Genomic DNA, 112,083 nt, shown 5'->3' with positions numbered 1-112,083 from the left:
CGCACGGCCCCCGGCGCGAGCTTCTCGGCACCGGGGAAATCGAGCGGGTTGATGAAGTCGACGAGCAGCAGGACGCGCGGGCTGCGGGGTACTTTGGCGTGGGGGGTCACTTCTTGCCGAGGTTCAGGCGCGCGGCGCCCTCCGTGTACAGCTTGATCTTGTCTTTCATGAACGCGTCCATCTCCTCGACACCGACGTTCACCAGTTCGAAGCCGCTCTTCGCCGCGAGTTCCTTCATCTCCGCGTCGTTGTTCAGGTTGCGCCAGAGGTCGGAAAGGCGCTTGCGTTCCGCAGCGGGCGTGCTCTTGGGCACACCGATGCCGCGGTACGCGCCGTCGACCCAGTCGACACCGAGCTCGCGGAACGTGGGCACGTCCGGCAGCAACGGGTGGCGCTTCTCCATCGCGACGGCGAGCGCGCGCACCTTGCCCTTGTTGTTGATGGCGAAGGCCGAGTAAGTCATCGCGCCGTCGATCTGGTTGCCGACCACCGCGATGGACATGTCGCCCGTGCCCTTGTACGGCACATACGTGCTCTTCACGCCGAAGGCCGCGTTGAAGCGCTCGTGCGAGGCATGGTTGGCCGAGTTGCGGCCCGAGCCACCGAAGTTGAGCTTGCCCGGGTTGGCTTTCGCGTACGCCAGCAGGTCCTGGAAGGTCTTGTGCGGGCTGGCTTCGGGCACCACCAGCGCGTCAGGCGTGAAGTGGAACCAGAACACGGGCGTGACGTCCGCGGTCTTGTACTGCACCTCGCCTTCGATCGGCTGGAACACGATGTGGGGCAGGTTCACGCCGACGACGTTGAGCCCGTCGCCGGGCAGCTGGTTCATCTGCGTCCACATCAGCGCGCCGCCGGCACCGGCCTTGTACTGGATGATGGTGTCGATGGCGGGGCACTTCTTCTTCATCACCACCTGCTGGTGGCGCGCGGAGAGGTCGCTCTCGCCGCCGGGCGGGAAGGCCTGCCAGTAGAGGACGTTCTTGTCCGGGCACGGTTGCGCGAGCGCGGCTGCGCCGGCAAGCGCCAGGGTGGCGGCGACGATGGCGGTGCGGAAGATCATCACTGCTGTCTCCTTCTTGGGTACTGCGGTTTACAACGCTTTGTTCAGGTCGATGTCGAGGCCGGCGCGCTTCATCTCGCGCGCGAGCAGCAGCTTCCACATGTCGCCGTCGTCGAGTTCGATGTGTTTGGCGCCGGCCAGGGCCGCGGGCGACTCCCCCCCGAGCAGCACGATGCGCTGGCGGCCGAGCAGGGCGAGCATGAAGCCGATGGCCAGCATCATCGCCTCGCCACCGTCCTTCGTGGGCAGCACGATCGCGTAGCCTGCGTCGCGCGCGCCGTCCAGCTGCGCGATGGTGGGGTTGTCGATGACGGCCGACTGCACACCGAGCTGCTCGAGCAGTTCGATGGCGCCGGCGCTTGCGTCGTCGCCGCTGCCCAGCAGCAGGACGCGGTTGGAGGAAGGGGCGGGTGCGGTCATGGCGGGTGCTTCTGTTGTCGTTGGTTCTGCGGGGGCCGGGGTCGGCGCGGGCGCGCGTGTCGATGCGGGCGTCGCTGCCGGAGTCGGAGCGGGTGTTGGCGCCGGCGTGGGCGCAGGCGTCGGCGCGGGTGTGGGTGCGGCAGTTGGCGCAGGTGTCGGGGCCGGCGTCGGTGCGGGCGTCGGTGCTGGCGTCGGTGCCGGTGTCGGTGCTGATGTCGGTGCCGGCGTCGGTGCCGGCGTCGGCTTCGGCGTTGGAGCAGGTGTGGGCTCGGCCGTTGGCACCGGCGTCGGCGCAGGCGTCGGAGCTGCTGTCGGCTCGGGCGTCGGCTCCGGGGTGGGCTCCGGCGTCGGCGCCGCCGTCGGCGCGTGCGCCCCCTTCTTGTCGCCCTTCTCGGGTATCGCGGCCCGCATCGCCACGACCGTCGCCTCCAGCGCAGTCGTGGCCTTCGCGAACCCCTTCTTCAGCGCCCCGCGGTACTCCTCGATCGAATAGTGGTCGCCGAAAGTCGTATCCAGCGTGCCATCGAGCTTGCCCATGGCGTGCTGCTTGTAGTCGGGGCTGCTCATGCCCACCAGGTCCGACAGCAGGTTGTTCACGCGGCGCGTGAAGATCTCCAGGCGCTCGTCGTCGCGGCTGCGCACCGTCGAGAGGTCGAACGCGCGCATCTCCTTGATCGTGCGTTCGAGCTTGTCGGCGGCCGCCTGGAGCGTGGCGCGGTCGATGCTCGCGAAAGTGGTCTTGGACTTGTGGTGCGACACGGGCTGCGGCCTCACTCCCAGCGCATCTCGTGCCGCATGACGAGCGGGTCGAGCCGTGCATGCACTTCGCGCTCGACCGCTTCGTTGCGCGGCTTCGCGGCGCGCACGGTGACCAGCGTGCCATGCACCTCGTGCGAGCCCACCGACACTTCGGTGGCAATGGGCAAGCCGTCCAGCAGCACCACGACCTTGCGTCGCGCCGCGTCCCAACGCAGCGCCGGCTTGAACACCTTGCCCACGCCGGTAAGCGGGATCGCATCGATCACGTACACGTGCACCGGATTCGCCGCACGCTCCGGCGTGCGAGCCGCAACGAAGGCGGCCAGCTCCTCGGGCTCGGGTGACATCCCCGCCTTCGGTTGCACGTACGCGACGGGCAACTCACCCGCATACGCATCGGGCTCGCTCACGACCGCGGCAAATGCCACCGACGGATGCTGGAACAGGATCTCCTCGATCGGCGCCGGGTCGATGTTGTGGCCGCCGCGAATGATGAGGTCCTTCGCGCGGCCGGTGATCCACAGGTAGCCGTCCTCGTCGAAGCGGCCGAGGTCGCCCGAGTTCACCCAGCCCGGCTCGACGAAGGCACCCTTGTTGTGCTTCTCGCTCATGTAGCCCGAGAGCACCCCGGGGCCCGCCATGGCAACGACGCCGATCTCGCCCGGCTTGCAATCGCGCACGAAGTTGCCCGCGCCATCCATCTGCACCACGCGCACGCGGCTGTAGGGGCACGCGAAGCCGACGGAGCCGATGCGCACGGGCCGGTCCGGCCAGCTCATGGTGTGGATGCTCGCGGTCTCCGTCATGCCATAGACCTCGAGCACCGGCGCGTTGAACTGCGACTGGTAGCGGTCGGCCACCGCCACCGGGATCGCGGAGCCGCCGCCGGAACACACGCGGATGCTCGACGTGTCGGCGCCCTCCGTGGGGACGTTCAATGCGGCGGCGAGCACCGTCGGCACGCCGCCGAACAGGCGCGGCTTGAAGCGCTCGACGAGCCGCCACGCGTTGCGCACCGCGTTCGGGTTGCGCCACCCCGCGGGCGACAGGATGACCAGCGTGCCGCCCGTGGCGAGGTGGCCCAGCCCCTGCGTCAGCGCGCCACCCACGTGGAACAGCGGCAGGCCGAAGAGAACCGTAGGCGTCGGGATCATCAGCCCGATCACCCACGCCTGGTAGACCTGGTTGCGATGCGTATGCCGCACGAGCTTGGGCATGCCCGTGGTACCACCGGTGTGGAAGTACGCGGCCGTGTCTTCCGCACGGATCGTGCGCCCGCTGGCGAGCGAATCCCCTTGTTGCGCAGCCGCCAGCTCCGCGTACGAGAAGACGCCGGGAACGTCGGGCGTGCCCGGCCCGACGGTGACGACCGCGGTGAGACGAGTCACCTCCGCGCGCACGCGCTGCACCTTGTCCCATATCTCCGCACTCAGCTGCGGCGACGCGCACACCAGCACCTTCGTGCCGGCCGCGCGCAGGATGTCGGCGATCTGCGCGGGCTCGAGCAAAGGGTTCACGGGGTTGGCGACGCCCGCGGCCTCCGCGCCGAACAGCGTGACGAAGCTCTCAGGCAGCAAAGGCAGCAGGAAGCTGACCACGTCGTCCTTGCCCACACCCAGCGCGTGGAACACGTTCGCCGCGCGCGTGACGTTCGCGAAGAAGTCGCGGAAGCTCATCGCGGTGCCGGCTTCCGCCGGGTCGGCATTCGGCAGGAAGTGCAGCGCCGTGCGGTCCGGGTCGACCGACGCGCCGATGCGCAGCGCCTCGTACGTGCTTTGCGCCGCGATGCGCTCGTCGTACGGCACCTGCTCGAACTCGCGCAGCCGCTCGGGCGTGGAGAGGTCGGGCCGCTCGGCGCCGATGGCGCGGTCAAGGGGGTGCCAGCGGGTCATGAGAGGGCTTGCTCCGTCTGCTTGAACACGAGGAACTCGCGCCGCGTGCGCGGGCCGTGCGTCGCGAAGTCGGGCGTGGCGTTGGGCAGGTAGTCCATGCGCGCCTTGCGCACGCGGTCCTTGTCCAGTTTCGGTCGCAACGCTTTTTCGTCGAGGCCGTACACGCGCGCGCCGTTGCTGCCGAACACCTTGCGCTTGAGCTGCGGCGTGAGCGCCGGGTAGCCTTGCTGCTCCTGCAGCTGCGGGGCGATCTGGAACGCGCGGAAGGCCTGGATCTGGTCCTGCGGGCTGCCGTACCAGATGGAGTCGGTGCCCCACAGCACGTTGTTCTCGCCAACGTGCTTGAGCAGCTTGCCGAGGAAGTGCGCGCCTTGCTCCGGGTTGCGCATCATCAGGCGCCAGCTCGTGCCCAGCTCCGCGTACACGTTGGCGTTGGGCGCAATGCCGTTCGCCTGCAGCGACATCACGAGGTCGTCGATGCCGCTCGGCCGCTGCGCATCGAACGCGCGCTCGCCGCGCCCGGGTTGCAGGCCCGAGTGGTAGATGATGAAGTTCATGTCCGGGTAGCGCTTGGCCACCACGCCGACATCGCGGCAACCCGAGAACTGCACGCCGCGCGCCGACAGCGGGATACCCTTGTGGATGCAGATGTTGCGCACGCCCAGCTTGCGCGCCTGCTCGATCATCGGCAGGCCGAACTGCTCGTCGTCCAGCCAGTAGCCGCCGGGGCCCGCCGGGTCCGGGTCGAATTGCGTGTAGGTCTTGAAGGCCGCGAGCTTGACGCTTTCCGCGTACTTCTGCATGCGCTCCAGCGAGCCCGGCTCGCGCGGGTTGACCGGCGCGTGCAGCAGCAGGCGTTCGGTGCCGTCCATGGCGTCGATGATGCGCTTGGTGGCCAGCGCCTCTTCGTGCGTCAACGGGCTCAGGGGCTCGGTCGCCGGCACGTGCGACAAGACAGCCATGCTCGTGTCGCTGTCGAGGAACACATCCTTGAGCAGGCGCTGGCCCGAGAGGCAGGCCAGCGGGTCGCTCTCGCCGCAACGCGCGTACGGCATCAGCTCGAAGCCGCGCGCGTTGTTGCCGGGGCGCTGTCGCCATGCGCCGACGGGGTTCACGTGGTGCAACTGCACGTCGAAGATGAACTCGTCGCCGCCGACCTGCGCTTGCGCGAGTTGCTCGTCGTAGCGTGCTTCGGGATGGATGTCGTAGCGGCCGCCGGTGCGGCCTGCCTTCGCGAACACCTCGTCGAACGCGAACAGCGTGGCAGCGGCACCGCAAACGGACGCGAGATAGCCGCGACGCTTCATCCCGCTGCGCTTCGCGGCATCGGCAGTCAGCGCCCAGGCCGCTTCATTGGCCTGCCGTTCCACGGCGGCCAGCGGCACGGGCGCGAACTCGCCGTTGCTGGTGCTGTCCAGCTTGATCGGCAGGCGAAGCGGTTTGTCCGTCATCCCTGCCTTGTCGCCTAAATCCGGGCGGCGTTCAATTGGTGAATGACCGCAGCCGTCACCTGCTTGGTGGTGGCCTTGCCACCGAGGTCCCCCGTGTGCAGCTCGGGGTTGGCTGTAACGCTTTCGATGGCTTTCATGAGGCGTTGCGCCGCGGCCGGCTCGCCCAGGTGCTCCAGCAGCATCACGCAGCTCCAGAAGGTGCCCACGGGGTTGGCCAGGCCCTTGCCCATGATGTCGAAGGCGCTGCCGTGGATCGGCTCGAACATGCTGGGGTAGCGGCGCTCGGGGTCGATGTTGCCGGTGGGCGCGATGCCCAGGCTGCCCGCCAGTGCCGCGGCGAGGTCGCTCAGGATGTCCGCGTGCAGGTTGGTCGCCACGAGCGTGTCCAGCGACGCGGGCCGGTTGACCATGCGGGCGGTACAGGCGTCGACCAGTTCCTTGTCCCACTTCACGTCGGGAAACTCCTTCGCGACCTGCACGGCAATCTCGTCCCACATCACCATCGCGTGGCGCTGCGCGTTGCTCTTGGTGACCACCGTGAGCTGCCTGCGCGGGCGCGATTGGGCCAGCTTGAACGCGAAGCGCATGATCCGCTCGACGCCGGCGCGGGTCATCATGCTCACGTCGGTCGCAACCTCGATCGGGTGGCCCTGGTGCGCGCGGCCGCCGACGCCGGCGTATTCGCCCTCGGAGTTCTCGCGCACGATCACCCAGTCGAGGTCCTTGGGTGCGCAGCGCTTCAGCGGTGCGTCGATGCCCGGCAGGATGCGCGTGGGCCGCACGTTGGCGTACTGGTCGAAGCCCTGGCAGATCTTCAGGCGCAGGCCCCAGAGCGTGATGTGGTCGGGGATCTGCGGGTCGCCGGCGGAGCCGAAGAGGATGGCGTCGGCATTGCGGATCTCACCGAGGCCGTCGGCCGGCATCATCACGCCGTGTTCGCGGTACCAGTCGCCGCCCCAGCCGAAACTCTTGAACTTGAAGTTGAACTTGTCCTGGGCTTTGGCGAGGGCTTCCAGCACTTCCTGCCCGGCGGGGATCACTTCCTTGCCGATGCCGTCGCCGGGGATGCATGCGATCTGGTACGTCTTCATGAGGGTGAGTATGCAGTCATTCGGATCGACACGAGCAGCCCCGGCAGGTCGACACCCAGCTTGGCGACGGAGCGCGCCGGCGGGTCGCTGCCGAAGAACTGCGCATAGGCTTCGTTCATGCCGGCGAAGTCTTCAGGGCGAGTGAGCAGCACCTGGACCTCGACGACGTCATCGCGTGTGACGCCCGCCGCGTGCAGAACCTGCTCGCAATTGGCGAGTGCCTGGCGCGTCTGCTCCTGGATGCCGGCACCTGCAAGCTGCTTCGTCTGCGGGTCCGTTCCGGTCATGCCGGAGACGTACACGAAGGGGCCCGCCCTCACGCCCTGGCTGAAGAGAGGCGATGTGGGTGCCATGGAGGTGCGGATGATCTGGCGGGGCATGCGGGCTCCCGAAGAGCAACGGTGAGTCAATTTTGCTGAATGGGAGGCCGTGTCGCAATCTGCTCAAGCTTTACGTGCGATGCGCCGAAATACGCTGGACACCCAGCCACCCGCCACAACAGCAGCGTCCGCGCCGGGCTCACTGAGACAAATCCCCGCGAGGACGATTCCTTAGGACGCGTCCGAAGGCAGCGAACTCGACTATCAAGACAAGCAGGAGACCGCCAAGCCAATAGGGCAACACCGTGAGCGCGAAAACCACAACCTGGAAAGAAACCAGTTGCGTGTAGACCTCGTCGCTCGATGGCCACTGACTGGCTTCTACAAGGTACAGAGCCAGGTGCAGCACGACAACCAGAACCCACGCAGCCAGGGTCCAGCGATAGACGCGTTGCGGCTGCTTCATCGTTGCGAACTCATGGCACGTTAGGGGGATTGAAGTTTCTCAGGGCTTCGACGAGGGCCGCAGGAAGGCTTGTACCTTTCGGAATGTAGTACGTTGTCGCGCCCGGCGCCTGCATTGCGTCGCGCGCCACGCCGCCGGGCAGCGGCCACATGCCTGTGCTGACGCCACCTGCGCGCAGCGCAGTGTCAGTACGCACTGCGCAGTTGTCGAAGGGCCCCACGCAGTTCCTGCAGCTGTTCCCTGCAAGATTGAGGAGAGCCGCCTGGTCCTGTTCTGGTGTTCTCGGAATGATCGTGACAGTCTGGTCGCGGTGCAGCGCCTGATCTGTGATGTACGTCGACGGCGCACTCCCCAATGGAGTGTCGTTGCCGTAGCTGAAGATGCCACTGCCGGTGACACCAATAGCCGTGTGCCCGAATGGATTCGCCCTTTCTTTCGAACCGCCGGTCACGACGATGAAGTCGAGGCCTAGCGGATCGACCGCACCATCGGGTCAGGTTCAATATACCTGCCGACCGCCGCCGAATACTCACGGGCGATGGCCGCCGACGTGAAGACGAGCGCCATGATGAGCACCCAGGCTTTGCTTCTGTTCATGATTTTCTCATTGTGTTTGCATCCGGATCTCTGGTCCACCCCATCTCCTCCGCCTTCGCGCGATAGCTGTATGCAATCCGCCTGTACCTCTCGACCGTTTCCGGGTCGGACTGCTGCCAGGCCTTCCTGATCCACATCGCCGCCAGGCTGCGCGCCTCAGGCGACTGGTCGTACTTGATTTTGTAGACCTTGTACAAGTACGTGTTGAGCACACGGATGATCGACTCCGGATCGCCTTGACGGGCGTACCGCGACACGAGCACGCGCGCTTCGCCGACCATCACGTCCACTTTCTGGGAGTACGCATCGACATCAATCTGCGGGTAGACCTCCTCGGTGTAGCTATGATTCCCCTCTGTGCTTTCTGCTTCTGGTTGCGTTGCAAGCGTGGTTAACAAGCCAGCAAGACGGTGGTACGCGACGTCCGCGATCTCCGCTGCGTGGCGGATTCCATCGACAAACAGTTTTTGGCGGGCGCCGGTGCGGCTCGGCAGACGGACGAGTGGCGAGTCGTTGCCGATCATGTTCGACATTCCGATAGGTCAAGTCGCAATTGGCGCACCGAACTGCGTCAACTCCGCTTCCAGCAGTTTGGAGGCCAGAGTGCGCTCGCGCGCGCGCCCGGTGCGCAATGCATCGATCAACGCAAGCAGGCGATGGAGAGCCGGGTCTGCCAGGGCGGCGTCCGGTGCCGTGCGGTAGAGAGGCGACAACGTCGGTCCCTTTGCTCGCCCTGCCGGATGTGCCCACACCGGCGCCTCGCCCGGGGCTGCCGCGAGCTTGGCTGCCAGGGGCTCGACACCGAACGACGTCGGGACACCGCGCTTGACCGGACCTTGTGCTGCGGGCCAGATGTAGCGCACACCGTGAATGATGAATTCGAGCAGGTTGGGCCGTACCGGAGACCACTCCCCGCGTCCCGGCGCGACCGCCAGCCCCGAGGCTACGGCCCGCTTCACGCTCGCGTGGGTCTCCGACGCGCTCATCGCCAAGGCTTCACCCAGCGCCGCGTAGGTCCAGCGTTGCGGCGGATGTGCTGCCACCTTGAGCAGCACGAGCAAGTCCTGCGGTTTGAGGTCCATCCTGGGCATCGTATTCGCTATTCGCGAATTGCGAATATCGCCGAAACACCTCGGATTGGCAAGCTCTACGCTCGCACAGTCACCACCAGCGCTTCGATCCGGCTTTCCACCGCCCCCTCCCCAAACCGCCGCGCCACTTCCTCCGTGCAAGCCTGCGTCGCATGCTCCAACCCATCCGGGTCGCGCGCCAGGATCTCCGTGCGCAGCAGCGTGCCATGGCAATACGCAATCGCAGGGATGTGCGGCCCCACCGCACGGCTGGTGAACGCCAGCTTCTCGATCCGCGGCGGGCTCGTGAAGCCGCCTGCCTCAAGGTCCTGCGCGATCACGGCCGCATCGTGATACCCATGCGGCGTGCGCGCCATGAATCGCGGCGGGTCGTCGGGGAACACGGTGGCGAGCGCATCGGTCACGGCATCGGCGAACTCGTTGCGGTCGATGGCACACCATGCATTGAACGCGAACAGGCCACCCGGCCGCAGCACGCGCCGGGCTTCGGCATAAGCCTTCGCCTTGTCCGGGAAGAACATCACGCCGAACTGGCAAACGACGGCATCGAACGAGCCGTTCTCGAAGGGCAGCTGCATGGCGTCGGCCGCGCGCCATTCCACCGGCCGCGCGGTGCCCGTGCGTTGCGCCTCGTCGATCATCGCAGGGTTGAGGTCCGTCGCCACGATGCCGGCCGACGCATCGAGCATCACCGCGAGGTTGCGCGTGACCACGCCCGTGCCGGCGGCCAGCTCCAGCACACGCTTCGGTGCGGCCTGCGCGACGCGCTTCGCAAGGTCCACCGCGTAGGGCTCGAAGATGAGCGGCACCATGTAGCGCTCGTACGACTGGGGCACGGAGCCGGTGAAGGCGCTGTCGGAGCTGGATGCCATGGGACCTCCGCGGTGGGAGCGCTGATTCTGCGCCCGTCCGTGCCCGGCCGCGAGCCGGCAAGGCAGAATGCCGCCCCATGAAGACCTTCACCCGCCTCCTCGCCCGCGTGGCCTGCACGGCCCTGTTGCTCTTTGCCGGCGCCCTGCACGCCCAGACATCGCTGGTCCGCCTGCACACCACGCAAGGCCCCATCGACATGCAGATGCTCTCCGGCGCGCCCGTCACGGTCGCCAACTTCCTCGCCTACGTGCGCGGCGGCGACTACACGGACTCGCTCGTGCACCGCAGCGCCTACAACGGCACGACACCCTTCGTCATCCAGGGCGGCGGCTTCCGCTGGACCGAGGCGGGCTGCTGCACGACCGTGCCGTCGCGCGGCGCGATCGTCAACGAGTTCAGCGCCACGCGCTCGAACGTCCGCGGCACGGTCGCGATGGCCAAGAACAGCGGGGACCCGAACAGCGCCACCAGCCAGTGGTTCATCAACATGGGCAACAACGCCGCGAACCTGGACAACCAGAACGGCGGCTTCACCGTCTTCGCGCGCGTCACCACGCCCGGCCTCGCCGTGGCGGACAGCATCGCGGCGCTGCCGCGCGTCAACCTGCAGAACGTGTTCACCGAGCTGCCCGTCGCCAACTGGCAGCCGGGCACGCCCGTGCTGCGCTCCAACGCGGTGCGCGTCACCGAGGTGACCGAGCTGTCCAGCGCAACCTCCAGCGACCGCATCTTCAACTACCTGGAAGCGGCTTTCCCGCAGTTCCTCGCGCCGCAGAAGGCAACGACGGGCCAGGCGCTGGGCTACGTCTTCCGTTACTACGCCGGCACCAACGCGTATGTCGCCACGAAGGACGGGCAGGTCTGGGTGCTGCTGCTTTCGATCACGCCCAACCTGGTCAACGTCGGCTCGATCGACACCTGGCTGGGCGTTGCCCAGACAGCGGGCTACTGAACGGCGGATCGGCGTATGATGGGCTGGTTCGACACCGGCCCTCCTCGTGCCCTGGGCCTTACTCGCAAGAGCGTCCCGAGTTTTCTGCCATCGCACTTCGCCCAGGAGTGCCCATGGCCCCAACCCCCAGGATCGCTGCAACCATGCAGCAATGGCGCGCGGCTCTTGCCGCCGCCGCCGACGCCGAACGCGCCGTCTTCACCTCGCACGTCGGTTTCCAGTCCGGCCTGTGCCCGGCCGCCACGGCGCAAGCCGTCGTCGAAGCCGCGCGGCTGCGCGCAGCAGCCACCGCGCTGTTCGACCTCGCCCTCGGCGACATGGCTACGTTCATGCGTGCCCAACCTTCCACCTGAGGGACCGCCATGTCCGTCAACGCCGAACGCGAGCAAGACGCCGTCGCATTCCAGTTGCTGGGATTCGTCGGCGATTACGAAAACCACGTCTGCGCGCGGGTCGAGGAATGGCCGCTGGCCGCCCGCCTGCGCGAGATCGACCCGATCCTGGGCGAGATGCAAGTGCTCGGCGGGATCCTTCCGCACCTGGCGCCGGCATGGGCGCGCTTCCACGTCTCGCACGTGGAGTTGCTCGAGAAGCTGATGCACGCCGAGCGCGCCGATTCCCAGCGGCTCGACTGGCTCGAGGCGCACATGGCCGCCATCCTGCAGCTCGAAGCGAAGTGCCTCGACGTGCTGGCGCACAAAGCCTGAGCGCGGTCAGCCGCCGACGCTCTTGACCTTGTGGCCTTGGGCCGCGAGCAGTGCGATCACCCTGGCGCGGTGGTCGCCCTGGACCTCGATCGCGCCGTCCTTCACCGTCCCGCCGGAGCCGCATGCGGCTTTCAGTGCCTTGCCCAGCTTCTCCAGTGCGTCTTCGTCCAATGAAAGGCCGCGAACCACGGTCACGGCCTTGCCGCCCCGGCCCTTCTTTTCGCAGGCCACGCGAACGATGCCGTCGGAAGCAGGCGCAGCCTTCGCCGCCGTCCGGCACACGCATTGCGCGACAGGCTTGCGGCAGGCAGGACACATCCGCCCGCCTTCGGTGGAATAGACGAGACCGCCGGAAGAGACACGTGGCTTCATGTCCCTATTTTCGGCCGGCGGCCGCTGCGGCCAGCTAGTTCAGCGTCTCGACGTTCGGCGCGCCGTTGGTCATCGTGCTCATCTCGCCGGCGCGAAGCGGCACGTTGCTGGTCTCGCTGGCGCCGCTCTTTTCAGGCGTGTGCACGTACGACGGGACGATGAGGTAGTCGTAGCTGTAGACGACCGCCGGGCCGGCGCCCATCACGGACGTCAGCGGTATCGCCGGCGTCACTAGACGTAGTTCTGCGGCATGGGGACGTTGGGGTTGTCGGTGCTCACGTTCGGGGCGCCGTTGGTCATCGTGCTCATTTCGCCCGCGGCCTGGGGCGAGTCCCAGGTCTGTGCCTGGGCGGCTGCGCCGGCGAAGGCGAACGTGGCGGCGACGAGGATGGCGGTTGTGGTTCGGGTCATGAAGAAATCTCCGTTCTGGTTGGTTGCCACCAGTCTGCGCGCACGGTTCGGCAGGGGTATCGGACCCCGGCTGCCCGGCAGGTGGGACCAGTCCTGCCCGGCCTTGCCGAGCGCGCAGGATTCCGCCCTAATCGCGGGATGACCCAAGAAGTTCCACTGTCCACCTTGCGCGAGGACCTCGCGCTCGCCCTGCGCGCCGCCTCGATGCACGGCCTGGCCGAAGGCGTGTGCAACCACTTCAGCGTGGCTTGCGGCCCGAACCGCTTCCTGCTGAATCCCCGCGGCCTGCACTGGAGCGAGCTGCAGGCACGCGACATCCTGCTGGTCGACGAGGCCGGCAAGGTACTCGACGGCCCGCACCCGGTCGAACCGACGGCCCTGTTCATCCACGCCGCGGTGCACCGCGTCACGGGGCATGCGGTGGTCATGCACACGCACATGCCCCATGCGACCGCGTTCACGCTCACGCAAGCCGGCGCGATCGACCCGCTCCTGAGCCAGAACGGCCTGCGCTACCTGGACCGCATCGTCGTCGACCGGGAGTACAACGGGCTCGCGCTGGACATGGCCGAAGGCGAGCGCATCGCCCGCGCGATGGGGCGCAAGGACATCGCGTTCCTCGGCAACCATGGCGTCGTCGTGGCGGGCGCCACCATCGCCCACGCCTACGACGACCTCTATTACCTCGAACGCGCGGCGCAGCACGAGATGCTGGCGCGCGCGAGCGGGCTGCCCCTCACGCCGATCCGGGACCTGGACCTCGCGCGCCGCACCGCCCGGCAGATCCAGGGCGAGCGCATGCAGTCCGACCTCTTCTTCGAGGCGCTGCGCAGGCTGCTGCCGCCGGCGTGAAACTCCTGGCCGCCGCTTGTGCGAACATTCGCCATGCCCGCGACCAACCCCCTCCTGCAGCCCTGGACCGCGCCCTACGGCCTGCCGCCGTTCGGCGAGGTGAAGCCTGAACTTTTCGAGCCCGCGCTCGAGGCCGCGATGGCCGAACACCGCGGGGAGCTCGATGCGATCGCGTCGAACCCGCAGCCGGCCACCTTCGACAACACGCTCGCCGCGTTCGACCGCGCGGGCGACCGGCTCGGGCGCGTGCGCATGCTGTTCGAGAACCTCTGCTCGTCGCACACCTCGCCCGAGCTGCAGGCCGTGCAGCGCAAGGTGGCTGTGCCGTTGTCGGCGCACGAAAGCAGCGTCTACATGCACAAGGCGCTGTTCGCGCGCATCGACGGCCTGTACGAGAAGCGCGCCACGCTCGGCCTCACCACCGAGCAGCAGCGCCTGCTGGAACGTGTGCACCTCGACTTCGTCCGCGCGGGTGCGCGCCTGCCTGCCGACAAGCAGGGGCGCTACGCGCAAGTGATGCAGCGCCTGGCCGAACTCACCACCGCCTTCGGCCAGAACGTGCTGCACGACGAGACGGACTGGAAGCTCGTGCTGAGGGACGAGGCGGAGCTTGCGGGGCTGCCCGACTTCGTGCGTGAAGCGGCTCGCGCGGCGGCGAAAGAACGCGGCGTGGAGGACGGCTATGTCATTGCCCTCTCGCGCTCGTCGATCCTGCCCTTCCTGACCTTCAGCGAGCGTCGCGACCTGCGCGAGACGGCTTTCAAGGCCTGGGTTTCGCGCGGCGAACACGCAGGCGAGCACGACAACCGGCCGATCATCGCCGAGATCATGAAGCTGCGCGAAGAGCAGGCCCGCTTGCACGGCTACGCCACCTTCGCCGACTACGCCTTGGTCGACCGCATGGCGGCGAAACCTTCTGCCGTCGACGAGCTTCTGGATAACGTGTGGGAGCGCGCGAAGAAGGCCGTGGAGCGCGAGCGTGCCCAGCTTGTCGCCGCGATGCGCACCGACGGCGACACGTCGAAGCTCGAGGCGTGGGACTGGCGCTACTGGGCCGAGAAGGTGCGCCAGCGCGAATACGCGGTGGACGACGCCGAGGTGAAGCCCTATTTCCCGCTCGACGCGATGGTGCAGGCCGCCTTCGACTGCGCGGGCCGCCTCTTCGGCATCCGCTTCACGCCCCGCCCCGACCTCGCGTCCTACCACCCGGATGTGAAGACGTACGAAGTGCACGACGCCGACGGCCAGCCCGTGGGCCTGTTCGTGCAGGACAACTACATGCGCCCCACCAAGCGCAGCGGCGCGTGGATGAGTGGGCTGCGCTGGCAGGCGCGCAACGGCGAGACGGTGCGGCCGATCATCCTGAACAACAACAACTTCGCGAAGTCGGCCAATACGCTGCTCTCGTTCGACGACGTGCGCACGCTGTTCCACGAGTTCGGCCACGGGCTGCACGGGCTGCTGTCCAACGTCACCTACTACAAGCTCTCGGGCACTTCGGTGCTGCAGGACTACGTGGAGCTTCCCTCGCAGCTGTTCGAGCACTGGATGTCCGAGCCGGAGGTGCTGCGCCAGCACGCGCGCCATGTGGAGACGGGCCAGCCGATCCCCGATGCGCTGATCGAGCGGCTGCAGAAGGCGCGCCGTTTCGGCCAGGGCTACGACACCGTGCGCTACACGGCGAGCGCCATCGTCGACATGGCGGCGCATTCGCACCCGAACCCTTCGAGCGTCGCCGACTGGGTGGCTTTCGAAGCACAGGTGCTGCGCGAGCGCGGCCTGCCCGAGGCGGTGCACATCATGCACCGGCTGCCGCACTTCCAGCACCTGTTCTCCGGCGACAGCTATGCCGCGGGCTACTACGTGTACCTGTGGGCCGAAGTGCTGGATGCGGACGCGTTCGACGCGTTCAAGGAAGCGGGCAGCCCCTTCGCACCGGAGGTCGCGGCGCGGCTGAAGCGCTACATCTATTCCGCCGGCAACAGCATCGAGCCCGCGCAGGCGTTCGAGACCTTCCGCGGCCGCCCGCCGAAGATCGAGCCGCTGCTGGAGAAGAAGGGCCTGCTGGAGCCCGCATGACGAAGCTGCTGCGCGCGGCACTGCTGCTGTTCTGGGCTGCCGCGCTGCACGCGCAGGAGTGGCAGGCGGCCACGCCCGAATCGCAGGGGATGGACTCGGCTGCGCTCGCGCAACTCGTCGAGTACGGCGGCAACGTGCGCATGGACAGCCTGGTGGTGGTGCGCAACGGGCGCATCGTCGCCGAGGCCTACTACGCGCCCTACCGCGCGGACATGCTCCACCGGATCAATTCGTCGACGAAGGCGGTGGTCGGCGCGCTCACCGGGATCGCCATCGCACGAGGCGACATGCCCGCCACCGGCACGCCCGCGCTCGAGCTGCTGCCCCATGACGATGCGGGCGACCCGCGCTGGAAAGCCATCACGCTGCAGCACCTGCTGGACATGACGTCCGGCATCGACTGGACCGAGCCGCTGTCGGACGCGGTACCGAAGTCGCTGCTCGAACTGGAAAACAGCAGCGACTGGCAACGGTACATCCTCGGCCGTGGCATCCGGCAGGCGCCGGGTGCCGGGTTCGACTACAACAGCGGCGGCTCGCACCTCGTCGCAGTGGCGCTCGCGCGCAAGGCGGGCATGCCGCTCGAGCGCTATGCCGAGGAGCACCTGTTCCGCCCGATCGGCATCGGCACCTGGCGCTGGCGGCAGGACCCGCAGAAGTTCGCCACGGGCGGCGCCGGGTTGTACATGCGCACGCGCGACATGGCGCGCTTCGGCCAGCTGTACCTGCAGGGCGGGGAATGGAACGGGCGGCAGGTGGTGCCGCGCGACTGGGTGGCGCGCGCGTTCTCGCCGCAGGTGGACATGCCCTGGCCCGGCTACAAGTACGCCGACTACTGGTGGTCCTTGCCGGCGCGCGGCGCCTACATGGCGGTGGGCTTCAACCGGCAGGTGATCCTGGTGATGCCGAAGCTCGGCGTGGTCGCCGCCTTCACGGGCCGCGAGCACTGGCGCTTCGAGGACGTCATCGCGCACATCGAGCGCGCTGCGAAGGCTACCGCGCCGCTGCCGCCGAACGCGCAGGCGCAGGAAGCGCTGGCCGCGCGCATTGCCGCGGCCTCCACGGGCAAGGTCACGCCGCCGTCGGCACCCGCGCAGCTGCCGGTCAGCCGCGGCACGTGGAAGATCGACGAGAACCGCACGGGCATCGGCGAGCTCACGCTCGACTTCTCGGGCGTGCCTTCCTTCCATGTGAAGCTGCGCACGCGGGAGCTGGGCGGAGAGCTGGGCCTCGACGGCCGCTTCGCGTCGGCCACGGACACCGCGGGTACGCTGATCGCCACGACAGCGCGGTGGTCGGCGCCGGATACGCTGGAAGTGGACCAGCGCTGGCCCGAGGAAGCCGGGCAGATGCGCTACATCGTGAAGTTCCGCGGCGACGACCTGGAATTCACCTCCATCAACCAGTTCGGCGTACGCAGCTCGGCACGCGGCACGAGGGTGCGCTAAGCCTCGCGGCAGAACACCACGCCGGGCTTGAGCTCCTCCATGATGCGGTACTCCGTCAGCTCCATGCCGAGGTCGACGTACGTGCGCTGCGCGTTGGCGTTGTCCTTCTCGACGTAGAGCCGGAAGCCGCACGCATCGGGGTCGTCCTTCGCCATCTCCTTGAGGTGCGCGTAGAGGCCACGGAACACGCCGCGGCGGCGCCAGTCGGGCCGCACGTACAGGCTCTGGATCCACCAGAAGCGGCCGTTTCGCCAGTCGCTCCACTCGTACGTGACCATCAGGCAACCCACCACATCGCCCTGCGCTTCGGCCACAAGGTAGAAGCCGGCCTGCGGCTGCTCGAGCATGCGGCGCACGCCGGCCCCGATGACGTCGGGCAGCAGGTGCTTGTGTTCGGTCTCCAGCGCCATGGCCGCGTTGAAGCGTGCAATGACGTCGGCGTCCTGCGCTCGCGCGCGGCGCAGGGTGAAGGGTTGGGGCAATTGCATGGCGCCCGATCATAGGCGGCAGCCCGGCCGTGTGCACGGGTTTGTAGGACGCCAACTACGCGCACCGTAGGCGCGAGCCTTCTCTACCGCAGAGCTGCCGTTGGCACAGTCTGCCTTGGTGGGTTCAGGGTCCGCGTCTCGCTCCCGTAGACAGGGCTTTCCACCTTGGCCAGCCGAGCTGGCCTTTTTTACGTCACCAGGATCGCGCGGAAGTCGTTGACGTTGGTGTGCGTCGGGCCCGTGACGACCAGGTCGCCGAGCGCGTCGAAATAGCCGTAGGCGTCGTTGCGCGCGAGATAGTTGTCGACCTTCATGCCCTTGGCGAGCGCGCGCTGCAGCGTGTCGGGCGTGACGAAGGCACCCGCGTTGTCTTCGACGCCATCGATGCCGTCGGTGTCCGCCGCGATCGCCCAGACGTTCGATTGCCCCTGCAGCGCCTGCGCGAGGCCGAGGCAGAACTCGCCGGCGCGCCCGCCGCGGCCTCGCGGCGTGCCCTCGGGTTGCTTCTTCACGGTCACCGTGGTCTCGCCGCCGGAGAGGATCACGCAGGGCTTGCGGAACGGCTGGCCGCGCTGTGCGACTGCGCGCGCGAGCGCGGCGTGCACCTTGCCGACCTCGCGCGACTCGCCTTCGATCTCGTCGGAGAGGATGTGCGCCTCGACGCCGGCGGCGCGCGCCGCTTCCGCGGCGGCTTCCAGCGACTGCTGCGGCGTCGCGATCATGTGCACCTGGTGGCCGTTGAAGATCGCATCGCCCGGCTTAGGTGTTTCGCTCATCACGCCCGCGGGCACTTCGATGCCGTAGCGCTTGAGGATCGCCAACGCGTCCTCGCAGGTCGTCGCATCCGGCACGGTCGGCCCGCTGGCGATCACCGACGGGTCGTCGCCGGGCACGTCGCTGATGGTGAGCGTCACCACGTGCGCCGGCGCGCAGGCTGCGGCGAGGCGCCCGCCCTTGATGCGCGACAGGTGCTTGCGCACGCAGTTCATCTCGCCGATGTTCGCGCCGGACTCCAGCAGCGCGCGGTTGATGCGCTGCTTTTCCTCGAGCGAGAGGCCCTCGGCCGGCAGCGTGAGGAGGGCCGAGCCGCCGCCGGAAATGAGGCACAGCACGAGGTCGTCCTTCGTGAGCCCCTGCGCCATCCGCAGGATGCGCTGCGCGGCCTGCAGGCCCGCCGCGTCCGGCACGGGGTGCGCAGCCTCGACCACTTCGATGCGTTCACGCAAGCCCGTGGGGCGCGGCGGCGTGTGGTGATACCTCGTGACCACAAGCCCCGACAGCGGCGCGTCGGCCGGCCACAGGGCCTCGACGGCTTGCGCCATCGCGCCACCGGCCTTGCCGGCGCCCAGCACGACGGTGCGGCCCCTGGGCGGCGGCGGCAGGTACGGCGCGGTGTTGTGCAGCGGCAGGGCGCGCCGCACCGCGGCGTCGTAGAGGTGGCGCAGGAAGGCTCGGGGGTCGGCAGGTGTCATGTCGCCACGATTGTGCTGCCAATCGAGGCTTCCGTATTACCACGCGGTTACGGCGCGCCGATATGCTCGCCGCCCATGAAAACCATCAGCACCCCACTCGTTCTCCTCCTCTTTTGCGCCGTCCTCGCCTCGTGCGGCGGCGGTGGCGATCCCACCCCGGCGCCCGCAGCCCCGCCGGCGGCGCAGGCGGCATCGCCGTACGGCGGCAGCGGCATCACGCCGCCGGGCCCCGAAAGCGAGGGGCTGTCGCTGGTGGCCGGGCGGCTGCGCGGCGCGGAGCAGGGCCGCGGTGTCCTCGACGGCGGCATCCGCTACCAGGACGGGGTGCTGGGCCTCGAACTCGCTTCACCCGCCGCGCTGCCCGACGGCTCGCTCCTCGCGCGGGGGCGCTTCATCAACGGCTCGAGCGTGACCCTCTTTCGCGTGCAACTGGACGGCACCGTGAAGTCGTTGCCGGGCCCGTGGGACCAGGAGCGCACCTGCCCGGGCTTGCTGGGCTGCATCGACGTGGACATCTCGTCGCTGGCCGTTTCGCCGGACGGTCGCGCCTGGATCAACAGCACCGGCACCGGCCAGCTCTACGTGATCGACGCCGCCGGCACCATCCTCTCCAGCGCGCCGTTCGAGAAGCACGCTTCCAATTTCGCGGTGGATGCCGCCGGCAACCTGTACTACCTCGATGCGGCCGGAACGCTGAAGCGGCGCGCGGCGGACGGCTCCGTGACGGCGCTGCCCGCGCAGCTCGGGTCAGCCTTCGCGCGGCAGCTCGCGGTCGATGCGAGCGGGCGGCTGTTTGCCGCCTCGGGCACAGCCATCGAGCGTTACGTGGCGGGCACGGGCTTCGTGCTCGTGGCCGGCTCGCCCGCGGAGTCCGCGCATGCGGACGGCCCCGCCGCATCGGCGCGCTTCAAGGCCATCACGGGTATCGCGATCGACCGCGCCGGCAACATCTTCGCCAGCGATGCACGCACCATCCGGCGCGTCTCCGCCGACGGCACCGTGAGCACCGTCGCGGGCATCCCCGAAGGGCAATTCACCACCGTGACCTGGGGCCCGCTGCCGGGCTCCATCGCCGCGCCGAGGTCGCTCACGCTGCTGCCGCAGGGCGTGGTGTTCGCCACGATCAGCGAGCTGGTGAGCGTGCTGATGCTGGCTAAGGTGCCGGTCGCGCCCTAAGAGGCCCGGAGCCAGCGCTCGATGCGCTGCTCGAGCATGGACAGGGGCATGCTGCCGGCCCCGAGTACCTGCGCGTGGAACTGGCGGATGTCGAAACGCGCGCCCAACCGCTTGCGAGCCACGTCGCGCAGCTGCAGCAGCTTGAGCTCGCCCACCTTGTACGCGAGCGCCTGCCCGGGCCAGGCCATGTAGCGCTCGATCGCGCGGCGCGCGTCGTCTTCGTCGGCGCCTTCCTGCTCGAGCATGTACGCCATCGCCCGCTCGCGCGTCCAGCCGAGATCGTGCAGGCCCGTGTCCACGACGAGGCGCAGCGCGCGATGCAACTCCATCTGCAAGCGCCCCAGGCGCGCAACCGGGCTGTCGAAGACGCCGAGCTCGTCGCCAAGCCCCTCGGCATAAAGCGCCCAGCCTTCGCCGAAGGCTTCATGCCAGAGCGCCTGCCGGAACTTGGGCACGCGCAGCTCCTGCTGCATGGCGATCTGGTAGTGGTGCCCCGGCTGGCCCTCGTGCAGGAACAGGGCGGCCATGCGCGCGCTGTAGTACTTCGCCGAGTCCGTCACCACGACGAAAAAGACGCCGGGCCGCGAGCCGTCGGTCGAGGGCGGCACGTAGTGGTCCGACGCGGTGTCGCGACGCACAGGTTCCACCGCGCGGATGTCGAGTGCGGCACGCGGGGCGCGTTCGAAGAGCCTGGGCAGGCCCGCGCGCACCTTCGCGTCGATCGCCTTGTAGGCCGCGAGCACTTCCTCTTCGCTCTTGAACGGGTGCAGCTCCGCGCGCGTGGGCAGCGACTTCAGGAAGGCGTTGAGCGTGCCGCCGGCACCCAACGCGCGTTTCACGAGTTCCATTTCGCCGCGGATGCGCGCCACTTCCCGCACGCCGAGCGCGTGCACCTGCGCGGGCGACATGTCGGTGGTGGTGTACGAACGCACCAGCGTGCGATACCACGGGCGTCCACCGGGCAAAGCGCCGAGCCCGCTCGTCGTGCGCGCCTGTGGCAGGTACTGGCCGGCCAGAAAACTGCGCAGCCGCCGAAGCGCGTGGTTGACCTCGTCGAACACCACGACGCGGTACTGCGCAGCGATGCGTTGCCGGTCAGCCTCCGGGATGCTTGGAGGCATCTCGCGCACGCCGGCAAGGAAGGGGCTCTGGTACGGGTCCTGCGGCAGCAGCGCCTCGAGTTGCGGCAGCGTGCGCTCGACCAGCGGCCTGGGCAGCGTGACGCGCTGTGCGAGCCCCTGCTCCATGTTGGCGATGGCCTGCTCCACCCACGGCGTGATCCGGCGCAGGCGCGCGAGGAAGTTGTCGAAGTTGGCGGTGGTCTTCAGCGGCTGCGAGCCCTGGCCGCTCGCCCATTGCGCCAGGCGCGCGGGCAGCAGGTCGATCTGCGACAGCGGCAGCAGGTGCATCGGGTACGCGAGCAACGAGAGGCGCTGGCCGAGGTCGTGGTCCAGCAGCTGCCAGGTCGTGCGGTCGTCGGCGTTTAGCTTCGCCGGATCGATCCGGCGCAGTGCAGCGCGCGTGGATTCGTACAGCACACGCTGGCGCGCGCGGTGCTCCGGCGCGATCTCGATTTCCAGCTTCGCTTCGTATGCGGGGTCGCCCGTGTTCTCGGTCGCATCGAGCGGGAAGAGGTCGTGCAGGCGCTGCTGGTAGGTGTCCGCAAGCTGTGCGAGCTGCGGGTCAGAGGCTTGCGCGTGCGCGGCGTGGCGGGTCGCCAGCAGCAGCGGCAGGCCGGCCACGGTGGCGGCGGCCTGGCGGCGGGTGAAGCTTGGGATCGGCATTTGGCGGCGATGCTAACCGCACGCCGCGCTCACTGCACCGGCGCGCCCGCGCGGAACCACTCGGCAAGCGCAGCACGTTCCGCCTCCGTCATTGCCGTGGCGTTGTTCATCGGCATGGTCTTCTGCACGACCGCCTGCTGGTAGACCGCCTGCGCGTGCTGCTTCAGCGCATCGGGTGAGTCCAGCCGCACGTTCTTCATCTGCAGTTGCGCGCCGTGGCACTGGTAGCAACGCTGCTCCAGCACGGGGCGGATGCTTGCATAGGTGGCCGGTTGCGTCGCGGCGGTTGCAGGCGTGGGAGCCGGCGCGATCCACGCGATGACGCAGGCGATGACGGCGACACCCGCGAGCGCATAGCCCGCCGGGTGCCGGTTGCGCCCCAATTTCCAGCCGTGCCGCATCACGAAGAACTGGCGGATGGCCGCGCCCGCGAACATCATCAGCACCAGCACCACCCAGTTGTTCTCGCGCGCGTAGAGGAAGCTGTAGTGGTTGGACAGCATCGCGAACAGCACGGGCAGCGTGAAGTAGGTGTTGTGCACGCTGCGCTGCTTGCCGCGAACGCCGTGGATCGGGTCCACGGGTTGGCCGGCCTGGATCGACGCGACGACCTTCTTCTGGCCGGGGATGATCCAGAAGAACACGTTGGCGCTCATCGCCGTAGCCAGCATCGCACCCACCAGCAGGAAGGCCGCGCGGCCGGCGAACCAATGGCAGGCGAGCCAGGAGGCAACCACCACCAGCACGAGCACGAGCGCGCCGACGATGGCATCTCCGTTGCGGCGATGCCCGAACAGCTGGCAGATGGCGTCGTACAGCATCCAGAACACCACGAGGAAGCTCACGGCCACCGCAACGGCCGCACCGGGCGACCAGTCCATCAGCGACTTGTCGACGAGGTACGTGCCGGCGCTCCACAGATAGGACACCGTGAACAGCGCGAAGCCCGAGAGCCACGTCGAATAGCTTTCCCAGTAGAACCAGTGCAGGTGCGGCGGCAGCTGCGGCGGCTGCACCGCGTACTTCACCGGGTGGTAGAAGCCGCCGCCGTGCACCGCCCAGAGCTCGCCGGTAGCGCCTTCGCCGCGCAGCTTTTCGTCGGCCGGGGGCACGAGGCTGGAGTCGAGGAAGACGAAGTAGAACGACGAGCCCACCCACGCGATCGCGGTGATCACGTGCAGCCACCGCAGCAGCAGGTTGGCCCAGTCGAGGAAGTAGCTTTCCATGGTTGCCTTATCTCGGGATCTGCAGCAGCTGCGCGGCGACGGCGGCCGCGATGACCTCCGGCTCCTTGCCCACAACGCCCGGCACGCCGATGGGGCAGGTGACGCGCGCCAGTTCCTCTGGCGTAAAGCCGCGCGCCTCCAGCCGGTGGCGGAAAGTCGCCCACTTGGTCTTGCTGCCGATCAGGCCGATGAAGGGCAGGTCCGCGCGCTTCAGGCAGGCAGCAGCGATGTCCAGGTCTTCGGCATGGCTGAAGCTCATGACGAGGACGCGCGAGGCGGGGGCGAGGTCCTTGACCGCCGCCTCGACCGGGTCCGAGTGCTCGCATTGCACATTCGCCGGCACTTCGGCGGGGAAGATCTCGTCGCGGCTGTCGATCCACGTCACCGCGAACGGTAGCGGCCCGAGCGCCTGCACGATCGCCCGGCCGACGTGGCCGCCGCCGAACAGGGCGACGGGCGCTTGATTGGTGGCGAGCCTGCTTTGCAAGGCGTTCACATTCGAGGCATCAAGCAATTCATAGGCCAGGAACATCACCCCGCCGCAGCACTGCCCCAGTGACGGCCCCAACGCGAAACGCTGCTGCGCCGGCCCTTCGCCGCCGGCAAGCCGGCGCCGCGCCTCTCCAATCGCTTCGAATTCCACGTGGCCGCCGCCGATGGTGCCGAACACGTCGTCGGGGAAAACGGCCATCCACGCCCCCGGTTCGCGCGGCGCGGAGCCTTCGGTGCGGTCCACCGTGACGAGCACGGCGCGTTCACCGGCGAGCCTGTTCGTGATTTCCTTCATGCCGCGTTCGCTTTACAGTGCATGCGCAGGAAACAAAAAATCCGGATACGTAAAGCTCGTCATCATGCAGCCGGCTGCAGGCGTTGTAGAGCTTGCCCCAGAGGAGACACCATGAAGTACCCCCGCCCCTTGCCTTATGCGCTGGCCACTGTGGCCGCGGTTCTCGCTTCCTGCAGCAGCACGCCGCTGCCGCCCATGCCGCCAGCCACCGTCGCGACCGCGCCGGTCACCAGCCAGCCCGGGCAACTGTCGCCGCAAGCCGTGCTCAAGACCTCCTCCGCCGTCACGCCCCGCGCCTACCGCCAGGACGCCGCGTCGCACATCTACGAGCAGAACGAGGCGCGCATCTTCAAGGGCAAGCTGCCCCCGCTGCTGTACGCCATCGGCGTGCTGGACGTGGAGCTGGATGGCAAGGGCAACGTCCGCCGCCTCGACTGGCGCCGCGCCCCGAGCCACGCGCCGGAAGTGGTGGCCGAGATCGAGCGCACCGTCCGCGCCGCCGCGCCGTACCCGGTCCCTGCCCGCATGGGCAAGGTGACCTACACCGACGTGTGGCTGTGGGACAAGAGCGGCAAGTTCCAACTCGATACCCTGACCGAAGGGCAGCTCTGAGTCAGGAGCCGCGGTACGTGGAGTAACTCCACGGGCTGACCAGCAGCGGCACATGGTAGTGCTGCTGCGGGTGCGCAATCCCGAAATCGAGCGTCACCCGGTCCAGGAACGGCGGGTCGGGCAATTCGGCGCCCTTGCCCCGAAAGTACGCCGCGACGTCGAACACCAGCCGATAGCGCCCAGCCTTCAACGCGCCGTCCGCATACAGCGGCCCGTCGGGGCTGCGCCCATCGGCATTCAGCGCGAAGCGCTTCACCAGCTTCGCCTCGCTCCCCTGCACCTCGTACAGCTCCGCCCCCATGCCCGCGGCGGGGGTGCCGTGCATCGTGTCCAGCACATGCGTGCTCAAGCCCATGGAGGCCTCCGTCCGTAGGAATCGTGCACAGGAGTGTATACACTTTTAGGCGTTTGCGGCTATCATGCGACGCATGGATTCCACGCCGACCCGCCAGATCGTCGAGGCGCTCACGCGCGCGGTGGTGGAACACCGGCTGCAGCCCGGCACCAAGCTCGCGGAGCAGAAGCTGGCGGACCACTTCGGCGTCTCGCGCACGCTGGTGCGGCAGGCGCTGTTCCAGCTGGCGCAGCGGCACCTGATCACGCTGGAGCCGGCGCGCGGCGCTTTCGTGGCGGCCCCGACAGTGGAAGAAGCGCGCCAGGTGTTCCAGGTGCGCCGCATGCTGGAAACGCAGATGGTGCGCGAGTTCGTGCGCACGGTGACGCCGGCGAAGGTGAAAGCGCTGCGCGAGCACATCGCGCAGGAGAAGAACGCCGTGGACACGTACGACACCTCCAGCGGCGTCGACGTGCTCGGCGACTTCCACGTGCGCATGGCGGAGCTCACCGGCAACGAGGTGCTGGCGCACGTGCTGCGCGACCTCGTGGCGCGCAGCTCGCTCATCACGCTGATGTACCAGCGCGCGGGCGCAGCGCAGCATTCGCAGGAGGAGCACGTGGAACTGGTGAAGGCCATCGCCGCGAAGGACGAGAAGCGCGCGGTCAAGCTGATGGAAGACCACCTGCTGCACGTCGAGGAAAGCCTCGCGTTCGACCGCACCGTGCCCTCGCACGACATTGCATTGGCCCTCGCATGAGCATCTACGACACGACTGCGGGTTACCCGCGCGACCTCGTCGGCTACGGCCGCAAGCCGCCGCACGCGCAGTGGCCGGGCAATGCGCGCATCGCGGTGCAGTTTGTGCTGAATTACGAGGAAGGCGGCGAGAACTCCGTGCTGCACGGCGATGCGGGCTCGGAGCAGTTCCTCTCCGAGATGTTCAACCCCGCGTCCTACCCGGACCGCCACCTCTCGATGGAAGGCATCTACGAGTACGGCTCGCGCGCGGGCGTGTGGCGGCTGCTGCGCGAGTTCGAACGGCGGCAGCTGCCGCTGACGGTGTTCGGCGTCTCGATGGCGCTGCTGCGTCACCCCGATGTGACGGCGGCCTTCAAGGAACTGGGCCACGAGATCGCCTGCCACGGCTGGCGCTGGATCCACTACCAGGGCATGGACGAAGCCACCGAGCGCGAGCACATGCGCATCGGCATGGAGATCATCGAGAAGATGACCGGCGAGCGGCCGCTGGGCTGGTACACCGGCCGCGACAGCCCCAACACGCGCCGGCTCGTCGTGGACCACGGCGGCTTCGAATACGACAGCGACTACTACGGCGACGACCTGCCCTTCTGGATGAAGGTGCGCAAGACCGACGGCAGCGTGGTGCCGCACCTGGTGGTGCCCTACACGCTCGACTGCAACGACATGCGGTTCTCGCTGCCGCAGGGCTTCTCGCATGCGCAGCCGTTTTTCGAATACATGCGCGACACCTTCGATGCGCTCTACGCGGAAGGCGACGAAGCGCCGAAGATGATGAGCATCGGCATGCACTGCCGCCTGCTCGGGCGGCCCGGGCGCATCGTGGCGCTGCAGCGGTTCCTCGACCACATCGCGCAGTACGACCGGGTGTGGGTCTGCCGCCGCATCGACATCGCGCGCCACTGGAAGAAGGTCCATCCCTATGCCGATCACGATTGAACAACTGAACGCGGCGCCGCGCGAGCAAGCTGCGAAGCTGCTCGACGGCCTCTACGAGCATTCGCCGTGGATCGCGGAGACGGCGCTGTCGCAGCGGCCGTTCGCGTCCGTCGCGCACCTGAAGGCCGCGATGGCCAGGGTCGTGCGAGAAGCCGGGCGCGACAAGCAGCTCGCGCTGATCCGCGCGCACCCGGAGCTTGCCGGCAAGGCCATGGTGTCGAAGGAGCTCACGGCCGAAAGCACCAACGAGCAGTCGAAGGCGGGCCTCACGAACTGCACGCCCGAGGAGTTCGCGAAACTCCAGCAGCTCAATGCCGCGTACAACGCGAAGTTCGGCTTCCCCTTCATCCTCGCGGTGCGCGGGCCACGCGGCATCGGGCTCACTCGCCAGCAGATTCTTTCGGCCTTCGAGCGGCGCCTGGACAACCCACGCGACTACGAGATCGACGAGTGCCTGCGCAACATCGGCCGCATCGTGGAGCTGCGGCTGAACGACAAGTTCGGCATCGTGCCTTCACTCGGCGAGATGGTGTGGGACTGGCACGAAGACCTCGCGAAGCACAGCGACCCCGGCTTCAAGGAGAAGGGCCAACTCACCGTCACGTACCTCACCGACGCGCACCGCGCCTGCGCGCGCGATGTCGTGGCGCGCATGAAGGAATGCGGTTTCGACGAGGTGGAGATCGACGCCGTCGGCAACGTCGTGGGCCGTTACCGCGGCGAGGGCGAGCGCTGGCTGCTCACCGGCAGCCACTACGACACGGTGCGCAACGGCGGCAAGTACGACGGGCGCCTGGGCATCACCACGCCGATGGCCTGCGTGCGCGAGCTGGCTCGTGCGGGCAAGCGCCTGCCGTTCGGCATCGAGGTCGTGGGTTTTTCGGAGGAGGAGGGCCAGCGCTACAAGGCCACCTTCCTCGGCTCGGGCGCGCTCACCGGCCACTTCGATGCGAAGTGGCTGGACCAGAAGGATGCCGACGGGGTCACGATGCGCGATGCGATGCTCGCTGCCGGTTTGCCGGCCGACATGCAAGCCATCGCGATGTTGGAGCGCGACCCCTCCCGCTACCTCGGTTTCGTCGAAGTGCACATCGAGCAGGGGCCCGTGCTGAACGAACTCGACCTCCCGCTCGGCGTCGTCACCTCGATCAACGGCGGCGTACGCTACCAATGCGAGATCACCGGCATGGCCAGCCACGCGGGCACCACGCCCATGGACCGCCGCCGCGATGCAGCGGTGGGCCTCGCGGAACTCGCGCTCTATATCGAACAGCGTGCAAAGGCCGACGGCGACAGCGTCGGCACCATCGGCATGCTGCAGGTGCCCGGCGGCTCGATCAACGTGGTGCCGGGCCGCTGCCTCTTCAGCCTCGACCTGCGCGCGCCCACCGACCCCCAGCGCGACAAGCTGGTGGCCGACGTGCTAGCGAAGCTCACTGAAATTTGCGAACGGCGCGGCCTGCACTTCACCACCGAGGAAACCATGCGCGCCGCCGCCGCGCCGAGCGCGCCCGAATGGCAGCAGCGCTGGGAACGCGCCGTGGAAAGCCTCGGCGTCCCCGTCTACCGCATGCCCAGCGGCGCGGGCCACGACGCGATGAAGCTGCACCAGGTCATGCCGCAGGCGATGCTCTTCGTGCGCGGCGAGAACGCCGGCATCAGCCACAACCCGCTGGAGAGCAGTACCGCCGACGACATCGACCTCGGCGTGCGCGCCTTCCAGAACCTGCTCGCGCAGCTCGCGGGCGAGATGCGATGACACCTTACGAACGACTCGACGCCTGGATCGACGCCCACTTCGACGAGCAGGTGCGCTTCCTGCAGGAGCTGGTGCGCGTGCCCACCGACACGCCGCCCGGCAACAACGCGCCGCACGCGGAGCGCACGGCGGAACTGCTGCAGGCTTTCGGTTTCGCGGCCGAGAAGCACCCGGTGCCGCAGGCCGAAGTCCAGGCGGCAGGCCTCGAGTCCATCACCAACCTCGTCGTGCGGCGGCGCTACGGCGAAGGTCGCGTCGTTGCATTGAACGCGCACGGCGACGTGGTGCCGCCGGGCGAGGGCTGGACGCACGACCCATACGGCGGCGAAGTGCAGGACGGCAAGCTCTATGGCCGTGCATCGGCGGTGAGCAAGAGCGACTTCTCGACGTTCACGTTCGCGGTGCGCGCGCTCGAATCGCTCGGCGCATCGCTCAAGGGCGGTGTGGAACTGCACTTCACCTACGACGAGGAGTTCGGCGGCGAGCTCGGCCCCGGCTGGCTCCTGAAGCACGGCATCACGAAACCCGACCTGCTCGTCGCCGCGGGCTTCAGCTACGAAGTCGTCACCGCGCACAACGGCTGCCTGCAGATGGAAGTGACCGTCCACGGCAAGATGGCGCACGCGGCCATCCCCGACACGGGCGTCGATGCGCTGCAAGGCGCGGTGCACATCCTCGATGCGCTGTACGCGCAGAACACGCTGTACAAGCAGGTCACGTCCAAGGTGCCGGGGATCAAGCACCCGTACCTCAATGTGGGGCGCATCGAGGGCGGCACCAACACCAACGTGGTCCCTGGCAAGGTGGTCTTCAAACTCGACCGCCGCATGATCCCGGAGGAGAACCCCGTTGAAGTGGAAGACACGATCCGCCGCGCGATCGAGGAAGCGTCCGCAGCGGTCCCCGGCATCCGCGTGGAAATCCGCCGCATGCTGCTGGCCAACTCGCTCAAGCCGCTCCCCGGTAACAAGCCGCTCGTCGACGCAATCCAGAACCACGGGCGCGAGGTGTTCGGCTGCGACATCCCCGCGATGGGCACGCCGCTCTACACCGACGTGCGCCTGTACGGCGAAGCCGGCATCCCGGGCGTGATCTACGGTGCCGGCCCGCGCACCGTGCTCGAGTCGAACGCGAAGCGTGCCGACGAGCACGTGCAACTGGAAGACCTGCGCCGCGCCACGAAGGTCATCGCCCGCACCCTGTTCGACCTGCTCCGGTAGATGGCGGGTTCCGCCGAAAGACCTTGACGCGGGGCGCGGCTCTGCGGCACGCTGTATGGCTCTACCCGAGGAGCCCCTTATGAAGCTGTACTACCACCCCGCGTCCACCACCTGCCGCCCGATCATGCTGCTTGCCGCCGAAGCCGGCATCCCGCTGGAGATGCAGCTCGTCGACCTGTTCACGGGCGAGCAGTACAAGCCGCATTACGAGGCGGTCAACCCCAACCACCTGGTCCCCGTGCTGCAGGACGGCGATTTCCGGCTGACGGAGAGCTCCGCGATCTGCAAGTACCTCGCCGAGAAGTCCGGCAGCCCGCTCTACCCCAGCGGCCTGCAGGAGCGCGCGCGCATCAACGAGGTGATGGATTGGGTGAACACCCAGCTCAACCGTGACCTCTGCTACGGGTTCGTCTACCCGCAGATCTTCGGCTTCCACAAGCGCCGCAGCGAGGAGGCGCAGCAGGCCCAGCTCGAATGGGGCAAGGAGCGCGCGCAGGGCTGGCTGAAGGTGCTGGACCAGCACCACCTCAAGGCCGGCAACAACTATGTGTGCGGGGACAAGATCTCGCTGGCCGACTACTTTGCCGCCCCGTTCGTGCACGTGGCGCAGCTCACCGGCACGGACTTCGCCGCCTACCCCAACGTGCAGGCGTGGCTGGGCCGCATGAAGGCGCTGCCGTCGTGGGGCAAGGTGTTCGAGACCATCGAAGGCTATGGCGCGACCCTCAAGGGGCAGCCCATGGTCACGGTCTGAGATGGCCATCCTCAAGCTGCACCACGCCGCCTACCGCTGCCGCGACTCCGAGCAGACCCGCCGCTTCTACGAGGACTTCCTCGGGCTGCCGCTGGCGGGCGTGCTCGAGATCACGGAGACGAAAAGCGGCCGGGCGACGAACACGCTGCACACGTTCTTCCGTCTGGACGACGGCTCGCACATCGCCTTCTTCGAAGCGGGCGACATGCCGTTCGAATTCAAGAAGCAGCACGACTTCGACCTGCACATCGCGCTCGAAGTCGAGCGCGGCTTCCTGGAACGCATGTTCGCCAAGGGCAAGGCCGAAGGCATCGAAACGCGCGGCGTGTCGGACCACGGGTTCATCGACTCCATCTACTTCCGCGACCCCAACGGCTACGTGCTGGAGCTGTGCGCCAGGCGCGAGGGGCACGACGAGATGATGGACCCGGCGCGCAACAGCGCGCGGGCCAAGCTGGACGCGTGGACGGCAGCCAAAAACGCGCGCACCTGAGCCAGCGCAAACGCGCCACGTAGTTTTACGGCCCCGGCAGGCCGGAATTTGGTTTACGGTCTGCCTTGGCAACAAGAATCCAGGAGGCAGCCCATGACCACCGAGTCCACCCAGAACAGCGCCGCCGAGAACGCACTGCGCGACGCCGCCCGCGAGTACCACCGCACACCGACGCGCGGCAAGATCTCCATCGCGCCGACCAAGCCGCTGTCGAACCAGCGCGACCTGTCGCTCGCGTACTCGCCCGGCGTGGCCTACCCTTGCCTCGACATCCAGGCGAACCCGAAGCTCGCCGCCGAATACACCTCGCGCGCCAACCTCGTGGGCGTGGTGACCAACGGCACGGCGGTGCTGGGCCTGGGCGACATCGGCCCGCTCGCCGGCAAGCCCGTGATGGAGGGCAAGGGGTGCCTCTTCAAGAAGTTCGCCGGCATCGACGTGTTCGACCTCGAACTCGCCGAGAAGGACCCCGACAAGCTCGTCGACATCGTCGCGGCGCTGGAGCCGACGCTGGGCGGCATCAACCTCGAGGACATCAAGGCGCCGGAGTGCTTCTACATCGAGCGCAAGCTGCGCGAGCGGCTGAACATCCCGGTCTTCCACGACGACCAGCACGGCACCGCGATCATCTCCGCCGCGGCGCTGCTCAATGGGCTCGAGCTCGTGGGCAAGGAACTGGGCAAGGTGAAGGTCGCGGTTTCCGGTGCGGGCGCGGCGGCGATCGCCTGCCTCGACGTGTTCGTGGGCCTGGGCATCTCGCCGCGCAACGTCTACGTGTGCGACTCCAAGGGCGTGGTCTACCAGGGCCGCCCCGGCGGCTACGACGAGTCGAAGGCGAAGTACGCGCAGGACACGTCCGCGCGCACTCTGGCCGACGTGGTGAAGGACGCCGACGTGTTCCTCGGCTGCTCCGCCGCCGGCGTGCTGACGGCCGAAATGGCCAAGACGATGGCGCACCGGCCGATCATCCTGGCGCTGGCCAACCCCGAGCCGGAGATCCGCCCCGAGATCGCGAAGGCCGTGCGGCCCGACTGCATCATCGCCACCGGCCGCTCGGACTACCCGAACCAGGTCAACAACGTCCTGTGCTTCCCGTACATCTTCCGCGGCGCGCTGGACTGCGGCGCGACCAAGATCACCGAAGCGATGAAGCTCGCGTGCGTGCGCGAGATCGCGCAGCTGGCCAAGGCCGACATCAGCGAGGAAGTGGCCAACGCGTACGCGGGCAAGGAGCTTGCGTTCGGGCCCGACTACATCATCCCCACGCCGTTCGATTCGCGGCTGATCCTGCGCATCGCGCCTGCCGTCGCGAAAGCCGCGGCGGAATCGGGCGTCGCCGAGCGCCCCATCACCGACTTCGACGCGTACCGGCAGAGCCTGACGCGCTTCGTCTACCAGACCGGCATGATCATGCGGCCCGTGTTCACGGCCGCCAAAGCCGCGGGCCGCAAGCGCGTGGCCTTCGCCGAAGGCGAGGACGAGCGCGTGCTGCGCGCCGCACAGCTGGCGCTGGACGAGGACCTCGCGCACCCGATCCTGATCGGCCGTCCGGCCGTGATCGAGGCACGCATCGCCAAGGCCGGCTTGCGCTTCAAGCTCGGCACCGACGTCGAGTGCGTGAACCCCGAGAGCGACGTGCGCTTCCGCCAGTATTGGGAGGCCTACCACCGCATGATGGGCCGCAACGGCATCACGCCCGAGACGGCCAAGGCCGCGGTGCGGCGCTCCAACACGCTCATCGGCTCGCTGTCGGTGCACCTGGGCCATGCCGACGCGATGCTGTGCGGGCTCGTGGGCCGCTTCGACGCGCACCTGGAGCACGTGCGCACCGTGATCGGCACCGCACGCGGCGCGCCGGGCTTCGCGACGCTCAACGCGCTGATGCTGCCGGACCGCACGCTCTTCATCGCCGACACCTACGTCAACGAAGACCCTGGCGCGGAGCTGCTCGCCAACATCGCGCAGATGGCGGCCGAACAGGTGCGCCGCTTCGGCCTGCCGCCGAAGGTGGCCTTCCTGTCGCACAGCAATTACGGCTCGTCCACGCGTGCCTCCGCGAAGAAGATGCGCCTCGCGCGCGACCTGTTCGCGAAGATGGCGCCGGACATCGAATGCGACGGCGAGCTGCAGGGCGACGCCGCGCTCTCGGAGAAGGTGCGCGGCCAGAGCCTGATGGACAGCTCGCTCACGGGCGAGGCCAACCTGCTGATCTGCCCCAACCTCGATTCGGCCAACATCCTCTTCAACGTGCTGAAGATGACCGGCGGCCATGGCATCACGGTGGGGCCGATGCTGCTCGGCGCGGGCGCGCCGGTGCACGTGCTCACGCCGTCGGCCACCGTGCGGCGCGTGGTCAACATGACCGCGCTTGCGGCGGCGGAAGCGCAGGCGGGCTGACCCGCAAAAAGAAAAGGCGCCGGACAGGCGCCTCGAGGGGCGGGCATGCAACTGCCCGCCTTTGAAGTGTTCTTTGCGTATTAGCGGACGCGACCGCGGCGGAACAGGTTCACGATCGCCAGCAGGATGATGGCGCCCAACAGGGACACGACCACGGAACCGATCGAGATGCCCGAGTTGATGGTGCCGACGCCCACCAGCGGCGAGATGATCAGGCCGCCGAGGAAAGCACCCACGATACCCACCACGATGTTCAGCAGGATGCCCTGCTGGCCATCGGTGCGCATCACGAGGCTGGCCAGCCAGCCGACGATACCGCCAACGATCAACCAAATGAGGAAACCCATAACACTCTCCTTATGCCGACTCGCGGCTGTTGTTGATGCTCCTGACTATGGTTGGGCCCCGGTGGCCGGGGCGTAGTCGCGTGTAAAGGGCTACCGTGCGGGCCGGCCCCTTGGGCAAGTCAGACAAACGCCTACCAAGCCCAGCCACGGCACAATGCAAGCTCGGCCGTACGCGGCACCCTTCTTGCATAAGGAAGCTCATGAAGAAACGCGCATTCCTCCAGGCAACTCTCCTCGCCGCCGCCCTGGTTGCAGGCACTGCACAGGCACAGAACACACCCATCCGGTTCCAGCTCGACTGGCGTTTCGAAGGGCCCGCGGCGCTCTTCCTGCTGCCGGCCGCCAAGGGGTATTTCAAGGACGCCAAGCTCGACGTCACGGTGGACGCGGGCACGGGCTCCGGTGCCGCGGTGCAGCGCGTGGCCTCGGGCTCCTACGACATGGGCTTCGCAGACCTGGCTGCGCTGATGGAATTCCACGCCAACAACCCCGACGCGGCGAACAAGCCGGTGGCCGTGATGGTGGTCTACAACAACACGCCGGCTGCCGTGATGGCACTGAAGAAGTCCGGCATCAAGGCGCCGGGCGACCTCAATGGAAAGAAGCTGGGCGCACCGGTGTTCGACGCGGGGCGCCGCGCGTTCCCGATCTTCCAGAAGGCCAACGCCATCGGAGGCGCGACCTGGGTGTCGATGGACCCGCCGCTGCGCGAAACGATGCTCGCCCGCGGCGACGTCGATGCGATCACCGGATTCACCTTCACCTCGCTGCTGAACCTCGAAGCACGCGGCGTGAAGCTGGACGACGTGGTCACGCTGCCCTATGCCTCGCACGGCGTGAAGCTGTATGGCAACGTGATCATCGCCTCGCCCAAGCTGGTGAAGGAGAACCCGGCGGCGGTGAAGGCCTTCCTCACGGCCTTCTCCAAGGGCGCGAAGGAAGCGATGGCGAACCCCGATGCCGCCATCGAGTTCGTGAAGCAGCGCGACGGCATCATCAACGTGGACCTCGAGCGCCGCCGCTTCCGGATGGCGATCAACGACGTCATTGCGAGCGCCGATGCGCGCGCCGAAGGCTTCGGCACGCTCAACCCGGGGCGCCTCTCGCTGATGGCGTCGCAGGTCTCGGACGCGTTCAACACCAAGACGCGCGTGAACCCCGAAACGGTGTGGAACGGCTCGATGCTGCCCGCCAAGGCCGACCTGAACATCCTCCCTCCCGCCCCCAAGAAGTAGTGGCGTTCATCGACTTCTCGGATGTCTGGCTCGCGTACAACGAGGAGCTGGAGGCCTTCGGCCAGTACGCCGTGGAGGCCATCGACCTGAAGGTCGACGAGGGCGAGTTCATCGCCATCGTCGGGCCTTCGGGCTGCGGCAAGTCGACGTTCATGAAGCTGGCCACGGGGCTGAAGATGCCGTCGAAAGGCCGCATCCTCATCGACGGGCAGCCGGTGACCGGGCCGCTGAAGATCTCCGGCATGGCTTTCCAGGCACCGTCGCTGCTGCCGTGGCGCACGACACTGGACAACGTGCTGCTGCCGCTGGAGATCGTCGAGCCCTACCGCAGCAACTTCAAGGCGAAGCGGGCGGAGTACGCGGAACGCGCACGCCGCCTCCTCGAGAAAGTGGGCCTCGGCGGCTACGAGGACAAGTTCCCGTGGCAGCTCTCGGGCGGCATGCAGCAGCGCGCCAGCATCTGCCGCGCGCTGGTGCACGAGCCCAAGATGCTGCTGCTGGACGAGCCCTTCGGCGCGCTGGACGCTTTCACGCGCGAGGAGCTGTGGTGCATCCTGCGCGACCTTTGGACCGAGCAGCGGTTCAACGTCATCCTGGTCACGCACGACCTGCGCGAGTCGGTGTTCCTCGCGGATACCGTCTATGTGATGAGCAAGGGCCCGGGGCGCTTCGTGGTGCGGCGCGAGATCGACCTGCCGCATCCGCGCGACCTGGAGCAGACGTACACCCCGCACTTCACGGACATCGTGCATGAACTGCGGGCGCACATCGGTGCGGGGCGCAAGCCGGCGGAGGCCTCGGCATGAACGCGAAGGCCTTGCAGCGCTTTGCGCCGTGGCTGTTGCTCGCGGCCGTGCTGGTTCTGTGGCAGGTGGGCGTGACGGTGTTCAAGGTACCGGACTTCGTCTTCCCCAGCCCGTGGCAGATCGCGCAGGAGTTCACCGCCTACACCGGGCCGCTGATGCGCGCGGCCTGGAGCACCTTCTGGGTCACGATGGTGGGCTTCGGGCTTGCCATCGCGGTGGGCGTGCTGCTCGGGTTCCTGATCGGCTCGTCGCGAGTCGCGTACTCGGCGGTCTATCCTCTGATGGTCGGCTTCAACGCCGTGCCCAAGGCGGCCATCGTGCCGATCCTCGTCGTGTGGTTCGGCATCGGCATCGGGCCGGGCATCCTCACCGCCTTCCTGATTTCCTTCTTCCCGATCATGGTGAACGTGGCCACCGGCCTCGCGACGCTGGAGCCGGAACTGGAGGACGTGCTGCGCGTGCTCGGCGCCAAGCGCTGGGACGTGCTGGTGAAGGTGGGCCTGCCGCGTTCCATGCCGTACTTCTACGGCTCGCTCAAGGTTGCGATCACGCTGGCGTTCGTCGGCACCGTGCTGGCCGAGATGACCGCTGGGGACTCCGGCATCGGCAACCTGATCCAGACCGCCGGCAGCCAGCAGCGCATGCCGCTCGCGTTCGCGGGGCTGGTGCTGATCAGCGTGATGGCGATGGCGATGTACGAGCTTTTCAGCTACGTGGAGAAGCACACCACAGCCTGGGCCCACCGAGGCTCGCAAGGGGTCTGATGGCCTGGCACGCGCGCCTCGCGCTCGACTACTCGCACGAAGGCGGCCGCAGCGTCGCGCGGTTCTCGCACGATGGGCCGCTGCGCATCCTGCAAAGCCTGTGGCCGGAAGGCGATGCGGTGTGCCACAACGTGCTCGTGCACCCGCCGGGCGGGCTCGTCGGGGGCGATTCGCTCGACATCGGTATCCGTGTTGCGCAAGGTGCGCGTGGCCTCGTGACCACGCCCGGCGCTTCGCGCTTCTACCGCAGCGAAGGCGAGGCCGCCGTGCAGTCCACGCGCATCTCGGCCGCCGAAGGCTCGCGGTTCGAGTGGCTGCCGCTCGAAGCGCTCTATTACAGCGGTTGCCGCGCGGAGAACCGCGTGGAGCTGGACCTCGAAACCGGCGCGGAGGTGATGGGCTGGGACATCGCGGCCTTCGGCTTGCCGCAGGCGGACCAGCCATTCCTGCGCGGCGAAGTGCGGCAGCACCTGGAGCTGCGCGGCACCTGGCTCGAGCGCGGGCGCATCGCGGCCGACGACGCGCGCTTGATGGATGGCCCGCTGGGGCTTGCAGGCCGGCGCTGCATGGCCACGTTGTTCTTCGCATGTGGCGCGCCGATGGCCCGCGCGCGGCGCGACGAGGCCCTCGAAGCCGCCCGCAGTGTCATCGACTCGCACGAGCTTGCAACGACCGCAGGCGCGACGGCGCCGAACGCCAACGTGATTGTGGTTCGGGTGCTCGCGCCACTCGTCGAGCCCGCGCTGGGCCTTCTCAAGCAAGTGCGGCGTGCGTGGCGTCCGTTGCTGTGGAACCTGCCACCCAACGAACCCCGCGGTTGGGTGATTTAGTTCACGCCGCCGCGCGTAGGCGGTTTCCCTGACAGTTCGCTCCTACGGCCGCACCGGGAAGGAACCGCCCCGAAGCCGGCCAGCGCTCCGGCAGCCAACGGCCGCGCAGCCGTCCAGACTTCAGGCATTCCAATCGAATCCCAGGAGCCACGAACATGAAGACCACGGACGCTCGCTCGCGCAAGAGCCTGATCTCCTTCAGTGCGATCGCGCTGCTCGCGCTCGGCGCCGCGACCGCCCAGGTGGCGATCGGCGCGGACACGACGCACCCCGGCACCTCGATCATCGACAACTCGGGCAGCTACTCGCACGAAGTGCAGGCCTGCCTCTCCGGCAAGACGCAGCAATCCCAGGCCGACTGCCTGAAGGAAGCGCGCAACGCCCAGGGCGACAAGCGCCGCGGCCAGCTGGAGGACTACGCGAAGAACACGATGGCCCGCTGCGACGCGCTGCAGGGCGAAGACCGCGCTTCCTGCCAGGCACGCATGATGGGCTACGGCAGCATCGACGGCTCCGTCGCCGGCGGTGGCCTCGTTCGTGAAGTCGAGACGGTGACGCTGCCCGCGGGCGCGCACGAAGTGACCGTCGAGCCGCGCACGCAGGACCCGGTGGTGCTGCTGCCGCAGTAACGCGACCGCGTCCTACACAACCGCACGCCACGGCCGGTGAGGCTCGTGGCGTGTTGCTTTTCCAGGGAGAGACCATGACCAGGGCAGACCACGGCTACCGCAACGAAGTCAGCTGGGACGACGGCAAGGGCCGCCAGCCTTACCAGAACCAGGGCAAGAAGGAAGAAGGTCCCCCCAACGGCGGCGACGAGTTCGAGGCCGGCGACCGGGGGGACCTGTCGGGGCGCAACCTCGACCAGCAGGAGCGGGCCAAGGGTGTGCCGGATGGGGATCCGCTCAAATGACGTGGAACAGCATCAGCAGCAGCACGATCGTGAGCGGGACACCCAGCAGCCAGAGGATGAGAGGCATTTGAATCTCCTTGAGTTGGTTCTCAAGGTTCATCTTGGCCGCGGCACCCCGCGCCAAGTGCCGGGCACGGGATGCAAAGCCGGTAGGACAGCCGCGCTCAGATCGCGACGAGCTGTCGCACGCCGTTGGCTTCCATGTCCTTGCCCGCCCCGCGTGCGATGACTTCCCCGCGCTCCATCACCAGGTACTGATCGGCCAGCTCCTGCGCGAAGTCGTAGTACTGCTCGACCAGCAGGATGCCCATGTCGCCCTTGTCCGCGAGCATGCGGATGACCCGGCCGATGTCCTTGATGATCGACGGCTGGATGCCCTCGGTCGGCTCGTCCAGCACCAGCAGTTTCGGCGAGGCTGCGAGCGCACGCGCGATCGCGAGCTGCTGCTGCTGCCCGCCCGAGAGGTCGCCGCCGCGGCGGCCGAGCATCTGCTTGAGCACGGGGAACAGCTCGTAGAGATGCGGCGGGATCGCCGTGCCGGCGCTCTTGTACGCCAGCCCCATGCGCAGGTTCTCTTCCACCGTGAGGCGCGCAAAGATCTCGCGGCCCTGCGGCACGAAGCCGATGCCGGCGCGGGCCCGCTGGTACGGCGTGGCGTTGTGGATGGGCTTGCCGTCGAACTCGATGCTGCCGGTCTTGATCGGCACCAGCCCCATCAGCGACTTCAGCAGCGTGGTCTTGCCCACACCGTTGCGCCCGAGGATGACCGTGACCTTGCCCGGCTCGGCCGTGAGGTTGACATCGCGCAGGATGTGCGAGCCGCCGTAGTACTGGTTGACGCCCTTGATGTTCAGCATGCCCGTCAGCGCCCCAGGTAAACCTCGATCACTCGCTCGTCCGACTGCACCTGCTCCAGCGTGCCCTCGGCCAGCACCGAGCCTTCGTGCAGCACGGTGACCTTCTCGGAGATCGTCTTGATGAAGCTCATGTCGTGCTCCACCACCATCAGCGAGTGCTTGCCCTTGAGCGAGAGGAACAGCTCGGCCGTGCGCGCCGTCTCCTCGTCCGTCATCCCCGCCACCGGCTCGTCGAGCAGCAGCAGCTTGGGGTCCTGCATCAGCAGCATGCCGATCTCCAGCCACTGCTTCTGCCCATGGCTGAGGTTGCCGGCCATGCGGTCGACGTGGTCGCCGAGGTGGATGGTCTGCAGCACTTCGGCGAGCCGGTCGCCCTCGCCCGAGTCGAGGCGGAAGAACATGGAGGCCTTCACGCCCTTGTCGGTCTTCAGGGCGAGCTCCAGGTTCTCGAACACCGAGAGCTGCTCGAACACCGTGGGCTTCTGGAACTTGCGGCCGATGCCCATCTGGGCGATCTCGGCCTCCTTGTAGCGAAGCAGGTCGATGGTGGAGCCGAAGAAGACGCTGCCGCTGTCGGGCCGTGTCTTGCCGGTGATGATGTCCATCATCGTCGTCTTGCCCGCGCCGTTGGGGCCGATGATGCAGCGCAGCTCGCCCGGGGCGATGTCGAGGGAGAGGTTGTTGATGGCCTTGAAGCCGTCGAAGCTGACGTGGACATCCTGCAGGTAGAGGATGCGGCCATGGGAGATGTCCACCTCGTGCTCGTTGGCGAGCACGTGGGCGAATCCGGCGGCGCGACCACCAGATTCGGTTTTGCCGGGGGCCGCTGCAGCACCTTCATGCGCCGCGGCACGTCGCGCCCCCTCCTCCATCAAATCTGGAGTCATTTCTTCCTCCAGACCTGCCTGGCCAGCCCGACCACGCCGTTCGGCAGGAACAGCGTGACCGCAATGAACAGTGCGCCCAGGAAATATAACCAGAATTCCGGCGCGGTGACAGTCAGCCAGCTCTTCGCACCGTTAACTATGAACGCTCCGAGGATGGGACCGACGAGCGTGGCCCTTCCACCGACAGCCGCCCAGATGGCGATCTCGATGGAGTTGGCGGGGCTCATCTCGCTGGGGTTGATGATGCCCACCTGCGGCACGTACAGCGCGCCGGCCACGCCGCACATGACGGCGGAAAGCGTCCAGATCGCGAGCTTGTAGCCGATGGGGTTGTAGCCGGAGAACATCACGCGCGATTCCGCGTCGCGAATGGCCTGCAGCACGCGGCCGAACTTGCTGCCCACCAGCCAACGGGCCATCAGGAAGAACCCGAGCAGCGTGAGCCCGGTGATCACGAACAGCGCCATGCGGGTGGACGGCGTGGCGATGGTGAAGCCCACGATGCGCTTGAAATCGGTGAAGCCGTTGTTGCCCCCGAAGCCGGTTTCGTTGCGGAAGAACAGCAGCATCGCGGCATACGTCATGGCCTGCGTGATGATCGAGAAGTACACGCCCTTGATGCGCGAGCGGAAGGCGAAGTAGCCGAAGACGAAGGCCACCACGCCGGGCACGGCGACGATGAAGAGCGCGGTGGCGAGGAAGCTGTCGGAGAAGGTCCAGTGCCACGGCAAGGCCTTCCAGTCCAGGAAAACCATGAAGTCGGGAAGGTCGCTCTTGTAGTGGCCCTCGCGGCCGATCTGCCGCATCAGGTACATGCCCATCGCGTAGCCGCCCAGCGCGAAGAACAGGCCGTGGCCGAGCGACAGGATGCCGGTGTAGCCCCAGATCAGGTCCATCGCCAGCGCGCAGATGGCGTAGCACATGATCTTGCCGACCAGCGCCACGGCGTAGTCGCTCATGTGGAACACGCTGCCTTCGGGCACGACGAGGTTCAGCACGGGCGCGACGGCGCACACGAGGACCAGCGCGACGAGGAAACCGGTCCAGCCGGACTTCGACAGCAGCGGCCTCGGCGCCGGCAGCACGACGCCGACGGTGGGTGGGAGGTCGCGCTGCATCACGCCTCGGCGCTGCGGCCCTTGACCGCGAACAGGCCCTGCGGGCGCTTCTGGATGAAGACGATGATCAGCACCAGCACGCCGATCTTGGCGAGCACCGCGCCGGCCCAGCCTTCGATGAACTTGTTCAGGATGCCCAGGCCCAGCGCGGCGTAGACGGTGCCCGCGAGCTGGCCGACGCCGCCCAGCACCACCACCATGAACGAGTCGACGATGTAGGCCTGCCCGAGGTCGGGGCCCACGTTGCCGATCTGGCTGAGCGCGCAGCCTGCCAGGCCCGCGATGCCGGAGCCGAGCGCGAAGGCATAGGTGTCGACGCGCGCCGTGTTCACGCCCATGCACGAGGCGATCGGCCTGTTCTGCGTGACACCGCGCACGAACAGGCCCAGGCGCGTGCGGGCGATCAGGAAGGCCATGCCGGCGAGCACGAGGGCCGCGAAGGCGATGATGAAGATCCGGTTCCAGGGCAGCTGCAGGTCACCCGTCACAACGACGCCGCCGCTCATCCAGCTGGGGTTTTCCACGCCGACGTTCTGCGCGCCGAAGATGCTGCGCACCAGCTGCATCAGCGCGAGCGAGATGCCCCAGGTGGCCAGCAGCGTTTCGAGCGGGCGGCCGTAGAGGAAGCGGATGACGCCGCGTTCGAGGATGGCGCCGACGAATGCGGACGCTGCGAACGCAACGGGCACGGCGGCGATGAGGTACCAGTCGAACGCACCCGGCGCGTACTTGCGGAACAGGCCCTGCACCACATAGGTCGCGTACGCGCCGATCATCATCAGCTCGCCGTGCGCCATGTTGATCACGCCCATCAGGCCGTAGGTGATGGCCAGGCCGAGCGCCACCAGCAGCAGGATCGAGCCGAGGCTGATGCCGGAGAAGATCGCGCCGGCGCGGTCGGCCCAGGCCAGCGAGGCTTCCACCTGCTTGAGCGAGCCTTCGAGCACCGACTTCACTTCGGGGTCGGTTTCTTCCTTGATGCGCCCGAGCAGCAGCGTCTTGGTCGCCGGGCTGCGGCTGTCGGCGAGCAGTTGCGCGGCCGCGAGCCGCTTGGCCCGGTCGCTGCTGGAAAGCAACGCCGCGGCACGGACCAAACCCAGCTGCTGCTTGATGGAGGCGTTGGTTTCGGCGGCGTACGCCTTCTCGATCAGTGCCAGCTTGGACTCGTCCGGCTCCTTCTGCAGCTCGGTGATGGCCGCAGAACGCAGTTTCTCGTCCTTCGAGAACAGCTTGAGGGCGGCGAGCGCGCTGTCGATCTCGCCGCGCATGCGGTTGTTGTTGACCACGTCCTCGGCGTCGGCGGGCAGTGCGGTCTCGGCGCCCGTAGAGGGGTCGTAGCCCTTGCCGTCCTTGACGATTAAGGCCTTGCCGCCGGCGATTTTCACCGCGTCGTCGGCAAGCGCTTGCAGGAAAGCGGCCGTCTTGTCGTCGGCGTTGGCCATCGCCTTGTTCATCGCCTCGATGCGGGCGTCCGACTCGCCGATGGCGATGGCCGCCGCTTCCTGCGGAGTCAACGCGTAAGCGTGAAGTGCCAGCGCCGTTGCCAGCAGTGTGAATAGTTTTTTCATGCAGGAACCTGTGCAAAGGGCGGCACGCCGCCCTTCACGCAAACACCCGTTCAGGTCTTCGACTTGCCGTCCGGCTCGTCCTTCTTCTTGTCGTTGCCTTCGATGAAGGGCGACCAGGGCTTGGCCTTGACCGGGCCGGGCGTCTTCCACACCACGTTGAACTGGCCGTCGGCCTTCACTTCGCCGATGAACACCGGCTTGTGGAGGTGGTGGTTCTTCTCGTCCATCTTGGCCGTGAAGCCGGACGGGGCCTTGAACGTCTGGCCGCCCATTGCGGCGATGACCTTGTCGACGTCGGTCGACTTGGCCTTCTCGACGGCCTGCTTCCACATGTACACGCCGATGTAGGTGGCTTCCATCGGGTCGTTGGTCAGCGGCTTGTCCTTGTGGCCGGCAATGTTCTTGGCCTTGGCGTACGCGGCCCACTTCTTGGTGAACTCGTCGTTCGTCGGGTTCTTCACCGACATGAAGTAGTTCCAGGCGGCCAGGTGGCCCACCAGCGGCTTGGTATCGACGCCGCGCAGCTCCTCTTCACCCACGGAGAACGCCACCACCGGCACGTCCTTGGCCTTCAGGCCGGCGTTGCCCAGCTCCTTGTAGAACGGCACGTTGGAGTCGCCATTGATCGTGGAGATCACGGCCGTCTTGCCACCGGCGGAGAACTTCTTGATGTCCGCAACGATGGTCTGGTAGTCGGCGTGGCCGAACGGCGTGTACTTCTCGTCGATGTCGCTGTCCTTCACGCCCTTGCTCTTCAGGAAGGCGCGCAGGATCTTGTTGGTGGTGCGGGGGTAGACGTAGTCCGTGCCCAGCAGCACGAAGCGCTTGGCGCCGCCGCCTTCCTTGCTCATCAGGTATTCCACGGCGGGGATGGCCTGCTGGTTGGGCGCGGCACCCGTGTAGAACACGTTCTTGGACAGCTCCTCGCCCTCGTACTGCACGGGGTAGAACAGCAGGCCGTTCATCTCCTCGACCACCGGCAGCACGGACTTGCGCGACACCGAGGTCCAGCAGCCGAACATCACGGCCACCTTGTCCTGGCCCAGCAGCTGCTTGGTCTTCTCGGCGAAGAGGGGCCAGTTGGAGGCCGGGTCCACGACGACGGGCTCGAGCTTCTTGCCGAGCACGCCGCCCTTGGCGTTGATCTCCTCGATGGCCATCAGGGCGGTGTCCTTCAGGACCGTCTCCGAAATCGCCATCGTGCCGGACAGGCTGTGGAGGATGCCGACCTTGATGGTGCCGCCGGACTGGGCGACGGCGGCGGTACCGAGGCTCGCCAGGGCGACCGCGGCGGTGAGCGCCTTGAGGGTGAAACGACGTTGCATGTGTGCGAGCTCCTTGAGCGGGGTTGGAAATATCGACAGGTCCCATTCTGGGAACGGCCCAGCCAGGCAGGAATACGACACATGGCGTATGCGCCGCCGTCCGACAAGGCCGCGCGCTGCGGCTGGGTGCAATGGAGCCATGGCCACCGTCCTCACCCAGCTCGCCCCGAGCATCACCAACCTGATCCGCCTGGACCACACGCACGTGGCGGCGACGTTCCACCAGTACGAGACGACGCTCTCGGACCGCCTCAAGCGCGGCATCGTGGACAGCGTCTGCCTGTCGCTCGAAACCCACGCGCAGCTGGAGGAAGAGATCTTCTACCCGGTACTGCGCCTGGTCTTCGACAACGACCTGATGCGCAAGAGCCCGGTGGAGCACGACGAGATGCGCACGCTCATTGCGCGGCTGCGGCAGATGGTGACGACCGACCCGATGTTCGACGAGAGCTTCTTCGAGCTGATGCGCCTGGTGATGCACCACGTCGCCGACGAGGAGTCGCAGCTGCTGCCGGCCGCCGAGCGGCTGATCCCGGAGCAGCTGCAGGACATGGGTGCGCGCTTCGCGAAGCGCCGGTTCGAGATGATGGCTTCCCGCGGCGGCGAGTACGCAGGCAGCTTCGCGCGGTCGCTGTCGCCGCGCATGCTGATGTCCACCGCCACCACCTTGCTCAACGGCGGCTTCCTGATGGTGCGCCACGGCCCCATGGCGCGCCCCTGGACACGCCGCTCCGCCTTCTGAAAGGAAACTGAAATGACGTCGGTCACCAGGATGATCCGCATGGACCACACGCACGTGATGGCGGTGTTCCACAAGTACGAACCCTCGCTCTCCGCGCGCGTGAAGAAGGGCCTGGTGGACCAGGTCTGCCTCGCCGTGGAAGTGCACGCCACGCTGGAGGAAGAAATCTTCTACCCCGCGCTGCGCGAGGTGAGCGACAACGAGGTGCTGCGCAAGAGCGAGCCCGAGCACTACGAGATGAAGCAGCTCATCGCGCGCCTGCGCGCGATGGAAGGCACGGGCCCCGAGCTCGACTCCACGTTCTACACGCTGATGCAGAACATCATCCACCACGTGGCGGACGAAGAGACGGTGCTGCTGCCTCTGGCCGAACGCGTGCTGGTGAAGGAGCTGGACGACCTCGGCTCGCGCTGGTCGCGCCGCAAGATGCACCTCATGGCGCCGCGCGCGCCGGAGATGGCCAGCGGCATGGCGCGCTCCATGAGCGGCAGCGGGCTGCTGATCGCCGCGGGCGCGGTGCTGCTCGGCGGCCTGCTGGTCGCCAAGCGCAACGCCATGGAGCAGGCGGTCACGCACGCCCACCGCATGATGAAGCGGCGCAAGCTGATGGCGCAGGTGCAGAACCTGCTGCCGGGGCACAAGACGGTCGCGTCGCGCGTCCTGGCACGCCTGCCGTGACGCTGACTTTGACCTGACTCAACGATGTGGCAATCCCGGATTCGGGGGAAACCCTGAATCCCTAAAGTTCCGCATCCCCAAAGGAAAAGGAACTGCCCATGTCGTCCGCCGCCGATGCTGCGCAGCCGCGCAAGCCGCTGTACCGCTCCCTCTACTTCCAGGTCATCGTCGCCGTCGTGGCCGGCGTGCTCGTCGGCCACTTCGCGCCCGAGTTCGGTGCGTCGCTCAAGCCGCTGGGCGACGGCTTCATCAAGCTGATCAAGATGATGATCGCGCCGATCATCTTCTGCACAGTGGTGGTGGGCATCGCCGGCATGGAGGACATGAAGAAGGTCGGCAAGACCGGCGGCCTCGCGCTGCTGTACTTCGAGATCGTCAGCACCGTCGCGCTGATCATCGGCCTGGTCGTCGTCAACGTGCTGCAGCCCGGCTCGGGCATGAACGTCAACGCCGCGACGCTCGACACCAAAGGCATCGCCGCGTACACCGGCCCCGGCAAGATGGCCAGCACGACGGACTTCCTGCTCAACGTCATCCCGACGCAGTTCTTCGACGCCTTCGCCAAGGGCGAGATCCTGCAGGTGCTGCTGCTGGCGCTGCTCTTCGGCTTCGCGCTGCACAAGTTCGGCGGCCGCGGCACGCTGGTGTTCGACGTGATCGAGAAGAGCTCGCACGTGCTCTTCACCATCGTCGGCTACATCATGAAGCTGGCGCCGATCGGTGCTTTCGGCGCGATGGCGTTCACCATCGGCAAGTACGGCCTGGGCTCGCTGTTCTCGCTGGGCAAGCTGATGGGGTCGTTCTACCTCACGTGCCTGGTGTTCGTCTTCGTCGTGCTGGGCGGCATCGCACGTGCCCATGGGTTCTCGGTGTGGCGCTTGATCAAGTACATCAAGGAGGAACTGCTGATCGTGCTGGGCACGTCGTCCTCCGAGTCCGTGCTGCCGCGCATGATGGAGAAGCTGGAGAACCTGGGCGCGAAGAAGAGCACCGTGGGCCTTGTCATCCCCACGGGCTATTCGTTCAACCTCGATGGCACGTCGATCTACCTCACGATGGCCGCCGTGTTCATCGCGCAGGCGACCAACACGCACATGACGCTGATGCAGGAGCTGACGCTGCTGGCGGTGCTGCTGCTCACGTCGAAGGGTGCGGCGGGTGTCACGGGCAGCGGGTTCATCGTGCTCGCAGCGACGCTTTCCGCTGTGGGTGACGTGCCGGTGGCCGGCCTCGCGCTGATCCTGGGCATCGACCGGTTCATGTCCGAGGCGCGTGCGCTGACCAACCTGGTGGGCAATGCGGTCGCCACGCTGGTGGTCGCGAAGTGGACCGGCGACCTCGACGTCGAGCAGATGCAGGCGCGCCTGGCGAACCCGTCGGACGTCGAGGCCGACGAGCCCGAGGTGATCCACGAGGCGAAGGACGACCACATGGCGCCGGTGCGGCCCTGACCTGGGTTCTCGGTTACCCTGTGGCGGCAAGAACAGGAGACAACCGCGTGATTTCCCGCCGCCACTGGCTGCCCCTCGCAGCCGCACTCGCATTTGCCCCTCTCGCCCACGCACAGGGCTGGCCCGACAAGCCCGTGCGCATCATGGTGGGCGCGTCGCCCGGAGGCGGCACCGACATCCTCGCGCGCATGCTCGCCGAGAAATTCGCGCCGGACTTCAAGCAGTCGGTGGTCGTGGAGAACCGGCCCGGTGCGTCCAACACCATCGCCGCCGAACTCACGGCCCGCGCCGCGCCGGACGGCACGACGTTGCTGCTCGCCACCAACACCGGCCAGGCGATCGCGCCGCACCTGCTGAAACTGAAGTTCGATCCGCTGAAGGACCTGGTGCCCGTGGGGCTGGTCGCCGTGATGCCCAACGTGCTGGTCGTGCCCGCGACGGCGCCCTATCGCAACGTGAAGGAACTGCTGGCTGCGATGGTGGAGAAGCCGGGCTCGTTCAAGTACGCGTCCTCCGGCATCGGCAGCACGCAGCACATCGCCGGCGAAGCCTTCACGCTGATCACCAACACGAAGGCGATCCACATCCCCTACAAGGGCAGCTCGCAGGCGCACGTCGACGTGATCTCGGGCGAGGTGAGCATGATGTTCGACAGCACCTCGTCCGCGATGTCGCAGATTCGCGCCGGCAAGTTCCGGCCGCTGGCGGTTACCGCCGAGAAGCGGTCGCAGGAATTGCCCGACGTGCCCACGCTCGCCGAGCAGGGCGTGAGGGGTGCCGACGTGACGACGTGGTACGGCATGTACGTGACCGCGGGCACGCCGAAACCGGTGGTGGACCGGCTCGTCGCCGAGCTGAACAAGGTGCTGAAGCTGCCCGACGTGCAGGCGCGCATCCGCGGCCTCGGCGGCGATGTGGGCGCCCTCTCCGTCGAGCAGTTCGCTGAGATGAACCGGCAGGAGTACGAGCGCTTCGGCAAGCTGGTGAAGGACGCCAACATCAAGCCGGAGGGCCAATGAAGCCGCGCATCGCCTTCGTGCTCGGTGACCCCGCCGGCGTCGGGCCCGAGATGGGCGTGAAGCTGCTCGCGCAGCCGGCAACCACGCAAGCCGCCGAGGTGCTGCTCGTCGCGCCCGCCTCCACGCTCGCAGCCGGCGAGCAGGCCGCCGGTATTGCCCTCGACCTGAAGGGCCTGGGCATCGAACACCTTGAAATTCCCGAGCCGCACGGCGACGCACCGCTCGGCGAATGCAGCGTCGCGGCGGGAGCCTCGGCGTTCTCGTCGCTCACGACCGCGGTCGACCTCGTGCGCAGCGGCCAGGCGGACGGCATCGTCTTCGCCCCGCTCAACAAGCACTCCCTGCGCATGGCGGGCATGGGCGAAGAGGACGAACTGCGGTTCATGCAGAAGCGTTTCGGCGTGCGCGAGTTCGTCTGCGAGTTCAACATCACCGGAGGGCTGTGGACGTCGCGTGTCACTTCGCACGTGCCGGTGAAGGACGTCGCAGCGCTCATCACGCCCGAGGCGGTGCGCGATGCGGTGCTGATCATCGACCGCGCCCTGCGCCGCGCCGGTGTCGCGCAGCCGCGCATCGCGGTCTCCGGCCTCAACCCGCATGCCGGCGACAACGGCTCCATCGGCACGGAGGAAATCGAGGTGATCGCCCCCGCCGTCGAGAAGCTCAAGCGCGACGGCATCGGCGCGAGCGGGCCGTGGTCGCCCGACACGGTGTTCATCGCCGCGCGCCGCGGCGACTTCGACGCGGTCGTCTCGATGTACCACGACCAGGGCCAGATCGCGATGAAGCTGATGGGCTTCGAGCGCGGCGTCACGCTGCATGGCGGCCTGCCGGTGCCGGTCGCGACGTCGGCCAGCGGCAGCGCGTTCGACATCGCCGGCAAGGGCGTCGCGCGTGTCGAAGGGCTGCAGGCAGCTTTCGACCTCGCGGTGCGGATGGCGGTTCGCGCACGGGTTTGACCCGCGTGCGCATGGATGCGCATAATATGCGCATGCAGTCCCGCAGTACCCCTGCCGGCAAGCGGCCGGTCAATCTCACCTTGAGCGAGGACGTCGTGAACGAGGCACGTAACTACACGGCCAACCTGTCCGCCACCGTCGAAGACCTCTTGGTCGAGTACGTGGCCGGGCAACGCCAGGCGCGCGAGAGCCAGCAGGAGCAGGCGCGCAGGCTCTGCGAGGAGTGGAACGAATTCGACGCGCAATACGGTTCGTTTGCGGACGAGCACGTGAACCTGTAGTGGCCCAGTTCGATGTCCATGCCAACAAGGGCAAGCAGCGCGACGCCATCCCCTTCGTTGTCGTCGTCCAGTCATCGTTCTTCGACGCGTATCACCGCAGAGTGGTCGTGCCGCTCGCTCGCACCACCGTCACTTCAGGCAAACGGTCGGCGACCGGTGCGCGGCTGAATCCGATCTTTCGTATCCGGAACACCGACGTCACGCTTCACCCGCTGCAAGTCGTGTCGGTCGCCTTCGAAGAACTCGGGCCCAAGGTGTCATCGCTCGCCGAACATGGCCAAGCGATTACCGATGCACTCGACGAGGTGTTCAGCCGCTCGTGGGGCTGACAGGTCAACCCTCGAACTGCGGATGCAACTGCCGGATGCGGTTCATCGCCATGGAAGCAGCGGCCGTGCGCGTCTCGACGCCCATCTTCACGAAGATCCGCTCCATGTGCTTCTTCACGGTCGCCGGGCTCGAGCCGAGGATGTCGCCGATGTCCCGGTTGATCTTGCCCTTCACCACCCAGTAGAGAACCTCGGCCTCCTTCGCCGTCAGCTTGAAAGCGAGGCTCATGGACTCGATGACCGCATCGTCGGAACACTCGCGCATCACGATCAGCCAGTCGTCGTCACCCGTCTGCTGGTGCAGCCGGATGGTGAGCCGGCGCGAGCCGAGGTCGGCGGTGAGCTTGGGCGGCTCGATGTTGCGCTGCGCATCGGGCAGGTGCCGGCGCAGCCACTCGAGGATGGGCGCCGGGGTTTCGGGTGAGCTCGTGCCGAAGTAAGCGAGCAGCAGGTCGCGCGCCAGCGTGGTCTGCCACATCAAGCGGCCGTCGGACGGACGCACCGTGATGCTTGCATAGCCGAACGCATCGAGCGCATTGCGCGTCTGCCGCGCCTGCCGCGCGCCCTGCATGTGCACGCCCATGCGCGCAAGCACTTCCTTCGGCTTGATCGGCTTGGTGACGTAATCCACGCCGCCCGCGTCGAGCGCCGCGACGAGATGCTCGGTCTCGGTCAAGCCTGTCATGAAGATGATCGGCACGTGGGCCGTTGCGGGTGACGCCTTCAGGCGCTTGGCCACTTCGAAGCCGTCGATGCCCGGCATCATGGCGTCGAGCAGCACGATGTCCGGCACGGCCTGCGCGGCGCGCTGCAGCGCGGCCTCGCCACTCGTGGCGACGAGTACGGTGTAGCCCGATTCGTCCAGCGCATCGTGCAGCACGGAAAGGTTGTCGGGGACGTCGTCGACGATGAGGACGACGTCGGTGTTGGCGCGGTCGAGTACGTGGTTCATCTGGGGGCGCCTTCGGGTTGGGGTGCGTAGCGCGCGAGCTCGCGCGCGATGGTTTCGAACTGGAACTGGCGCGCAAGCTCGCGCAACGCCGCCGCGAACGACGCGCATTCGGGCTGCGCGGCTTCGATCGCGTCGAGCTGGTTGAGGATGCCGCGGTAGTAACCGAGCTGCACGGCTTCCAGCAGCGGCGTGAGCAGCTCCTCGCGCGGAAGCTGCCACGGCGCGGCGGCCGGGGCCGAAGTGGGCGGGGGCGCGGCGGCATCGAGCCACTGCAGCCCCAGCTGGCGCTCCAGCCAGTCGAGCAGCTCGCTGTGGCGCACGGGCTTGACGATGAAGTCTTCGGTGCGGATGCCGGCGTCGTTGTCCAGCCCCTTGTCGAATGCGTTGGCGGAGACGACGGCGATCTTCGGTGTCACGCCCTCCATGCGCCGGATGCGGCGGATCGTCTCCCAGCCGTCGATGCCGGGCATGGCGAGGTCCATCAGGATGGCGTGCGGCTGCAGGCCGGCGGCAAGGAGGTCCAGCGCGTCGTGGCCGCTCGCGGCGGTGCGCAGCTCGAAGCCGAGCGGCTCGAGCAGTTGCACGAGCACATCGCGGTCGTTTTCTTCGTTGTCCACGACGAGGATGCGGCGGCGCTCGCCGCTGTAGCCGCGTCGCACACGCGTGCCCTCGACCTTGGGCAGCGACGCCGTGCGCACCTCCGGCAGGAAGAGCCGCACGCGGAACACCGAGCCTTCGCCCGGCGTGCTGGTGGCCGAGAGCTCGCCGCCCATCAGGTCGGCCAGCATCTTCGCAATGGTGAGCCCCAGGCCGGCGCCGGGCACCGAGTGCGCGGCGGAACTGGCGCGTGCGAAGGGCTCGAAGATCTTCGCCAGCTCCTCCTTCGTCATGCCCGGCCCGGTGTCCTCGACTTCGACGAGCGCCATCTCGCGCGCATGCCGCACGCGGAACACGACGTGCCCTGCCGACGTGAACTTGATCGCGTTGGCCAGCAGGTTGATGAAGATCTGCCGCACGCGCTTCTCGTCGGCACGGACCACCTCGGGGATCGTGCCCTGCACGTCGAAGCGGAACGACAGCCCCTTGGCCGCCGCCTGCAGCTCGAAGAGCCCCGCCATCTCGTGCACCGTGTCCGCGAAGCGCATCGGCTTGACGCTGAGCGTGAGCTTGCCCGACTCGATGCGGGCGATGTCCAGCGTGCCCTCGATCAGCGACAGCAGGTGCTCGCCGCCGCGGCGGATGACGTTGACGGCGTGCTTGCGGTGTTCCGGGATCGCCGCGTCCTCGCCCATCAGCTGCGCATAGCCGAGGATGGAATTGAGCGGCGTGCGCAGCTCGTGGCTGATGGCGCTGATGTAGCGGCTCTTGGCCTGGTTGGCCTGCTCCGCCGCGCGCGTGGCCTGCTGCAGCGCTTCGTCGGTCTGCCGGTGCGAGTCGATCTCACGCATCAGCAGATGCGTCTGGCGGTTGGACTCCTCCTGCGCCACCTGCCGGCTCTTGTGCGCGAGCACCAGCCACCAGCACACGATGCCGGCAACGAGCAGCATCGCCATGTAGGCATGCGAGAAGCCGCTGCGCACCGTGAACTCGACGAACACGCCGAGCAGCGGCACCACCACGAGCATCAGCAGCAGGAAGTGGCCGACGCCGCTGTCGAGGTAGGGCCAGGCACGCTTCGGCAGCAGCCAGCGCAGCGCGGCGCCCCATTGCGACGACAGGCTCGCGTGCGGCTTGCACAGGTCGCCGCAGCGCGCGTCGAGCGTGCAGCACAGGGAGCAGATGCTGCCCTGGTACGCGGGGCAGTGCGCCATGTCGGGGGCTTCGTACTCGCGCTCGCAGATCACGCAGCGTCGCAGCCCGTCGTTCCCGCGCAGGCGGGAACCCAAGGCGTTCGGGGCGCTTTGGATTCCCGCCTCCGCGGGAATGACGGCTTCGCGCCGCGCGATGTAGTAGCGGCCCTTCGTGGCCCATGCGATCGCAGGCGCGGCGACGAAAGCCACGCCCATCGCGATCAGCGAAGAGAACGCCTGCGCCGACGGCCCGAAGGCGCCGAGGTGCGCACTGATCGACAGCAGCGACGCGAGCGCCATCGCGCCCACACCCACGGGATTGATGTCGTAGAGATACGCCCGCTTGAACTCCACGCCCTTCGGCGACAAGCCCAGCGGCTTGTTGACGACGAGGTCCGCCACCACGGCCATCATCCACGCGATGGCGATGTTGGAATACAGGCCGAGGATGCGCTCGAGCGCCTCGAACACGTTCATCGCCATCAACATGAACGCGATGAGCGTGTTGAACACCACCCACACGACACGGCCCGGGTGGCTGTGCGTGACGCGCGAGAAGAAGTTGGACCAGGCAAGCGAACCCGCATAGGCGTTGGTCACGTTGATCTTCAACTGCGAGATGACGACGAAGAGCGCCGTCGCGGCCACCGCCCACCCGTAATGCGGGAAGACGTACTCGTACGCCGCGAGGTACATCTGGTTCGGGTCCACCGCGCGGTCCGCCGGCACCATGTGCGTGATCGCGAGGTACGCGAGGAAAGCACCGCCCAGCATCTTGACGACGCCCAGCACGACCCAGCCCGGCCCGCCAGCGAGCACCCCGGCCCACCACGCCGCGCGCCGGCCGCGCTGCATCGCCGGCATGAAGCGCAGGTAGTCCGCCTGCTCGCCCATCTGGGTGATGAGCGCGATGCCGACGGTGAGCGCCGCACCGAACATGTGCAGGTTGAAGCCGGAGACGACGGCCTTTTCACCGGCGTAGTGCGTGATGCCGGCGAACGCACCGGGATCGCGCATGAGCACGTAAACGAAAGGCACCACCAGCATCACCAGCCACAGCGGCTGCGTCCAGACCTGCAGCCGGCTGATGACGGAGACGCCATGCGTCACCAGCGGGATCACCGCCAAAGCACATATCAGGTAGCCCCAGGTGAGCGGGATGCCGAGCGCGAGGTCGAGCGCGTACGCCATCACCGCCGCCTCGAGCGCGAAGAAGATGAAGGTGAACGACGCGTAGATCAGCGAGGTGATCGTCGAGCCGATGTAGCCGAAGCCCGCGCCGCGCGTGAGCAGGTCCATGTCCACGCCATAGCGCGCCGCGTAGTACGAAATGGGCAAACCCGCGAGGAAGATGATCAGCCCCGTGGCGACGATCGCCCAGAACGCGTTGAGGAAGCCGTACTGCACGAGCAGCGTGGCGCCCACGGCCTCGAGGACGAGGAAGGACGCCGCGCCGAAGGCCGTGTTCGCGACCCGGAACACCGACCACTTGCGGAACCGCTGCGGCGTGAAGCGCAGCGCGTAGTCCTCCATCGTCTCGCTGGCCACCCAGCTGTTGTAGTCGCGCCGCACCTTCACCACGCGCTGGGGGGCGTCTGACACAGGGACGATAGGGATCACGGTGCTCACGCGAACCCAACGCATCTTCCGTGCCGGTATTCGTCTTTTGGCGTATGGGCCGCTTGGGGGTTTGCACTAAGATGGTTCGTTACATATGGAACTCACCCCCCGCGAGAAAGACAAGCTGCTCTTGTTCACCGCCGCGCTGCTGGCGGAGCGCCGCAAGGCGCGGGGGCTGAAGCTGAATTACCCGGAGGCCGTAGCCCTGATCTCCGCCGCCGTCATGGAAGGCGCGCGCGACGGCAAGACCGTCGCGGCACTCATGAGCGAAGGCCGCGCCGTGCTCACGCGCGCCGACGTCATGGAAGGCGTGGCCGAGATGATCCCGGAGATCCAGGTCGAAGCCACCTTCCCCGACGGCACCAAGCTCGTCACCGTGCACCAACCCATCGTTTGAAGGACCGACGAACATGAAGCGCATCGCCGCCTGGCTGGTTTCCGCTGTCGCACTGCCCGCACTCGCCCACGGTGGCCATGGCGCCGTGGGCGAGGTGCACTGGCACGCGACCGACACCGCGGGCTTCATGCTGGTCGTGGTCCTCGCCACGCTCGCCATCCTGCTTTCGCGCGGCGAGTGATGAACCCGGGCGAACTGCTGACCGAGCCCGGGGACCACACCCTCAACCCCGGCCGCCGCACGCTCACCGTCGCCGTGCAGAACACGGCGGACCGGCCGATCCAGGTGGGCTCGCACTACCACTTCGCCGAAACGAACGGCGCGCTCAAGTTCGATCGCGACGCGGCGCGCGGGATGCGCCTGAACATCGCGTCGGGCACCGCGGTGCGCTTCGAGCCGGGGCAGCAACGCACCGTGGAACTCGTGGACTTCGCGGGCGACCGCGTGATCCACGGCTTTCGCGGCTTGGTGCAAGGGAAACTGTAGATGGCAACCATCCCCCGCCGCGCCTATGCGGAAATGTTCGGGCCCACCAAGGGCGACCGCGTGCGCCTGGCCGACACCGAGCTGGTGATCGAGGTCGAGGACGACTACACGCTGCGCGCCGGCGGCTACGGCGAAGAGGTGAAGTTCGGCGGCGGCAAGACCATCCGCGACGGCATGGCGCAGTCGCAGCGCACGCGGGCGCAAGGGGCGGTCGACACGGTGCTGACGAACGCACTCGTGCTGGACCACTGGGGCATCGTCAAGTGCGACATCGGCCTGAAGGACGGGCGCATCGTGGCCCTGGGCAAGGCCGGCAACCCCGACACGCAACCCGGCGTGGACATCGTCATCGGCCCGGGCACCGAGATCATCAGCTGCGAAGGCAACATCGTCACCGCCGGCGCGATCGATTCGCACATCCACTTCATCTGCCCGCAGCAGATCGAGGAGGCGCTGTCGTCCGGCGTGACCACCATGTTCGGCGGCGGCACGGGTCCCGCGACGGGCACGTTCGCCACGACATGCACACCCGGCCCCTGGTACATGGAGCGCATGCTGCAGGCCGCCGATGCCTTCCCGATGAACCTGGGCTTCCTCGGCAAGGGCAACGCGAGCCGGCCCGAGGCGCTGCGCGAGCAGGTCGAGGCGGGCGGCATCGGCCTGAAGCTGCACGAGGACTGGGGCACCACGCCTTCGGCGATCAGCAACTGCCTCGACGTCGCGGACGAAACCGACACGCAGGTGGCGATCCACAGCGACACGCTCAACGAGTCGGGCTTCGTGGAAGACACCATCGCCGCGACCAAGGGCCGCGCGCTGTGCGCGTTCCACACAGAAGGCGCGGGCGGCGGCCATGCGCCGGACATCCTGCGCGTGGTGGGCGAGGCAAACTTCCTGCCTTCGTCGACCAACCCCACGATGCCCTACACCGTGAACACGCTCGACGAGCACGTCGACATGCTCATGGTGTGCCACCACCTCGACCCGTCGATCCCCGAGGACCTGGCTTTCGCCGAGAGCCGCATCCGCAAGGAGACGATCGCTGCCGAGGACATCCTGCACGACCTGGGCGCGATCAGCATGTTCTCGTCGGACTCGCAGGCGATGGGGCGCGTGGGCGAGGTCATTCTGCGGTGCTGGCAGACCGCGCACAAGATGAAGCTGCAGCGCGGCAAGTTGCCGGGCGACAGCGAGCGCCACGACAACTTCCGCGCGAAGCGCTATGTCGCCAAGCTCACCATCAACCCCGCCATCTCGCACGGCATCTCGCACGAGGTGGGCAGCGTCGAGCCGGGCAAGTGGGCCGACCTCGTGATCTGGAAGCCGGCGTTCTTCGGCGTGAAGCCGTCGCTGGTGATCAAGGGCGGCTTCATTGCGCTCGCGGCGATGGGCGATGCCAATGCCTCGATTCCGACGCCGCAGCCGGTGCACTACCGGCCCATGTTCGGCTCCTTCGGCGGCGCCATCGCGAAAGGCTCGCTCACCTTCGTCTCGCAGGCCGCGATGAAGGCCGGCGTGGGCGATCGCTACGGCCTTGCCAAGACGCTCGGCGTGGTGAAGAACATCCGCCAGGTGCGCAAGAAGGACCTCGTGCACAACGGCTACGCGCCGAAGATGGAGATCGACGCGCAGACCTATGCCGTGCGGGCGGACGGCGTGCTGCTGACCTGCGAGCCGGCGAAAATACTGCCCATGGCTCAAAGGTACTTCCTGTTTTGATCACCGTTTCCAAGGTTCTCTCCCAAGGCCACGGCCTCGCGCCCGTGCTGCTCAAGCGCGCCGCGACGGTCGAGCTCGACTGGGACGTGCGGCAGAAAAGCCGCTTCGAAGCCACCGACTCGCAGGGGCGGCAGCTGGGCGTCTTCCTGCCGCGTGGGACTGTCGTGCGCGGTGGCGACGTGCTCGTTGCCGAGGACGGCTCGCTGGTGCGCGTGCTCGCCGCGCCGCAGCCGGTTCTTGTTGTCACGCCCTGCAAGGAGCACGGCTCGCCGTTCGACTTGACCCGCGCCGCGTACCACCTCGGCAACCGCCACGTGCAGATCGAGCTCAAGCCCGACCACCTGAAGATCGAGCCTGACCACGTGCTGGCGCAGATGCTGCGCGCGATGCACCTCGACGTGGAGGAGGCGAACGCACCGTTCGAGCCGGAAGGCGGGGCGTACAGTGCCGGCGGGCAGGCGCATTCGCACGGGCACGATCACCATGGACACGGCCCCGGCCACGACCATGGCCACGAACACGGTCACGAGCACCACGGCCATGACCACGGCCACCACCACGACCACTGACGCCGCGCTGCTGCGGCTGATCTGGCTCGCATCGCCCGCGCTGCCGGTGGGCGGCTTCTCGTATTCCGAAGGGCTGGAGGCTGCGGTGGACCGCGGGCTCGTCACCGACGAAGCCACGGCGGCGAATTGGCTCGCCGATCAATTGCACATGACGCTCGCGCGCGCCGACATCGCCGTCGTCGCACGAGCCACGCAGGCTTTCCGCGACGCCGACACGGCGCAATGCGAAGCGCTCGACGCGTGGGTGCGCGCCACGCGCGAGACGAGCGAACTGCGCCTGCAGACCGAACAGATGGGCCGTTCGCTCGGCGAGTGGATGAAGTCGCTCGGCGACACGAGCGAGGTCCGGTGGACCTACCCGGTCGCGTTCGCGGCCGCGGCGTACAAGACCACGGCCACGCTGCGCGAGATCGCACTGGCCTTCGCCTTCGGCTGGTCCGAGAACATGATGCAGGCCGCGATCAAGGCGGTGCCTCTCGGCCAGTCCGCGGGCCAGCGCATCCTGATGAAGCTCGCCGGCGAGATCCCCATTGCGGTGGACCATGCGCTCGCGCTTGACAACGCCGAGCGCCAGTCCTTCGCCCCGATGCTCGCCATCCTCTCGGCCCAGCACGAAACCCAGTACTCCCGCCTCTTCCGCTCATGACCACCGCCCTGCACCACATCGCCAACCGCACCAAGAAACTGCCGCCGCTGCGCGTGGGCATCGGCGGCCCCGTCGGCTCGGGCAAGACGACGCTGCTGGAGATGCTGTGCAAGGCGATGCGCGACAAGTACGACCTCGTCGCGATCACCAACGACATCTACACCAAGGAAGACCAGCGCCTGCTCACGGTGAGCGGCGCGCTGCCCGCCGAGCGCATCATGGGCGTGGAGACCGGCGGCTGCCCGCACACCGCGATCCGCGAAGATGCGTCGATCAACCTCGAAGCCATCGACCGCATGCTCGGCGACTTCCCCGATGCGGACATCGTCTTCGTCGAGTCCGGCGGCGACAACCTCGCGGCCACCTTCAGCCCCGAGCTGTCGGACCTGACCATCTATGTGATCGACGTCGCGGCCGGCGAGAAGATCCCGCGCAAAGGCGGGCCCGGCATCACCAAGAGCGACCTCTTCGTCATCAACAAGACCGACCTCGCGCCGCACGTGGGCGCGGACCTCGGTGTGATGGAAGCCGACACGAAGCGCATGCGCCGCGACAAGCCGTACGTGATGACCAACCTGAAAACCAACGCCGGGCTGGCGGAGGTGGTGACCTTCATCGAACGCAGGGGTATGCTCGCGGCGTGAACTGGACCCCCACGCTCCCCGCTTCGCGAGGTTCGCTGCCCCCCGAGGGGGCTATGTCGCCTTGGGGCGGCCCGGCGGCGACATGAGCCGTACCGAAGTACCTTCCCGCCGCACCGTCCTGCAACTCGGCCTTGCGCTCGGCCTCACCGCCTGCGGTGGTGGCGGCGGAGGCGGCGGCAGCGACACACCCACAACCACAACACCCGACACGCCCACGGGCAGTGTCACGCCCGACCCGCCGGTCAACGGCCCTGCGTGGCCGGGCTTCGGCCGGGACGCGCAGCACACCGCCGTGAGCGGCATCGCCAGCCAGGACCTCAACCGCATCGCATGGTCGGCTGCGGTTGACCTGCAGCCGCAGTACCGCGCCAACGGCTCGCTCGCCGTGCACTACGGCTCGCCCGTCGTCACGACGCGCAACACGATCGCGATGGCGGTGAAGACCGGCGCGAACAGCGGCTTCCGCGTCGAGGCACGCTCGGGCCTGAGCGGCACGCTGCTGTGGTCGCAGGACATCGACTACGCCGTGCCGCCGCACGACTGGTTCCCCAGCTGCAACCTGCTGCTCACGCCGGGCGGGCGCCTGCTGGCACCGGGCGCGGGCGGGCGCCTCCTCGCGCGCGACAACCCGGATACCGCGGGCTCGTCGTTCAACGCGATGGTGTTCTACGGCGCGAGTGCGTATGCCTCTGCCTCGGCCGCTTACGACGCCACGGTGTTCATCAACACGCCGCTGGTTTCGGACGCGCAGGGCAACGTCTTCTTCGGCTTCGTCGTCACGGGCAGCAACCCGGCGGGGCTGGCGAGCGGCATCGCGCGCATCGGCGCCGACGGGCAGGGGCGCTGGGTTGGCGCCGCGGCAGCCGCGAACGACCCGGCGATCGTCAAACCCGCGATGAACTCGGCGCCCGCGCTTTCGCCGGACGGCGGCACGCTCTACGTCGCCGTGAACCAGAACGCGGTGAGCGGCACCACGCAGACCGGCTACCTGCTCGCGCTGGACAGCACCACGCTCGCGACGCGTGCGCGCGCCACATTGAACGACCCGCTCGCGAGCGCCGGTGCACGCATCAGCGACAACGGCACGTCCTCGCCCTGTGTGGGCCCCGACGGCCGCGTCTACTTCGGCGTGCTGGAGCGCACCTTCGGCACGCACAACGCGCGCGGCTGGCTGCTGCAGTTCGATGCGAACCTGCAGCCTGCGGGCGTGCCGGGCAGTTTCGGCTGGGATGTGACCCCGAGCGTGATCCCGGCGTCGATGGTGCCCTCGTACACCGGCACCTCCACCTACCTCCTGGCGGTGAAGTACAACAACTATTCGGGCGTTGGCACCGGCGACGGCCTGAACCGTCTCGCCGTGCTCGACCCTCGTGCCACGCAGGCCGATGCGTTCTCGACGGTGACCGTGATGCGCGAGGTGCTCACGATCGTCGCGCCGACGCGCGTCTCGCCTTCCTCACCGCCGGTCTGGGAGTGGTGCATCAACACCATGGCCGCGGACGTGGCGCGGCGCGCGATGCTCGTCAACAACGAGGACGGCATCCTCTACCGCTGGGACCTCGCGACGAACACGCTCGCGCAGTCGATCCGCCTCACCGGCGGCCTGGGCCAGGCGTACACCCCCACACTAGTCGGTGCGGACGGGGCGGTCTATGCCATCAGCAACGCGAGGCTCTATTCGGTGCGTAGCTAGAATGGGCGGCAAGGAAGCGTGGCCGAGCGGTTGAAGGCACCGGTCTTGAAAACCGGCGACGTTGAAAGACGTCCGTGAGTTCGAATCTCACCGCTTCCGCCAGAACGCCATCGCATTCGCATAGAACGCCGGCTTCAAGTGGAAATCGTCGAGGTGCCACTTGCCCTGCGCACCGGCGGTCGCCGCATGCACATCCAGGAAATTCCACCCACGCGCAGCACAAGCCTCGCGCAGCCTCGCATTCACATCCGCCACCATCGCCAGGAACGCGTCATCCGGTGACCGCCTTGGCTCGGGCACGCCCTGCAACGTGACCTTCCGCGCACCCACATTCGCCGCCACCCACTCCACATACCCCGCCACGGTGTTCTTCACAAGGTAAGCCAGCGCTCCCTTGCCCGCCTTGTGCGCCTTCCAGATCCCTTCGTCCGGCCGGCAATCGATCTCGCCGATCGTGAACAGCACCTGCGCATCGGCAGGCACGCTTTCTAGCTGCGCGCGAATCGCCGCCTGCCACTGGTTCAGCGCCTTGCTGCCGAGGTGGTGCATCTTGACGCCCTGGACCAGCCGCGGCTGCGCGCGCACAGGGCCGTCCACCCACGGGAACACCGCGTGCGCCGGGACGAGCGAATGCGACTCGCCGATCACGTAAAGGGGCGCGAAGTCGCCGGCCGGGTACAGCGCCGGCTCGCGCTGCATGTTGTCGAAGAGCCGCGCGCTCACCCAGAAAAATTCGCGCAGTGCGCGGTCAGCCTCGGACACCTGCGCCTGGAAAGCATTGAACAGCTGCGCCGCGCCCTGCGCGTCGCGCAGGATCCAGCAGCCGGTGATCGCCAGCGCGGCCAGCATCCACTGGCCCGCCTTCACCGAACGCAAGCCTTGCGAGAGCACGTCCTGCGCCTCGCGCACGCGCCCCGTGTCCTGCAGCAGCGTCGCCAGGTTCACCCAGCCATCCAGCAGGTCCGGCTGCGCGGCGAGGGCGTGCCGGTAGTCCGCTTCGGCTTGTGCGAATTCGCCGCGCGCGGCCTCCAGCACCGCGAGGTTCTGCCGCGCGCCGGCGAGCAGGGGCTGCAGCTTGAGGGCTTCGCGGTAGGCGTTGATCGCGACGTCGGGCCGGCGCTGCTGGCGCAGCACGTTCCCCAGGCTGGCCAGCGCCATCGGCGACTGCGGGTTCAGCTTCAGCGAGCGCTGCAGGTGCTGCTCCGCCTCGGCCAGCCGCCCCACGCCGCGCAAGGCGTTGCCGAGGTTGGCGTGCAGGTCAGGGTCCTTCGGCGCCAGCGAAACCGCACGCTGCAGGGCGGCCACCGCGTCGGTGCTTCGACCCGCGACCAGGCGCGAGGTGCCGAGGACCTTCCACACCACGGCCGACGAAGCGAAGCGCTGCGCCAGCTCGCCGCCAACGGCCTCCACCTGGGCCAGGTCGCCGCCGTGGAAAAGCCCGACGAGGCGGTCGATGTCTTCGGGCGGCGGGTCGTTGCGATGGGCGGGCGCGGGCATGCTGGCGGCGAGTTTAGCCGCGTGCCAGAATGGGCCGTGCCGCAGCATGCCGTCACGCTCCGCCTCGCCCGCCGCGCCGACGCCCCGGCGATCGCCGAGCTCACCCGCCGCCACATCGAAGCAGGCCTCGCGCCGCGCTACTCGCCCGCGCGCGTCGCGCGGCTGATCGCGGACCGCGACACGATCGCGCTCGTCGCCGACGACACCACCGGCGTGCAGGGCTTCGCGATCATGGCGTTCGGCGAGACGCGCGCGCACCTGCAGTTGCTGTGCGTGCAACCCGCCCAGCGCCGGCAGGGCCTGGCGCGGCGGATGATGGACTGGCTGGTCGAATCCGCGCGCGTCGCCGGCATCGCCTCGCTGCACCTCGAACTGCGCGCCGACAACGAAACGGCCCGCGCGTTCTACCGGCGCATGGGGTTCGAGGACACGCTGGTCGTCTCGGGTTACTACGAAGGGCGCATCGACGCGGTGCGCATGGTGCGGCTGCTGCGCCGCCCCTACGTCGGCTGAGCCGCGCCGCCGCCGGGCCCTTGCAGGCCGTGGCGCCATTCGGAGGCCGTCATGCCCTGCACGGCCTTGAACACGCGAAAGAACGTCGGCAGCGAATCGAAGCCGCAGCTGAACGCCACCTCGGTGATCGGCAACAGCGGCTGGCCGCGCAGCATGGCCGCGGCCGCCTCGGCGCGCAGGCGCCGGATCTCGGCGCCGACCGTCAGCCCGCACTGCTCGAAATCGCGGTGCAGCTGGCGCGGGGAGATCCCCAGCCGCAGCGCGAGTGCGTCGGGCCCCAGCGACGGGGACGCGAGTGCGTCGCGCATGCAAGCGATCGCCAGCTTCACCCGGTGCCTCGCAAGGGTGTCGGCAACGTCGGCGGCGGGTTCGCGCGCGCCGGCGAGCGCAGGCGCGATGAGGTGGTCCACCGCGCGCAGCGAGGCCGCGACCGCCTGCGCATCGAGCTGCAGGAAGTCCTTGCAGACTTCGGCGAGCACGCTGGTGGCCAGCGGCGACGTCGCCGCGGCGGGCAGCAGCTGGAAGCCCGCGTCGCGAATGCCCGCCGAGGAAAGCGGCAGCAGCGCGTCGGGCATGCTCAGTGCGCGGAACGACCAGTCCGCGCCGCCCTCGGTGGTGGCGCGGTAGATGGCGTCCTGGCTGCCGAGGACCACGTCGCCCGCGCTGGAGCGAAACTGTTCGCCGTGTGCGTTCTCGAAGGTGGTCGCGCCTTCGGTGATGATGTACAGGAGCAGGTTGCCGCGCGGCGCGGTACGGGACCGCGCCGCCGTTCGCGACACGACACTGTGCGACGTCTTCACGCAAATGCATGACGCCTCGGGCCCGCGCGCCGCCTGGATGTCGGCCATCGCCGCGGGTGCGCCACGCAGGTCCGCCTCGAGGTTGAACAGCTGCGCCGCCGTGTCGCGCACCAATGCATGGCGCGCGGCTGGCGCAAGCCCCTGCGTGCTGATACGACTCACCAACGGCCGCCCCGTCCCGTCCATCTACTTCTGCCTTCTTGTTTGCTGCTTTGTTTGCGGCCAGCCTAATGCGGGCGTTCGTGCGTGTCACGGTTTGAGAGACGGACGGCGCGATGCGAGAGGAACATGACGCGCGCGGCTGACAGACTGCCCCGCCATGAACACCAACATCGTCTTCATCGATCGGGGCGTCAAAGCGCTGTCACAGCTCGCCGACGCCGTGCCCCCTGGCTGCGAAACCGTCGTGCTCGAACCCGGTGGCGATGCGCTTCAGCAGATCGCCCGCGCGCTTGCGGCCCGCCCCGGCGTGGCCACTGCGCACATCGTCAGCCATGGCCGGCCGGGGGCCCTGATGCTCGGCGGCGCCGTCGTGGACTGCAACGCGCTCGCCGAGCACGCGAGCGCGCTCGGCTCGATCGGCCGCTCGCTGGGGGCACGGGGGGAAATCCTGGTGTATGGCTGCCGGGTGGCGCGAGGCGGCCGCGGCGCGAACTTCGTGCGGGACCTCCACCATCGCACCGGCGTCGGCGTCTCGGCATCGCGCACCGCCACCGGAGCCAGGCGCCTGGGGGGCAGGCCCGCGCTGCCCGTGCGGGCCGGCGCGGCGCAAGGGCAAGCGCTCTTCGGCGAGCAGGTGTACGACGCAGCTGGCGTGCTGCTGGCAGCGCCCAGCTCCGTCACCCCCCTGACCGGGACGCTCGTGCAGGTGAACCCGTTCGGCTCCGCCACGGAATCGTCGTCCGTCACCACGACGAGCGTCGCCACGTTCGCGCTCATGCCCGAGGTGAGCGGGACGGTCTCGGTGCAGATCACCCCGTCGTCCGGCCTGGACGCCGAGCTGCGGATCTTCGACAGCGCGGGCCGCCCGCTCACCAGCACGATCGACTCCGCGGGGCGCGGCGGCGTGGAGACATTCAGCGCCACGGCAACGGCCGGGGAGTGGGTGTATGCCACCGTGACCGCGTTCACGGGCTCGTCCGGCTCGTTCACGCTCTCGCTGACCAGCCCGGCGGTCAACAACGGCACGATCACCCCGACCGCCCCCACGTGGGTGAACCAGATCACCGGCACGATCGACCACCAGGCGGACATCGACTTCTACTCGGTCACCGCGCCGGCCGGCACGTCGTCGATGTCCGTCACGCTCTCGCCTTCTTCGGGGCTCGACATCGTGCTGGCCCTCTTCAGCGGGGCCGGCACATTCATCCAGCAGGTGGACCGCGGCGTTTCGGGCGTGGACGAGCGCCTCACGGTGTCCGTGACGCCGGGCCAGACGTTCTGGATCGGGGCGACGCCGTTCTCACGGTCCACCTCGTCCGGCACCTACCTCGTCACGACGGATTTCGACCCGAACCAGACGACGACCACCACCACAGGCACAACGGGCACAACGGGCACAACGGGCACCACGGGCACTACTGGCACGACTGGAACGACCGGCACCACGGGCACCACCGGAACGACCGGCACCACCGGGACCACCGGCACAACAAGCCCCAACCTCCTCATCGGCACCGAGTTCAACAACACGCAACTCGGCACGAGCGGAAACGACTTCTTCAGCTTGATGGGAGGCATCGACACGGTGGTGCAAAGCGGGTTGCGCAGCGCGACGACGATCACCCGCACCGGGACCACCTTCATGAGCACGGGCCCGAACGGCACCGACACCTACGCGTCGGTCGAACGCATCCAGTTCAGCGACAAGAGGGTGGCACTCGACATGGACGTGGGCCAGGCGGGCGGCGACGCGGCGCTGCTGATCGGCGCCGTGCTCGGCCGCAGCCTCATGGCCCTGAAGCCCGAGGTGCTGGGGCTGGTGATCGACCTGCGCGACCAGGGCTTCACGTTCGCGACGCTTGCGGGCGCCCTGATGCGGTTGCCGATCTGGGACGCACTTGCGGGGGGCTCGAGCAACACGCAGATCGCGACCTACCTGCTCAGGACGGTGAACGGCACCGCCCCGACGGCGGCGCAGCTCGCGGATGCCGTGAGCCAGCTGGACTCGCAGACCGCGTTCACGCAGCAAGGCACCTTCCTCGCGAACCTCGCGGTGTCGGCCAACAACCAGGTCCAGGTCGGGTTGACCGGCCTGCAGTCGACGGGGATGGATTACGTGATCCTCTGAAACCCATTGCCGCGCCCGCCGGCCGGTGAGAAGATGGCCACCTGGGGGCGAGTCGGTCATGGGTACTCAGACGATGTGGCGGCCCATCGCTGCCACGCTGTTCGCTCTGCTGGCGTGCGCCGTTGCGCCGGGCGCGCTCGCGCGGAACATCCTCGACCTGGACACCGAGCGCCAGCCCGCCCGCCTGCTCGACTGGGGCGACTACTTCATCGACGCGGACGGCAAGCTGGCCGCCCAGCAGGTGCTCGGCCAGCCGCATGACTTCCAGCCGACACCGCTCAACTCGGCTTACCCGCTGCAGCCGAACCAGGTGCTGTGGATCAAGTTCGCCGTGCCCGCCACGCCGGACGACCAGAAGTGGTACGTCAAGCTGCCCAGCCCCGGCCTGGACAGCGCCATCCTCTACACGCAGGGCGCCGACCGCGGCTGGAACGCGCAGGGCAGCGGCGACACGCTGCCCGTGGCGCGCTGGCCCATCCCGCACCTCTACCCGGTGCTGCCGCTCACCGTGTCGGCCGCCGACCCCACCTGGTACATGCTGCGCATCCAGGCGAGCGAGGGCTTCTTCGCGCCCATCGAGTTCATCAGCGAGGCGCGCCTGAGCCTGGAGGTGCAGCGGCGGTCGCTGTTCTACGGCATGTGCTTCGGGCTGCTCGCGATGGGCGCGCTGTTCGCGCTCGCCACCAGCCTTGCATTGCGCGACACCGCGTACCTGTGGTTCGGCATCTGGGCAGCGATGGCATCGCTCGCGTTGATGTCGGCCGTGGGCATCGCGGGCCTGCACCTGTGGCCGCTGAATGCACGGTGGAACGACAGCGCGCCGTACGTGCTGTCCGTCGGCAGCCTCGCGCCCTTGCTGGTGTTCGTCGCGCAGGCACTGCTGCTGCGCGAGCGCTCGCCTTCGGTGTTCGCAGCGATGCTGGTGACGGCGGGTTGCGCGGCGGCCGCGACCCTGGGTACCTACGCGCTCACAGGCACCGCACGGCTCTACATGTGCCTCGCCATCGGGCTTGCCGCAGCAACCGCCATCGTTGGCGCCGGGTGGTGGAGCCGCCGCCATGGCAACCGCTTCGGCACGCGCATCGTGCTGGCGCTGGCGCCGCTGCTCGTCGCTTTCCCGGTGCACGCGCTGGGGCTGCTGCAGTGGCCGTTGCCGGGCGTGGACGATTCCATCATTGCGGTGGCCGCACTCGGCCTGTCAGCGTCGGCGACGTACCTGCTGCTTTCCTTGCGCAGCCAGGAAAGGCGCGACCACCGCCGCCGCATCGCGCAGCTCGCGGAGATCGACCCGACCACCGGCCTCGTCAACGAAGCCGTGTTCGCCGCGCGTGCGCGCTCGCTCATTGCGCAGGCCGAGCGCTTCGGCCACCAGAGCGTGATCGCATTGGTCGACATTTCCAACTTCGGCGACATGCGACGGGAGTTCGGGCGCAAGCGCTGCGTGGAGCTGCTGCTGCGGTTGTCGGACCGGCTGACATCGATGCTGCGCAACGTGGACACGCTCGCGCGCATGGGCGATTCGCGGTACGGTGTGCTGGTGGAAGGGCCGCTTGCGAGTTCGCGCGCGCGGGCCTTTGCGGCCAAGGTCATCGCCAATTGCATCGGGCCGCTCGCGGGCCTGCCGCAGGGCATGCTGCCCAAGCCGAAGGTGGCGGTGGCGCTGGTGCCCGAGCATGGCCGGGACGTGCAGGAGGTTCTGGCCACACTGGATCGGCTGCTGAACGAAGCGAGGCAGGACGCAGTGCGCAACATCATCATCGCGCCGCCGGCAGCAGCCGGTGCGTCGCCGCGAGCCATGGTGATGACACCGACGGTGCCGCAGGGGCCGGACACCGTGAGCTCCGCACCGACCGTTCCGAGCGCGCCGCTGTCGCATCACAGCGACCTCGACGAGGTCGACGCCTGACTCAGTCGAGCCGCAGCAACTCCACGGCCAGCAGCCCCGCCAGCCACGCGGAGCCTTCCTCCGTGAGGTGCGCATTGTCGAAAGTCATCAGCGTGGTCTTCTCCTTGTCGGCCCACACCTTGCACACGCGCGCCGGCGTGCACAGCAGGTTCAGCGCCGAGATATAGGCGGCGCCGCTGCGCAGCGCGGCAGCGCGCAGTGGTGCGTCGATGATGAATTCGCCGCCTTGCAGGCCCGTGGTGGTGACGTCCGGCGGCGCCTTCAGGTGCCGCGCGCGCATGTCCGTCGCCAGCGCCTTCGCCAGTGAGGGCTGCCAATGCGGGACGGGGCCGATCACGACCACGCGGCGCACGCCCAGCGCCTTCAACGCCGCCACAGTGGGTTCGATGCCGGCGAGCACCGCGGCGCGGTCGTAGAACGTCCAGCGGCTGGCCATGACCACGGTGTCGGGCTTGAGCGCTGCGATGTGCGCCAGCGCACGCTCGCGCAATGCCGGGCACATCTGGTTGCCTTCGCGCGCCGGCACCGTCAGCGAAGGGCATTGGCTGACGCTCAGCTGCGCGAGCCGCCAGTCGTTCTCCTGCGCAGCCGCTTTCATGCCCGGCCACAGGTGAGCCGCGTGCGAGTCGCCCCAGACCAGCATGAGCGGCCGGTCGCTCGGCTCACCGCCGAGGCACACCTCGCCGAAGTGCAGGTCCTTGTTGTAGTTGATGAAGCAGTTGGACCGTTCGCGCCAGATGTCGCGCGCCTCCGGCGGCACGGGATAGTGCTCCAGGCGCGCCATTTCGGACGGCGTGAGCGAGTCGACATAACGCGTGAGCGGGATGGCCACCGCCGCCACGACGATGCACGAGCCCCACAGTGCAAGCGACGAAGCGCGGCCGCGGGACCAGACACCGAAACGGAACGCCTTCTCGATGCTTTCTGTGCTGGCCCATGCGAGCCCCACCGAGACCACCGTGATTGCGAGCGCTTCATGCGCGTGCAGATCGCGGCCCGCCTGGATGCGCCACATCACGAGCATGGGCCAGTGCCACAGGTAGGCGGCGTAGCTCACCTTGCCCATCCAGCGAAGGAAGGCGGTGCCAAGCAGCTTGCGGTTCACCCAAGCCGACGGCCCTGCGGCCAGCAGCAGGCAGGTGCCGCCCACGGGCAATGCGGCGCGCCAGCCGGGGAAGTCGTCGGTGCTGGCAAGGAAGATGAACGAGAAGCCAAGCAGCAGCGCGCCCACGGTCGCGAGAAGGTCGCCGTGGCCTTCTTCACGCTGCGGCGCACTGACCTGCCGCCACGCGAGCATCGAGCCGGCAAGGAACTCCCAGAAGCGCGTCGTGGGCAGGTAGAAGGCCGATGTCTTGTCCGAGGCGGAGACCACCACGCACGCAACAAATGAGGCCACCGTCGCGGCCGCGAGCGCGATGCCCGTGCGGCCCGGCGCCCGGCGCTGCAGGGCGACCACGCAGAACGGGAAGACGAGGTAGAACTGTTCCTCGATGCCGAGCGACCAGAGGTGGATCAGCGGCTTGTACGTGGCCTCGACGTCGAAGTAGCCGGATTGGCCCCACGCCAGGAAGTTGGCGATGAATGCTGCCGATGCCGCGGCCTGGTTGCCGATCTGCACGTAATCGCCGGAGCCCACGAACAGGGGCGATGCCGCGAGCGTGGCCACGAGCACCAGCACGAGTGCGGGAAAGAGCCGGCGTGCGCGGCGTGCGTAGAAATTGGCGAACGAGAACGTGCCGCCCGCGCATTCGAGCAGGATGACCCGCCCGACCAGGAAGCCCGAGAGCACGAAGAAGACGTCGACGCCGGCGAAGCCGCCGGGCAACCACGAGGGCACCGCGTGGAAGATGAGGACGGAGAGGATCGCGATGCCGCGAAGCCCGTCGGCGTCCAGCCGCCTGGCCTGCGTTGAATGCGCGCAGGCGCGCCCCACAAACTTCGTGGGCATGGGTCCGTACTGCCTTTACCTTCTTGTGATCCAGCGGGCGACTCTAGCTGCGAACGCGAGGTTTGCACCCTGTCAGAGTTGACAGGTGTTTGATTTCGCACACACTCGCGTGGACTAATCCAGCCGCAGCATCTGCGCAACCACCAGCTTCACGAGCCACACGGAGCCCTCCTCGGTGAGATGCGCGTTGTCGAATGTCATCAGCGTCGTCTTCTCCTTGTCGACCCACGCCTTGCAAATGCGGTCCGGCGAACACAAGAGCTCCAGTGCGGAGATGTAGGCCGCACCGCTGCGAACTGCCGCCTGCCGCAGCGGCGCATCGAACACGAATTCGCCGACCTGCAGCCCGGTGCGCGTGAAGTCCGGCGGCGACGACCGCATGTGCCTGGCCCGCATGTCAGCTGCGAGCGCGGTGCCCAGCGTGGGCTGCCAATTGGGGACTGGGCCGACCACGACCACGCGACGCACGCCGAGCGCCTTCAATTCCGCAACGGTGGGCTCGATGCCGGCCAGCACCGCGGTCTTGTCGTAGAACGTCCATCGGCTGGCCATGACGACGGTGTCGGGCTTGAGCGCCGCGATGTGCCGCAGCGCGCTCTCTCGCAAGCGGGCGCACATCCGGTTGCGTTCCCCGGCGGGTACGGTCAGGGCCGGGCACTGGCTGACGGTGAGCTGCGCGAGGGGCCAATCGTTTTCCTCACCGACGCGCTTCATCCCCGGCCAGAGGTGCGCCGCATGCGAATCGCCCCAGAGCAGCATGAGCGGCCGGTCGGTCGGCGGGCCACCCAGGCATGCATCACCGAACTCGAGGTCCTTCTTGTAGTTGATGAAACAGTTCGAGCGCTCGCGCCAGATGTCGCGCGACACCTCCGGCGCAGGGTAGTGCTCGAGCCGTGCGATGTCGGACGGCGTGAGCGAGTCGAGATGGCGCGTGAGCGGGACGGCGATGAGCGCGACGAGCGCGCAGGAACCCCAGAGGGCGGCCGTGGGCGCGCGCCCCGTGGACCACGCACCGAACGTGAACTTGCGCTCGATCGTCTGCGTGCTGGCCCACGCGAGCACCACGGAAAGGGCCGTGATCCAGAGTGCATCGGCGGGATGCAATTCCCCGCCGGCCTGGATGCGCCCGAAAACAAGCAAAGGCCAGTGGAAGAGGTACGCCGCGTAGCTCACCTTGCCCATCCAGCGCAGGAACGCGAGGCCCAGCACCTTGCGGTTGACCCAGGCAGCGGGACCCGCGGCGAGCAGCAGGCAGGTGCCGGCCACCGGCAAGGCGGCGCGCCAGCCGGGGAAGTCGTCCGTGCTGGAGAGGTAGAAGAACGAGAAGGCGAGGACAATCGCGCCCGCTGCGGCGAGCAGGTCGGCTCCGCGCCGGGCACTTGCCCGCGAGCTGACGTCGCACCACGCGAGCAGCGAGCCGGCGAGAAATTCCCAGAAGCGCGTCGCGGGCAGGTAGAAGGCCAGTGCGCTGTCGGCAGGCGTGAGGGCTACACACGCAGTGAACGAGACCGCTGCTGCGCATGCAAGCACGACGCCGGTGCGGCACGGCGCGCGGCGATGCATCGCAACCACGCACAAGGGGAACACGAGGTAGAACTGCTCCTCGACCCCGAGCGACCAGAGGTGGATGAGCGGCTTGTAGGCAGCCTCGACGTCGAAATACCCGGATTGGATCCACGCCAGGAAGTTGGCGACGAAGAGTGCGGCTGCCGCGGCCTGGCTGCCGACCTGCACATAGTCTCCGGCGCCGACGAGGAGCGGTGCTGCCGCCATCGTGGCAAGCAGCACGACGAGCAGCGGCGGGAAGAGCCGGCGGGCCCGGCGCGCGTAGAAGTTGGCGAAGGAGAAACTGCCGTCCCTGCACTCGAGCAGGACCAGGCGCCCCACGAGGAAGCCGGACAGCACGAAGAAGACGTCGACGCCGGCAAAGCCGCCGGGCAACCACGAAGGCACCGCGTGGAAGATGAGGACGGAGAGGATCGCAATGCCGCGAAGCCCGTCGGCGTCCAGCCGCCTGGCCTGCGTTGCATGCGCGCAGGCGCGCCCCACAAACTGCGTGGGCATGGGTCCGTACTGCCTTGACGATATTGTTATCCAGCGGGGGACTCTAGCTGCGAACGCGAGGTTTGCACCCTGTCAGAGTTGACAGGTGTTTGATTTGGCACACACAGGTGCGGACAAATCACAGCGTCGCCAACTCCCGCTTCATTACACTTCCCGTCGAAGTCATCAAGGAGGGGCAGTGGGCAGTATCAAACAATATGCGGCAGCCATCTTTGCCGTGGCCCTGATGTTGTGCGGGAACGAAGCGCGCGCGGCTGCCGACGAAGGATGCCCGGGCGTGTTCTACGACGACGAGGGCTCCAGCGTGCAGGTCCTGTTGAACCTGTACCAGGAAGAGCGGTACGAAAACCTCGACGCCCTCCTTGCCTGCGCCCTGCAGGACAAGAAGACGCTCAAGTCCGGCAAGCCAGCCAACGCGGTGATCTACCAGTTCTACCGCCGTGCCATGCATGCGCCCGGCTCGACGCCGGCCGAGGTTCAGCGGGTGCAGAACTGGGCGGCGAAGCGCCCCACGTCACTCTTCGCCGAGTTTGCCGCGCTGCGCCTTCGCTACGCAATGGCTTGGAATACACGCGGGGGGAGAGTCGCATCGAAGACGGCGGACGAGCAGATGCGCGCCTTCCAGCAGCAGATGTCCGAGCTGGAGGCCGCCATGTACCGCGCGAGCGCGGAACTGCGCGGCACGCCCATGTGGCATCAGCTCCTCCTGGCGCTGGCGGGGGATGCGCGCACGCAACGGGCCGACCTGGCTTCCGCGTTCGATACCGGTGTGAAGCTCTGGCCGACAAACTACGACTTCCACGACGTGATGCTCACGCGCCTGGTACCGCGCTGGGGCGGCAGCTGGGAAATGGTCGAGAGCTTCATCACGCACTATGCCGTGCAGCGCAAGGATGCGCGGGAAAGCGATGCGATGTACGCGCGCCTCTACGGCAACATGCTGCTGGCCACGCGTGAAGATCCCCGTTCGACTCGCCTCGACTCGAAGCGGCTGCTGCGGGGTATCGACGCACTGAACGATCTCTATCCGGACCAGCGGCACCGGAACCTGGCAGCCAGCCTCGCTTGCTTCTATCGCGACCCGGCGCTTTTCAAGAAGCATGCCGCCTACCTGGCGGGCACGGATTACCGGACGTCAGGCTGGCTCCGCGGCACCGATCTGCCGAGCTGCTCGGTGTAGGGGCGCACGCACCGGGTTGGGTTTCGCGCACACGTGCGGACTAGTCCGGCAAGAACAGCGACTGCAAGTCCGAGAGAAAATCGAACCCGCGCGTCGTCGGCTTCACCTGCGCGAAGTCACGCTCGATCCACCCGCGCGCCTCTGCTTCATCCAATGCCTTCGCGATCGCCGACAAGGGCAACCCCGTGCGATCCGCGAAGTCCTGCAGCGCGAATCCGTCCTTCAGCCGCAGCGCATTGAGCATGAACTCGAACGGCAATTCCGCGCGCTTCACTTCGTCCTCTTGCGCGACGGCTTTGCCCGCAAGCGCGTTGTCCATGTAAAGCTTCGGGTCGCGATAACGCACCTGCCGCACCACGCGATGCGGGAACGACAGCTTGCCGTGCGCGCCCGCGCCGATGCCGAGGTAATCGCCGAACTGCCAGTAGTTCAGGTTGTGCCAGCAGCGATGGCCGGGCTTGGCATACGCGGAGACTTCGTAGCGCTGCAGGCCCGCGCCCTCGGTCATCTCGGTGATGCGGTCGAGCATCGCGTAAGCCGAGTCGTCGTCCGGCACCTTCGGCGGGAACTTCGCGAAGTAGGTGTTGGGCTCGATCGTCAGGTGGTAGATCGACAGGTGCGGCGGCGCGAGCGACAGCGCCTGCGCGACGTCTTCTTCCAGCTGCGCGAGCGTCTGCCCCGGCAGCGCGTACATCAGGTCGAGGTTGAAGGTCTCGAACGCAACCGCGGCTTCCTCGAGCGCGGCCACGGCCTGCGCGCGGTCGTGCACGCGGCCGAGCGCCTTCAGTTGTGCGTCGTTGAAGCTCTGCACACCCACCGACAACCGCGTCACACCCGCCGAGCGGAAGGACTTGAAGCGCTCCTTCTCGAAGGTGCCCGGGTTGGCTTCGAGCGTGATCTCACAGTCCGCCGTGAGCTTCAGCCGCGCGCGGATGTCGCTGAGCAGCCGGTCGATGCCCTGCGGCGAGAACAGGCTGGGCGTGCCGCCGCCGATGAAGATGCTCGCGACCGGGCGGCCCCAAACGAGCGGCAGCGAGGCTTCGAGGTCGGCGACGAGCGCGTCGAGGTAGCGCTGCTCGGGCAGCTCGCCCGGGTTCATTTCGTGCGAATTGAAGTCGCAGTACGGGCACTTGCGCAGGCACCACGGAAGGTGCACGTACAGCGACAGCGGCGGCAGGGCCGCCAGCTGCAGCGTGCCCGGCCGCATGTAATGGGAGATGTCCACTTAGGGTCCGAGCCAGTTCGCGCGGATCAGTTCAACCATTTGACGGGCAGCCTTGCCCCGGTGGCTGTTGGCGTTCTTCACCGCCGGCTCCAGCTGCGCGAAGGTCTTGCCGAAGTCCGGGATGTACATCACGGGGTCGAAGCCGAACCCGTGCTCGCCCATCGGCTCCCAGGCGATCAGCCCGGGGGCGCGGCCGACCGCAATCAAAGGCTCCGGGTCCAGCGGCACGCGTACGGCCACGAGCGTGCTGACGAGAGCCGCGCGGCGGTCCCGCACATCGCGCATCTGCTCCAGCAGCGCCTTCACGTTGTTGTCGTCGCCCTTGGGGTAGCCGAACTGGGTGGCGTAGAAGGCCGTGTCGACGCCGGGCAAGCCGTTGAAGGCATCCACGCACAACCCCGCATCGTCGGCAATCGCAGGCAGCCCGCTGTGCTGCGCGGCATTGCGCGCCTTCGCGAGCGCGTTCTCGACGAACGTGCGGTGCGGCTCCTCCGCCTCCGGCACGCCCAGCTCGCCCTGCGGCACGAGCGTGACGCCCAGCGGCGCGAACATGGCCTGCAGCTCGGCGAGCTTGCCCTTGTTGTTGCTGGCCAGGACGATGCGCTCGATCTTCACTCGTTCAGCGCCTTCATCTGCAGGGCGACGAGTTCGGAGATGCCCTTTTCGGCAAGGCGCAGCAGCTGGTCCATCTCCTGCCGCGTGAAGGCCGCGCCCTCGGCCGTGCCCTGCACTTCCACGTAATGGCCCAGGCCCGTCATCACCACGTTCATGTCCGTGTCGCAGTTGACGTCCTCGATGTACTCCAGGTCGAGCAGCGGCGTGCCTTCGACGATGCCCACCGACACCGCGGCCACGTGCCCGACCACGGGTGTTGCCGCCAGCTTGCCGGAAATCATGAGCTTGCTCACCGCGTCATGCGCCGCGACGAAAGCACCCGTGATCGCCGCGGTGCGCGTGCCGCCGTCGGCCTGCAGCACGTCGCAGTCGAGCGTGATGGTGCGCTCGCCGAGCTTCTTCAGATCGAACACCGCGCGCAGCGAGCGGCCGATCAGCCGCTGGATCTCCTGCGTGCGGCCGCTTTGCTTGCCGCGCGCCGCTTCGCGGTCGCCGCGCGTGTGGGTTGCGCGCGGCAGCATGCCGTACTCGGCCGTTACCCAGCCTTCGCCGCTGCCGCGCTTGTGCGGCGGCACCTTCTCTTCCACCGACGCGGTGCACAACACGCGCGTGTTGCCGAACTCGATGAGCACCGAGCCCTCGGCGTGAATCGTGAAGTTGCGGGTGATGCGCACCGGGCGCAGCGCGTCCGCGGCGCGTTCGCCGCTTCGCTTGAATTCGCTCATGGGGTTCCTCAGTTTTTTCGGGCAGCCGAGCGCTTGATCGCTTCGTTGATCTCGGCGATGGAGCGCTCGATGGCGGCGTCGTCCAGGTCTTCCACCAGCGTGTCCAGCACGCCGGCCTGGATGGTGGAGGCGAACACGCCGTCGGAGATGCTGTCGGTGATGACGCCGCGGGTGGACTCGAAGGAGTCGGGCGTCTCCCACTCCATCGCGATCACCGTCACGTTGTCGGAATGCTCGCCGCCGTTGCGCAGCGCGTTCTCGACGAGGTCGGGCACGGCCTCGGCCACCGGCTTGTCGGTCAGGTTCTTGACGATGTCGCCGTCGGTCAGGCTGCTCCACAGCCCGTCGCTGCACAGCAGGATCTTGTCGCCCTGCATCAGCGGCACCGGGCCGGTCACGTCGAACACGGGCTTGGTGGGCGAGCCGAGGCACGTGAACAGGATGTTGCGGTTGACGCGGTCCATGCGGATCACGCCGGCGCTTTGCTGCTCCAGGTACGAGTGGTCGCGCGTGCGAGTGAGCAGCTCACCGTTGCGCACCACGTAAAGGCGCGAATCGCCGCAGTGCACCCACGTGGCCTGGTTGCCTTGCACGATGGCCGCCACGAGCGTGGTGCGCGGCGTGTCGAGCATGCCTTTTTCGGACGCGTAGCGGATGATCTGGTGGTGCGCGGCCATGAGCGAGATCGACAGGAACTCGGTCACGTCCTTCACGACCGGCCGCGCCTCCTTCTGGTAGAGCGCGCTGATGGTCTGCAGCGCCAGCTGGGCCGCGACCTCGCCTTCCGGGTGGCCGCCCATGCCGTCCGCGAGCAGGAAGATGCCGGACTCGCGCGTGTAGCAGTAGCCCATGCGGTCTTCGTTCTTTTCGCGGCCGCCCTTGCGGCTGACCTGGAAGACGGAGAACTTCATTTGGCCTTCGCGGCACCGAAGCCGGTTTTCTTCATGCTTTTCTTCGTATCCGACACCATGTTGTCGAACTGAAGTCGCATCTTCTCACCGACGGACAGCTTCGTGTAGCGGCGCTCGCCCTCACGGCTGAGCTCCTTCTGCAGCGCGAACACCGACTGCGGGCGCGAAAGCGGGTCGAGCGACATGCACCACTCCACCACCTCGATGAGGTTGTCGGAGTAGATGCCTCGAAGGCGGGACAGCGCGAGCGCGAGCCTGTCCTTTTCCAGCCGCTGCGGCGCGTCGTTGGGCGGGTAGCCCTGCATGCACGCGTAGATGCACGCGCCGATGGCGTAGATGTCGGTCCACGGGCCCATCGACGAGTCGCGCCGGTACATCTCGGGGGCCGCGAAGCCGGGCGTGTACATCGGCCGGATGAAGTTGCCTTCCTTCGACAGCACTTCGCGCGCAGCGCCGAAGTCGATCATCACGGCGCGGTTGTCGTCGGTGATGAAGATGTTGGCCGGCTTGATGTCCAGGTGGAGCATCTTGTGCTGGTGCACGATGCGCAAGCCGCGCAGGATCTCGTCGAAGAGCGAGCGGATGGTGGACTCGCGGAAGACCTTCTGCTTCTTCAGCTCGCGCGCGGTGATGATGAAGTCCTGCAGGGTGGCGCCCTCCAGGTAGTTCATCACCATGTAGACGGTCTCGTTCTCGCGGAAGAAGTTGAGCACGCTCACCACGGAGCTGTGCGAGATCTGCGCGAGCGAGCGGCCCTCCTCGAAGAAGCTCTTGAGGCCCAGGCGGTAGAGGGAAAGTTTCTCGGCGGCCACCTGCGGCAGCAGCTCGCCGGGCGCGCGCGTGGCCAGGGACGACGGCAGGTATTCCTTGATCGCGACCTGCTGGCCTTCGTTGTCCACGGCAAGGTAGACGACGCCGAAACCACCCGCGGAGAGCTTGCGCACCACCCGGTAGCCCCCGATCACGGTATCGGGCGGCAAAGGGGCAGGTTTCACCTTTGACATAATTTGAGGAATATAGCTTGGGCCGGCAGACGGCCCGTACCCTCGTAATCCCGCAACGACCGCAAACTCCCGATGCCAGTTTACAGCATGACCGGTTACGCCTCGGCGCAGGCTACCGCCGGTGCGGCCGCCGCCACCGAGGGGAAAACGCCCGTGGCGCGGCTCGGCGTCGAGATCCGCTCGGTCAACAGCCGCTTCCTCGACCTCACCTTCAAGCTGGCGGACGAACTGCGGGGGCACGAGCCTGCTCTGCGCGAGCTCCTGGGCGCGAAGTTGAAGCGCGGCAAGGTGGAAGTGCGCGCCGGCATCGAAGGCGCGGGCACTGGAGGCGTCAGCGAGCCCTCGCCCCGCATGCTGCAGCGGCTGGGGGCCGTGCAGGACCAGGTGCGGGACTGGATGCCGGATGCGCCGGCCCTCACGGTCGCGGAGATCCTTCGCCTCGCAAGCTCCGAGACCACGGCTGACGTGGACTGGGGCGAAGCGATCCAGTCGCTCGCATCGCAAGTGCTCAAGGACCTGCTCGCCGCGCGCGAGCGCGAAGGCAAGCGCCTCGCGGACATGCTGCTAGGCCATCTCTCGCAACTACGCGCCCTCGCGCAACAGGCGCAGCCGCTCGTGCCGCAACTCGTCGAGCAACAGCGCCAGCGCTTCCTGGAGCGGTGGAAGGAGGCGATGGGGCTGGCCGAAGGCAGCGCCACGCCGGAGGCCGCGCAGGACCGCGCGCTGACGGAGGCCACCTCCTACGCCATTCGCATCGACGTCGCCGAGGAGTTGACGCGGCTGGCCGCCCACCTGGACGAGATCGAGCGGCTGATCAAGAAGGGCGGCGAGATCGGCAAGCGGCTGGACTTCCTGATCCAGGAGCTGCACCGCGAGGCCAACACGCTCGGCTCGAAGTCGGCCACGCTGGAGCTCACGCGCATCTCGGTGGACATGAAGGTGCTGATCGAGCAGATGCGCGAGCAGGTGCAGAACCTGGAGTAGCCTCGGGCCATGGATTACCCCGGCAACCTCTTCGTCGTCGCCGCCCCCAGCGGCGCAGGCAAGTCGAGCCTCGTGAAGGCCCTGCAGGAGCTCGACTCCGGCGTGCACCCCTCCGTGTCGCACACCACGCGCGCACCCCGCGGGCAGGAGAAGCACGGCCGCGAATACTTCTTCGTCTCGCCGCAGGAATTCGACCAGATGATCGCCCACGACGCCTTCGTCGAATGGGCGCACGTGCACGGCCAGCGCTATGGCACGTCCAAGAAAGCGATCGAGGAGCGCATCGCGGGTGGCAACGACGTCATCCTCGAGATCGACTGGCAGGGCGCCCTGCAGATCCGCCGCACCTTCGCCAACGCCGTCCTGATCTTCATCCTGCCCCCCAGCTGGGAGGAGCTGCGCTCGCGCCTGCAGCGCCGCGGCGAGGACAGCCCCGAGGTGATCGAACTGCGCCTGCAGAACGCCGCCGAGGAGATGGCGCAGGCGAAAGAGTTCGATTTCGTTATAATCAACGAGTTATTTGAGCGCGCGCTGTTCGACCTGAAGGCGATCGTCCACGCCCAGCGCCTCAAGTTCTCCTCCCAACGCCGCGCCCGCGCCAGCACTTTCCAGGCGCTGGGCCTCTAACTGGAGTCGTTCATGGCCCGCATCACCGTCGAAGACTGCCTGCAGCAGATCCCCAACCGCTTCCAGCTCGTGCTGGCCGCGACCTACCGCGCCCGCATGCTGAGCCAAGGCCATGCTCCCAAGATCGAGAGCAAGAACAAGCCGGGCGTCACCGCCCTGCGCGAGATCGCCGAAGGCAAGATCGGCCTCGAAATGCTGAAAAAAGTGCCCGGCTGAGCTAGCGTTTTCCCTCTGGAATGGCACCGCGTTGCGGTGCCATTTTCTTTTGTGGCTACATTAGGAGCATGAGCGCCGTGCTCCCCCCCGCCTCGCCGGCGAAACCCACCCCCGCCGCAGCGAACGCGGCGGCGGCGAGCTTCGCGGCGCTGACGGCCAGGCTCGACTATCTCGACGCGGGGGACATCGACGCCGTCCGCAAGGCCTACCGCTTCGCCGACGAAGTGCACCTGGGCCAGATGCGCGCCAACGGCGAGCCCTACATCACCCACCCGATCGCCGTCGCCGCGCAATGCGCCGAATGGAAGCTCGATGCACAGGCGCTGATGGCGGCCTTGCTGCACGACGCCATCGAAGACTGCGGCGTCACCAAGCATGAGCTGGTCGAGCGCTTCGGCCCCTCCGTCGCGGAGCTGGTCGACGGCCTCACCAAGCTGGACCGCCTGCAGTTCAACACGCGCGAGGAAAGCCAGGCCGAGAGCTTCCGCAAGATGCTGCTGGCCATGGCGCGTGACGTGCGCGTCATCCTGATCAAGCTGGCCGACCGCACGCACAACATGCGCACGATGGACGACGTGCCGCGCGAGAAGTGGTCGCGCATCTCGTCCGAGACGCTGGAGATCTACGCGCCCATCGCGCACCGCCTGGGCCTGAACGCCACCTACCGCGAGCTGCAGGAGCTCGCGTTCAAGTACCTCAAGCCGTGGCGCTACGCCGTGTTGTCCAAGGCCGTGTCGCGCGCGCGCAGCCGCCGGCGCGACCTGATCCAGAAGGTGCAGCGCGACGTCGAGCAGGCCTTCGAGACGGCGGGCATGCAGCTGCGCATCGCGGGGCGCGAGAAGACGTTGTACTCCATCTACCGCAAGATGCACGAGAAGCACCTGTCGTTCGCGCAGGTGACGGACATCTACGGCTTCCGCATCGTCGTGCCGGAGGTGATCGACTGCTACACCTCGGTCGGCGTGCTGCACCAGCTGTACAAGCCGGTGCCGGGGCGGTTCAAGGACCACATCGCAATTCCCAAGGTCAACGGCTACCAGTCGCTGCACACGACATTGGTGGGGCCCTCGGGCGTGAACGTCGAGTTCCAGCTGCGCACGGAAGCGATGCACCTCGTGGCGGAATCCGGCGTGGCCGCTCACTGGCTCTACAAGTCGAGCATGCCCGAAGGCGAAGCCGGCGAGCGCCTCGGCACGAAGTGGCTGCAATCGCTGCTGGACATCCAGAACGAGACGCGCGATGCCGCCGAGTTCTGGGACCACGTCAAGATCGACCTCTTCCCGGACGCGGTGTACGTGTTCACGCCGAAGAGCCAGATCCTCGCGCTGCCGCGCGGCGCAACGGTGGTCGATTTCGCGTACGCGATCCACAGCGACGTGGGCGACCGCACGGTGGCGGCCAAGATCAACGGCGCGCAGGTGCCGCTGCGCACGGAGCTGAAGAACGGCGACGTCGTCGAAGTGGTGACCGCGCCGGTCTCCACGCCGAATCCCGCATGGCTGGGCTTCGTGCGCACGGGCCGTGCGCGGTCCAAGATTCGCCACCACCTCAAGTCATTGGCGCAGGCCGAGTCGCAACAACTCGGCGAGAAGCTGCTCACGCAGGCGCTGCGCGCGGAGGGTGTGGAGAAGCTGCCCCCCGACGACGAGGAGAACCACGGCACCTGGGAAAAGCTGCTGCGCTTCACCGGCAACCGCACGCGCGCGGAGCTGCTCACCGACCTCGGCCTTGGCAAGCGCATCGCGAGCATCGTCGCCAAGCGCTTGATGAACCTGCTGGCCGAGCGTGGGCACCGGCCGGACGCACTGCTGATCAGCCGCGAGCGCTTCACGGCGCACGAGAACGTGTCGCAAGGCGCGGTGGTGCTGGACGGCAGCGAGAACGCTTCGGTGCAATTCGCCTCGTGCTGCCGCCCGGTGCCGGGTGACAGCATCCTCGGCTACCTCGGTCGCGGCGAAGGCCTCGTCGTCCACTGCGAGGACTGCAGCGTGGCCAAGCGGCTGCAGCACAAGGACGCCGAGCGCTTCATCGGCGTCGAGTGGGCGGACGACCCCGTGCGGCCCTTCGAAACCGCAATCCAGGTCACCGTCACCAACGGCAAGGGCGTGCTCGCGCGTGTCGCGGCGGCTCTCGCAAGCGCGGAAGCGGACATCACGCACGTCGACATGGACGACCAGCGCACGCAGGACGCCACCGACCTTCGGTTCGTGATCTCGGTGCGCGACCGCCAGCACCTCGACTCGGTGCTGCGCAACCTCAAGCGGGTGCCGTCGGTGATGCGCGCCTCGCGCACGAGGCCCGGGCACTGACCGTCAGGCCGCTGGCGCCGGGTAGCTCACCTTCAGGATTTCGACCTCGTGCGCGCCGGACGGCGTGACGAGCTTCACCACGTCGCCTTCGCGGCACTTCAACAGCGCCCGCGCGATCGGCGAGATCCAGCTCACCTGCCCCGCCAGGCTGTCCGCCTCATCGATACCCACGATGGTGACGGTGCGCTCCTCGCCGGTGGTCTGGTCTTCGTAGGTCACGGTTGCCCCGAAGAACACCTGGTCGTTGCCGTGGTGCACCGACGGGTCGGCCACTTCCGCGATCTCCAGCCGCTTGGTGAGGAAGCGGATGCGCCGGTCGATCTCGCGCAGGCGCTTCTTGCCGTAGAGGTAGTCACCGTTCTCGCTGCGGTCGCCGTTGCTCGCGGCCCAGTGCACGACCTCCACGACCTTCGGGCGCTCGTCGTCGATCAGGTGCAGCAGTTCGGCGCGCAGGCGCGCGTAGCCCTGCGGGGTGATGTAGTTCTTGCCGCCTGCAGGCAACGGCGGCAATGCGCCGTCGTCCTCTTCGTCGAGGCTCGCGTCCTGCTCGCGCGTGAAGGCCTTGCTCATGCCTCAAGGATAGGCGATGCGCAGCCGATTTACGTTCAATCATTCGCGTCCTACACCGCGCCGGGCGCCAGCCTGATGCCGCCGCGGTTGCACGCCAACCAAGATGCACTTGTCCGAGGGAGCAGTGATGTCCGCAGTACAACGAAGCCGCGGCGATACGCCGTCCAAGTCCTACAGGCCGCTCCGGGCGGGCCTGACAAGCTGGCCTGAGGCCGACGAACACACTTCGCTGAATTACTCAGCCGAATTGCCCGATCCCTTGTACGCCACCAGCGACACCCACGGCACAGCCGCCACGGCCGCGAGCCCGGAGGCCGGCGCCGCGCCGCAGCCGCGCCGCTCCCGCGCGTGCATCGAAGCCGCGCGCCACGTCGTGCTGCGCCGCCTCGCGCCCGCGCTCAAGCACGACATGGTGGTGAACCTGCAGGCCGTCTCCATGATGGCCGAGATGCTCAACGCGCGGCTTGAAAAGGGTGCGGGCAACAACGCCAACCTGCAGGCCAACATCGCCAAGCTCAACCGCCTCGCGCGCGACGCGGTGGCCACGTGCCTGCGCGTGTCGTCCTGGATCGACCCCGGCGAGGACGACACCGTCACACTGCATACGGGTGTGCAGGAATGCGTGCAGCTGATGGCCGGCGGCCTGAATTTCCGCGGCTTCCTGCTCGTCAACGAAGTGCCGCCCACGGAGTTCGAGGTGTGCCGCGGTGCCGTGCGCACGCTGCTGGCCGGCTCGCTCATTGCGCTCGCCGATGCGGTGCCTTCGGGCGGCGAGCTGCAGATCCGCTCGCAGACGTCCGCGCAGCAAGCGGTGCTGACGCTGAGCTTCGTGCCGTCCTCCGACGACGAGCAGAAGCCGCCGCTCGACCCTTCAGCACCCCGCATCGATTGGAACGAGATGCAGGCGCTCGCCGCGGCGGAGGAGGTCGAGCTGTTCCGCACCGCCACCCAGGTGACGATCCGGCTGCCGCGCGCTGTCCCCAGCTCGCCGCTGCGAATGGCCCCTATGTGACCTCTTCCGCCGCAAGGCGGTCGATGAGGGCCTCCAGCTCGCGGATCGGCAACGGCCGCGAGAACAGGAACCCCTGGTACTCCTCGCAGCCCTGGCGCGCCAGGAAGTCGCGCTGCGCCTCCGTCTCCACGCCTTCAGCCATCACGCCCAGGCCGAGGCTGTGCGCCAGCCCGATGATCGTGCGCGCGATCGCCGCGTCGTTCGGGTCGGTGAGGATGTCGCGCACGAAGGAACGGTCGATCTTCAGCTGGTCCAGCGGCAGGCGCTTGAGGTACGACAGCGACGAATAACCGATCCCGAAGTCGTCCAGCGAGAGCGTCACGCCCATCGCCTTCAAGCTGCCCATCTTGGCGATCGTCACCTCGATGCCGTCGGCCAGCAGGCTTTCGGTGAGCTCCAGGCGCAGCTTGCGCGGCTCGATGCCCGACTTGACGATGGCCGACGTGACTTCGTCGACGAAGTCCGGGTGGCGGAACTGCCGCACGCTCACGTTCACCGAGATGCCAAGATGCGCCCGCTCGGGGCGGTGCGCCCACGCGGCCAGCTGCGCGCACGCGCTCTCCAGCACCCAGTGGCCGATCGGGATGATGAGCGATGTCTCTTCCGCCGTCGGGATGAACTGCGCCGGCGACACGGTGCCGCGCTCGGGGTGTTCCCAACGCAGCAGCGCTTCCACGCCGGTCATGTGGCCGTCGGCGCCCACCTGCGGCTGGTATTCGATCTGCAGCTGGTTGTCGAGCCACGCCTGGCGCAGGTCCGACGCGAGCGCCGCGTTCGCGGTGGCGATGGCCTGCATCTCGGGGTCGAAGAAGCGCACCGTGTTGCGGCCCGCGGCCTTGGCCTGGTACATGGCGAGGTCCGCCTGCTTGAGCACCTCGCCCACGGTCCACGGCGTGCGGCCGAACACCGTCACGCCGATACTGCACGAGCTGTGGTGCAGGTAGCCGGGCAGCACATAAGGTTCGCCGAGGGTCGTGAGCACGCGCTGCGCCACGATGCGTGCTGCCTTGGCGGGATCGATCGGTTTCTCGCCGCTGTTCTCGAGCAGGATCACGAATTCGTCGCCGCCGAGCCGCGCCACCGTATCGCCTTTCGCGACGCAAGAACGCAAGCGCTTGGCCACCTGCTGCAGCAGCAGGTCGCCCTTCTGGTGGCCGAGCGTGTCGTTCAGCACCTTGAAGTTGTCCAGGTCGATGAACATCAGCGCACCCGCACGCCCGCCCTCCTGCTGCGCGAGCGCCTGGTTCAGCCGGTCCAGCAGCAGCTGGCGGTTGGGCAACTGCGTGAGTGGGTCGTAGAAGGCGAGGTACTGGATCTTCTCCTCGGCCATCTTGCGCTCGGTGATGTCGCGGCCCACCGCGACCCAGTGCGTGAGGCGGCGCGATTTGTCCCACACGGGCGAGACGTCCAGGTCCACCCAGTACGGCTCGCCCGACTTGGTGTAGTTGATCAGGTCCACGCGAACCGGCGACCACTGCTCCAGCGAGGCGCGGATGTGGTCCAGCCGGTCGCGCTGCGTGTTGGGCCCCTGCAGGATGCGCGGCGTGCGCCCCAGCACCTCGTCGCGCGTGTAGCCGGTGCGGCGCTCGAACGCTTCGTTGACGAACACGATGCGCGGGCCGGGGTTCCCGAACGGGCCGGCCTCGGTGATGATCACGATGTCGTTCAGGCGCGCGATGCTGCCTTCGAGCAGCCGCAGCTGTTCGTCCGCGCGGTGCCGCTCGGTCACGTCGCGCAGGTGCACGGCGAGGCCCGCACCGAAGGGATAGCCGCGCACCTCGAGCCAGTGGCTCACGCGCGCGTCCAGCTCCTCCAGCTCGAAGCGCTGCTGCCGCGCGAACGATTCGCGAAAGCGCTCCTCGATGCGCAGCCGCGCGGTCTTCTTGAAGGCCGCGAAGATCGACTTGCCCGCCAGCTCGCCGCCGCCCGGCGCCAGCAGCTTTTCCGCCTGCTCGTTGGCGAAGGTGATGCGCCCTTCCGGGTCCACCGTGGCGAAGGCCTCGCCGCTGCCCAGTGCGCCGCCCATGCTCACGGTGTGCCGCAGCAGCGAGCCCTGCGGGTAGCCGTGCGGCGCGATGTCCTGCACCGCCCCTTCGATGCGCACGACCTTCCCGTTTTCGTCGCGCACCGCAACGCCGATCGCACGCACCCACAGCCTGCGGCCCTGCAGCGTGACCACCTGCGCCTCCACGTCGAAGGGCGTGCCCTCTTCCGCGCATGCGCGCACGCGCTGCTCGATCTCGGCGCGCCACTCCGGCGCGAAGTGGTCGAACGCGTGATCGCGCGAGGGCGTGTATTCCGGCGGTGCGCCGTGCAGCTGCGCGAGCTGCTCGGACCACTGCAGCATGCCGCTGTGCAGGTCGAGGGTCCACGTGCCGACGAACGCGGTGCGCTCGACCAGTTTCAGCAGGGCTTGTGCGTGTTCGAGCGAAGCGCCATCCATCGTGCACCGATCTTACGGAGCTCTGTTGAGCCAAGCGGTAGGCAGCGTCCTACACCGTATTGCGGACCTTGGCTGAAAGCGCCGCGCGGCCGCACCGGTAGAGTGATTCACACATTGACATAGACGTTTACGACTGGGCGCGAAGTGCAACTGAAAGCCTACGTGGTGGAGGACAACCCGAACATCCGGGAGAACCTCATCGGCGCCCTCGAGGAGCTGACCTGCATGAAGGTGTGCGGCACCAGCGCGACGGAAGACGAAGGGTTCGCCTGGCTGCAGGCCAACGGCTGGGACATCGCCATCGTCGACCTGTTCCTCAAGCAGGGCAGCGGCATGCACCTCGTGCAGCGGCTGCAGCGGCAGCGGCCCAACCAGAAGATCATCGTGTTCAGCAATTACGTGAATGCCACCGTGCGCAAGCGCTGCGCCCAGCTGGGCGTGGACGCCGTCTTCGACAAGTCCACCGAGATCGACGCGCTGGTGGACTACTGCGCGCACCAGTGCTTCCAGATGACCGTCACCACCCCCACAGAACAGCATTGAAGGACGCACCATGGACCACCTGACACTCGAGCCCCGCCAGGCAGCGAAACCCGCGGCCACGGCGCCCACCGTCGGCCGGCGCTGGTCCGACGGCATCGGCAACATCTCCGCGTCCAGCGACCCGAACGCTCCCTGGTCGATGACGCAGCATTGGCCCGCGCTCGTGGCCACGCTGTCGGAGCAGGCGGTGGAAAGCAGCAACCTCGTGCTGCGCGCGCTGGAATTCCTGGTGGGGGCCGGGCGGCTGCGGCGCACCGAAGCGAAAGCACTGTCCGACGCGCTGTACCAGCTGCGCGATACCAGCCTGCGCGCGCAGCAGATCACGCGCCTGGCCAGCGGCCGCATCCGGCAGGCGAAGGACCGCGTCGACCTGGCCGACGTGATCCGCCAGCTGATCGACGAGCGCGCGAACGAATTCGCCGAGCATGGCGCCGAAGTGCATGCCGTGCTCGCGCCCACCGACGTGCTGCTCGATCCGCCCGCGGCCGTGAGCCTGGTCAACACGATCATCGACTGGGGCCTGTCGTTCAGCCGTGAAGTGCACCTCACGCTCGAGGCGCCGGAGATGCCCGGGCCCGCTCGCCTCGTGGTGCGCGTTGCCACGCCGCCCGGTGCGCACGGCCAGCCAGGCAGCACCAGCTGGCAGGCACGCCCGCGCGGCCGCCGCCTGAACGACGGGCTGCACTGGATGCTGCTGCGGCAGATGGCCGCATCGGCGCACATCAAGGTGACGCGGCTGAGCGAACCCGGCGTGGCTCTCGTCGCCATCGAATTCCCCAAGACCTTCCTGAATGCGGAGGGCATCGCCACCATGGAGCTGCTCGACGCCGAGAGCTCGATGGCGCAGCTGGAAGACGGCTGGGTGCTCGTCGTTGTGCGTGACCCGGTACTGCGCCGCGCGGCGCTGGAAGCGCTGCGTTCGGTGAGCGTGGAAGCGCAAGGTGCGGCCGACTTCAACGAGGCGCGCGGCTGCATCCTCTCCGGCAAGCCGCAGGCGCTGGTGGTGGGCTTCGACTCCGTGGGCACGCAACTGCACGAGTTCCGCGCCGACGCGCTGGGCCACGACTGGAAGTGCCCGGTGGTGGAGATCACGCAGGAGTCGCCCTCGTTCCACGTCAACGGGTTCGAGGGCTTCGAGACCGCCAAGGTCGGCCGCGAGGACGTGTCGAAGGAGCTGGCGCCTGCGGTCCTATTCGAACTCGTCAAACACGCTTGAGCATCTGCTGCAGCTGGTCCTTCGGGACCGGCGGGCTGTAGAGGAACCCCTGGGCCTGGTCGCAGCGCAGCTTGCGCAGCATGCGCGCCTGGTCCTCGGTCTCCACGCCTTCGGCCACCACCTTCAGGTTCAGGCCGTGCGCGAGCGAGACGCAGGTGCGCACGATGCCCTCGTACGCCGTGTCGGCCGTGATCTTCTTGACGAAGGCGCGGTCGATCTTCAGCTCGTCGATGGGCAGCGTGACGATGTACGCGAGCGATGAGTAGCCGGTGCCGAAGTCGTCGATGGCGACCGGGATGCCGAGGGCGCGCACGCGCTTGAGCACCTCGATGGCCCGCTCCATGTTGCCGATCAGGATGCTTTCGGTCACCTCGATCGACAGCGCGTCCTTCGCGCCGCCGGCGCGTGCGAGCGCCGACTGCAACGCGTCGATGAAGCTGTCGTCGCGCAGCTGCGCCGCGGCCACGTTGACCGCGATGCGCGGCGCCTGCAGCCCGGCCGCGCGCCATTGCAGCCAGTCTTCCACCGCGCGCTGGATGATGCGGCTGCCCACGTCCCCGATGAGCCCCGTGGCCTCCAGCGCCGGCACGAACTCACCGGGCGGCACGAGGCCGCGCTCCGGATGGATCCAGCGGATGAGCGCCTCCACGCCCGCGATGCGGCCCGACACGAGCTCGATCTTGGGCTGGTAATAGTTGACGAACTCCTCCTGGCGCAGCGCGCGCCGCAGCTGCGGCTCCAGCCGGTAGTGCTGGCTCTGCACGTTGTCGACGCTCTTGTCGAAGAAGGCCATCGGCTGCTCGCGCTCGATCGCGACCTGCAGCGCGGCGTCGGCGGCGTTCACCACCGCGTCCAGCGTCTCGCCGTCGCGCGGGAAAGCGGCGAAGCCCAGGTTGACGGGGCACACCAGCGACAGGTTGTTGATCGCATACGGCACCTGCAGTTGCGCGGCGAGCTCCGGCGCGGTGCGGCTGCCGAACGTGTCGCCGTCCACGTCCGGGAAGAACATGATGAAGAGGCCGCGCTTGATGCGGCCGATGAACACGCCCTCGTCGCCGAGGCCGCGCAACCGGTCGGCCGTCTGCTTGATCAGCGCGTCCGCGACGCGGAAGCCGTGCGCCGAGTTGATCTGGTTGATCGTCTTCAGGCGCACGAAGCATACGATGCCCTTGGCGGGCTTGGTCGCGTCGAACTGCGCTTCGAAGTGGAACCAGTTGGGCAGGCCCGTGAGCCGGTCGGTCGATGTCGCGATGCGCAGTTGCCGGCGCAGGTTGAGCTGGCTCGCAACAGCCTTGGCGAGCTTGCCGAGGCTGTCGCGTTGCGCGTCGGTGAGGCGCCGCGGCACGGTGTCCATGACGCACAGCGTGCCGATGGCGCTGCCGTCGCGCGTCTTCAGCGGCGCGGCGGCGTAGAAGCGGATCTCGGGGCTCGATGCGCCCCAGGGCCTGCGCTCGCACCACGGCAGGCGCGCGAGGTCGGGGATCTCCAGCAGCCGGTCGGAGTCGAGGATCGCGTGCGCGCACAGCGTGGCATCGCGCGGCGCCTCGGCCACCGGCACGCCGATGCGCGACTTGTACCACTGGCGCGCGCCGTCGATGAAAGTGAGCGTGCCGATGGGCACCCCGCACACGACCGCCGCCAGCTGCACGAGGCGGTCGTAGTCTTCGTCGGGCTCCGTGTCGAGGATGCCGAACTCGCGCAGCTCGGCAAGCCTCGCGCGCTCGTCGGCCGGCGGCAGCGCGCCGCGGAACAGGGCCGCGGGTTCGGCGGGCAGCAAGCGCCCCTCGCGCGAGCCCGGCGCCGGCCCGAAGAGCAGCGCCACGGGGTCTGCTGGGGGAAAGCCTTGCACCGCCGCTGCCTGCATCGTGCGCCGTGCCTAGCGGATGTGCAGCGCGCGCCCTTCGGCGGCGCCGACGGCCTCGAAGAAGTCTTCGTACAGGTGCGGCTCTTCCTTCGGCTCCTGCTTCGGTTCCTGCTTCGGCTCCTGCGCCTGCTCCACCAGCTCGAGCTTGAGCTCGGGCATCAGGAAGGGCGACGGCTTGTGCTGCTGGTCGACGATGCGGTGCCGCGAAGGCTCGACGTCGGCCAGCGACAGGTCCATCGCGAACGAACCGGGCGCCGGGTTCAGGTCCCAGGCGTTCAGGCATTCGAGCGTCATCTCGGGCGAATCCACCGCCGCCGTGGGCGCCGCGCTGGCACCGCGCAGCGTGTCGTTGGCCAGCCCGAAGAGCCACAGCAGGTCGCGCCACGCATGCAGGCTTGGGAACCCACCGAGCGCGGCGGGCTGGCTGAAGAGCAGCTCGTCGATCACGCCCAGGACGCGAGGCTCGGGCCAGGCGGCCATCACGCGCGCGATCGCGCTTTCGCAAGCCTCGAGGCCGGAGGTCGCGTCGAAACGCGGCGGCTCCTCGCCGAAGCGCACGCGGAAGTCGTCCTCGACCTCCGCCATGCCGTCCTCGTCGCCGGCCTGGCGGCACAGCTCGCGCAGTTCCACCAGCGCGAGCGCCGAAGCGTTGCGCGTGCGCTCCACGTGGTCGCGCAGCACGTCGATGGCTTTTTCGACGCTGCCGAGCGAGACGAGGAATTCGCATTCCTGCAGCGTGTCGGACAGGGCGATCGTGCGCGCGCAGACGGGCGCGGCTTCCTTGCGCGACGCAGGCTTCGCCGGCTCCAGCTCCGGCTCCGGGTTCGACGGCACGACCTTCGGGTAGAGCTGCGCTTCGGCGCGCGGCGGGAGCACGGGCTCCGGGGCGTCGTCGCGAACGGCCGCGAGCGGGTCGGGCTTGACGACGTCCTGCACCACCGGGGGATCGGCCCGCGAGCCCCCGCCGACTGCCTCCAGTTCGTCCCAGTGCGTGATGATCTCGTCATTGCGGCGCGCCTGCGCGGTTCGCGCGGCGAGCCATGCAGCGGTCGCGCCCGCGAGCGCGAGCATGACGCCCAGCCACACGGGCCAGCCACCGGGCAGGCCGGCTTCGGTCGCCACGTTCTCATTCAGGCGATCGAGTTCACCGCGGTGCTTCTGCGACAGCTCGCGCAACGAAGCGATCTCGCGTTCGAGCACCTGCATGCGGTCGCCCATGCGCAGCAGGTCCTGCGGCTTCGCGTTCAGGGCCTGCCAGAGCAGCGCGGCGGCGGCGCGATGCGTTGCGTCGGTCGCCGGCTGCGTGTTCATGTGGTGCGTCACGCGCAGCAGCGCGGCGCGTTCGGCCGCGGGCGAGATGCCGCCATCGAGGCGCAGGCGTGAGCCGGCCTCGCGCGGTGCGGCCTTCGGAAGCGAGCCAACGTCGTGAGGCGTGGCCTTGGCAATCTTCGTCGCCTGCGGCGCACGCTCGGCACTGCGCACGGCGCGCGGGGCCTGCACGGCCTCTGCGGTGCGTGCGATGACGGCAGGGCCGGCGCCGGCAGCCGCCGTCGTTGCAGGCATCGACGCAACGACCTGCGGCACTTCGCCGGGCACGGGCGCGTCCGCAAGCAGCACGTAGCGCCGCATCATCGTGTCGGCGCAACCGGCACGCATCACCACGGTGACCACCGGCTCGTCCACGGGCAGCCGCGACACGATGCGCACCAGTGCCGCAGGCGATGCTTCGTTGTGATGGACGCTCACGCTCACGCGGTCCGCAGGCACCGCGGTGTCGCCGTAGAACACCTGCGCCTTGAGGCACTTCTCGTCGGCCTCGCGCGAGTCGAACCGCACCTGCGCGCTCACGTCGAGCGGCCGGCCCACCACGGTGGCGCCCTGCAGCGGGCCGGTGGAGAGGCCGTAACTGCTGGTGCCGAGCCCCATCACGAGCACGGCAAGCGCTTTACGTGGAGTAAGCAATCTTTTCATCGCGAATCCCACTGTAAAGCGCGGCCATTGCGCGCCTGTCGGAGTTCCCGTCCTCGTGCTGTAGGACGCCGACTACTGCGAACGGGGTAGTTGCTGCTGGGACGCGAGCTGTTTCGTCAGCTCCGGCGTCACGTAATGCGGGCCTTCGAACAGGTAGATCGCATAGCCCTCGTATTGGGCGAGCTGCGGTTTGAGCTCTTCGAGCGTCGCGGGCCTGAAGCCGCCACCGGGCTTCGGCCGGAAAGCCTCGGCGATGAGCTTCACGCGGTTGCGGCCGAGCTTGGCGGACAGCACGTTCGCGTAATGTTTGGCGACATAAGCTTCACGCGCATGCACGCCCACGCCGTCCTGGAAGAACACGCCCACGTCGGGCGGCAGCCACGACGCGAGGCTCTCCGCCAATTCGTAAGGGCCGATGTTCGCGCTGTCGTAGACGCTGATCCACAGCGGCCGCGGCAGTGCCTTGAGCAAGGGCGCGAGGTTCTTCGCTTCGGACCACGTGGGGTCGATCTCCACCGGGAAGTACCACCCGACGACGTTCACCGGCGGCTTCGACTGCGCGACGCGCTGCGACTGCTCGGCGAGCTCCGCGATCGCACCGCGCGCATTCTTCTCGTTGAAGCGCCCGGCCAGGCCGAGGATGACTTCGCGCGCCCACGGCTCGCGCCCGATGCGCGGCCAGTCGGGCAGCTTCGGCGCGGCGGGCAGGCCGCCGTTCTCGACGAACGACGTGCCGTCCACCGCGGTCCACTGCACGAGCAGGCGCTTGACGCCGAGCTGCTCCCAGTTGCCGCTCGGCGTGAGCATGTCGTTGTGCGGCTGCCAGATCACGCCCTCGATCGGCGGGACCGTGGTGGTGGCGCAGCCCGCCACCAGGGCCGCGCACGCGAGCCATGCGGCGAGTCGCTTCATCATCAATAGGAGATGAGCGCGTTCACGTACGGACCCTTGATGCGGTCGTCGCCGCCGATATGGGCGCGGTACTGCATCGTTAGATCCACGTACGACTGCGGGGCGTGGTACTTGTCCTCGCGGAACCAGCGGCGCAGGCTCACGCCGATGCCGGCGCCGAAGGCGCTCTTCTCGTTGAGCGTGGAGTCGTACTCGGCCGCGAGCACGCCGTGCGGCAGCACGACCCAGCGGCCGTCGCCCATGCGGTAGCTGCGGCCCACCAGCACGCTGCCGAGCGCATACGTGTGGGTCGGCGAGATGTAGCGGCCGACTTCCGCGGCGATTCGAGTGGTCCACCAGCTCGGCACGTCCACGCGCAAGTCGCCGCCGACGTCGTGCGAGAACGCGGCCTGGGCCAGCCAGTCGCTCGTCGCGTTGCCGAACAACCGGCTGAACGAGAGCACGACGTTCTGCGTGGAAAGCGGCTTCCAGCGGATACCCGCTGCGCCTTCGAACGAATCGCCGCCGGTGACGCCGCCGCGCTGGCTGTCGAGCGTCTCGAACCCGCGAATGAAAAGCTCGACGAAGCGGCCGTTCATGAAGCCCCACGGCCGCCAGTACGCTTCCGCGCCGGCCTGTGTCGTGCGGATGCTGCCGGGGCTGGTGACGCCGAAGCCCGGGCCCGCCGTGCCGCTGCGGCTGTACGTGACGGAGGCGAGCACGCCCCATTTGCGCTCCAGCTCGGAGATGGTGCGGCGCGTGGCGAACTGCATCTGCGGGTCCATCTTCAGCTGCATCGCTTCGTTCGCATCGATCGCGCGCTTGAAGTACTCCACGGCCTGCGCATCCTGGCGGGCGCGCACGGCGGCATAGCCGGCGTCCTGCAATGCGGTGACCGGAAGCGCCTTCGCCTGGTCCGCCTGCGCGAAAGCCGCGCTGGCGAGCTTGTCGTCGCCGACGCGGCTGGCGAGGTAGCCCAGGTCCACCGGTGTCATCGAGCCTTGCGCGGCCGCGAGCTTCGCGCGCGCTTCCGCCGTGCGGCCGAGGTCGGCCAGCAGGCCGGCTTCGGCGCCCGCCGGCAAGCCGCCGATCGCGAGAGCCTGTTGTGCATCCTGCTGCGCGCCGGCGAGGTTGCCGGCGCTGCGGCGTATGGACGCACGTTGCGCCAGCAAGGGCGCATCGTTCGCGTTCATGGCGAGCGCGGTGCTCGCGGCCACGTCGGCCTCTTCATAGCGCTGGTTGGCGATGGCCGCGTTCATCAGCAGCAGCTGGTAGTCGCGGTTGCCCGGTGCGGCGGTGGCGGCCGCGCGCGCCTGCGCGAGCGCCGTCGCGTAGTCGTGCGCTTCCATCGCGCGATAACCCGCCGCAGCGGCTTGGTACCCGGGCGTCGCCGGGACGGCAGCGGCGACCACGGCGCAGGTCTGCGCGGCGTCCGCGCTCGTGCAGTCGATCGTCGGCGGCGCAAACGCGATGGCCTGCCCACTCGCCGGCGAGCGCGCGAGCGAGCGCGCAAGCGCCACGCGCTGCGCGGCGGCGGCGTCGTTCGCGGGCAGCGGCTGCAGCAGCTCGAGCGCGCGCGCGGGCTCACCCGCGAAGATCGATGCGTCGGCCGCGATCAGCCGCAGCTCGCGCTGCGCCGCGGGCGTGAGCCCGCGCTGCGCAAGCGCGCGGTCGTAGTCGGCGCGGGCATCCGGCCAGCGGTTCTGGCGCTGCCGCGCATACGCGCGCAGCGCGAGCGGCACCGCACTGTCGGGCAGCAGCGCGATGGTTTCGCTCGCCACGCGCTCCGCCTCGGGGTATTGCTGGCCGCGCAGCAGCGCGTGCACGAGCGCGAGCCGGTAGGCCGGGTGCTCCGGCGCGTACTCGGTCGCCGCACGCGCCTGCGCGATTGCCTTGGGGATGTCGTTGTTCTGCAGCGCGCGGTACATCTCGCTGCCGGCCGCCTGCGCCTGCGAGCGCCGCAGCGTCGCGCGCGCCTCGGCAAAGACCGCGTCCTCGCCGGCCGCCTGCACGCCGCGCTGCAGCGCCTGCTCGGCATCGGTGAGCCGGCCCGACGCGACGAGCGAATTGACGAGCAGCACCCAGTAAGGCCGCTGCGACGGCGCAAGCCGCACCGCTTCCTCGGCGTGCTGCACCGCCTCGGCGTATTCCTTGCGCTCGTAGGCCTTGTAGCCCGCATCGGCCGCCTTGAAGCCCGGGTTGGCAGGCACGGCGGCAGCCCGCGCCTTCGGCGCGGGCTTGGGCTTCGGTTTCGCCTGGGCGTTTGCTTCGCCCCCGGCGAGCGCCAGTGCCAGCAAGGCACACAGCGCGGTGGATGACAAAAATACGTTGTTCTTCTCTTTGCGGCTCGTTGTCATGTGGCTTGCCCCGCCTCCGCAAATACACGGCGCTGCTCCTGGACCACCTTCTCCAGCACGTCCCGCTCGATGACCCTGCGCTCCACAAGGTACTCACCGATGCGTCCGTGCTGCTCAGGCCGATAGTCGCGCATGGCGTCTTCGAACTGGTCCTTCTTGAGCAGACCGCGCTCGATGAGCATATCACCGAGTAGCGGGCCGATGGGGACCGGCGCGCTCGCGCCGGGTGCGCCGCTGGCAAGGTCGCGCAGCAGCCGCAGCGCGATGGCGAGCTCGCCGTCGCGTGCCACACGCTGGACCGGCGGCTCGCCGATCGCAGCCTCGATTTCCTTCACCGCCGCCTCCGACAGCGGGCTGGAAACAGCCAGCACCGCGCGGCCGGCCTTGTTGCGCCCGATGCTCACCGTGCGGTGCCGCACCGCCAGCTCGAGCGGCAGGTTCTTCGCATTGCTGCGCACCATGTCGGCCGTGAGGTGGGCTCGCGGCAGGTCGGCCTGGTAGGCGATGGCTTCGGCCAGCGTCTCCTCGTCCAGCCAGCCGTTGGACACCAGCACACGGCCGAGCGGCGCCTGCGTGGCCTGCTGCTGCTCGATCGCGCGCTCCAGCGTGCCGGGCTCCACCGCGTTCCACGACTGGAGCAGCTCGCCCAGGCGCTGGCGCTTGCGCGCGAGCTGCGCACCGGTGGGGAACTCGTGCATCGTCTTGTCCCAGGCGAGTTGCTTGCCGCGGAACAGGTACGCGAGGTACATGCGCCAGGCACGCGCCACCGCCACCGCATTGACGAAGTTGCCCACGACCATTCGAGGCAGCGACATCAGCCCGTGTTCCCAACCGTAGAGCACGGTGGTGAAGTACACGCGGTGCGCCGCGCGGATGGCCAGGAAGAACGCGTTGATGTAGATGAGCGCACGCCAGGGCGAGCCCTCATGGAACAGCGACGGGTAGTACGCGTCCCACCAGCCCGTGGCCAGGCCGACGTGGAAGACGATGAACTGCACGACCAGCAGGTACGCCGCGATGCTGATGAAGGACGTGACCACGCCCTTGCGGTCGTGCAGCAGCAGGTAGCGCGCGGCCAGCGACTGGCCGCGCCAGCGGATCTGCTCCCAGCTTTGCAGCCCGATGCCCAGCACCCAGCGCGCCTTCTGGCGGTACGCCGCATGGAAGTCGTCCGGGAAGTACTCGCGCACGCACAGCGGCATGTCCAGCAGCACCTCCTTCTTGTGGTCCTTGCGCCACCAGCTCGTGCGGCGCACGCGGTAGGTGACGGGGAACACGCCGAAGATGGACTGCTGGTTGATCTGCGCCAGGCGCATGCCCACGTCGTAGTCCTCGGTGAGGCTCTCCGTGTTGAACGGCTTGTTGCGCGTGTGACCCACGAGCGCCTGCAGCGCCTTGCGCGAGAAGCAGGTGCCGACGCCGGCCGAAGGCACCATGCCCGAGACGCTCTCGCGCACCACCATGTCCTTGGCGTGCGACTCGGCGAACTCGTCCATGTAGGTGCCGGCGATCAGCTCGTACCACTCGCGCTCCAGCGACGCCACCGGCAGCTGGATCATGTCCTTGCGCGGCAGCAGGTAGTTGAAGAACTTCAGCTCCAGCGGGTGCAGCACGTCCTCGCTGTCGTGCAGCACGACGCCCGCGAACTCCATGTTGTGGTCGCGCTCGTGCGTGAAGATCGCCTCCACCACGAAGTTCAGGCAGTCCGCCTTCGAGGTGGGGCCGGGGTGCGGCACCTCCACGCGCTGGACCTGCTTGTAGCGCCGCGTCATCTTCTCCACTTCCTCGATGGTCGCGGGGTCGTTGACGTAGGTGCCGACGAACACCTTGTAGTTGCGGTACTCCAGCACCTCCACCATGTTGCCGATCATGGCGGCGATGACGTCGCTCTCGTGCCAGGCCGGCACCATGATCGCCATCGGCTGCTCCTCGCGGTCGCGCAGCTGCTCCGGCGTGAGCTTCGAGAGCTTGCCGGTGCGCTGCAGCGTCATGTGCCGGTAGAGCCGCCGCACCCAGTACCAGATGTCGATGAACAGGTCGTCCACCGAGGAGACGAAGATGACGAGCGCGACGATCACCGCCAGCCATTCGAGCACCTGGTAGTAGTCGGCGACAAGCAGGTCCCAGCTCATGACAGCTCCCGGCATCGGTACCGTGGCTCAGACATCCGTGCTGGCGTTCTTGCGGCGGCGGGCGCGGCTCGCGTAGACCAGCAGGGCGATGAAGAAGGTGACGGCCAGGATCGGCAGCAGCCACCAGTAGCTGCGGTCGAAGAGGCCCGGCTTGGTCTCGCGCATCGCGAGCTGGCCGCCCGGGTCGTGCGTGTTGACTTCCGTGCGCAGGCCGTTGTTGCCCATGATGGCCACGTTGCCTTCGGACAGCTGCATCGGCTTGTCGAAGGGCGGCGGCTCGGTGCCCAGCGTGCGGTACACGGCGCCGGTGTTGCCGCCGGCATTCACCACTTCGAGCACGCCGACGCGGTTGAGGCCGCGCACGTCGAGCAGCGGCTTGTCCTTGGAGCCCGAGAGGTACAGGCGCCCGTTCTCGGCCTTCACCTCGCTCTTGTCGCCGTTCATGGGCACGTCCACGGCCAGGAAGGGGCCGTCCACCTTGGGCGCGGAATTGCCTTCGGCGGTGACGAATTTCGCCTTCATCGGCGACAGGCCGGTGCTCGACGCGAGGCGGATCACGCGCGGCAGCGTGCCTTGCGCGTCACTGAGGTGCGCGGCCGGCACGACGAGCGTGCCGCCGCTGCCGAACGCGGCCATGAGGCCCGTGAAGTCGCCGGTCGGCTCGATCTTGTCGAGCAGCATGTGGCTCGAAGCCAGCACGGAGACCGGGAACGGCTCGGGCGTTTCGCGGCAGCGGTCGCTGGCGAGCTGGCGCACGAAGGACACGCGGATGACGTTGCGCGAAGCCAGCGCATAACGCGGGATCGGTGCGACGATGCGTTCGCGGCGGCCGGTGGCTTCCATCTCCTTGGCGCCCAGCAGCACTTCGTTCATGAAGACGGACACGATCGGCGGCGTGCGCGCGGCGGACGGCGATGCGGCGACGTCCATCACGAGCGTGCCGGGGCCCTGCCCGTCGGCGGCCACCTGGCCGATGTCGAACGTGGCGTTCCAGTCGGCGTGCGACAGCACGTCGAAGCTGCCGGGCTTGGCGCCGAGGTACTTCAGCGTCACGGCCTTGTTCTCGCTCTTCGGCTCCTCGATTGCCGTCACCACGAGCGACTGCCCCGCGGCGGCCTGCTGCCAGATCTGGCTGAAGAGGCCCGCGGCCTTCGCGCCGGCGTCCTGCGCGACCACGATGGTCGGGCGGCCGTTCATGTTGGCGAGCTTCACTTCGTTGGAGCCCGCGCCCTGGTCGGAGATGACGATGTCGGGCACGACGCCGGCACCCATCGCCTTGACCTGCGGGCGCTTGCCGGCACGCTCGAGCGCCACGCCGACGCGCCAGGCGGAGTCGTACGCCGCGGCGGCGAGCTTGTTGCTGGAGATGCCGATCACCGGGTTGGGCGGCAGCGCGGACCAGGCGGTCGTGAGGTCGAGCAGTTCATTGCCCGCGTAGTTGAAGGTGAACTTCGATGTGGGCTCGATGCGCAGCAGGTTGCCCGGCGTGCGCGCGTCGGCGCAGGTGTTCTCGCGGGCGACGGCGGTGCGCCAGTCGATGTTCAGCCGCACGAAGCCGCTGGGCCGCGGCTTGTTGTCGAGCGGGATGACGAGGCTGGCATCACCCTTGTCGGCGACGAAGGCGCGCGCGGAAACCGGCACGCCGTCGACCGCGACGATCATCGTCGTGCGGCCGCCGTCGGCGCGCACGTAGCTCGCGTCGAGGTTGAGCGTCGCGTTCGACAGGTTGATGCCGGGCGGCACCGGCAAATAGATCTCGCGGATCGTGTCCGGGTAGCCGAGCACCACGGGCCCCGTGAAGCCGAGGTCCTGGAAGCTCATGGCGCGCGGGATCCACTGTCCCGGCGTTTGCGCAGCGGCAGGTGCAGCCGCGGCCAGCGTGCCACCGGCCGGCGCGGCGCCGGGCTGCACGGGCGCCGTGACGCTGCCCTGCGCCTGCGCCTGTGCTTGCGCGGTTGGCTGCGCGGCCGCGGGCGCGGGCGCCTGGGCCGTGCCCAGCAGCGGCCATGCGAGGGCCAGCGTGGCAATCAAGCGCCCGAGCTGCGGTGCGCTCTTGGAGAGGCTCGTTGTCAGTTTCATGGATGCACCTTTTGCTGCAGGGGTTGGCTACCGGACCGTGCTGGGCGCCACCCAGCTGTAGCCGAGCTGGGTGATGCCTTCGATGGCTTTCTTGAAGTCCTCGAAGCCGGGGACGCCCAGTTCCGGCTCGAGCCAGAACGGGTGGAAGAAGAACGAGGCGTAGCCGTCACGCACCGCGAGCATGTAGTTCGCGTTGGTCACGATGTCCTGCCACGTGTAGTTGTAGTAGGAGGTCGGGTCGATCGTGCGGATGTCGTACTCGATGTTGCCCAGCGCCTCGGGGATGATGCGCTGGCCGTAGTAGTCCTTCGCGATCGGGTAGGCATAGATCTGGCCCACGCCGAAGTCCTTGCCGATGCCGCTGAAGTTCGGCTTGTCCGCCGTGAAGTACACGCAGCGCTGGTACGTCGTCGTGAACATCGTGGCGGCCGTGCGCGAAGCGGTGGCGGACTGGTGGTAGTGCGGTGCCTCCCAGGCCATCGGGTTGTAGCCGTTGCTGCGCAGGTCGTTCAGGCCGGCGGACAGGCGCTGCGACACCCAGCTGACGGAGTCTTCGGCGACAGGCTGGTTGGCGACGATGTTCCAGAACTCGTAGTCGTCGCCGCTCACGCCCGTGTGCGGGTTGCGCATGTTGCCGTACTGGTGCGTGTAGCCGTGCATCACGATCTCGGCGCCGCGCGCCACGGCATAGTTCAGCGCCTTCTTCAGGTTGGTGGCCTGCGACAGCGGCACCTGCTGCGGCACGCCGCCGTTGTAGACGCCCAGCGCGTCGACGTAGTAGGGAATCGTGGCGATGGAGAACGGCACGCGCTTGTTGTGCAGGTAGTCGGTGAGCTTCTTCATCGCTTCCACGCTCACCAGCGCGCCCACGTCCTCCAGCCGAATCAGCGCCTTGTGGCTCTCGGCATGCGGGATGCCCAGCATGTCGTGCAGGATGTCGGAGAACACGAGGTAGCGGTCGCGCGGGCCGATGAAGCTGAAGGGCATGTCGGCCACGTACCAGAAGTTGCCCGAGCGCATGATGTAAGGCGCGCTCTCGCCGCTCTTCGGGTTGTTGACCATCACGACCGCCTGCGCCTTGGCCGCGTCGGTGACGCCGGTGACGCCGATGTCCGGGTCGGCGTTGACGGCGCCGTTCGTGTAGTCGTAGTACTTGACGAATGTCTTGCCCTTGTACGAGACGCTGTCGAAGAAGCCCGGGGCCGGGTTCGTCGAGCTGGGCGCCCCGTTCAGGCCGCGCAGGCCCCAGAAGCCGAAGCCGCGCGTGGCCTGGAAGTTGTACGCGCTGTTCCAGGCGAGCTGCCAGATGTTGTACTTGAACCAGACGAGCTTCTTGGCCGTCGTGGCCGCGTCGGAAAGGAAAGCGGCCGGCACCTGGTTGTCGTAGTAGGCACCGAGGTAGAAGGTCGCGTCGTAGTTGTTGATGCGGCCGGCGGTGTACTGCTGCACGGGCACGAGGTCCGCGGCCGCGTCGAAGTGGCCGAGCAGGTTGCGCAGCATGATGGCGTAAGCGAAGCCGAGCTTCTCGAACTCAGTGCCGGACGGGGCGTCGTAGAGCACGAGCACCTTCGGCCCGGTCTGGGCCTGGGCGAGCGGCGATGCGAAAGCGCAGGCCAGCGCGAAGATCGCGGCGAGGAGGCGGAGGTACTTCTTCACTTCTTCGCTCCCTTGTCGCTGTCGTCCCTGGTCATGTCCTTCTTGACGTGCCCCTTGTGGTGGTGGGCGCGCACGTGGCGCTTCTTCTCTTCGGGGTTCAGGCCGGGCTCGATGCGAACGAGGTTCGAGCCGGGCGGCAGGGGTGGTGCCTTGACGGGCTGGGCCAGCGCGGCTGCGGTAGGCAGCAGCGCGGCGATGACGAGGATTCGGGCGGGGTACATCTTTGACTGCTCCTGTTGTTCGGGTCAGGCCGCGACGGCCTCTGTGCTGGGAACGGGGACGAGGTGCGCGGCCAGCACGTCCGCGATGCGTTGCGACGCGCGTCCGTCGCCGAAGGGGTTGGTGGACGCCTGCATGCGGCGCCAGGCCAGCTCGTCGTTAAGCAGGCGCCGCACTTCGCGCACGATGCCTTCGCGGTGCGGGCCCACGAGGGCGGCGCAGCCGGCTTCGACGCATTCGGGCCGCTCGGTCTCGTGGCGCAGCACGAGCACGGGCACGCCGAAGGTCGGCGCTTCTTCCTGCAGGCCGCCGGAGTCGGTGAGCACGAGCGAGGCACCGGCCAGCGCACGCTGCATCTCGAGGTAATCGAAGGGCGCGGTGAGCTCGACGTTGGGCACGTCGCCGAGGATGTCGCGCGCGGCGCGCTGCACCACCGGGTTCAGGTGCACGGGGAAGCGCACCTGGCGGTCCGGATGCTCGCGCGCCACCTCGGCCACGGCTTCGAAGATCTCCTGCATCTCGCCGCCCCAGTGTTCGCGGCGGTGCACGGTGACGACGATCGGGCCTTTCGATGCGCCGGGCTCGCGCTTGATGCCGTACTTGTCGCTGGTCCACAGCTGCGCGTCGACGACCGTGTTGCCGGTGACGAGGATGTCGGCATCGCGCAGGCCTTCGCGCAGCAACGCGTCGCGCGCGCGCTCGGTGGGCGCGAAGTGCAGCGCGGTGATGCGGCTGATCATCTGGCGCAGGCCTTCCTCGGGGAAAGGCCGCTCCAGGTTGTATGTGCGCAGCCCGGCTTCGACGTGCGCGACCGGGATGCGGCGGTAGAACGCGCACAGCGCGCCGAGGAACGCACTCTCGGTGTCGCCCTGCACCACGCACATGTCCCACGGCTGCGCGGCCATGAGCTGGCCCAGCTGCGCGCGGCATTCGATGCTGAACTGCTCGATGCCCGCGCCGCTGCGCGTGAGGCGCAGGTCCGGCACGATGTCGAAGCAGCCGAGCATGTGCTCGGCCATGTCGGCATGCTGCCCGGTGTGCACCCACACGACGCGAGCCCAGCCTTGGGCGCGCAGTGCGTGGTACACGGGAGCGAGCTTGATGATCTCGGGTCGCGTGCCGCACACGATGCCGATCACGGGTTGATCCACTGCGCCGGGCCTCCCTGCCCTGCCAGCATTCGCTGGCAATTCGTTACTTCCTGTGGACGCGCATTGCGTGCGAATTCCACACCCAACGCTCGAGTTCCCGGCTATTTCGCCTGCTGCCGTGCAGCAATGCACGGTTGACATGTGACATGCGTGAATGGCCGTGTATCAAACGCGGTCCCAATGTTGTTTTTGTAAGCGCAGCAGGCTTGGCGGTGCGGCCCGCATTCAGCAGTAGGACGAAACCTACCGTTGGGCCACGATGGGAGAATTCTTCGGCGGGATTATTCTCAGACGCCCGCCATACCGGCGGGGTACGCGTGCATGTTCATGCGCCGCAGCAGCGCGGCAAATCGCGCGTCGCCGCGCAGCGTGGCCCACTCGGGGTCGTCCTTGAACCAGATGAGGCGCACGTCGCGCACGGCATACGCGGCCGATCGGTTTCGCGTGCGCGCTCGGCCTGATCGCGCTGCTGATGTTCAAGGCCTGCGCGCCACCGAAGGCGGCGCCACCAACAAGGCGCTCGGCGTGGACACCGTGCTTGCGGGCGTCATCGGGCCGCCGGGGAGCGTGCGCATCACCAACTTCCTGGCGGGCTATCGCGCCGGTCGAACACTCGACGCTGCGGGCAACCCGCGCGCGGGGCTGTCGGATTTCGACCTGCGGTTTTCGGGTGCGACCACGCGCCTGCAGTACGTGTGGCCTGACGTGAAGCTGTTCGGCGCGGACGTCGAAACGCGCGTCGGCCTCACCTGGTACGCCGATGCGCGCGTGCAGTTCGACGTGGGCACGCCGGCGGGCAGGCTGCACCGCGAAGGCACGTCCAGCGGCTGGTTCCCGGCCGGCCTCGTGGGGCCGGTGCTGCTCGGCTGGCACGGCGAGAAGGTGCACCAGATGGCCGGCGTCGAGCTGTACTTCCCGATCGCGAAGTACGAAGTGGGGCAGCCCACGAACATCAGCAGCGGCTTCGTGTCGCTCGCGCCGCACTACTGGATCACGTGGTTCCCGCGGCCCGAGATCGAGGTGGACGGCAGCTTCGTCGTGCTGTTCAACCGGAAGAACCACCGCACGAACTACCTGTCGGGCCGCGAGTTCAGCATGGACTACGCAGCCGGCTACACGCCGGCGCCGCACTGGCAGGTGGGCGTGAGCGGGTACGCGTACCGGCAACTCGCGGACGACAAGGTCAACGATGTTGGCGTACCCGGTGGAAACCGCGGGCGCGTCTTCGGCATCGGGCCCTACCTGCGCTACCACGAGGACAACTGGGGCGTGACGCTGAAGTGGCAAAGGGAGGAGTGGGTGCGCAACCGGGCGAAGGGGGACCGGGTGTTCCTGCAGTTTGCGGTGCGGGTGAGGTAGCGCCTATCCGTTGGTCTGGAGTGGAGGTCGGTTAGCCTGACGGCGGGGAGGCTGACATGAAAGAAGACACCAAAGTCCCGACGCCGCGCGACTACGCCGGGTTCCACGGCGACATCATTGCACTGCTCGAATCGGCGCGAAGTACTGCCACGCGGAGCGTCAACGCGGTCATGACAGCGACGTACTGGCAAATCGGGCGCCGTATCGTCGAGTTCGAGCAGGGAGGGCAGGAACGCGCGGAATACCGACAGTCACTGCTCAAGCGCTTGTCGTCCGACCTCGCGGCCCGGTTCGGGCGCGGATTCAGCGTCGACAACCTTGAACTCATGCGCCAGTTCTACGTCGCATACCCACCGTCCGGAAAATCCGAGACGCTGTCTCGGAAATCTTCGCAACGGCACGAATCGTGGAAACTTGCGAGACCTTTTCCGCTGTCATGGTCCCACTACGTGCTGCTTGTACGCAGCACACGCTCGCCCCAGGAGCGGGGCTTTTACGAAGACGAAGCCTTGCGCGGCGGATGGAGCGTCCGGCAACTGGGAAGACAGATCGACTCCCAGTTCTACACGCGCGCCCTGCTGTCCCGGAACAAGCGGTCGATGCTGGAGCGCGGTGCGGTCCCTCTGCCTGGCGACCTGGTCACCGCCGACGAAGCTATCAAGGACCCATTCGTGCTCGAATTCCTGAACCTGAAGGACGAGTACTCGGAGTCGCAGCTCGAGGAGGCCCTCATCCTCCGCCTCGAAGACTTCATGCTTGAACTCGGCGGCGATTTCACGTTCGTTGGACGGCAGCGGCGGTTGCGGATCGGTGACACCTGGTTTCGGGTCGACTTGCTCTTCTTCCATCGCCGCCTGCGTTGCCTCGTGATCGTCGACCTCAAACTCGGCGAGTTCAACCACGCCGATGTCGGGCAGATGCACATGTACTGCAACTACGCACGCGAGCACTGGACGTTCCCCGGCGAGAATCCGCCGGTCGGCCTCGTCTTGTGCGCACGCCACAACGCCGCTGTGGCGCGATACGCCCTCGACGGGCTGCCGAACAAGGTCATGGCTGCGGAGTACCACACCGTGCTGCCGGATGAGAAGCTGCTGGCGAGTGCATTGCAGAAGACCCTGGACGAGCATCCGACGCATCGCGCCCTAACCGCCACCAAGCCAACAGTGCCTCGAAATCCCCGCCGAACTTCCGCTTCTTGAGGGCCTCGAAGCCGAACGAGCACACGGCCGCGTCGCCGAAGTCCAGCATGCGCTCGGCCGATTCGCGGGCGCAGCGCAGGAACAAGCCTTCGAGGTCCTTGTCGGGCAGGCGCTCGATGCCGGCGCGCAACGAGTCCGTGCCGCGCATTGCAGACACGTCGGCCGCCGCTGCCGCGCTCGCCAGCACCACACCCATCCACCCGCGCAAAAGTGCCGTTTTCGCCGCCATCGCAAGCTCCTGGGTCGTTGGACCGGCGGAATGTAGGCAATGGCGGCGGGCCCGCGCCGACAGTTGGCTGAAATTTCGCCGAAAGCCGGGCGCAAAATCCGGCCATCGACGAGGAGGAGCACCATGGGCGCTCACGACCTGCACGATGACGCGGTCCCGGCGACAACGTTCGGGCCGTTCACGCTCGACCTGCGGCGCGCGTTGCTGACGCGCGCCGGCCAGCCGGTGCCGCTGCGGCCGAAGACGCTGGCGCTGCTGACCTACTTCGCGGCCCATCCCGGCCGGGTGCTGCGCAAGCAGGAGCTGCTGGCGGCCGTATGGCCGGGCGTGGTCGTGACGGACGACTCGCTGTCGCAATGCGTGCGTGAGCTGCGTGCCGCGCTCGGCGACAGGGCGGAGGGGATGATCCGGACCGTGCCGCGGCGCGGTTATGTCTTCGAGCCCGACGCGCCTTGCGAAGCGGAAGCCGCCACCGTCTCGTCCCAACCGACCTCGACGGTGCGCCGCCACGGCGCGTGGGCGGCGGCTGGCATCGCAGCCGCACTCGTTGCCGGCGGCATCACGATCATGGGAGCCCGCCAGGCGCCACAACGACCCCTCGACGAAGGCATCAAGGCCCGCCGGTCGATAGCCGTGATGCCGTTCACCGAGCAGCAGGGTGCCTACGCGGGCTACTTCGGGGAGAGCGTGGCCGAAGACCTCGTGACCGAGTTGTCCCGGCTTCCGGACACACTCGTCATCACGCGCGCGTCCGCGGCGGTGCTCGGCGAGCGCGGCGCGGACGTGCGCACCATCGGCCGCGAGCTGGGCGTGCGGCATGTCCTGCTCGGCACCGTGCGCCGTGAAGGCGCGGCGGTGCAGATCAATGCCCGTTTCGTTTCGGCCGAGGACGGCGTCGTCCTGTGGGGCGAGCAATTCAGCTACCGCGACGTGAGCGAGTGGGACTGGCGGCGCGACATCGCGCTGCGCGTCGCGCGCGTGCTCGACGTGCGGCTCACGGCCGCGGCGCGCCAGCCGCTGCGAAGCGGCAGGCAGCTCGATGCGATCGACGCCGTGGTGGAGGGCCAGCACCTGATCCGCCACCTCGCCAGCCGCGAGGACGCGCTGCGCGCGCGCGAGCTGTTCGAGGCCGCGCTCGCGGCGGAACCCGCATCCGCGGCGGCGCTCACGGGTTGGGCCCACTCGCACCTGGCGGAGCTCGAGTTTTTCCGAACCGGCGACGCGAAGTCGCAGGCGGCCCAACTCGAGGCCGCCGAGCAGGCGCTTGCGAAGGCGCAGGCGATCGACCCCGGCTACGGTTATGCGCATTGCCTGCGCGGCCACGCGCTGCGCGAGCGCGGCGACTACGAAGGGGCGCTTGCCATCTACGAGAGCTACCTTGCCAGGTACCCTAGCGAGGCCTGGGCCCACGTGCGGATCGGCGAGATGAAGCTGCTGCTGGGGCGCGCACACGAAGTCGCCGCCCACATGGCAGCTGCAATGAAGCTTAGCCCGCTGGAGCCGAATCTCGTGCGCATCGCGCTGTATCGCGCCGCGGTGGCAGAGTTCTACGCCGGCCGCGACGACGCCGCGTACCAGCGCTTCCGCGAAGCCGCGGCCGCGGCGCCCGACTACCCCGGGCCGCGGCTCGGGATGGCGGCGATCGACGCACTGCGCGGCCGCGAGCCACAGGCGAAGGCGCACCTGGACCACGCCTTGCGCCTGCGGCCGCAACTGAGCATCACGTCGTGGATGGAGCAGACACGCGCCTGGCGCGGCACGCAACTGCCGGGGCAGACACAACGCCTTGCCCAAGGCATGCAGCGCGCGGGCTTGCCGCTGTGACGGCTCGCCCGGTGCGTCAACGCCGGAACACCAGCAGCAACCCCGCGACGATCGCCGCCATCCCCGCGATCGCGGCCGGCGCCAGCCGGTTGCCCAGCACCAGCCAGTCCAACAGCGCCGTGCCCGCGGGCACGAGGTAGAACAGGCTCGTGACGTCCACGAGGTTGCGCTCGCGGATCAGCCGGTACAGCAGCAACGTGGCGACGACCGAGATCACCACGCCCATGCTCACCAGCGACGCGACCAAGCCCATCGACCACTCGATGCGCAGCGGCTGCAGCGGCAGCAGGGCCACGCACAGCACCAGCGTCACCGCATACTGCAGCGGCAACACGTCGGCGGGCGCCTGGTCCAGCCGCTTCTGCAGCAGCGTGCCGGCCGTCATGCAGGCCAGCGCGCCCAACGCGAACGCAATGCCGGCGATGCCGAATCGCGCAGCCGCGATGCTGTCGAACACGACCAACGCGAGCCCTCCGAGCGCGACGACGAGGCCCGCGAAGCGGCGCATCGACAGCGGCCGCTCGGTCAGCACGAGCGTGAGGATCGGCTGCACGCCGAGCACCGTCGCCAGCACGCCCGGCGTGACGCCGCGGTCCAGCGCCAGCAGGTAGGCCACCGAATACAAGCCCGTGAGCACGAGCCCGGTCGCCGCCACGTGCACGCGCGTGCCGCGGCGCGGCAAGAGCGGCCGCCGCTGCCAGGCAGCCAGCGCGGCGAGCACGGCGAGCGCAAGCGCAAAACGCAAGGAGAGAAAGGCAAAGGCGCTGGCATGCGCCAGCCCCCACTTGGCGAAGAGCGCGCCGCTGCTCCACAGCAGCACGAACAGCGCCGTCGGGCCGAAAGCGGCCCCGGAAAGAGAAGACATGGAATCACCTGTCGCAATGGATACCCGTGAACGCACGCGCCCGGCGCAGCAGGTGCGCGAGTGCGATGCGGCTTGTCTGGCGCTTCAGGCCAGGGCGGGTGGTGCGAGAGGCGGGGACAGGTTCATGGCCTGCGGATTATCGCGCGGGTTCGAGCCGCTTGATGACGACGCGCAGCGGGCCGGGCACCTGCAGCGGTGCGATGCTGGCATCGATGGAACCGAGCTTGACGAGCCCGTCGAGGTAGCCGAGGTCCTTGTAGAAGATGCGGACCTTGCCCCAGGCCGGGTAGTACGCGATGTCGCCGATGTCGGGGTCCGCGCCGCGCGGTGCATCGCGGGGCGCCAGCTTGCGCGGCAGCTCCGCCACCTTCTCCATGTTGCCGTAGTCGGTGAGCGTGAGCGTCAGGGGCAGCATCGCCGCGAATTCGCGGCCCATGGTGGTGTCGTCCAGCGTCGCGGCGATCGGCTTGCCGTCGATCTCGATGACGATCTTCAGGGTCTCCGCCCACGCGCCAAAGTGGAAGCCCAGGGCGGCGACAAGCGCGAGCCGCAGGGCGATGCGACCGACTGCTGCATTCATGGGCTCGGCCTCCAGGGTGCTCGACGGAGCTGAAGCAAACGATGATAGGCCTGCGGCGGAGGAACATCCATAGCGCTGCCGCGATAGCAGAGAAATCAAGGACTTACGCGTGAGGTGCCATCACCTTGTCGGGCGTCATCGGCAGCGAGCGGACCCGGCGGCCGGTTGCGTGCCAGATCGCATTGGAGATCGCGGCGGCGACACCCAGGCCGCCGATCTCGCCCACGCCCTTGGCGCCCAGGCGGCTGACGACGCGGTCGTCCTCGGGCACGAAGAGGACCTCGAGCTCGTGGATGTCGGCGTTCACCGGCACGTGGTAGTTCGCCAGGTCCACCGTCATGAAGCGGCCGAGCGCGTGGTCGATCAAGGTTTCTTCGTGCAGCGCCTGCCCGATGCCCCAGACGATGCCGCCCAGCACCTGGCTGCGCGCGGTGAGCTCGTTGATGATGCGCCCGCACGCCGCCGCGCTCACGACGCGCGTGACGCGCACGGTGCCCATCGCTTCGTCCACGCGCACTTCGCAGAACACCGCCGAATGCACGGCGCGTTCGTAGCGGCCCTGCTCGTCCTCGTCGGGCTGCACGTGGAAGTGCGCTTCGAGTTTTTCGACCCGGGAGCCGAGCTTCGCGGCTTTCTTGCGCAGCTTGTCGCACGCGCCGTCCACCGCCGAGCCCACGCTGGCCACGTGCGACGAACCGCCCTCCGTCGGCGCCTGCGGCAGGCGCGTATCGGCGATGTGCACGTGCACGTCTTCGATCGGCACCCCCAGCGCGGACGCGGCGATCTGCGCCAGCACGGTGCTGGTGCCGGTCCCGATGTCGCTGGCCGCCGTCTCGACGTCCACCTGGCCATCGGCATGCCACACCACGCGCGCCTGCGCTTCGTGCTGCTCGGCGATCCACTGCCCGCTGGCCATGCCCCAGCCGACCCATTCGTCGCCCACGCGCGTGCTGCGCGGCTGCGGGTTGCGCCGTGACCAGCCGAAACGCTCGGCGCCCAACGCGTAGCACTCGCGCAGCTTCTTGCTGGAATAAGGCTTGTCGCCGGACGGCGCGCGCTCGGCGTAGTTCGCCAGGCGCAGCGCCAGCGGGTCCATGCCCAGTGCGTGTGCCAGTTCGTCCATTGCCACCTCGAGCGGGAACAGGCCGCTCGCGGCGCCGGGGGCGCGCATGTCCAGCGGCGTCGGCAGGTCCAGCGGCAGCAGGCGGTAGTCGCCGCGCAGGTTGTCGCAGCGGTACAGCGTGCCCGACCATCGCGTGACCATCTCGGTGAAGTCCTCGACGCGCGAGGTTTCGCCCACTGCCTCATGGATCAGCGCGGTGAGCTTCCCGTCGCGGTCGGCACCCAGCCGCATGCGCTGCCAGATCTCCGGCCGGTGGCCGAAGGTGAACATCTGCTGGCGGCTCAGCACCACGCGCACGTTGCGCCGCAGGTGCAGCGCACCGACGATCGCGAGCAGCACGTTGTACTGAGGACGCAGCCCGGAGCCGAAGGCGCCGCCCACGAAGGTGTTCAGCAGCGTGATCCGGCTCTCCGGAAAGCCGAACACCTTGGCCAGCCGCTTGCGGGTGCTGTGCGCGCCCTGGTTCTTGTCGTGCACGGTCAGCGCGCCGCCCGCCTCGAACAGCACCGTGCTCGCGTGCAGCTCCATCGGGTTGTGGTGCTCCACGGCCTGGTGGAACTCGGCGTCGATCTTCACGGGCGCGACCGCGAATGCCGCGTCGGCGTCGCCGCGCGGCTTGGGCGGCGCGGTGTCTTCGTCGAGCTCCTTCGGCGCCCGGCCTTCGTCGTGGTGGTGCGGCAGGTCGGTGGCGTGCGCTTGCACGTCGTAGTCGATGCGCACCAGGCCGGCAGCGTGCCGCGCGGCTTCCCAGGTGTCGGCCAGCACAAGCGCCACGGGCTGGCCGGCATAGTGCACCTGGTCGCTCACGAGCGGCTTGGCGGGCACCGTGGAGAAGTCTTCGCCGGCGTCGAAGTAATGCGCGAGGTGCGGCGCGTCGCTGCGGTGGCCGTGCCATAGCACGTCGAGCACGCCGTGCACCGCGCGCGCTTCTTCGTCGTGCAGGGCCAGGATGCGCCCGCGCGCGATCGTGGCATTGACCGCGACGCCATGCACGAGCGCCTCGGCGGCGATCTCGGCGGCATAACGCGCGCTGCCCGTCACCTTCGCGCGGCCGTCGACGCGCGGGACCGGCTCGCCGATCGCGACGAGACCGCGGCTCATGGCGCATCCTCCGGGTGGTTGGTGACGGTCCCGGCCGTGGCGAGCGCCAGCGCGCGCACGATGGCGCGGCGCGCCAGCGGGATCTTGAAGGCATTGCTGCCCTCGCCCGCGCCCTGCGGCACTGCCCCCTGCAGCAGGGCATCGGCGGCGCGCGCGAACGACGCGTCGGTTGCGGGCTGGCCGACCAGCAGCGCTTCGGCCGCAGGGTCGCGCCAGGGCTTGTGCGCCACGCTGCCGAGGGCCAGGCGTGCAGCGCGGATGGTGTTGCCGTCGAGGTCCAGCGCGGCCGCCACGGACACCAGCGCGAATGCATACGACAGGCGCTCGCGCAGCTTGAGGTACACGCTGTGCGCGCGGAATTCGTCGGCGGCGGGCAGCGTGAGCGCGACGATCAGCTCGTCGTCCGCCAGCGTCGTGTCCACGTCCGGCCGGTCGCCGGGCAGGCGGTGGAAATCGGCGAAGGCGATGCTGCGCTCGCCGCGAGGGGATTGCACGTGCACGGTCGCGCCCAGCGCGGCCAGTGCCACGCACATGTCGGAGGGATGGGTGGCAATGCAGTGCTCGCTCGCGCCCAGGATCGCATGCTGCCGCGCAAGGCCGCCGATCGCCGAGCAGCCGGACCCCGGCTCGCGCTTGTTGCACGGCGCGGCGGTGTCGTAGAAGTAGCAGCAGCGGGTGTGCTGCAGCAGGTTGCCGCCGTTGCTGGCCATGTTGCGGATCTGCGCGGTGGCGCCCGACAGGATCGCGCTCGCGAGCAGCGGGTAGTGCTCGCGCACGAGCGGGTGCCAGGCCGTGGCCGCGTTGCGGGCGAGCGCCCCCAGCCGCAGGCCGCCGTCGGCGGTGCGCTCGATCGCATCGAGACGCAGCCCGTTGATGTCGACCAGCCGCGTGGGCCGCATCACGCGCACCTTCATGAGGTCGATGAGGTTGGTGCCGCCCGCGATGAAGCGGGTGCCCTCGCCGGCGAGCTGCAGCGCTGCGGGAACGTCTCTGCACGCGACGAAGGTGAACGGGTTCATGCCTTTGCCTTCGCCTTCCCCGCATTCACGGTCGTGCCCGCGATCCACGCCTCGTGCGCCACCTCGCTCGCGTGCGGCCCGGGGCCCAGCACCACCTGCGCCACTGCCTGCGCGATCTGCACATAGCCGCCGCAGCGGCACAGGTTGCCCGACATCAGCTCGCGCACGTCGTCCAGCGTCTTCGCGTGCCCTTCGTTCGCAAGGCCGGCGGCCGAGCACAGCTGCCCCGGCGTGCAGTAGCCGCACTGGAAGGCATCGTGCTCGATGAAGGCCTGCTGCAGCGGGTGCAGCTGGTCACCCTGCGCGAGGCCCTCGACGGTGGTCACCTCGCGGCCGTCGGTCATCACCGCCAGCGTCAGGCACGAGAGCACGCGCACGCCATCGACGAGCACCGTGCAGGCGCCGCACTGGCCGTGGTCGCAGCCTTTCTTGGTGCCGGTAAGGTCGAGCGGGCCGCGCAGCAGGTCCAGCAGCGTGGTCCAGCTTTCGACCTCCATCTCGCACGTTGTGCCGTTGATGCGCAGGCGGATCGCGTGACGCGAAGGTGGGGCGTATGGCGGCATGTGCGGCGTCCCGAAAAGCGGGAGCGCGAAGGCATTGTGGATGCCGGCACGCGGCGGCCCTGTCGGACGGCGCCTGCAACGTACATCGCAACAAAAAAAAGACCCGGGTCTTGCGACCCAGGTCCTTGAAGATGGCGCGGCTGGCAGGATTCGAACCCACGACCCCTTGGTTCGTAGCTCCTGTTGCATGCGCAAGTTGTTGATTCTTCTAGACGAGGGGACCTCGAAAGTCCCCCAAAGACGGGTGTTTTCGGATGTTTTCCAGATCCGAGTCCCCCAAAAGTCCCCCAAGCTTTTCGGCCCTGAAGGGGCAAATGTCAGGAGCCTCAGGCCGACTACAACACAGCTTGCAGCACGACCTTCTTCGCTGGCACTTGAAGGAACTTCATCGTGCCATGACCAGGCAGAACACGGCGTTCCACAAGCACGATCCCTGCATCGATCAGGGCCTGAAGGTCGCGGCGAACTGCACTGCGATCGCGATGAACGCGGTCCGCGATCCCCTGGATCGAATCGGGCTTGGCCTTCACCGCGGCAACGAGTTCCAGTCGGCTCGGCGTCAGCGCCCGAACCAATTCCACGGGATCACCGAAGGTCACGACCGCTTCTTCCGGGATGACCTCGCTGCTGTCGGCCGCCTTCGCAATGCGACGGCCGCGCTCGAAGAAATCGTTCTCGTCGCCCAGACCGATCGTGACCTTCTTCATTTCCATTCCTTCATCGCCAGGTAATCCAGCTCAAAGCGTTCTTCGACATCCTCGTAGCTCGTGAACTCGATGGGTTCGACCTGCCCCATGACATGCCGGTGATGGAACCCGTGGGCATTGTCATACCCCACCACGCGCCCATTGTCGATGCCACAGATGCCGTGATTGATGTAGGCCAGGTTGTAGCGCGTCACCTGACCTGCACCGTCTACCCACACTTCCCGCCGGAGGACGCCGTTGCCTCGCTTGCGGGGGATGTGATTCGTCGCGTCAACGACCTTTCGCTCAGGCATGACAGATTGTATCCTCCCTGGTGTCTACTGTGGCCGGGCTGCATCCTTGACGGGCGGCCCGAAGTGCCTCGCGAGTCTCTCGACGAGCAGATCGATCCCGTGCAGCCCGATCTGGTGAGACCGAAGCGGCAGCTGCCACGACTGACCTTCAACGCCCGAAAGCTGGAGCAGCAACACGTCCATCTCGATCGGCTCGATACTCCATCCTTGGACCACGTGGGCCCGCGCGAGGGCGTCGATCCACAGCAACAGGCCGGCTTGGACGGCATCCGCAAATGGCGCCACAGGGCCAATGTGATCGTCGAGCTCGATGTCGCCTCTGCCCAAGGTCCGGAAGCCGATCTCTTGTTGAAGCAGTCGATCGCACGGGTCGTATCCCGCATCTGGAAACTCGGGGGCTGCAGCCCGAGTGCCCACTGCTCCAAGGAGGAAGGTGAGCGACGGTAGGTCGCTGTCCAGCGCGGCGAAGTCACGCGTCCACTGCGCGTTCTCGGCGAACGGCGTGCCGGTTGATGTCCCGGGGAGTGGTGTAAGTTTTTAATGTCTTCAAGGCGCGAAGGGCGTAGCCCGTAGCGCCTGGAGAGGCATCAGAGGTCGACTCCTGAACGGGGGTGGCCATCGTGAGTCCGGA

At 68.0% G+C, this 112,083-nt stretch carries 109 protein-coding genes and 1 tRNA gene (1 of these 110 only partly in view); 52 read left to right on the top strand and 58 right to left on the bottom strand.

All coding sequences use genetic code 11. From position 1 onward, the window contains the following. From H8R02_RS12270 to H8R02_RS12215, 13 genes are all read right to left on the bottom strand, one after another. Positions 1-110, bottom strand: partial view of a cysteine hydrolase family protein gene (locus H8R02_RS12270; RefSeq protein ID WP_187081713.1) — the 5' end (the start) only. The gene continues 484 nt to the left of window position 1, outside the view; only the first 110 of its 594 coding nucleotides appear in the window; its start codon is at positions 108-110; its stop codon lies off the left edge, out of view. Beyond that, entirely contained in the window at positions 107-1,060 is a 954-nt protein-coding gene (locus H8R02_RS12265) for a tripartite tricarboxylate transporter substrate binding protein (RefSeq protein ID WP_187081712.1), read from the bottom strand. The genes H8R02_RS12270 and H8R02_RS12265 overlap by 4 nt, the downstream gene beginning before the upstream one ends. A 30-nt stretch (positions 1,061-1,090) precedes the next feature. Further along, entirely contained in the window at positions 1,091-2,254 is a 1,164-nt protein-coding gene (locus tag H8R02_RS12260; RefSeq protein ID WP_187081711.1) for a hypothetical protein, read from the bottom strand. Next, on the bottom strand, positions 2,251-4,131 hold the full coding sequence (locus H8R02_RS12255; RefSeq protein ID WP_187081710.1) for an acyl-CoA synthetase: 1,881 nt from the start codon (positions 4,129-4,131) through the stop codon (positions 2,251-2,253). Before H8R02_RS12255 ends, H8R02_RS12260 begins: the two co-directional genes overlap by 4 nt. Beyond that, positions 4,128-5,582 carry an amidohydrolase family protein gene (locus H8R02_RS12250; RefSeq protein ID WP_187081709.1) on the bottom strand — a complete coding sequence of 485 codons (1,455 nt, stop codon included), beginning with the start codon at positions 5,580-5,582 and terminating at the stop codon, positions 4,128-4,130. The genes H8R02_RS12255 and H8R02_RS12250 overlap by 4 nt, the downstream gene beginning before the upstream one ends. A 14-nt stretch (positions 5,583-5,596) precedes the next feature. Then, the gene (locus H8R02_RS12245; protein ID WP_187081708.1) at positions 5,597-6,673 is read right to left on the bottom strand and encodes a tartrate dehydrogenase; all 1,077 of its coding nucleotides are present in this window, start codon (positions 6,671-6,673) and stop codon (positions 5,597-5,599) included. Next, entirely contained in the window at positions 6,670-7,053 is a 384-nt protein-coding gene (locus H8R02_RS12240; RefSeq protein WP_187081707.1) for a RidA family protein, read from the bottom strand. Before H8R02_RS12240 ends, H8R02_RS12245 begins: the two co-directional genes overlap by 4 nt. 139 nt (positions 7,054-7,192) lie before the next feature. Next, entirely contained in the window at positions 7,193-7,459 is a 267-nt protein-coding gene (locus H8R02_RS12235) for a hypothetical protein (RefSeq protein ID WP_187081706.1), read from the bottom strand. 10 nt (positions 7,460-7,469) lie between these two features. Continuing rightward, positions 7,470-7,910, bottom strand: coding sequence for a hypothetical protein (locus H8R02_RS12230; protein ID WP_187081705.1), 441 nt, complete (start codon positions 7,908-7,910; stop codon positions 7,470-7,472). Between the two features lie 17 nt (positions 7,911-7,927). Then, a complete protein-coding gene (locus H8R02_RS30395; RefSeq protein WP_255429318.1) occupies positions 7,928-8,056 on the bottom strand; it encodes a hypothetical protein in 129 nt (42 codons plus the stop codon). Continuing rightward, positions 8,053-8,580: a hypothetical protein gene (locus H8R02_RS12225; RefSeq protein ID WP_187081704.1), complete on the bottom strand. Its 528-nt coding sequence runs from the start codon at positions 8,578-8,580 to the stop codon at positions 8,053-8,055. The genes H8R02_RS30395 and H8R02_RS12225 overlap by 4 nt, the downstream gene beginning before the upstream one ends. Before the next feature lie 18 nt (positions 8,581-8,598). Beyond that, positions 8,599-9,138 carry a MarR family transcriptional regulator gene (locus H8R02_RS12220; RefSeq protein WP_187081703.1) on the bottom strand — a complete coding sequence of 180 codons (540 nt, stop codon included), beginning with the start codon at positions 9,136-9,138 and terminating at the stop codon, positions 8,599-8,601. Positions 9,139-9,203: 65 nt separating this feature from the next. Beyond that, positions 9,204-10,019: a class I SAM-dependent methyltransferase gene (locus tag H8R02_RS12215; RefSeq protein ID WP_187081702.1), complete on the bottom strand. Its 816-nt coding sequence runs from the start codon at positions 10,017-10,019 to the stop codon at positions 9,204-9,206. Between the two features lie 77 nt (positions 10,020-10,096). Between H8R02_RS12215 and H8R02_RS12210 the strand changes: the two genes are divergently transcribed. From H8R02_RS12210 to H8R02_RS12200, 3 genes are all read left to right on the top strand, one after another. Next, positions 10,097-10,972: a peptidylprolyl isomerase gene (locus tag H8R02_RS12210; protein WP_187081701.1), complete on the top strand. Its 876-nt coding sequence runs from the start codon at positions 10,097-10,099 to the stop codon at positions 10,970-10,972. 113 nt (positions 10,973-11,085) lie between these two features. After that, positions 11,086-11,325 carry a hypothetical protein gene (locus H8R02_RS12205; RefSeq protein ID WP_187081700.1) on the top strand — a complete coding sequence of 80 codons (240 nt, stop codon included), beginning with the start codon at positions 11,086-11,088 and terminating at the stop codon, positions 11,323-11,325. Positions 11,326-11,334: 9 nt separating this feature from the next. Beyond that, the gene (locus H8R02_RS12200) at positions 11,335-11,679 is read left to right on the top strand and encodes a hypothetical protein (protein WP_187081699.1); all 345 of its coding nucleotides are present in this window, start codon (positions 11,335-11,337) and stop codon (positions 11,677-11,679) included. Positions 11,680-11,685: 6 nt separating this feature from the next. On the opposite strand, the gene H8R02_RS12195 is transcribed toward H8R02_RS12200, so the two are convergent. From H8R02_RS12195 to H8R02_RS12185, 3 genes are read right to left on the bottom strand one after another with little or no spacing between them, the layout of a single operon-like run. After that, complete coding sequence (locus tag H8R02_RS12195) at positions 11,686-12,051, bottom strand: translation initiation factor Sui1 (protein WP_187081698.1); 366 nt, start codon at positions 12,049-12,051, stop codon at positions 11,686-11,688. A 34-nt stretch (positions 12,052-12,085) separates the two neighbouring features. After that, positions 12,086-12,283 carry a hypothetical protein gene (locus tag H8R02_RS12190; RefSeq protein WP_187081697.1) on the bottom strand — a complete coding sequence of 66 codons (198 nt, stop codon included), beginning with the start codon at positions 12,281-12,283 and terminating at the stop codon, positions 12,086-12,088. Beyond that, positions 12,283-12,462, bottom strand: a complete 180-nt coding sequence (locus H8R02_RS12185) for a hypothetical protein (protein WP_187081696.1) — start codon at positions 12,460-12,462, stop codon at positions 12,283-12,285. The genes H8R02_RS12190 and H8R02_RS12185 overlap by 1 nt, the downstream gene beginning before the upstream one ends. Positions 12,463-12,600: 138 nt before the next feature. Here H8R02_RS12185 and H8R02_RS12180 point away from each other — a divergent pair, with 138 nt between their 5' ends. From H8R02_RS12180 to H8R02_RS12170, 3 genes are read left to right on the top strand one after another with little or no spacing between them, the layout of a single operon-like run. Continuing rightward, the gene (locus tag H8R02_RS12180) at positions 12,601-13,314 is read left to right on the top strand and encodes an aldolase (RefSeq protein ID WP_187081695.1); all 714 of its coding nucleotides are present in this window, start codon (positions 12,601-12,603) and stop codon (positions 13,312-13,314) included. 33 nt (positions 13,315-13,347) lie between these two features. After that, positions 13,348-15,393: a M3 family metallopeptidase gene (locus tag H8R02_RS12175; RefSeq protein ID WP_187081694.1), complete on the top strand. Its 2,046-nt coding sequence runs from the start codon at positions 13,348-13,350 to the stop codon at positions 15,391-15,393. Further along, a complete protein-coding gene (locus H8R02_RS12170) occupies positions 15,390-16,841 on the top strand; it encodes a serine hydrolase domain-containing protein (RefSeq protein WP_187081693.1) in 1,452 nt (483 codons plus the stop codon). The genes H8R02_RS12175 and H8R02_RS12170 overlap by 4 nt, the downstream gene beginning before the upstream one ends. Here H8R02_RS12170 and H8R02_RS12165 read toward each other — a convergent pair. Together H8R02_RS12165 and H8R02_RS12160 are read right to left on the bottom strand one after the other, a co-directional pair. After that, complete coding sequence (locus tag H8R02_RS12165; protein ID WP_187081692.1) at positions 16,838-17,329, bottom strand: GNAT family N-acetyltransferase; 492 nt, start codon at positions 17,327-17,329, stop codon at positions 16,838-16,840. The genes H8R02_RS12170 and H8R02_RS12165 overlap by 4 nt on opposite strands. 188 nt (positions 17,330-17,517) lie before the next feature. Continuing rightward, entirely contained in the window at positions 17,518-18,801 is a 1,284-nt protein-coding gene (locus H8R02_RS12160; protein WP_187081691.1) for a glycerate kinase type-2 family protein, read from the bottom strand. Between the two features lie 75 nt (positions 18,802-18,876). Here H8R02_RS12160 and H8R02_RS12155 point away from each other — a divergent pair, with 75 nt between their 5' ends. Further along, positions 18,877-19,977, top strand: a complete 1,101-nt coding sequence (locus H8R02_RS12155) for an NHL repeat-containing protein (protein WP_187081690.1) — start codon at positions 18,877-18,879, stop codon at positions 19,975-19,977. Here the strand turns inward: H8R02_RS12155 and H8R02_RS12150 are convergent. Genes H8R02_RS12150 through xdhC form a run of 3 tightly spaced genes read right to left on the bottom strand, consistent with a single transcriptional unit; the run spans position 19,974 to position 23,774 of the window. Continuing rightward, positions 19,974-21,761, bottom strand: coding sequence for a DUF885 domain-containing protein (locus tag H8R02_RS12150; RefSeq protein WP_187081689.1), 1,788 nt, complete (start codon positions 21,759-21,761; stop codon positions 19,974-19,976). The two genes, H8R02_RS12155 and H8R02_RS12150, sit on opposite strands and share 4 nt — an antisense overlap. A 29-nt stretch (positions 21,762-21,790) precedes the next feature. Then, entirely contained in the window at positions 21,791-22,987 is a 1,197-nt protein-coding gene (locus H8R02_RS12145; RefSeq protein ID WP_187081688.1) for a urate hydroxylase PuuD, read from the bottom strand. 7 nt (positions 22,988-22,994) lie between these two features. Then, the gene (gene xdhC, locus H8R02_RS12140; protein WP_187081687.1) at positions 22,995-23,774 is read right to left on the bottom strand and encodes a xanthine dehydrogenase accessory protein XdhC; all 780 of its coding nucleotides are present in this window, start codon (positions 23,772-23,774) and stop codon (positions 22,995-22,997) included. Between the two features lie 111 nt (positions 23,775-23,885). On the opposite strand from xdhC, the gene H8R02_RS12135 reads away from it, so the two are divergent. Further along, positions 23,886-24,386 (top strand): hypothetical protein, encoded by a 501-nt coding sequence (locus H8R02_RS12135; protein WP_255429317.1) that lies wholly within the window; start codon positions 23,886-23,888, stop codon positions 24,384-24,386. A gap of 1 nt (position 24,387) precedes the next feature. On the opposite strand, the gene uraH is transcribed toward H8R02_RS12135, so the two are convergent. Further along, entirely contained in the window at positions 24,388-24,741 is a 354-nt protein-coding gene (gene uraH, locus H8R02_RS12130; RefSeq protein WP_187081686.1) for a hydroxyisourate hydrolase, read from the bottom strand. 64 nt (positions 24,742-24,805) lie between these two features. Between uraH and H8R02_RS12125 the strand changes: the two genes are divergently transcribed. From H8R02_RS12125 to H8R02_RS12095, 7 genes are all read left to right on the top strand, one after another. Beyond that, positions 24,806-25,480 (top strand): GntR family transcriptional regulator, encoded by a 675-nt coding sequence (locus H8R02_RS12125; protein WP_435531271.1) that lies wholly within the window; start codon positions 24,806-24,808, stop codon positions 25,478-25,480. Continuing rightward, positions 25,477-26,421 carry an allantoinase PuuE gene (puuE, locus tag H8R02_RS12120; protein ID WP_187081684.1) on the top strand — a complete coding sequence of 315 codons (945 nt, stop codon included), beginning with the start codon at positions 25,477-25,479 and terminating at the stop codon, positions 26,419-26,421. Before H8R02_RS12125 ends, puuE begins: the two co-directional genes overlap by 4 nt. Continuing rightward, positions 26,405-28,180: a 2-oxo-4-hydroxy-4-carboxy-5-ureidoimidazoline decarboxylase gene (gene uraD / locus H8R02_RS12115; protein ID WP_187081683.1), complete on the top strand. Its 1,776-nt coding sequence runs from the start codon at positions 26,405-26,407 to the stop codon at positions 28,178-28,180. The genes puuE and uraD overlap by 17 nt, the downstream gene beginning before the upstream one ends. Beyond that, complete coding sequence (locus H8R02_RS12110; protein ID WP_187081682.1) at positions 28,177-29,400, top strand: M20 family metallopeptidase; 1,224 nt, start codon at positions 28,177-28,179, stop codon at positions 29,398-29,400. The genes uraD and H8R02_RS12110 overlap by 4 nt, the downstream gene beginning before the upstream one ends. 79 nt (positions 29,401-29,479) lie before the next feature. Next, positions 29,480-30,154: a glutathione S-transferase family protein gene (locus tag H8R02_RS12105; RefSeq protein ID WP_187081681.1), complete on the top strand. Its 675-nt coding sequence runs from the start codon at positions 29,480-29,482 to the stop codon at positions 30,152-30,154. 1 nt (position 30,155) lies between these two features. After that, positions 30,156-30,647 (top strand): VOC family protein, encoded by a 492-nt coding sequence (locus H8R02_RS12100; RefSeq protein WP_187081680.1) that lies wholly within the window; start codon positions 30,156-30,158, stop codon positions 30,645-30,647. 93 nt (positions 30,648-30,740) lie between these two features. Then, positions 30,741-33,044 carry an NADP-dependent malic enzyme gene (locus tag H8R02_RS12095; protein ID WP_187081679.1) on the top strand — a complete coding sequence of 768 codons (2,304 nt, stop codon included), beginning with the start codon at positions 30,741-30,743 and terminating at the stop codon, positions 33,042-33,044. 80 nt (positions 33,045-33,124) lie between these two features. Here H8R02_RS12095 and H8R02_RS12090 read toward each other — a convergent pair whose 3' ends face one another. After that, complete coding sequence (locus H8R02_RS12090; RefSeq protein ID WP_187081678.1) at positions 33,125-33,391, bottom strand: GlsB/YeaQ/YmgE family stress response membrane protein; 267 nt, start codon at positions 33,389-33,391, stop codon at positions 33,125-33,127. Between the two features lie 200 nt (positions 33,392-33,591). On the opposite strand from H8R02_RS12090, the gene H8R02_RS12085 reads away from it, so the two are divergent. The 6 genes from H8R02_RS12085 (at position 33,592) to H8R02_RS12060 (ending at position 37,939) form a co-directional block, all read left to right on the top strand. Then, positions 33,592-34,626 (top strand): ABC transporter substrate-binding protein, encoded by a 1,035-nt coding sequence (locus H8R02_RS12085; RefSeq protein WP_187081677.1) that lies wholly within the window; start codon positions 33,592-33,594, stop codon positions 34,624-34,626. After that, positions 34,626-35,432: an ABC transporter ATP-binding protein gene (locus H8R02_RS12080; RefSeq protein WP_187081676.1), complete on the top strand. Its 807-nt coding sequence runs from the start codon at positions 34,626-34,628 to the stop codon at positions 35,430-35,432. The genes H8R02_RS12085 and H8R02_RS12080 overlap by 1 nt, the downstream gene beginning before the upstream one ends. Continuing rightward, positions 35,429-36,196, top strand: a complete 768-nt coding sequence (locus H8R02_RS12075; protein WP_187081675.1) for an ABC transporter permease — start codon at positions 35,429-35,431, stop codon at positions 36,194-36,196. Before H8R02_RS12080 ends, H8R02_RS12075 begins: the two co-directional genes overlap by 4 nt. Beyond that, a complete protein-coding gene (locus tag H8R02_RS12070) occupies positions 36,196-37,026 on the top strand; it encodes an urease accessory protein UreD (protein WP_187081674.1) in 831 nt (276 codons plus the stop codon). Before H8R02_RS12075 ends, H8R02_RS12070 begins: the two co-directional genes overlap by 1 nt. Positions 37,027-37,181: 155 nt before the next feature. Then, complete coding sequence (locus H8R02_RS12065) at positions 37,182-37,655, top strand: hypothetical protein (protein ID WP_187081673.1); 474 nt, start codon at positions 37,182-37,184, stop codon at positions 37,653-37,655. Positions 37,656-37,729: 74 nt separating this feature from the next. Then, complete coding sequence (locus H8R02_RS12060) at positions 37,730-37,939, top strand: hypothetical protein (RefSeq protein ID WP_187081672.1); 210 nt, start codon at positions 37,730-37,732, stop codon at positions 37,937-37,939. 164 nt (positions 37,940-38,103) lie between these two features. On the opposite strand, the gene urtE is transcribed toward H8R02_RS12060, so the two are convergent. The 5 genes from urtE to urtA are packed head-to-tail and all read right to left on the bottom strand — an operon-like array spanning position 38,104 to position 43,694. After that, positions 38,104-38,796, bottom strand: coding sequence for an urea ABC transporter ATP-binding subunit UrtE (gene urtE / locus H8R02_RS12055; RefSeq protein ID WP_187081671.1), 693 nt, complete (start codon positions 38,794-38,796; stop codon positions 38,104-38,106). A 5-nt stretch (positions 38,797-38,801) separates the two neighbouring features. Continuing rightward, on the bottom strand, positions 38,802-39,683 hold the full coding sequence (gene urtD / locus H8R02_RS12050) for an urea ABC transporter ATP-binding protein UrtD (RefSeq protein ID WP_187081670.1): 882 nt from the start codon (positions 39,681-39,683) through the stop codon (positions 38,802-38,804). Continuing rightward, entirely contained in the window at positions 39,680-40,801 is a 1,122-nt protein-coding gene (gene urtC, locus H8R02_RS12045; RefSeq protein WP_187081669.1) for an urea ABC transporter permease subunit UrtC, read from the bottom strand. The genes urtD and urtC overlap by 4 nt, the downstream gene beginning before the upstream one ends. After that, entirely contained in the window at positions 40,801-42,369 is a 1,569-nt protein-coding gene (urtB, locus tag H8R02_RS12040) for an urea ABC transporter permease subunit UrtB (protein WP_187081668.1), read from the bottom strand. The genes urtC and urtB overlap by 1 nt, the downstream gene beginning before the upstream one ends. Before the next feature lie 50 nt (positions 42,370-42,419). Beyond that, positions 42,420-43,694: an urea ABC transporter substrate-binding protein gene (gene urtA, locus H8R02_RS12035; protein WP_187081667.1), complete on the bottom strand. Its 1,275-nt coding sequence runs from the start codon at positions 43,692-43,694 to the stop codon at positions 42,420-42,422. Between the two features lie 139 nt (positions 43,695-43,833). Between urtA and H8R02_RS12030 the strand changes: the two genes are divergently transcribed. The 7 genes from H8R02_RS12030 to H8R02_RS12000 all read left to right on the top strand — a co-directional run bounded on the left by H8R02_RS12030 (position 43,834) and on the right by H8R02_RS12000 (position 49,153). After that, the gene (locus H8R02_RS12030) at positions 43,834-44,436 is read left to right on the top strand and encodes a hemerythrin domain-containing protein (protein WP_187081666.1); all 603 of its coding nucleotides are present in this window, start codon (positions 43,834-43,836) and stop codon (positions 44,434-44,436) included. Between the two features lie 12 nt (positions 44,437-44,448). Further along, positions 44,449-45,114 (top strand): hemerythrin domain-containing protein, encoded by a 666-nt coding sequence (locus H8R02_RS12025; protein ID WP_187081665.1) that lies wholly within the window; start codon positions 44,449-44,451, stop codon positions 45,112-45,114. Positions 45,115-45,212: 98 nt separating this feature from the next. Beyond that, a complete protein-coding gene (locus H8R02_RS12020) occupies positions 45,213-46,565 on the top strand; it encodes a dicarboxylate/amino acid:cation symporter (protein ID WP_187081664.1) in 1,353 nt (450 codons plus the stop codon). Between the two features lie 47 nt (positions 46,566-46,612). Continuing rightward, positions 46,613-47,584 carry a Bug family tripartite tricarboxylate transporter substrate binding protein gene (locus tag H8R02_RS12015; protein WP_354004909.1) on the top strand — a complete coding sequence of 324 codons (972 nt, stop codon included), beginning with the start codon at positions 46,613-46,615 and terminating at the stop codon, positions 47,582-47,584. Next, a complete protein-coding gene (locus tag H8R02_RS12010) occupies positions 47,581-48,543 on the top strand; it encodes a 4-hydroxythreonine-4-phosphate dehydrogenase PdxA (RefSeq protein WP_187081663.1) in 963 nt (320 codons plus the stop codon). Before H8R02_RS12015 ends, H8R02_RS12010 begins: the two co-directional genes overlap by 4 nt. A 32-nt stretch (positions 48,544-48,575) precedes the next feature. Next, on the top strand, positions 48,576-48,824 hold the full coding sequence (locus H8R02_RS12005) for a type II toxin-antitoxin system CcdA family antitoxin (protein ID WP_187081662.1): 249 nt from the start codon (positions 48,576-48,578) through the stop codon (positions 48,822-48,824). After that, positions 48,824-49,153: a CcdB family protein gene (locus tag H8R02_RS12000; protein WP_187081661.1), complete on the top strand. Its 330-nt coding sequence runs from the start codon at positions 48,824-48,826 to the stop codon at positions 49,151-49,153. Before H8R02_RS12005 ends, H8R02_RS12000 begins: the two co-directional genes overlap by 1 nt. A 4-nt stretch (positions 49,154-49,157) precedes the next feature. Here H8R02_RS12000 and H8R02_RS11995 read toward each other — a convergent pair whose 3' ends face one another. After that, entirely contained in the window at positions 49,158-50,105 is a 948-nt protein-coding gene (locus H8R02_RS11995) for a response regulator transcription factor (RefSeq protein ID WP_187081660.1), read from the bottom strand. Continuing rightward, positions 50,102-53,539, bottom strand: coding sequence for a hybrid sensor histidine kinase/response regulator (locus H8R02_RS11990; RefSeq protein ID WP_187081659.1), 3,438 nt, complete (start codon positions 53,537-53,539; stop codon positions 50,102-50,104). Before H8R02_RS11990 ends, H8R02_RS11995 begins: the two co-directional genes overlap by 4 nt. A gap of 70 nt (positions 53,540-53,609) precedes the next feature. Between H8R02_RS11990 and ureA the strand changes: the two genes are divergently transcribed. The 9 genes from ureA to H8R02_RS11945 all read left to right on the top strand — a co-directional run bounded on the left by ureA (position 53,610) and on the right by H8R02_RS11945 (position 59,771). Then, positions 53,610-53,912 carry an urease subunit gamma gene (gene ureA, locus H8R02_RS11985; protein ID WP_187081658.1) on the top strand — a complete coding sequence of 101 codons (303 nt, stop codon included), beginning with the start codon at positions 53,610-53,612 and terminating at the stop codon, positions 53,910-53,912. A 13-nt stretch (positions 53,913-53,925) separates the two neighbouring features. Then, complete coding sequence (locus tag H8R02_RS11980) at positions 53,926-54,093, top strand: hypothetical protein (RefSeq protein WP_187081657.1); 168 nt, start codon at positions 53,926-53,928, stop codon at positions 54,091-54,093. Next, positions 54,093-54,398 (top strand): urease subunit beta, encoded by a 306-nt coding sequence (locus H8R02_RS11975; RefSeq protein WP_187081656.1) that lies wholly within the window; start codon positions 54,093-54,095, stop codon positions 54,396-54,398. The genes H8R02_RS11980 and H8R02_RS11975 overlap by 1 nt, the downstream gene beginning before the upstream one ends. Further along, positions 54,399-56,117: an urease subunit alpha gene (gene ureC, locus H8R02_RS11970; RefSeq protein ID WP_187081655.1), complete on the top strand. Its 1,719-nt coding sequence runs from the start codon at positions 54,399-54,401 to the stop codon at positions 56,115-56,117. It begins immediately after the preceding gene. Continuing rightward, positions 56,114-56,686 carry an urease accessory protein UreE gene (gene ureE, locus H8R02_RS11965; protein WP_187081654.1) on the top strand — a complete coding sequence of 191 codons (573 nt, stop codon included), beginning with the start codon at positions 56,114-56,116 and terminating at the stop codon, positions 56,684-56,686. Before ureC ends, ureE begins: the two co-directional genes overlap by 4 nt. After that, complete coding sequence (locus H8R02_RS11960; RefSeq protein WP_435531270.1) at positions 56,625-57,332, top strand: urease accessory protein UreF; 708 nt, start codon at positions 56,625-56,627, stop codon at positions 57,330-57,332. The genes ureE and H8R02_RS11960 overlap by 62 nt, the downstream gene beginning before the upstream one ends. Continuing rightward, positions 57,329-57,976: an urease accessory protein UreG gene (ureG, locus tag H8R02_RS11955; protein ID WP_187081653.1), complete on the top strand. Its 648-nt coding sequence runs from the start codon at positions 57,329-57,331 to the stop codon at positions 57,974-57,976. Before H8R02_RS11960 ends, ureG begins: the two co-directional genes overlap by 4 nt. 82 nt (positions 57,977-58,058) lie before the next feature. Continuing rightward, positions 58,059-59,669 (top strand): SMP-30/gluconolactonase/LRE family protein, encoded by a 1,611-nt coding sequence (locus tag H8R02_RS11950; RefSeq protein WP_187081652.1) that lies wholly within the window; start codon positions 58,059-58,061, stop codon positions 59,667-59,669. 12 nt (positions 59,670-59,681) lie between these two features. Then, positions 59,682-59,771 (top strand) — tRNA-Ser (locus H8R02_RS11945). Here H8R02_RS11945 and H8R02_RS11940 read toward each other — a convergent pair. After that, positions 59,757-61,166, bottom strand: a complete 1,410-nt coding sequence (locus H8R02_RS11940; protein WP_187081651.1) for a tetratricopeptide repeat protein — start codon at positions 61,164-61,166, stop codon at positions 59,757-59,759. The genes H8R02_RS11945 and H8R02_RS11940 overlap by 15 nt on opposite strands. A gap of 36 nt (positions 61,167-61,202) precedes the next feature. Here H8R02_RS11940 and H8R02_RS11935 point away from each other — a divergent pair, with 36 nt between their 5' ends. After that, the gene (locus H8R02_RS11935) at positions 61,203-61,679 is read left to right on the top strand and encodes a GNAT family N-acetyltransferase (protein ID WP_187081650.1); all 477 of its coding nucleotides are present in this window, start codon (positions 61,203-61,205) and stop codon (positions 61,677-61,679) included. Here the strand turns inward: H8R02_RS11935 and H8R02_RS11930 are convergent. Next, entirely contained in the window at positions 61,667-62,641 is a 975-nt protein-coding gene (locus H8R02_RS11930) for an AraC family transcriptional regulator (protein WP_187081649.1), read from the bottom strand. The two genes, H8R02_RS11935 and H8R02_RS11930, sit on opposite strands and share 13 nt — an antisense overlap. A 157-nt stretch (positions 62,642-62,798) precedes the next feature. Between H8R02_RS11930 and H8R02_RS11925 the strand changes: the two genes are divergently transcribed. Further along, positions 62,799-64,769 carry a DUF4347 domain-containing protein gene (locus tag H8R02_RS11925; protein WP_187081648.1) on the top strand — a complete coding sequence of 657 codons (1,971 nt, stop codon included), beginning with the start codon at positions 62,799-62,801 and terminating at the stop codon, positions 64,767-64,769. Positions 64,770-64,827: 58 nt separating this feature from the next. Beyond that, a complete protein-coding gene (locus tag H8R02_RS11920; RefSeq protein ID WP_187081647.1) occupies positions 64,828-66,675 on the top strand; it encodes a sensor domain-containing diguanylate cyclase in 1,848 nt (615 codons plus the stop codon). Between the two features lies 1 nt (position 66,676). Here H8R02_RS11920 and H8R02_RS11915 read toward each other — a convergent pair whose 3' ends face one another. Further along, positions 66,677-68,623, bottom strand: a complete 1,947-nt coding sequence (locus H8R02_RS11915; protein WP_187081646.1) for an acyltransferase family protein — start codon at positions 68,621-68,623, stop codon at positions 66,677-66,679. Positions 68,624-68,737: 114 nt separating this feature from the next. Further along, positions 68,738-70,687, bottom strand: coding sequence for an acyltransferase family protein (locus H8R02_RS11910; protein WP_187081645.1), 1,950 nt, complete (start codon positions 70,685-70,687; stop codon positions 68,738-68,740). 178 nt (positions 70,688-70,865) lie between these two features. On the opposite strand from H8R02_RS11910, the gene H8R02_RS11905 reads away from it, so the two are divergent. Further along, positions 70,866-71,867: a DUF4034 domain-containing protein gene (locus tag H8R02_RS11905; RefSeq protein ID WP_187081644.1), complete on the top strand. Its 1,002-nt coding sequence runs from the start codon at positions 70,866-70,868 to the stop codon at positions 71,865-71,867. A 40-nt stretch (positions 71,868-71,907) separates the two neighbouring features. Here H8R02_RS11905 and hemW read toward each other — a convergent pair whose 3' ends face one another. The 5 genes from hemW to H8R02_RS11880 are packed head-to-tail and all read right to left on the bottom strand — an operon-like array spanning position 71,908 to position 76,347. Beyond that, positions 71,908-73,074: a radical SAM family heme chaperone HemW gene (hemW, locus tag H8R02_RS11900; protein ID WP_187082046.1), complete on the bottom strand. Its 1,167-nt coding sequence runs from the start codon at positions 73,072-73,074 to the stop codon at positions 71,908-71,910. Between the two features lie 18 nt (positions 73,075-73,092). Continuing rightward, positions 73,093-73,701 carry an RdgB/HAM1 family non-canonical purine NTP pyrophosphatase gene (gene rdgB / locus H8R02_RS11895; RefSeq protein WP_187082045.1) on the bottom strand — a complete coding sequence of 203 codons (609 nt, stop codon included), beginning with the start codon at positions 73,699-73,701 and terminating at the stop codon, positions 73,093-73,095. 2 nt (positions 73,702-73,703) lie between these two features. Continuing rightward, complete coding sequence (rph, locus tag H8R02_RS11890) at positions 73,704-74,432, bottom strand: ribonuclease PH (RefSeq protein ID WP_187081643.1); 729 nt, start codon at positions 74,430-74,432, stop codon at positions 73,704-73,706. Positions 74,433-74,440: 8 nt separating this feature from the next. Then, positions 74,441-75,343 (bottom strand): PP2C family protein-serine/threonine phosphatase, encoded by a 903-nt coding sequence (locus tag H8R02_RS11885; protein WP_187081642.1) that lies wholly within the window; start codon positions 75,341-75,343, stop codon positions 74,441-74,443. Then, positions 75,340-76,347, bottom strand: a complete 1,008-nt coding sequence (locus tag H8R02_RS11880) for a serine/threonine protein kinase (protein ID WP_187081641.1) — start codon at positions 76,345-76,347, stop codon at positions 75,340-75,342. Before H8R02_RS11880 ends, H8R02_RS11885 begins: the two co-directional genes overlap by 4 nt. 72 nt (positions 76,348-76,419) lie before the next feature. Between H8R02_RS11880 and H8R02_RS11875 the strand changes: the two genes are divergently transcribed. The 4 genes from H8R02_RS11875 (at position 76,420) to H8R02_RS11860 (ending at position 80,483) form a co-directional block, all read left to right on the top strand. After that, entirely contained in the window at positions 76,420-77,331 is a 912-nt protein-coding gene (locus tag H8R02_RS11875; protein ID WP_187081640.1) for a YicC/YloC family endoribonuclease, read from the top strand. A gap of 9 nt (positions 77,332-77,340) precedes the next feature. Next, positions 77,341-77,958, top strand: a complete 618-nt coding sequence (gene gmk / locus H8R02_RS11870) for a guanylate kinase (protein WP_187081639.1) — start codon at positions 77,341-77,343, stop codon at positions 77,956-77,958. A gap of 12 nt (positions 77,959-77,970) precedes the next feature. Continuing rightward, positions 77,971-78,174, top strand: a complete 204-nt coding sequence (gene rpoZ, locus H8R02_RS11865) for a DNA-directed RNA polymerase subunit omega (protein ID WP_093162973.1) — start codon at positions 77,971-77,973, stop codon at positions 78,172-78,174. A 68-nt stretch (positions 78,175-78,242) separates the two neighbouring features. Further along, positions 78,243-80,483: a RelA/SpoT family protein gene (locus H8R02_RS11860; RefSeq protein WP_187081638.1), complete on the top strand. Its 2,241-nt coding sequence runs from the start codon at positions 78,243-78,245 to the stop codon at positions 80,481-80,483. Between the two features lie 3 nt (positions 80,484-80,486). Here H8R02_RS11860 and greB read toward each other — a convergent pair whose 3' ends face one another. Next, positions 80,487-81,053, bottom strand: a complete 567-nt coding sequence (gene greB / locus H8R02_RS11855) for a transcription elongation factor GreB (protein WP_187081637.1) — start codon at positions 81,051-81,053, stop codon at positions 80,487-80,489. 247 nt (positions 81,054-81,300) lie between these two features. Between greB and H8R02_RS11850 the strand changes: the two genes are divergently transcribed. Then, the gene (locus tag H8R02_RS11850; protein WP_187081636.1) at positions 81,301-82,065 is read left to right on the top strand and encodes a hypothetical protein; all 765 of its coding nucleotides are present in this window, start codon (positions 81,301-81,303) and stop codon (positions 82,063-82,065) included. Here the strand turns inward: H8R02_RS11850 and H8R02_RS11845 are convergent. After that, positions 82,058-84,508, bottom strand: coding sequence for a sensor domain-containing protein (locus H8R02_RS11845; RefSeq protein ID WP_187081635.1), 2,451 nt, complete (start codon positions 84,506-84,508; stop codon positions 82,058-82,060). The genes H8R02_RS11850 and H8R02_RS11845 overlap by 8 nt on opposite strands. Before the next feature lie 144 nt (positions 84,509-84,652). On the opposite strand from H8R02_RS11845, the gene H8R02_RS11840 reads away from it, so the two are divergent. After that, complete coding sequence (locus H8R02_RS11840) at positions 84,653-85,051, top strand: response regulator (RefSeq protein WP_187081634.1); 399 nt, start codon at positions 84,653-84,655, stop codon at positions 85,049-85,051. Between the two features lie 10 nt (positions 85,052-85,061). After that, the gene (locus H8R02_RS11835) at positions 85,062-86,267 is read left to right on the top strand and encodes a histidine kinase (RefSeq protein WP_187081633.1); all 1,206 of its coding nucleotides are present in this window, start codon (positions 85,062-85,064) and stop codon (positions 86,265-86,267) included. On the opposite strand, the gene H8R02_RS11830 is transcribed toward H8R02_RS11835, so the two are convergent. The 10 genes from H8R02_RS11830 to H8R02_RS30390 all read right to left on the bottom strand — a co-directional run bounded on the left by H8R02_RS11830 (position 86,254) and on the right by H8R02_RS30390 (position 101,006). Continuing rightward, positions 86,254-88,089, bottom strand: coding sequence for a putative bifunctional diguanylate cyclase/phosphodiesterase (locus H8R02_RS11830; protein ID WP_187081632.1), 1,836 nt, complete (start codon positions 88,087-88,089; stop codon positions 86,254-86,256). The genes H8R02_RS11835 and H8R02_RS11830 overlap by 14 nt on opposite strands. A 54-nt stretch (positions 88,090-88,143) precedes the next feature. Continuing rightward, complete coding sequence (locus H8R02_RS11825; protein ID WP_187081631.1) at positions 88,144-90,102, bottom strand: hypothetical protein; 1,959 nt, start codon at positions 90,100-90,102, stop codon at positions 88,144-88,146. A gap of 72 nt (positions 90,103-90,174) precedes the next feature. Beyond that, positions 90,175-91,014: a DUF4434 domain-containing protein gene (locus H8R02_RS11820; protein ID WP_255429316.1), complete on the bottom strand. Its 840-nt coding sequence runs from the start codon at positions 91,012-91,014 to the stop codon at positions 90,175-90,177. Positions 91,015-91,016: 2 nt separating this feature from the next. Next, a complete protein-coding gene (locus tag H8R02_RS11815) occupies positions 91,017-93,350 on the bottom strand; it encodes an NfrA family protein (protein WP_187081629.1) in 2,334 nt (777 codons plus the stop codon). Continuing rightward, positions 93,347-95,482 carry a glycosyl transferase family protein gene (locus H8R02_RS11810; protein ID WP_255429315.1) on the bottom strand — a complete coding sequence of 712 codons (2,136 nt, stop codon included), beginning with the start codon at positions 95,480-95,482 and terminating at the stop codon, positions 93,347-93,349. Before H8R02_RS11810 ends, H8R02_RS11815 begins: the two co-directional genes overlap by 4 nt. Positions 95,483-95,509: 27 nt before the next feature. Continuing rightward, positions 95,510-97,561, bottom strand: a complete 2,052-nt coding sequence (locus H8R02_RS11805; protein ID WP_187081627.1) for a cellulose biosynthesis cyclic di-GMP-binding regulatory protein BcsB — start codon at positions 97,559-97,561, stop codon at positions 95,510-95,512. A 27-nt stretch (positions 97,562-97,588) separates the two neighbouring features. Beyond that, positions 97,589-99,217: a DUF2334 domain-containing protein gene (locus tag H8R02_RS11800; RefSeq protein ID WP_187081626.1), complete on the bottom strand. Its 1,629-nt coding sequence runs from the start codon at positions 99,215-99,217 to the stop codon at positions 97,589-97,591. Then, positions 99,214-99,438 (bottom strand): hypothetical protein, encoded by a 225-nt coding sequence (locus H8R02_RS11795; RefSeq protein WP_187081625.1) that lies wholly within the window; start codon positions 99,436-99,438, stop codon positions 99,214-99,216. The genes H8R02_RS11800 and H8R02_RS11795 overlap by 4 nt, the downstream gene beginning before the upstream one ends. Positions 99,439-99,462: 24 nt before the next feature. Further along, entirely contained in the window at positions 99,463-100,587 is a 1,125-nt protein-coding gene (gene wecB / locus H8R02_RS11790; protein WP_354004907.1) for a non-hydrolyzing UDP-N-acetylglucosamine 2-epimerase, read from the bottom strand. 287 nt (positions 100,588-100,874) lie between these two features. After that, the gene (locus H8R02_RS30390) at positions 100,875-101,006 is read right to left on the bottom strand and encodes a hypothetical protein (protein WP_255429350.1); all 132 of its coding nucleotides are present in this window, start codon (positions 101,004-101,006) and stop codon (positions 100,875-100,877) included. 106 nt (positions 101,007-101,112) lie between these two features. On the opposite strand from H8R02_RS30390, the gene H8R02_RS11785 reads away from it, so the two are divergent. The 3 genes from H8R02_RS11785 to H8R02_RS11775 all read left to right on the top strand — a co-directional run bounded on the left by H8R02_RS11785 (position 101,113) and on the right by H8R02_RS11775 (position 105,201). Next, positions 101,113-101,946, top strand: coding sequence for a SphA family protein (locus H8R02_RS11785; RefSeq protein WP_187081623.1), 834 nt, complete (start codon positions 101,113-101,115; stop codon positions 101,944-101,946). A gap of 56 nt (positions 101,947-102,002) precedes the next feature. Then, a complete protein-coding gene (locus H8R02_RS11780) occupies positions 102,003-103,148 on the top strand; it encodes a PDDEXK nuclease domain-containing protein (RefSeq protein WP_187081622.1) in 1,146 nt (381 codons plus the stop codon). A 352-nt stretch (positions 103,149-103,500) separates the two neighbouring features. Beyond that, positions 103,501-105,201: a FlgO family outer membrane protein gene (locus H8R02_RS11775; RefSeq protein WP_187081621.1), complete on the top strand. Its 1,701-nt coding sequence runs from the start codon at positions 103,501-103,503 to the stop codon at positions 105,199-105,201. A gap of 16 nt (positions 105,202-105,217) precedes the next feature. On the opposite strand, the gene H8R02_RS11770 is transcribed toward H8R02_RS11775, so the two are convergent. From H8R02_RS11770 to H8R02_RS11740, 7 genes are all read right to left on the bottom strand, one after another. Beyond that, positions 105,218-106,066, bottom strand: coding sequence for a DMT family transporter (locus H8R02_RS11770; RefSeq protein ID WP_187081620.1), 849 nt, complete (start codon positions 106,064-106,066; stop codon positions 105,218-105,220). 136 nt (positions 106,067-106,202) lie between these two features. After that, complete coding sequence (locus tag H8R02_RS11765; protein ID WP_255429313.1) at positions 106,203-106,646, bottom strand: cyclophilin-like fold protein; 444 nt, start codon at positions 106,644-106,646, stop codon at positions 106,203-106,205. A gap of 103 nt (positions 106,647-106,749) precedes the next feature. After that, entirely contained in the window at positions 106,750-108,870 is a 2,121-nt protein-coding gene (locus H8R02_RS11760) for a xanthine dehydrogenase family protein molybdopterin-binding subunit (protein ID WP_187081619.1), read from the bottom strand. Then, positions 108,867-109,889 carry an FAD binding domain-containing protein gene (locus H8R02_RS11755; RefSeq protein WP_187081618.1) on the bottom strand — a complete coding sequence of 341 codons (1,023 nt, stop codon included), beginning with the start codon at positions 109,887-109,889 and terminating at the stop codon, positions 108,867-108,869. The genes H8R02_RS11760 and H8R02_RS11755 overlap by 4 nt, the downstream gene beginning before the upstream one ends. Continuing rightward, positions 109,886-110,452, bottom strand: a complete 567-nt coding sequence (locus H8R02_RS11750) for a (2Fe-2S)-binding protein (protein WP_187081617.1) — start codon at positions 110,450-110,452, stop codon at positions 109,886-109,888. Before H8R02_RS11750 ends, H8R02_RS11755 begins: the two co-directional genes overlap by 4 nt. A gap of 335 nt (positions 110,453-110,787) precedes the next feature. Continuing rightward, positions 110,788-111,159 (bottom strand): HVO_A0114 family putative DNA-binding protein, encoded by a 372-nt coding sequence (locus H8R02_RS11745; RefSeq protein ID WP_255429312.1) that lies wholly within the window; start codon positions 111,157-111,159, stop codon positions 110,788-110,790. After that, positions 111,156-111,452: a toxin-antitoxin system TumE family protein gene (locus H8R02_RS11740; RefSeq protein WP_187081615.1), complete on the bottom strand. Its 297-nt coding sequence runs from the start codon at positions 111,450-111,452 to the stop codon at positions 111,156-111,158. Before H8R02_RS11740 ends, H8R02_RS11745 begins: the two co-directional genes overlap by 4 nt. Before the next feature lie 99 nt (positions 111,453-111,551). Between H8R02_RS11740 and H8R02_RS11735 the strand changes: the two genes are divergently transcribed. Beyond that, entirely contained in the window at positions 111,552-111,899 is a 348-nt protein-coding gene (locus H8R02_RS11735; protein WP_187081614.1) for a hypothetical protein, read from the top strand. The last annotated feature ends 184 nt before the right edge of the window (positions 111,900-112,083 follow it).

Origin of the sequence: Ramlibacter albus (assembly GCF_014297445.1) — a bacterium.
Lineage (GTDB): Bacteria > Pseudomonadota > Gammaproteobacteria > Burkholderiales > Burkholderiaceae_C > Ramlibacter > Ramlibacter albus.
Note: the sequence above shows the minus strand (reverse complement) of the source record. Positions and strands in the feature narration are given on the sequence as shown.

Excerpts from the sequence above, each read along its gene's own strand:
- H8R02_RS12205 (WP_187081700.1), top strand. The coding sequence starts at position 11,086 with ATGGCCCCAACCCCCAGGATCGCTGCAACCATGCAGCAATGGCGCGCG.
- H8R02_RS12265 (WP_187081712.1), bottom strand. The coding sequence starts at position 1,060 with ATGATCTTCCGCACCGCCATCGTCGCCGCCACCCTGGCGCTTGCCGGC.
- H8R02_RS12010 (WP_187081663.1), top strand. The coding sequence starts at position 47,581 with ATGAAGCCGCGCATCGCCTTCGTGCTCGGTGACCCCGCCGGCGTCGGG.
- H8R02_RS11775 (WP_187081621.1), top strand. The coding sequence starts at position 103,501 with ATGGGCGCTCACGACCTGCACGATGACGCGGTCCCGGCGACAACGTTC.
- H8R02_RS11740 (WP_187081615.1), bottom strand. The coding sequence starts at position 111,452 with ATGCCTGAGCGAAAGGTCGTTGACGCGACGAATCACATCCCCCGCAAG.
- H8R02_RS12145 (WP_187081688.1), bottom strand. The coding sequence starts at position 22,987 with ATGGAAAGCTACTTCCTCGACTGGGCCAACCTGCTGCTGCGGTGGCTG.
- H8R02_RS12070 (WP_187081674.1), top strand. The coding sequence starts at position 36,196 with ATGGCCTGGCACGCGCGCCTCGCGCTCGACTACTCGCACGAAGGCGGC.
- H8R02_RS12180 (WP_187081695.1), top strand. The coding sequence starts at position 12,601 with ATGACCCAAGAAGTTCCACTGTCCACCTTGCGCGAGGACCTCGCGCTC.
- ureG (WP_187081653.1), top strand. The coding sequence starts at position 57,329 with ATGACCACCGCCCTGCACCACATCGCCAACCGCACCAAGAAACTGCCG.
- ureC (WP_187081655.1), top strand. The coding sequence starts at position 54,399 with ATGGCAACCATCCCCCGCCGCGCCTATGCGGAAATGTTCGGGCCCACC.
- H8R02_RS12240 (WP_187081707.1), bottom strand. The coding sequence starts at position 7,053 with ATGCCCCGCCAGATCATCCGCACCTCCATGGCACCCACATCGCCTCTC.
- H8R02_RS12250 (WP_187081709.1), bottom strand. The coding sequence starts at position 5,582 with ATGACGGACAAACCGCTTCGCCTGCCGATCAAGCTGGACAGCACCAGC.
- ureA (WP_187081658.1), top strand. The coding sequence starts at position 53,610 with ATGGAACTCACCCCCCGCGAGAAAGACAAGCTGCTCTTGTTCACCGCC.
- H8R02_RS12165 (WP_187081692.1), bottom strand. The coding sequence starts at position 17,329 with ATGCAATTGCCCCAACCCTTCACCCTGCGCCGCGCGCGAGCGCAGGAC.
- H8R02_RS11990 (WP_187081659.1), bottom strand. The coding sequence starts at position 53,539 with ATGCGTTGGGTTCGCGTGAGCACCGTGATCCCTATCGTCCCTGTGTCA.
- H8R02_RS12255 (WP_187081710.1), bottom strand. The coding sequence starts at position 4,131 with ATGACCCGCTGGCACCCCCTTGACCGCGCCATCGGCGCCGAGCGGCCC.
- H8R02_RS11960 (WP_435531270.1), top strand. The coding sequence starts at position 56,625 with ATGGCCACGAACACGGTCACGAGCACCACGGCCATGACCACGGCCACC.
- H8R02_RS11750 (WP_187081617.1), bottom strand. The coding sequence starts at position 110,452 with ATGCCGCCATACGCCCCACCTTCGCGTCACGCGATCCGCCTGCGCATC.
- H8R02_RS11815 (WP_187081629.1), bottom strand. The coding sequence starts at position 93,350 with ATGACAACGAGCCGCAAAGAGAAGAACAACGTATTTTTGTCATCCACC.
- H8R02_RS11860 (WP_187081638.1), top strand. The coding sequence starts at position 78,243 with ATGAGCGCCGTGCTCCCCCCCGCCTCGCCGGCGAAACCCACCCCCGCC.
- urtA (WP_187081667.1), bottom strand. The coding sequence starts at position 43,694 with ATGCAACGTCGTTTCACCCTCAAGGCGCTCACCGCCGCGGTCGCCCTG.
- H8R02_RS30395 (WP_255429318.1), bottom strand. The coding sequence starts at position 8,056 with ATGAACAGAAGCAAAGCCTGGGTGCTCATCATGGCGCTCGTCTTCACG.
- H8R02_RS12060 (WP_187081672.1), top strand. The coding sequence starts at position 37,730 with ATGACCAGGGCAGACCACGGCTACCGCAACGAAGTCAGCTGGGACGAC.
- H8R02_RS12075 (WP_187081675.1), top strand. The coding sequence starts at position 35,429 with ATGAACGCGAAGGCCTTGCAGCGCTTTGCGCCGTGGCTGTTGCTCGCG.
- hemW (WP_187082046.1), bottom strand. The coding sequence starts at position 73,074 with ATGCGGCCGGGCACGCTGCAGCTGGCGGCCCTGCCGCCGCTGTCGCTG.
- H8R02_RS12135 (WP_255429317.1), top strand. The coding sequence starts at position 23,886 with ATGAAGTACCCCCGCCCCTTGCCTTATGCGCTGGCCACTGTGGCCGCG.
- H8R02_RS12160 (WP_187081691.1), bottom strand. The coding sequence starts at position 18,801 with ATGACACCTGCCGACCCCCGAGCCTTCCTGCGCCACCTCTACGACGCC.
- H8R02_RS11765 (WP_255429313.1), bottom strand. The coding sequence starts at position 106,646 with ATGAATGCAGCAGTCGGTCGCATCGCCCTGCGGCTCGCGCTTGTCGCC.
- H8R02_RS11915 (WP_187081646.1), bottom strand. The coding sequence starts at position 68,623 with ATGCCCACGAAGTTTGTGGGGCGCGCCTGCGCGCATTCAACGCAGGCC.
- H8R02_RS11835 (WP_187081633.1), top strand. The coding sequence starts at position 85,062 with ATGGACCACCTGACACTCGAGCCCCGCCAGGCAGCGAAACCCGCGGCC.
- H8R02_RS11755 (WP_187081618.1), bottom strand. The coding sequence starts at position 109,889 with ATGAACCCGTTCACCTTCGTCGCGTGCAGAGACGTTCCCGCAGCGCTG.
- H8R02_RS11820 (WP_255429316.1), bottom strand. The coding sequence starts at position 91,014 with ATGAAGCGACTCGCCGCATGGCTCGCGTGCGCGGCCCTGGTGGCGGGC.
- H8R02_RS11845 (WP_187081635.1), bottom strand. The coding sequence starts at position 84,508 with ATGGATGGCGCTTCGCTCGAACACGCACAAGCCCTGCTGAAACTGGTC.
- H8R02_RS12105 (WP_187081681.1), top strand. The coding sequence starts at position 29,480 with ATGAAGCTGTACTACCACCCCGCGTCCACCACCTGCCGCCCGATCATG.
- H8R02_RS11885 (WP_187081642.1), bottom strand. The coding sequence starts at position 75,343 with ATGAAGTTCTCCGTCTTCCAGGTCAGCCGCAAGGGCGGCCGCGAAAAG.
- H8R02_RS11940 (WP_187081651.1), bottom strand. The coding sequence starts at position 61,166 with ATGCCCGCGCCCGCCCATCGCAACGACCCGCCGCCCGAAGACATCGAC.
- H8R02_RS12175 (WP_187081694.1), top strand. The coding sequence starts at position 13,348 with ATGCCCGCGACCAACCCCCTCCTGCAGCCCTGGACCGCGCCCTACGGC.
- H8R02_RS11795 (WP_187081625.1), bottom strand. The coding sequence starts at position 99,438 with ATGTACCCCGCCCGAATCCTCGTCATCGCCGCGCTGCTGCCTACCGCA.
- urtD (WP_187081670.1), bottom strand. The coding sequence starts at position 39,683 with ATGACTCCAGATTTGATGGAGGAGGGGGCGCGACGTGCCGCGGCGCAT.
- H8R02_RS12200 (WP_187081699.1), top strand. The coding sequence starts at position 11,335 with ATGTCCGTCAACGCCGAACGCGAGCAAGACGCCGTCGCATTCCAGTTG.
- H8R02_RS11745 (WP_255429312.1), bottom strand. The coding sequence starts at position 111,159 with ATGAAGAAGGTCACGATCGGTCTGGGCGACGAGAACGATTTCTTCGAG.
- H8R02_RS11950 (WP_187081652.1), top strand. The coding sequence starts at position 58,059 with ATGAGCCGTACCGAAGTACCTTCCCGCCGCACCGTCCTGCAACTCGGC.
- urtB (WP_187081668.1), bottom strand. The coding sequence starts at position 42,369 with ATGAAAAAACTATTCACACTGCTGGCAACGGCGCTGGCACTTCACGCT.
- H8R02_RS12235 (WP_187081706.1), bottom strand. The coding sequence starts at position 7,459 with ATGAAGCAGCCGCAACGCGTCTATCGCTGGACCCTGGCTGCGTGGGTT.
- greB (WP_187081637.1), bottom strand. The coding sequence starts at position 81,053 with ATGAGCAAGGCCTTCACGCGCGAGCAGGACGCGAGCCTCGACGAAGAG.
- gmk (WP_187081639.1), top strand. The coding sequence starts at position 77,341 with ATGGATTACCCCGGCAACCTCTTCGTCGTCGCCGCCCCCAGCGGCGCA.
- xdhC (WP_187081687.1), bottom strand. The coding sequence starts at position 23,774 with ATGAAGGAAATCACGAACAGGCTCGCCGGTGAACGCGCCGTGCTCGTC.
- rpoZ (WP_093162973.1), top strand. The coding sequence starts at position 77,971 with ATGGCCCGCATCACCGTCGAAGACTGCCTGCAGCAGATCCCCAACCGC.
- H8R02_RS11920 (WP_187081647.1), top strand. The coding sequence starts at position 64,828 with ATGGGTACTCAGACGATGTGGCGGCCCATCGCTGCCACGCTGTTCGCT.
- H8R02_RS12100 (WP_187081680.1), top strand. The coding sequence starts at position 30,156 with ATGGCCATCCTCAAGCTGCACCACGCCGCCTACCGCTGCCGCGACTCC.
- H8R02_RS11925 (WP_187081648.1), top strand. The coding sequence starts at position 62,799 with ATGAACACCAACATCGTCTTCATCGATCGGGGCGTCAAAGCGCTGTCA.
- H8R02_RS11780 (WP_187081622.1), top strand. The coding sequence starts at position 102,003 with ATGAAAGAAGACACCAAAGTCCCGACGCCGCGCGACTACGCCGGGTTC.
- H8R02_RS11760 (WP_187081619.1), bottom strand. The coding sequence starts at position 108,870 with ATGAGCCGCGGTCTCGTCGCGATCGGCGAGCCGGTCCCGCGCGTCGAC.
- urtC (WP_187081669.1), bottom strand. The coding sequence starts at position 40,801 with ATGCAGCGCGACCTCCCACCCACCGTCGGCGTCGTGCTGCCGGCGCCG.
- rph (WP_187081643.1), bottom strand. The coding sequence starts at position 74,432 with ATGAGCGAATTCAAGCGAAGCGGCGAACGCGCCGCGGACGCGCTGCGC.
- H8R02_RS12195 (WP_187081698.1), bottom strand. The coding sequence starts at position 12,051 with ATGAAGCCACGTGTCTCTTCCGGCGGTCTCGTCTATTCCACCGAAGGC.
- H8R02_RS11770 (WP_187081620.1), bottom strand. The coding sequence starts at position 106,066 with ATGTCTTCTCTTTCCGGGGCCGCTTTCGGCCCGACGGCGCTGTTCGTG.
- H8R02_RS12150 (WP_187081689.1), bottom strand. The coding sequence starts at position 21,761 with ATGCCGATCCCAAGCTTCACCCGCCGCCAGGCCGCCGCCACCGTGGCC.
- H8R02_RS12215 (WP_187081702.1), bottom strand. The coding sequence starts at position 10,019 with ATGGCATCCAGCTCCGACAGCGCCTTCACCGGCTCCGTGCCCCAGTCG.
- H8R02_RS12245 (WP_187081708.1), bottom strand. The coding sequence starts at position 6,673 with ATGAAGACGTACCAGATCGCATGCATCCCCGGCGACGGCATCGGCAAG.
- H8R02_RS12085 (WP_187081677.1), top strand. The coding sequence starts at position 33,592 with ATGAAGAAACGCGCATTCCTCCAGGCAACTCTCCTCGCCGCCGCCCTG.
- H8R02_RS12185 (WP_187081696.1), bottom strand. The coding sequence starts at position 12,462 with ATGACCCGAACCACAACCGCCATCCTCGTCGCCGCCACGTTCGCCTTC.
- H8R02_RS12110 (WP_187081682.1), top strand. The coding sequence starts at position 28,177 with ATGACACCTTACGAACGACTCGACGCCTGGATCGACGCCCACTTCGAC.
- H8R02_RS12030 (WP_187081666.1), top strand. The coding sequence starts at position 43,834 with ATGGCCACCGTCCTCACCCAGCTCGCCCCGAGCATCACCAACCTGATC.
- H8R02_RS12220 (WP_187081703.1), bottom strand. The coding sequence starts at position 9,138 with ATGGACCTCAAACCGCAGGACTTGCTCGTGCTGCTCAAGGTGGCAGCA.
- H8R02_RS12155 (WP_187081690.1), top strand. The coding sequence starts at position 18,877 with ATGAAAACCATCAGCACCCCACTCGTTCTCCTCCTCTTTTGCGCCGTC.
- H8R02_RS11980 (WP_187081657.1), top strand. The coding sequence starts at position 53,926 with ATGAAGCGCATCGCCGCCTGGCTGGTTTCCGCTGTCGCACTGCCCGCA.
- H8R02_RS12225 (WP_187081704.1), bottom strand. The coding sequence starts at position 8,580 with ATGATCGGCAACGACTCGCCACTCGTCCGTCTGCCGAGCCGCACCGGC.
- H8R02_RS12170 (WP_187081693.1), top strand. The coding sequence starts at position 15,390 with ATGACGAAGCTGCTGCGCGCGGCACTGCTGCTGTTCTGGGCTGCCGCG.
- H8R02_RS11805 (WP_187081627.1), bottom strand. The coding sequence starts at position 97,561 with ATGAAACTGACAACGAGCCTCTCCAAGAGCGCACCGCAGCTCGGGCGC.
- H8R02_RS11810 (WP_255429315.1), bottom strand. The coding sequence starts at position 95,482 with ATGAGCTGGGACCTGCTTGTCGCCGACTACTACCAGGTGCTCGAATGG.
- H8R02_RS11880 (WP_187081641.1), bottom strand. The coding sequence starts at position 76,347 with ATGTCAAAGGTGAAACCTGCCCCTTTGCCGCCCGATACCGTGATCGGG.
- uraD (WP_187081683.1), top strand. The coding sequence starts at position 26,405 with ATGCCGATCACGATTGAACAACTGAACGCGGCGCCGCGCGAGCAAGCT.
- H8R02_RS12125 (WP_435531271.1), top strand. The coding sequence starts at position 24,806 with ATGCGACGCATGGATTCCACGCCGACCCGCCAGATCGTCGAGGCGCTC.
- H8R02_RS12005 (WP_187081662.1), top strand. The coding sequence starts at position 48,576 with ATGCAGTCCCGCAGTACCCCTGCCGGCAAGCGGCCGGTCAATCTCACC.
- H8R02_RS12210 (WP_187081701.1), top strand. The coding sequence starts at position 10,097 with ATGAAGACCTTCACCCGCCTCCTCGCCCGCGTGGCCTGCACGGCCCTG.
- H8R02_RS12020 (WP_187081664.1), top strand. The coding sequence starts at position 45,213 with ATGTCGTCCGCCGCCGATGCTGCGCAGCCGCGCAAGCCGCTGTACCGC.
- H8R02_RS11875 (WP_187081640.1), top strand. The coding sequence starts at position 76,420 with ATGCCAGTTTACAGCATGACCGGTTACGCCTCGGCGCAGGCTACCGCC.
- uraH (WP_187081686.1), bottom strand. The coding sequence starts at position 24,741 with ATGGGCTTGAGCACGCATGTGCTGGACACGATGCACGGCACCCCCGCC.
- H8R02_RS12095 (WP_187081679.1), top strand. The coding sequence starts at position 30,741 with ATGACCACCGAGTCCACCCAGAACAGCGCCGCCGAGAACGCACTGCGC.
- urtE (WP_187081671.1), bottom strand. The coding sequence starts at position 38,796 with ATGCTGAACATCAAGGGCGTCAACCAGTACTACGGCGGCTCGCACATC.
- H8R02_RS12025 (WP_187081665.1), top strand. The coding sequence starts at position 44,449 with ATGACGTCGGTCACCAGGATGATCCGCATGGACCACACGCACGTGATG.
- H8R02_RS12065 (WP_187081673.1), top strand. The coding sequence starts at position 37,182 with ATGAAGACCACGGACGCTCGCTCGCGCAAGAGCCTGATCTCCTTCAGT.
- H8R02_RS11975 (WP_187081656.1), top strand. The coding sequence starts at position 54,093 with ATGAACCCGGGCGAACTGCTGACCGAGCCCGGGGACCACACCCTCAAC.
- H8R02_RS11995 (WP_187081660.1), bottom strand. The coding sequence starts at position 50,105 with ATGAACCACGTACTCGACCGCGCCAACACCGACGTCGTCCTCATCGTC.
- H8R02_RS12090 (WP_187081678.1), bottom strand. The coding sequence starts at position 33,391 with ATGGGTTTCCTCATTTGGTTGATCGTTGGCGGTATCGTCGGCTGGCTG.
- H8R02_RS11825 (WP_187081631.1), bottom strand. The coding sequence starts at position 90,102 with ATGAAAAGATTGCTTACTCCACGTAAAGCGCTTGCCGTGCTCGTGATG.
- puuE (WP_187081684.1), top strand. The coding sequence starts at position 25,477 with ATGAGCATCTACGACACGACTGCGGGTTACCCGCGCGACCTCGTCGGC.
- H8R02_RS11910 (WP_187081645.1), bottom strand. The coding sequence starts at position 70,687 with ATGCCCACGCAGTTTGTGGGGCGCGCCTGCGCGCATGCAACGCAGGCC.